Genomic DNA, 88,304 nt, shown 5'->3' on the forward strand with positions numbered 1-88,304 from the left:
ACCACATCGCTGCGCGATGTGCAAGCGAACGCCCGGGCTGCGCCCGGGCGTTGCGCCCCGCTCCGCGTGAGCGCCTGTGAATGGCTGCGCCATCCACTCAACCCGCCTGCTTCGCAGGCGGGTTGATGGTCTGTCCGCTGCGCTGCCAGACCTGCTGAGGCTGCATCCCTACAGTCAGGTTTCCGCTTCGCTCCTACCTGATTGGGTGGGTCCGCTGCGCTCCCCCGCCCAACGGCCCTTCCAGCTACGCCTCCAGGACCTCAGAGCCCGCTGAAGCGGGTCTGGCTGACTACAAAGACGGGGCGCGCGTCCCGGTTTCGGTGTGACGCATCATCGGTTGATGCAGCATGTAGAGTTAGTAGAAGTAAGAGATACCCTCTGGCTGCAGCCTGCTCAGCATCCACCCCCAAGACCGCCGAATGCTGGGCCACGCTCGTCGGCCAGAACTGGTCCGAATACCTGTCATCGCTGACGTGAGAACCCGGCTTGGAACTCCGATGCAAGGTTCCGCGCCGGGCTCCAACCCATCTTGCACAGGAGAGGGTGTACTCCCTCGACGAGTTGCGCAGGGCCGGGCCCCGTCCCGTTTCCGGGAGCAGCGTCTGGGTGCCCCCGGGAGGGGCGCGCTGTCAGTGGGGAATGCGGGACAGAACCGCCTCCAAGCCGAAGACGAAGCGCTCGTCGAAGTTCTGCCGGAGATGGGGCATGACGCGCTCCAGAGCAGGGTGTGCGCCGTGTTCGATGGCTTGGGCGAGCTTCGCATCGTCCTCCTCGCCCTCGGCCTGCTCCTCCTGGGTGAGGCCGAGGGTGAAGTAGTTGACCGTCCAAGCCGTCCACGCCGCCTGCCGCTCATCGGCACCGGCTTCCAGGAACGCGTCGATAAGGCGGTCAGCGAAGCGCAGCGTGTTGGGTTCGGCCGGATAGGTGCCGGTGACCAGGGCGGCGCCGTCGCGATGGGCGAGCAGCGCGTGTCGGTAACGGCCGGCCAGTTCACGGGCGCGTGCCCGAGGGGCGTCGGGCAGGTCGTCGTAGCGGATACCTGCGAGGACGGCGTCGGCCATCAGTTCCAGCATCCGGGCCTTGGTCTTCACGTGCCACAGCACGGTGTTCATCCGCACGCCGAGTCGGTCGGCGACCGCCCGGGTGGAAAGTGCGTTCAGGCCGCGGTCGTCGAGTACCCGGAGGGCGGCATCGATCACGGCGCTGCGGGTGAGCTGGCCTGCGGCGTCTTCTCCGGTTTGCTTCTTGGTCACTGACCTAGTTTACTCCATCTCAAGCGTTGGTCACCGACCAAGACTCTGCGTCGAGATGGAGAAAGATCATGAACTATCAGGTTGTCGTCGCAGGTGCCGGACCCGTGGGCCTTTGGCTCGCCGGCGAACTACGCCGCGCGGGCATCACCGTCGCCGTGATCGAGCCCCGCTCCGCACGCGACTCCCGCTCCCGCGCCCTGACCGTGCACCCCCGCACCATCGAGACCTTTGCCTCCCGCGGCGCGCACCAGCCCTTCGTGAGCGAGGGCATACCGCTGCCCGGAGGCCACTTCGGCGGCCTCGACTCCCGCCTGGACTTCCGCCGCCTGCCCAGCCCCTTCCCCCACACCCTCGCCCTGCCCCAAGAGCGCACCGAGGCACTGCTGGAGGGCCAAGCCCTCGACCTGGGCGCGCACATCCTGCGCGGACACGAGGTCACCGGCTTCACCGAGCACCCCGACCACATCGCCGTGCACACCACCGGACCGCACGGGCCCTCCACCCTCCAGGCGGCCTACCTGGTCGGCTGCGACGGCGCCCGCAGCACCGTGCGCACCGCGGCCGGCATCGACTACCCCGGCACCCCCACCACCGTGCTCGGCTGGCTCGGTGACGTGGTCCTGGACAACCCGCCCGCCCCCGGCTACAGCTACTTCGGCTCTGCGGGCGCCCTCATGGCCGTCCCCATGCCCGGCGGCCTCCACCGCCTGGTCGGTATCACCCCCCGCGACCTCACCGCCACCTGGCCCGGCGACCTCACCCTGGACGAACTGCGCGAAAACGTGGTCGCCATGGCCGGCACCGACTTCGGCCTGCGCGACCCGGCCTGGCTCTCCCGTTACGGCAACGCCACCCGCCTCGCCGACCAGTACCGCGAGGGCCGCGTCTTCCTCGCCGGAGACGCCGCCCACCAGCACTTCCCCGCCGGCGGCGTCGGCATGAACGTCGGCATCCAGGACGCCACCAACCTGGCCTGGAAGCTCGCCGCCACCCTCAACGGCTGGGCGCCCGCAGACCTGTTGGACACCTACCACGCCGAACGCCACCCCGTCGGCGCCGACCTCATCGCCACCAGCCGCGCCCAGGTCGCCCTGATGACCGCCTTCACCCCCGAAGGACTCGACCTGCGCGGCCTCCTCGCCCGGCTGATCACCGCCCTGCCCGACCTCAACAACCACCTGGCCGCCCAGGTCAGCTCCCTCGGCGTCACCTACCCGCCCACCACCCCCGGCGGCCACCCGCTGACCGGCACCCGCGCCCCCGACCTCGCCCTCGGCGACACCGGCCTGTTCGCGCTGCTGCGCGCCGACCGCCACCTCCTGCTGGACCTCACCGGCAGCGGCCGCCTCGCCGGGTACGAGCGCCGAGGACTGCACGTCCACACCGCCACCCCGTACCAGCCACCGGCCGAGTTCACCGACCTCCGCGCCGTCCTCGTCCGCCCCGACGGCCATATCGCCTGGGCAAGCACCATGCGCGACGGCACCGCCCTCACCCACAGCCTGACCACGACCCTCGCCATCACGCACCGGGAGTGAGCCAGCCCTGCGCATGGCCCGTCCGGCCTGCACGCCGCACTCGGCCCCATCAGCCAACTCGTCGTCACCACCGGCCGCCGGCCCGTCCACTCCTCGGCCAGGTCGCCCGGGAAGGCCAGGGCAGCCCCACCCGCAGTGACCATGCCGCCCGGGCCGCCGTCTTCGCCCGCAACATCGACACCGCGCCCGCTGCCTGACGACGCCACCCACGACGACACCATCAAGGCGGTGATCCAACCGTTGGTCGTCTTCGAGCGAACAGCGCTTGTTGCGGTGAGCACTGCACTCCTTGACACCTCTGACGTGCTCGGGCCGAGTGCGGGGCCGCGCGCCCTGCGTAGGTATCCCTGGTGGGAGGGCGTGAACGCGATCATGTGCCAGCAGATCTTCTGTGACGCCGACCAGGCCATCACGAACTGAAAGAGCCCGGGAAGCGCTCAGGTGGCTTCGTTGATCTCCAGGAACAGCGTTTGTCGACTGGTTCCGGAGTCAGTTGGGGACCATCCGGTTCAAGAGTGCCGAGCAGAAATGACGGCGTTGTCGTGAGGCGGCGATAAAAGAGGAGGCGGGAGCCGCTCGGGTGCTGGCAAGATGTCCGCGCTCAGTACCCCGAGGAGGAAGGCCCCACGACTGTGGCTCGTGCCATTACTTTGATCCGCTCCGCCTCTCTGTCCGACGTCGCCGAGTACGCCTACGCGGCCACGGCGCCTGCTGAGTCCCGCCTGATCTTCCTCGCCGGGTCATGTCCGCTGAACGATGACGGCTCCACAGCGGCGATCGGGGATTACGCGGGCCAGGCAGCGAAAGCGATCGAGAACATGCAGGCTGCTCTGACTTCCTCAGGAGCGTCGCTCCAGGACGTCATCAGCACGAGGGTTCTCGTCGCATCGACCCGGCGGGAGGACCTGGTGGCCGCCTGGCAGGTAGTCCGGGACTCGTTCGCCGACCACGACGTCCCCAGCACCTTGATGGGGGTCACCGTGCTCGGTTACAACGACCAACTCGTCGAAATCGAGGCCGTCGCCGCCGTTCTCGATGCTTGAGGTGGTCTGCTATTCAATGCCTGACGTCTTGGTGAACTGAGTCACCAGGGAGACGAACTGGCCGGAGTCCTGGACGAGCATCGCGTGGCCAGCGTCAGGGAACATGACCAGCTTGGCGTGCTTGGCCCGCTGAGTGATGATGCTCGCGTTTCCGGGCGGGGTGATCTCGTCGAGGGAGCCGTTGGTGATCAGCATGGGGATGGTGCTGTCGGGCAGCTTGTCCCAGGTGCCTTCGAAGGACTCGTACGCCTGCCCGGCCTGGTATTGACGCAGCAGCGTCTCGTTGCCGACCTTCTCCGGCGGGATCAGACCGAGCTGCTTGATGTACGCGCTTCGCGCGGCGGTGGCGCCGGCAGGGAAGAGCAGGTCCAGCATCTGCGGCCCCGTTGTCTTGGGGCTGTTGAGCTCCTTGGCCACGGTGGGCGGCGTGTTGATGGCCCGGCTGCCGCCGAGGTCGCCGCCGGTGCTCACGAGCGCGCTGATCGCACCTGGGTGGAGTGCGGCGACAGTCAGGCCGATCTCGCCGCCCATCGACCAGCCGAGCAGCGTGGGGTGCTGCAGACCCAGCGCCTTGATCAGGCCGACGGTGTCGTCCGCCATGAGTGGGATGGTGTCGGGGACCGAGGTGTCGTCGGTCGTGTAGCCGACGCCGCGGTTGTCGAAGATCGTGACGTGGTAGTGCCGGCCGAGCTGGCTCAGCAGGTTGAGCGTCCAGTCGCTCATGGTGCCGGTGTCGCCCATGACCATGATGAGGTCGGGGCCGGAGCCGAACTGGCGGTAGCCGATCGTGATGTGGTTGACCGGGGTCTGGCGCACCGGCCCGAGGAACGCGCCCGGCCCGCTCAGGGCGGAGTTCGGGAGGACGGTCGACGCCGCCGTGATAGGGGTCGTTGCCGTGGCCCGAGGACTCGGCTTGCTGCTCGAAGCGCTGGTCGCGTGCCCTCCGCCGGGCGAACAGGCGACCGCTCCGAGGACCACCATGGCGACGGCCATGGCCAGCCGAGGCAGGGTGGGGGCACGCGGCGTGCGGTGCGATGCGGACATGAGGGACCTCCGTGCTGATCACGTGTGGGTGGGTGTTGAGCAAGGTGAGCTGTGGGTTCGAGGCACGGGTCGAGTGCCGCGCCGCGGGCTGTTCGCGGCTCAGACGTAGGCGCCCAGGCGGTGGGCCGGCTTGTTCGCATTGCGGCCGGCCCGCGCCTGCAGCAGCCGGCCGCGGATGACGATCGTGCCCAGGCGGACGACGACCTCGCCGACCGCCATCAGGAGCAGAGCGACGACCCAGGCCTGGCCGCTGGTGATGTTGTGCGCGGCGGAGAAGCCGGTCAGGTGGGCGGCGCCGGAGGAATGTGTGGACCACACCGCGAAGCCCAGGCGGAAGCCCATGCTGATGATCCAGAGTGCGGCCGCGCCACGGGAGGCCTTGATCAGCACGTGCCCGCCAGCGTGCCGGACGCGGGTGAGCAGACCGCCGGCGAGGCCGAGGACGACCCCGGTGGCCGCGAAGATCACGGCCAGCAGTACGTCGTTGCCGGCGGTCGGGATGTTGGTCAGATAGTTGCTGGCGGCCCAGGCGATCATGCCGAGCGGGAGGAGGATGGTGCGGGTGGTCAGCCGCTCCTCGCGCATCTGGCGAAGGACGATGAGCAGCAGCGCGATGTCGATGAACCAGTCGGTCGTTGTCATGTCTCAGAGCATCCGCCGATGCGCCCCGAACTCCTTCAACCCAGGGTTGTAACCCGGGTTGAAGTCCGCGCCCCTACTGTTCGGTGTTGTCGACCAGGCCGATGGGCCAGGCCCAGGCAATCAGCGCGCCGCGATCGTCCGCGGCGGTAGTTGAGCACTTCTCGGCTCCGCGCTGATGCAGTCGCCCAACTGCCGCAGGGCCACTGGCATCCACTCCGGCTGCCCGGCCTTTTGCGTCGGAGAATGGTGCGGATCGTGTTGCGTGCGTGTCCGGATAAATGGGAGATCTCCACCTCGCTCAGCCCGAGCTCCTTGGCGGTGGTGCCGCTCACTGAACTTGACTGCCTACCAACTAGAAGGTAGAAATTGTCGGGTGACTACGACAGCGGATCGGATCCTGGACAGCGCTCAGACGCTGGTGCAGGTTCGGGGGTACAACGGCTTCTCCTACGCCGACATCAGTGCCGAGCTGTCCATCACGAAGCCGAGCATCCACCACCACTTCCCCACCAAAGCCGCACTGGCCGAGGCGCTGATCGCGCGCTATCGGGAACGGTTCGCCGTAGCGCGAAAGGAAGTCGACGACGACGCGGTGGGCGCGCGGCAGCGCCTGGTGGGATATGCCGGGCTGTACGCCGAGACCTTTGCCCAAGGCGGCCGCATCTGCCTCTGCGGCGTCTTCGCCGTGGATGCGGAGAGCCTGCCCGTTCAGGTACGGCAGGCGACGGACGCGTTCTTCGCCGATCAACGGCAATGGGTGGCCGGCGTGTTGGCAGAGGCGGGCATGCCCGCCACCCGGACCGGTGCGGCGGCCGAGGCTTATCTGGCGTCCCTGGAGGGGGCGCTGCTCCTGGCCCGCGCTCACGGGCAGCCGGACGGCGCCGCCGGACAGGATCGGGATGTGGTCCGGTCGGTGGCGGCGACCTTGGTCGACGCCCTGCTCTGAAAACGCACCACCCAAGGCCGCCGCGCGTGGCACCGCGGCGCTCTTGCGCATGACCAGTCAACCTTCCAACTAGTAGGTAGCCGAATGAGGAGAACCATCATGGGACAGGACTTCACCGGTCGCAAGCTCGTCGTAGTCGGCGGTAGCAGCGGCATGGGCCGTCAGATCGCCGAGGACGTCGTCAGCCGCGGCGGCAGCGCGGTCGTCATCGGCTCCCGCCTCGAACGGGTCGAGAAGACCGTGGCCGACCTGGCCACCCGCGGACAGGCGTGGGGCATCACCGCCGACCTGCGCGATCCCGCTGAGGTGGCGCGGGTGCGCGAGGAACTGGCCGGCCAGCACGCTGACACGACGTTGCTGGTCAACGCGGCAGGCGTGTTCAGGCCGCTGCCGTTCCTCGAACACACCCCGGCCGACTACGACGCCTACCTGGACCTGAACAAGGCCACCTTCCTGATCACCCAGACCGTGGCACAGAACATGGTGAACGGCGGCCGCAGTGGCGCCATCGTCAACATCGGCAGCATGTGGGCGAAGCAGGCCATCGCCGCGACCCCGTCATCGGCGTACTCGATGGCCAAGGCCGGCCTGCACGCCCTGACCCAGCACCTCGCCCTGGAGCTGGCCGCCCACAAGATCCGGGTCAACGCCATCTCCCCGGCCGTGGTAGCCACCCCCATCTACGAGGGCTTCATCCCACCGGCTGAGGTCGACACCGTCCTGGCGGGATTCAACGACTTCCACCCGATCGGCCGGATCGGCACCACCGAGGACGTCTCCGCCGTGGCCACCTTCCTTCTCTCCGACCAGGCCGGCTGGGTCACCGGCGCGATCTGGGACGTCGACGGCGGCGTCATGGCAGGCCGAAACCAATAACCTCCGAGGCGCTGCCAGGCCTGTACGGGTTTCACGGTTCGGAGCCCGTACAGGCCCTCGCCCTCTTGGCCTTCGTCTGTCACTCCCCCACCGCGCCGCGGTGGGCTGTCGCGGTATTACGCCGTAATAGTCGTGTGAGCATCCGCGCGCCGGGTCACGCAGGAGGCTTACTGAGGTCGCTTGATGCCGGGGCCATCGTGAGCGAGCGATTATTACGGCGTAATACGGTGCGGCCTGACTTTGCTGAGTGACCGTCTCCCAACTGCCCTCTGGGAGCCGGTCTGGGGTGAGGCGGCCTCTCGCGTGGAGACCAGGGCGGGTAGCGCCGGCGGGAGTTCCACCCTTGAGGGCGGCGCCGTAGCGTAACCGTCGGGTGTCGCTATCGGAGCCGGGTCGCTCGCCATGCAGCGGCAGTGGACGGTCTCCGCGAACTGGGGTCGGTGGCAGACGCGGCACTCAGCGCGGCAAGGTCCCGCGGGCTGCAGGCGGCGTGCGGTCTTCCACCGTCCGCAGGTCTCGCTGGATCGCCGTATCGCAGCGGTCACGCTATTACGCCGTAATATCTCGCAGCCCCGAGTGCCCTCTGCCCTTGCCCCGCGCACATTGGACTTGCTTGTCGAAGTCGAAGCTGTGTCGTGCCGCCTGGGTGGACAGCGGTGTTGTCTCAGCAGGTGTCCCCAGCTCGGTCCTCCTGGGGTTGTGCGTGTACGTCTCCTCCTCGCCGCTGAACAGTCGCTGGCTGGTTGAAGCTCGGCGTAATCCGGGGGGGGAGGCCCTACCGGCGACGGATAGGGAACACTTCGCCAGGTGATCGTGAAGCAGCCCGTCCTGGAGATGGACTCCCCCGGTGGCTTCGATCTCTGGCCTGTCGCCGAGACCGAGCCGCGCTGAGCACGACCTGACTGCCTTCCTCGGGACGGCAACGGTCTGGGTTCCCGAGTACCTGCCTGGCCACTCCGTCCTCTGACCGCCGCCCTCCCTCGCGTTGTCGATCTTCCCCCTCCGGGTATATCGCCAGCGTCGCTCGGCGCGGAACGGAACGGAACGGAACGGACGAGGGGCATGCGTATGACCTGGACGCTCGACGGACATGGCTGGGCCAACTGCACCGTTGAAGATCAACAGGCCAAAGTCGAGCTCACCGTCTCCTACATCACCAGTGCTCCAGAGGAGTTCCTGACTACCGTGGCCCGGCTCGTCTCAGGCGAGACGGAGACGCGCGCACAGTTCGAGGCCGAGCCCACCGCCTTCCGGTGGATCTTCTACCGCCACAGTGACAACGTCTGGATCCGCCTCTTGCAATTGCCCTGCGGCAGCGACCATGACAACAAGGGAACCGAGATTTGGTCGAGCCAACTCCACGTTGACGCCCTGGCTCGAGCGGTGATCCGCTGCTTCGACGATGTGGCTCGGGCCTATGACGAGAGCGGCTACCGAGGCAAATGGGGTGAGCACTTCCCCCGAACCGAACTCGAAGGGCTCAGACGCGTCTGGAAGGTCTCAACGGGTGCACCATCGCACGGGCGCTCATCGTGGCCGCGAAGCTGATCAGCGGAGCCACCCTCTGGCTGCGGATGAGACTTCGAGGTCTGGTACCGCGCTCTCCACGGGCGAGCACCGCGGGTACAGGACGATTATTACGGCGTAATACGGCGATCACGTGAGCCGCGCAGCTGCTGGTGACACGGGTGGCCGGGAGTGGGTCGTCATGGCTCGCGTGGACGCGCCGGGGGAGAGAGCTCCGACTCGCCATCCGGCTGCATATGTAATGACGACTCCCCCATGCCTGGAGCGCCTGCTTGGCACCGCTAGCGTCGCCCTGGGCTGCGCGCATGCCGAGGCGCAACATCAACGTGGTCCTTGACTGACCCGCGCGATGCGTTCCTTGTCGAACTATCGAGGCAGCCGTCTTCATGCCGATTCCTCTGAGTATCCGGACGCGCGGCGGATCTGCCGGCTGATGAGATGTATGGCTCGGCCGGCGAAGAGGAGTTCTGGCAGACAGTGCACTGGCGAGGTTGTGTGGCCGGGGCCGGCCGGGGGAGTGGCGCAGTCGAAGTGAGCGCTCCACTCCAGCTCTAGATCGCGTAGCCCGGAGGTCCTGGGGCTCCAGGGCCGGGATTCGAAGCCGGTCACCTCCCATGAGGGGGAGGCGCTTGATACGGCGCTCTCTGATCTCGGCGCCCTGCTTCGTGTGATCGAGCAGGTGCTGTACCTCGTCCGGGGCCGCCTCCCTCAGACGGTGAGCCGCTGTCTCCGGCAGCAAGATCGCGCGGTGGGGCTGGGTCATGGAAGGGAGTGGATCTGTAGCTCGTCGATTATTACGTCGTAATAGAGGAGCAGCTCAGTAGGTGGGGTTGCTGATCGGCTGCGGGGTGCTTGAGTGCTTGGCCGTTGTGGGCGGTGCAGATCCGTACGGGTAGGTGGCGGCCCCGGTGGCACCTGACTCACGGTCGGGGGTCTCTTGCCGGTAGCCGGTCGGAGGCGGGTCGAATGTGCGGGTGGGGTGCGACGGTCGGTGAACCGGTGGGTGGGGGAGGGGAGGCGATGGTTCGTCACCATGAAGGACGATTGTCCTGTCCCAGCTATCTGTGGGCAGAGGAAGGCCCTGACCTGCGACGCCTACGATTGAGTGGGACGTGTTGGCGTTCTGTGTCCCGCTCAACCGTAGGCATGGGGGTGTTCAGCCGCGGAGCCGAGCCAGCAGGTTCCTTGGCGTCGGTCGCGGTGAGCTGACCGGCATGGCCCTGGGAGCCGACCCGGCTCTCCTGGCTTGTCGGGCGAGCTGGTATTCGTCAGCTTCACGGATGAGTTCCCGAGAGCGGATCTGGTGCAACTCGAAGTGCATGCCACTCGCTCCTACTGCTGGAGCTCCATGACGTCGGCGACCACGCAGCTGACGTTGTCCGGGCCGCCGGAGCCGTTGGCGAGGGTGATGAGTTCGCGGACGGCCGGTTCGGGATCACTGATCTCGGAGAGCACCCGGCGGACCTCTTCGGTCGACACGACGGTGGACAGACCGTCGGAGCAGAGCAGGTAGCGATCTCCCTGCTGAGCGTCGTGGAGACGCATGTCGTGCGTGGCGTCGGCTCCTTGGCCCAATGCGCGTATCAGCAGGGACCGCTGGGGGTGGGAGGCGGCTTCTTCCAGACTGAGGCGTCCTTCGTCGACCATCGACTGCACCATGGTGTGGTCGTGGGTGATCTGGAACAGCTCTCCGTCGCGCAGGAGGTAGATGCGGGAGTCGCCGACGTGGACGAGGGCGAGTTGAGATCCGGTCCAGAGCATCGCGGTGAGTGTGGTTCCGGCTTCTTCGGGAGAAGAGCTGGTCGCGGCGATGCCATGCACGGCCTGTTTGGCTTGTTCGATCGCGTCTTCCAGGACGTTGAGGAGATTGCCGGCCGGGATGCCCTCGGTTTCAAGGTGCTTGAGCGCGTCGACGGCGGCCGCGCTCGCGGGGGCTCCCTGATCTCCGAAACCGTCGGCGACGGCGAACAGGCGGGACCCGGCGTATGCCGTGTCCTGGTTGCTCTCACGGACGACACCGGTATCGGACAGAGCGGCGTAACGGATTCCCAGGGGCTTGGCGGTCGGGGACATGGCAGGGTCCTTCCAGGACAGGTGGTCGATGAGGAAGGTGGCCAGGTCCCGCCGTGCGGCGGTGTCCGTTTCGACCTGGACCCAGAACGCGCGGATCTCCTGGGCTGCCGACGCCGCATCCAGCTTGCAGACGTGCTGGATGCGGATCAGGGGCATCCCCAGGCGCCGAAGCCAGGCAACCAGCCGGGCCTGTTCCAGTTGTTCTGGCGCGTAGAGGCGGTAGCCGGTCACCGGGTCGACGCGAGCGGGGGCCAGGAGGCCAAGTTCGTCGTAAAGGCGCAGTGCCTTCTGCGACAGCCGGGACGCCTTCGCGAACGCCCCGATGGTCAGCAACTCCATGCTCGTTCCTCCTCATGCCGGGCGCGTCGCCCGGCTCAACCGATGCTGTGGCCTCCCCCAAGGTGAAGGTCAACCTCAGAACTTGCCTACAGATGACCGGGACGGTGGCCCACTTGCCCACAGAAGAGCGGGATTGCCTACACATCGCAGAGACAGGACAACGATGGCCAACATCTAACGCGGTGATGCTTGAATCGATCTTTGGTGTTAGTAAGGTGTCTTCCATGACTTCGCCCTCCCTGAACGACCGCGAGAAGGTCGTCTCGAAACTCCCGGGCGGGCTGCAGCAGGATCTCAAGATCCGCACTGCGCAGCACCGCGTCGACATCCAGCACGCTGTAGAGGCCGGCATCGCAGCCTGGCAGGGTCTGGGTTCGAACCTGGCTCCTGTTGATACGGCGGGAGCCCGGTCGTTCTCCACCTGGCTCCCCGAGGGGCAGTGGGAGGAGTTCCGCGCTCACTGCGCGGCCCGCGGAGTGTCCCTCATTCAGGGACTGTCCCAGTCCGTGGCGCTGTGGCTGGAGAGGAATCCCGCCCCGACGGTTCAGCGGCCGGTGATCCCGCGCCGCATCATCGTCTGCAACCAGAAGGGCGGAGTGGGGAAGACCGCCATCACGGCGGGTACGGGGGAGGCCCTCGCGGAGGACCCCAACCAGCTGTACCCGGTACGCATCTCGAAGCACTTTGCGGCTGTCCTCGCAGTTGCCGGTGGTGCTGACCCTGAGAGCACGGAGGCCGACTCGGCTCTGAACTACGAGGATCTGCCGGGACTTGGGCTGCGGGTTCTCCTGGTCGACTTCGATCCGCAGGGCCACCTCACCAAGCAACTCGGTCAGCAGCCGCTGCCGATCGAGGACGACAGCCTGACCAAGTACATGGCGGGGGAGGGCAAGGGCGACATCCGGGACCTCATCGTCACCATCGAGGAGGAACGCTTCGGCGACCGCCTTCGTCTCCTGCCCGCCTGCACGGACGCGTTTCTCCTGGACGTGAAGCTCTCCGGGGTCCGTGCCCGCGAAGCCGCCCTTGAGCGTGCGCTGGCCGTGGTCGAGGCCGACTACGACGTACTGATCGTGGACTGTCCTCCCAGCCTGGGACTCAGCATGGATGCCGCCGTCTACTACGGACGGCGCCGGCCCGAGGAAGCGACGGGCAACTCCGGTGCCCTGGTCGTCGTCCAGGCCGAGGACAGCTCCGCCGACGCCTACGATCTGCTGACGAGCCAGATCGAGGATCTGCGTGACGACATGCAACTCGAACTCGACTACCTCGGCATTGTGGTCAACCACTACGACGCCCGCCGCGGCTACATCGCTACGTCCTCCCTCGAGAACTGGATGGACATAAAGGATCCGCGAGTGGTCGGTGTCATCGCCGACCTCAAGGAACAGAAGGAGGCGGTCCGTGTGAAGCGACCGCTGTTGGCCTACGCCCCCCGCTGCGACCAGTCCGTCGGAATGCGCGCCCTCGCCCGGGAGATCTCATGAGCAAGGCAGCATCGTTGGGATCCGGTTCCTCCTTCCAGCGGACGCGTCCCATCAGCTCGCGTCGGGCTGCTGTCAACGCGGCGACCAATGCGCCGACCGAGGGCACGCCGCCCCCAGTCGAGCTTGAAGTGGAGCTGATCAGCCTCAACCCGCTGAACCCCCGCACTTCACTGGGCGACCTGACTGACCTCGCCGGCAGCATCCGCGATCACGGTCAGAAGACCGCGATCAGCATCATGGGCAGGTTTGCCTACCTCAAGGCCAACCCCGACCAGGCCGAGGACACCCTCGAAGAGGGCACGAAGTACGTCGTCATCGACGGCAACTCCCGTCTCGCAGCCGCACGCGAGGCGGGAAACCGGACCGTCAAGGTCATGCTGGACGACGACCTGGGCAGCAACCCCGACGAGATCCTCGAATCGGCGCTGGTCGCCAACATCCACCGCAACGACCTGGACCACCTGGACGAGGCCAACGCCCTCCAGCAACTCCTCACAGTCCACGGCACCCAGGAAGCGCTCGCCGCCCGGCTCCACCGGTCACAGGGCTGGGTCTCCCAGAGGCTCGCCCTGCTCGGACTGAACGACGACCTCAAGGCCAAACTGCAGAGCGGCGAGGAGCCGGCCGAGCTGCTGCGCCGCGTGGGCAACAAGAAGGCCGAAGAACAGGAAGAGCACCTACAGCGGCTGAAGGAGAAGAAGGCCCAGGAAAACAGCGAGAAGGAGGCACGCCAAGCGGCCCGGCGGAAGCAGACGCAGGACGCACCGGTCGGAACCGAAACCGACGAGCGGGGGAGTGCACCAGTCGGCGCCGAAAAGCAGCCCGCTGCCGAGGAAGCGGGATCGCGGACAACTGAGACGATCCCTGACCCGCGCACGACGACGCCGACGCCGACGCCCTCGGTCAGTGTCGCACCCCCGGCCAAGCCTCAGATCAAAATGCCCTGGGGTGACGAAGAGGCAGTCGGGGAGATCATGCTGGCAAAACTGAGTGCAGGTCAGTTCAGTGCCCAGATCCGCTGGGGAGCCGCCAGACTGTCCGACCACGAGCGCGAGCTCCTGATCCAGGAGCTGATCCAGCAGCGCGACAACAGCACTGCATCGGTGGCAACGTCAAAGGTGTGATTCCGCTGGTGACGCATACGCCCTGCATCCAACCGCACTCGGGATGCAGGGCACCGTCGATGACCGAGGTCGGCTTCAAGTGGGTTTTGGCCGCAAGCTCCATCGCCGTAATGGAATATGACGGAGCGTAGTCAGAATGGGACCCCAGAATGGGGCCTCAGGTGGACGATCTCTGAGCCTCTGGTGTGATCGGTCCATCGCGCTCCGGATAGGCTGCCAGATCGACGTATGCGGTTTTAGCTGTCGAAGGCCAGCTCCAAAGCGTGCTGTTGGGGGGCGACTGATAGAACCGGCGCATGACATACAGGTTCACGGCCCGTGCGGTGGCTGCCGAGGTCGACGTTGACGGCGAGATGCAGGCTGGCGTGGCGGAGGAGGAGGAGGAGGGCTTTTTCCTGCTGTTCACGAGCGCTGTCGGCGAGCCGTCCGCACAGGACATCTCGCTCGGGCTCGACACGTACTGCGTGATGACCCCGGACCAGTGCACTGCCTATGGCTGTGTCCGCGAGGTGGCTCTGACAGGCAACCTGCTCACGGTGTCGCTGGACCCCGGTTGTCTGGACGACCTGGAACTGGAGGACGCGGAGATCGAGGCGGTGCTCGACGTGCCGGCCGAGGGCATTGACGAGGTGCGCGAGGTACTTGCCAAGGTGCTGGCCTTCGGACGCGAGGGGGCCCGGCCTCGGCTCACTGGTTTCTCGGTTTGATCGGCCTATCGAGGCAGCAGTATCCGGTCAGGAGTGCTGCCATGCCGACGAAGGCGAGGAAGTGTTCGGCCTTGCGTTCGTAGCGGCGGCGGAGGCGTCGGCAGCCGGCCAGCCAGGACACGGTTCTCTCGACCACACCCGGCGGTGACGTCCCAGGCGCTGTGAGGACTCGATTCCTCTGCGGGCGATGCGGTGCCGGATGCCGCGCCTGCGGAGCCAGTGGGGCAGGTGGTCGTAGTCGTAGCCCTTGTCTGCGTGGAGCTTGTCGGGCGCCGTCGACGAGTTACTCGCCGGGTCCGGATCGGCGGGATGCCGCGGGCGAGCGGTTCAAAGTCCGAGGCTGTCGTGCATGTTCGCGCCGGAAGTGCCGAGCAAGAGCGGCAGTCCGTTCCGGTCGGTGATCAAGTGGACCAGATCCGTCATGCAGGCTTCAACGAACGATCACGCCAAAGAATCGACGTCCAAGCGATTCGACTCCCGATTCAGCCTGAGGTCGGTGCAGTTCTTGAGCCGGTGGACAAGGACAGCGCCGCTAGCAAAACAACAGCAAGGGAGCCCTTCACCGTGGCAGACGTCAGAGTCACCTACGACAAGACAGTGGACGCAGCGTACGTGTACCTCACCGAACCGCAGGCCCGCGTGAACTCCGCGCGCATGTATCCCTGCGATCCGGTGGACGTTGACGCCATGATCAACCTCGACTTCGACGAGCATGGCCGCCTCATCGGCGTCGAGGTGCTGGCCGCCAGCTCAAAATTGCCCGAGTACCTGCTCCAGTCCGCGGAGCGGCTGGACACCGAAGGCTCGTGAACAGCCGAGCATCGCCCTGACGGCGACTGGAGCCAGTGTCGCCCGTGCCCGCTGCACCACCACCGCCGACAGCGCCCGGACCGTGGGCTTCCCCCCACGAGAACGTCGCGACCTGCCACTCCGCGTCTGCACCGAACAGCAGACACCCGACTGGCAGGCCAGCTGCGCAGTCCACGATCAGCTCAGTCCCTCGTCGAGTCGTCCTCGCCCCTGAGGTGACGGAAGTGGAAGTCCTTGAACAGAGGCGTCTCCTCACTCCCCGCACCGCGCATGCGGAGGGCATAGCTGACGAGGGCATGGTTCAGCATGTACAGGCGGTGTTCGTCGCGGCCTCCCTCGGAGAGCTGGTCGATGATCCAGGCGATGGGCGTCGCGCCTCCGTAGGCATCCCTGGGCTCGAACAAGAGGTGCGAGGAGCCGATCTCGGCCAGCGCGTTCAACGTGTAGGCGAAGGGATAGGGGCGGTTGATCCGGTCGTCGTCCGTGCGGTTCAGATCGGGAAGGCCGTCCACGAGACGCTCCAGCGTCTTACCGCTGATCAGATCCATCCGGCCGGTGAGCATGGCCGTCTGAATGACGTAGGGGTAGGCGATTCCGTTGAGGAAGTAGTTCGCTCCGGGATCGATGTGCACCCACTGGCCAACGGTGTCCTCAACAAGCGCGCCCAGGTCCGGGACTTGGTCGTCGAGCCGGCCGAGATTATGCAGGGCGATGATGTAGTACAGGCCCATATGGGTGCGTTCGACCGGGGTGATGCGCCCCAGCAGTTCCTTTGCCTCTGCCAGCCGGTCCCGGCCGTAGGCCAGGTACTCCTCCGGCCGGCCGCTCATGGCGATGGCATTCAGCATCGTCAGGAGCGGGTAGATCTTCGGGAAGCTCTCCGACATGGGCTGCGGGAACGCCGGGGGACTGTTCAGTTCGTCCGCACGGTCCAGATGGTCGAAGACCTCCTTTATGTAGTCCCGGCCCTCGCCGAAGATGAACCGTCCGTATCCGAGCAGGGAGATGACCGACAGGAGAACAGCGCCGCCGCGCCCGCGGAAGAACGGTGACGGGATCTCCTCCAACAGGTCCAGTGCTTCGCGTATGTAGTTGCGCGCCCCGGTCACCAGCCTTTCCTTCAGGCCGAGTTGCCCGATGGCGAGGAAGACTGCGGAGTAGGCGGACAGCTTCTCGTACTGGCCGTGCCGTCCGGCGTTCTCGTCCTTGATCCGGTCCGCTTCGATCGTGTCGGCGACGGCCAGGATCTCCGCCGGGAAGTCGGTCTCGGCGTTGACGAGCAGGTCCTTGTCCAGGCCCAGCTTGGCGAAGGCGTCCATCAGGATGCAGCCGGCCATGAGCCGGAAGTACGGGTTTTCCTCGGCGCGTACGGAATCCAGGATCGGGCCGAGGTCCTGTTCCATGTCGGACCGGCGCGGAGAGCGGGCGGGGTCTTCGATGTTCAGGACGAAGTCGGCCAGGAGCCGGGAGAACCGGCTGTACGTGTTGTCGTCGACGCCTTTCTCCCCGAGCAGGGCGAACGACTGCCGGATCCGCGCGGCGGCATCGGGGTCGTAGGCGATGGGGTATTGCCCCAGACCTGTGCCGCGCACCATGCGGCTCCACGGGGTGGCAATCATGCGGGTTTCGTTCGACAGGTGGTGCAGGCCGTCCACAGGAACGGAGAACGAGGCGGAGGTCATACGAGAGTCCTTCTTGAGGAGGGGGAGGCCGGGGCCGGCCTCGGGAAGGCATGGTTGTGCCTTCCCGAGGCCACTGGAGGAAGAAGGTGCGCGCGAGGCGGCGAACGTGAGTCCCTAGTTGCGCAGGAGGTGTCGGAGAGGCGTCTCAAGGCCGAGGAACTCGGTCCTGGTGCCCTCCAGCATCTGAAGGGCCCAGTTCAGCCACTTGATGCCTTCGCAGTAGATCGCCACCGGGCGGCGCTGGGTCTGGTAGGTGTCCATGAGCGTGCCGTCCAGCTCCTTCTGGAAGTGGAACGGCGGCATGGCCGTGAAGTGCTGTCCCATCATGAACACGAACCGGACCAGCCAGTACGGGTCGTCCCTCAGATAGGCCGACTCAGGGTCGTCGAGACCGAGCGCTGCCGTCATCACGGGAGCGAAGTAGTCCTCCAGGCCTTCGGGAGTCTCGGTGTTGACCGTGCCCCCGTTGGGGATCACGTCACGCACCCGGTACGCCTTCTGGTACGGGTTGCCGTCCAGGAACGTGATGTCGACACGGGGAGTCTTGCCCTGCCCGACGTCGACGCTCATCTTGAACTGCTCGAAGTGGATCTCGTCGTAGTGACCGAGGGAGTTGTGCCAGGGCTTGTTGTCGTACATCGCGTCGTCGCAGGTGTCCTTGCCGTCGGTCTTGTATCCGATCGCCCGCGGGTCGAGGAACTTGATCCCCAGCGAGGCGGGAGTGATGGCATCCACTGCCTCGTCGATGTCCTCCTGCGGCGCCCCGGCTTCGATCAGTCTCTGGGCGTGCAGCAGCTGCTCGCAGCTGGTGATCTTGATGTTCTCGGTGTTCGTGTCGCCCATGACGAGCGAGTGGAAGGCCGGCTCAAGGATCTCCAGGAAGTCGGGGGCCGCCCGGAACCGCTTGAGCAGTGCCGCGGAGTTGAGGTAGGAGACACCGTTGATGACGATCTGCTCGGTGCCGAGAAGGTGCTCACCGAAGGTCTGCGGTGCTGTGCGGCGGCACAGGTCCAGACGGTCCTCGATCTTTTTGAAGTACGAGGTGTCCAGCGTCTCGCCCGGCGCCATGAGGCGGCCCGCGCTGTGCACGTTCTCGTTCAGCACGCGGATGATCTGCTCGTAGAGGCGGGCGACCACCGCCGGCGGCGGTATCTGCTTCTCCACGAAGCGGCTGACCTCGTCACCCGCCACGTAGCTCATCTCGTAGATGACCTCCCGGTGGGTCGTTCGACCGTCACGTTGCAGATGGGCCGGGACGGGGACCTCCCGTTCCAGAGTGGTGAAGACCTCGGGGAAGTGGTCGCGCACCGGCGCGGGCAGGTGCTGGAGGTACTCGGCCTGTTTCTTGGCCTTCGCGAACGGTGGCAGCATCACGCCGTCTCCGTCCGGGTTCCACCGCGCGGTCGTCAGGGCCTCGCTCAGGATCTTCCGCACCGTGACGTGGTCCTCACCCTGCTTCCTGATGAAGATCGTCATGGACTCGCTGCCGCCCTTGCCGAAGTTGACGATCGTTTCGTCGGCGTTGACGTAGGCGTAGACCGTACTGGAGAGGACCTTGCGGCTCTGGGCGTTGTCCAGTACGCGTTCGTTCTCGCCGGTCATGGCGAGGACGCAGGCGTACTCGAACGCGTCCAGGGCAGGGCTGAGGCGCTTCTTCCAGGCCTCGGCCGGCTCCACGACGCGTATGGCGTGTCCGTGGTAGGGGCCTACGTCCACAGCGAGGCCGTCCAGGCCCGAACCGAGGGCGATGATCTGGCAGTTGCCATTGAGATGGATCCGCCGTACCTCGGTGTTCAGAGCGTCGCCCCGGAGCACGGCACGGGTGGCGTCCTCCAGGTCCTTCTTGGACTGGACCGGCACGCCCCCGGGTGACACGACGGGAATCACGGCGCTGGTGAGGCTGTTCAGCACCAGCTCCACGGCATCGTCGCGCAGGCGCACCGAGGACAGTGCGACCGCGTCAGCCAGGGAGATCGCGCCGGAGACGGCCAGGGTGACCAGCCAGCCCAGCGCGTCGCTGCCCTCAAGGTAGTAGTCGCTCTGCGTGAACAGCGCGGGCCGGTGCCGGACGAGGGTGTGGAACAGCAGGTACGGGTAGACGATGCGGTGGTCCACCTGGGGGACGTGCCGGCTGCTGCCGCGCAGGCCATTGAGCATCTGGTGGTAGGCCTGGAACGCAGTCGGCTGGGTGTCGAGGAGCAGCTGGGTCCTGCGCGCCAGGTCCTCGTCGTCGAGCTCGGCCAGTCCGTCGAAGTGGAAGACGACCACCTCCGGGCGGTCGGTGTCCACCGTCTTCGTCGCACCATCGCCTGCGTGGTCCATGACGTGGAGTTCGACGTAGGCCTTGCCGAGGAGTGTGGGGTCCTCGCTGGTGACCCGCTTCTTCAGACGCGCCCGGGTGGCCAGCTCGCCGTGGTGGACACTGATGTGTTCCCGGTAGTTCCGTGTGTGCTGGAAGACTTCGAGCAACTGGTAGAACGCGGGCGCCCCTTCCCGGTCGGGGCACAGCATTTCCGCCGTGATGACGCGCCCGAGCGTACGGGCGAAGTAGTCGTCCCAGCCGTCGTCGCCGGTGGTGAGGCGGAACAGCTCCCGGAGGGTGTCGTAGTGCCTGTTCTCCAACTGGTCCCCTGCGGCGTACAGCTTCTCCAGCTCGGTCATCAGACCGTCCGCCACACCGAGGGCATGCAGGAACCGGTCGGTGTCCTCAGTGCCTCCCGTGTAGGCCATGACGGGAGCCTCGATGTTGTTGTCCTTCAGCAGCTGGGCGGACTTGTTACCGAGGCCCAGCTCCAGAACGATGTCCGCGTCGAAGCTGTCGAGGATCTCGCAGGTGTCCCGGGACGCCATGACCTGGTCGGTCATGGCCAGGATCCCCCGGCGGATGTCGGCCGCCGTGGTGTGCAGCGACATGTCGTGGTTCGACACCACCGGGATGCGGGGCTCCGCAAAGCGGATCTGCTGGATGTCGAGGTACTTCTCCAGAGCCTGGCGGGCGGGCCGCATCCGCGCGGAGTGGGCGATGAAGACGGTCGGGTCCTTCAGCTCCTGGGTGGCCACATCCGGGAAGCCGGCGATGAACCGGTCGAACTCGGCCTTGATGCCGGTGCGGACGTAGACGTTCGCCTGGGTCGGCGAGTACGTCTTGTGCAACTCGACATCCGTGACCGGGTACGCGTCGTGCACTGCGGCCAGGATCGCCGCGAGGGCGTCCGGACTCTGCGCTTTCACCGCGATCACGTGGGACGGTTCCGGCACCAGGGGCGCCTGCTGGACGGATTCGGGCAGGTAGCAGGCGATGTTCCGGGCGAATGCCTCGTCGGTGCTCCGGCCACCGGCCGCCAGCAGCATCAGCGGCGTGAACACCTGGGCGATCTTCACGCCGTCGAAGACGGACAGGGAGCCGCTCGCCACTGCGGCCGTCAGGATGCCGAAGCTCTCGCCGGTGTAGGCGATGAAACTGAGGGGCGTGCCGTTCCTCCCGGCCCGGTCCCGCAGATCAGCGTCAAGTGACAGGCTGTGCACCAGCAGGGCCGCCCCGATGAAGCCCTGCCGCTCCAACTTCCCCGCGGGGAGGTTCTCGGATGCCGCGAGCAGCAGATCGGGCCGGGTGGGGAAGCCGAGGGCTCGGGCGGCCTCCTGGTAGATCTCGGTGATCTCGGGGATGCCGGAGTCGAGGAGGGACCTGCCGAGGCCCTGGTAGAAGGCCCGGCTTCCCAGACCGGGGAAGAACCCGGCCACGCGTACGCGGTCCTTCGTACTGAGGATGTCCTCAACAGGTGCGGGCCGGTAGCCGGTAGCCGGAACCGGCCGGACAGGGGAGGTGGAGCTGGACACGTGCATCACCTTCTCGCGTTGGGCTGTGCGGCGACGGTGATTCCGTCGCGGTGCTTCACGCGCTCGTCTTTGGGCGCGGAGGATTACGTTCCCGCGGAAATGTTCTGGAAATGCGTCCGACGCTTTCCATCGGATCGCCAGAAGAAGTCTGTCCAATAGTCCGGCCCAATTCAATGGGTTCCAGTACAGGCTTGTTTACGTCTTTACACGGTGGGCGAGTTAGCTTTCGAGGAACATTAAGATATGTCAGGCAATTGTTAATTGGGCAGGTCAGGGCGGTACAGGATCTCGCCGGAGCCCCTTCCAGTACTGTTCGGGCGTGCCGATTCCGCAAGACAGGCGCACCGGTTCCACGGAACAAAAAAATCAGGACCGAGGGAGCCCGAAGGCCCCTCGATCCTGATTTACCTAATGGCCGGTTCTCTGCCCGGCCACACTCCTACTGAATGCCGGACTCAACCTTTACCGCCTGCGGTGCGGCGGCGACCGAATGAGGCGCGGCGTCAACCGGAGCACCCACGGACGCCACAGACCGGCGGCTCAGGGAGCCACCTCCTGCCGCGACGACGAGGGCGGCGAGGGCGAGGCCGGCACCGACCCACAGCGGGGAGACGAACCCGAACCCGGCTGCGATGGTGAGCCCGCCGATCCAGGCTCCGAGCGCGTTGCCGACGTTGAACGCGGCCACGTTGGCGCCGGAGGCCATGGTGGGCGCGTCGTCGGCGTACTTCATGATCCGGACCATCAGGCCGGGCGCCGCCGCGAGGCCGATGGTCCCCATCAGCAGCAGCGAGATGATCGTGGCGACCTTGTTCTCCGCCGTGAGGGCGAAGACCGACAGGAGGACGGTGAGGAGCGCCATGATGCCGGCGAGCGTGGCGTTGAGGGACTTGTCGGCGGCCTTGCCGCCGATGAAGTTTCCGATGAACGTGCCCACACCGAACACGACAAGCAGCCACGGCACGGTGCTGGTGGCGAACCCGCTGACATCGGTGAGCGTGAAGGCGATGTAGGTGTAGGCGCCGATCACGGCACCGAAGGCGAGGACGCTGAGTGCCAGGGACACCCAGACCTGACCGCGCCGGAAGACGGCGAGCTCGCCGCGCAGGCTGGTCTGCCCGGCCGACGTGGTCTGCGGCACCAGGACCTGGATGCCGATCAGCGTGATGACGCCGATGACGGTGATGGCCCAGAACGTGGAGCGCCAGCCGAACTGCTGGCCGACGAAGGTACCCAGAGGCACGCCGAGCACGTTGGCGGCGGTCAGGCCGCCGAACATGAGCGCGATGGCGCTGCCCTTCTTGTTCTCGGCGACCATGTCGGAGGCGACAACCGCACCGATACCGAAGAACGCTCCGTGGCACAGGGCCGCGACGATCCGGCCGACCATGAGCAGCTCGTAGGTCGGGGCGACAGCGGAGATCAGGTTGCCCACGATGAACAGCACCATGAGGCCGACCAGGGACTTCTTGCGGTCGAAGCGGGCGATCGCCGCGGTCAGCGCGAGGGCACCGATCGCGACGCTCAGCGCGTAACCGGATACCAGGTACCCGGCCGCCGCTCCGGAGACATGGAAATCGTCTGCCACTTCAGGCAGCAGACCTACGATCCCGAACTCGGTGAGGCCGATACCGAAGCCCCCGAGTGCCAGGGCAATGAGCCCGATAGGCATGTGAAAACCCTTCGTTGTAGTGGCATGCGGTACGGGAGCGTGCCGTGCCGTGCCTGACAAGAACAGAACAAATCGAAGTATCGCAGTATGTCGATGCGATGTGTCAAGTCGCTTGCGCACCCGCGGTGGACGGCCGACGATGGCGTAACGTATCGCCTATCCTCGATGCATAGGAATCGGTCCCGCGCCCGTCCGAGAAGGCCCCATGACGACATACGAAACGCCCATGGCAGAGGGCCTCACGGCTCTCGTCGAACCCCTCAAAGCGCTCGCCCACCCCGTGCGGCTGCAGGTGCTGCAGTGGCTGCGCGTCCCCGAGGAACACTTCCCCGTCAACGAAGTAGGCGTCTGCGTCAGCCACATCCAGGCCAAGACCGGACTGGCACAGTCCACCGTCTCCGCCTACATGGCCGTACTCGAACGCGCGGGCCTCGTCCGCTCCGCGCGTGTCGGGAAGTGGACCCACTACCGACGCGACGAGGAGCGCATCGCCCAGCTCATCGAGCAGATCGGGCGAGATATCGGGGACATCGAGCCGGCGAAACCCGCTCGGCCCTGAACCACGGGCCACGGTGCGCCACCAGCCTGCGCCGCGAAGTCGCGGGCGGAGCGCGCGGCGATGCGCTCCGCCGGAGGACCCCGCAGCCGGACACAGGGGCCGGCCTCAGCACGTAGGGGCTCATCCGCGCCCCATTCGGTAGCCGACGCCACGGATGGTGATGACCCATGTACTGGCACCGAGCTTCGCACGCAGGCTGCTCACATGCGTGTCTATGGTGCGGCTGGAGTCCGCCGCCCAACTGGTGTCCCATACCCTGTCCATCAACTCCTTGCGGGTGATGACGTTTTCGGGTCCCGAGGCCAGGATGTACAGCAGCTCGAACTCCTTGGCCGTGAGATTCACCGGTCCGCCACGCAGACGGACTTCACGGGTCTTGCCATCGATGTGGAGCGGCCCGACGGAGATGCTCCGGGTCGGCTCCGGCCGGGCCCGGCGCAGTACGGCCTCGATACGGGCCATCACCTCGTGTGCTCCGCACGAGGCGACCACGCAGTCGTCCGCTCCGGCCTGCAGGGCGAGGACCCTGTCCAGCTCGGTGTCGCGGGCGGTGACAGAAATGACGGGCTTGTCACCCGCCTCCCGTATCGATCTGCAGACCTCCAGGCCGTCGATGTCGGGAAGGTCGAGGTCGAGCACGACCAGGTCCGAGTGCTGGTGCGTACGCAGCGCTTCCTCCCCGGTGTCGACACTGGTCGCGGAGTACCCGTGCCGACGCAGGTAGCGCACCCTTTCCTCGGCCGTACTGTCGTCGCCCTCGACCACCAGTACACGGATCTTGAGTGCCTCGGTGACCTTGCCGGGATACGGCCCCTCGGCTTCCGCCGTGTCCCGCCGGCCGAGCCACGCGAGATGTCCCCCCAGCGCCATTCCGCCCCCTCCGTATGAAGACAATTGATGGTGAGCTGTCCGCCGGCGAGCGCTCGGGCCCGGGGAGCGGCTCACCCCGGCCGCAGATCTCGGCGCGCCCGTCGCAGCGCCCCGGTGATCTCGCTGGTGCGGGCCGGTGCGAGGGTCGCGTACAGGTGTCCGTCCGGGCGGACGACGGCGGCCACCGGTCGGGAGCCGAGGGCGTCCACCAGGGGACCGTGCGACTGGCTCGGGGCCTCGACGACCTCGGCTTGGTCCCCGACGGCCTCCCGTACGGCGGCACATGTGTCGTGCCAGGTGTCCGGACGGCTGCGGCCCACATGCAGCAGAACGGTCCAGTCGTCGCGCGGGACAGCCGTCCAGACCCCGGTGGTGCGGCCCTGGCCGAGCAGGACCGGGACACGGTCACCGGGCACGATGCGCCCGCCGCGCGGCATACGTGCCGACTCGGGGCGGTAGGTGGCGTCGATCTGACCGATCTTGGGAGCCAGTTGCCGCTGCAGTACACCGGTGCGGTCGGCGCCGCGCACGACGGTGTCGCGCAGGGCGATCTGCGCGGGACGGCGCAGGAAGCCCCACCGGGTCTGCAACGAGGTGGAGCGGGTCACCGCGTGGGCGGCGGCCCGGCGTTCGGCGCCATAGCTTTCGAGTGCGGCCTCCTCCAGCCGGCCCCGGGCCACGGCGGCCAGCTTCCATCCGAGGTTGACGGCGTCCTGCAGTCCGGTGTTCATGCCCTGCGCGCCGGCCGGGCTCATGATGTGCGCGGCATCGCCCGCCAGGAAGCAGCGGCCTGAGCGGAAGGAGGCGGCGGTGCGGATGTTGACGTGGAAGGTGGTGCTGAACCGCAGCTCGCCCAGCTCGACGCCGACAGGACCGCGTTCGGTCAGGATGCGCTGGAAGAAGTCCCGCCCGGGTGCCGCGCCCGCAGTCGCGGGCGGCACGCTGACCGCGACCCGCTGCACACCCTCGCCCACCGGACCGAGCGCGAGGCTGCCCTGCGGGGTGTAGCAGTAGCTCACCAGATCCGGTGCGATGTTTCCGGAGAGTTCGGCGTCGGTGATGGCGAAGCACACCGGGAGCCGCTTGCCGTCGAAGTCGATGCCGAGCAGTTTGCGCACCGTACTGTGCGCTCCGTCCGCACCCACCAGATAGGAGGCCGTGATGTCCTGGGTGCTTCCGTCCTGCTGCGTGAAACGGGCGACGGGGAGGGGGCCCGTGGTGTCCAGTGCGGTCAGGGTACAGCCGCGCTCCACCTTTCCGCCGAGCTCCAGCAGCCGCTGCTCAAGAATTTCCTCAGTGCGGTTCTGCGGAATTCCGACGGCGAATGGATAAGGGGTCGACTTCAGCCGGTTCAGCCAGGCGGTGCCCAGGGGAGCGTGGTCGGAGAAGTAGGAGACACCCTGAATCCGCTGCCCCTCGTGAGCCAGTCGGTCGGTCACGTCCGTGCGCCGCAGCAGCTCCAGGAGCCGGGGCCAGATCACCGTGGCCCGGGAATGCTCGGAGTGGCCTCGCTCCGCGTCGAGGATCCGTACGGGGACGTCCTGTTGGAGCAGTTCGCATGCGAGGACCAGCCCGACGGGGCCGGCGCCGACGACGACTACGGGTTCATTCATGGAAAGGGCTCCTCTTCGCTGCTGCCGCAGGGACGCATCCGCCTACCGCTTCACCGGTACACTAATTCCCCGCAATCGCTCTCTCTGCAGTTGTACGGCTCAAGAGCCGCTCCGGTGTTCCAAAAGAACACACCGTGCTTCTTTCGGCGCACCGGAGCATGTCGCATAGGTCGAATTTAAAGCCCCTGGCCCGTCGCATACCGTTTCCGACAGGTATTCGCGACGGACAAGGATGGAAATGAACGAGACGCCAGCAAGGAAACGGAATCCCGTCGTAGGTCTCATCATCGTGGTGGTTGCATCGTTCCTGCTGCCGATTACGCTGACCGGGTCGTCGATCGCCATGCCGGGTGTGGCCGGCGACTTCCACAACTCCCTCCCGGCCGGCCAGTGGATCGTCAACGCCTACGATCTGACGTTCGCGAGCTTCATGCTGGCCAGCGGCTCGTTCTCGGACCGATTCGGCCGTCGGCGGATCTTCCTCATCGGAAGCATCGGCTTCGCGCTCGCCTCGTACGTCTCCGCGCTGGCCTCCGGCATCGTCATGCTCGATGTGACCCGGGCGGTCGCGGGCCTGGCCGCGGCGATGGTGCTCACCTCCGGCAGTGCGCTGCTCGCCCAGCTCTTCGACGGCCCGGCGCGCACGAAGGCGTTCGGCCTCTTCGGGACCGCCGTCGGAGTCGGCCTGGCCTTCGGCCCGTTCGTGGCGGGTGCGCTGTCCACCGCCTTCGGCTGGCGTGCGATCTTCCTGGTCCCGGCCATCGTCTCCACGTTCGTGGTGTTCCTGACCGGCTTCCTGCCGGAATCGTCCGACCCCGAGGCGACCAAGGTCGACTGGGGCGGCGTCGTCACCTTCAGCGGCGCCCTCGCCACCCTCATCTACGCACTCCTGGAGGGCCCGGAGCTCGGCTGGTCCTCGCCCCTGATCATTGCGTCCTACGTCGCCTGTGTGGTGCTGCTCGCCGCTTTCGTGGTCGTCGAACAGCGCCAGGAACGCCCCATGTTCGACCTCAGCCTCTTCCGCCAGCCGCAGTTCGTCTCGCTCTGCGTCGCGGTGGTGGCGATCGTCCTGGGTACGACCCCGCTGCTGGTGTACCTGCCCAGCTACCTGACCGCGGTCAACGGCCAGTCCACCATGCACGTGGGCATGGACCTGATGATGCTCACCGTGCCCACCGTGATCTTCCCGCTGATCACCGGCTATCTGCTCCGCTGGATTCCGGTGCGCCACATGGTGACCGCGTCGACCGGGTTCATCGCGGTCGGCGTGGCCGGGCTGACCGTGCTGCACCCGGGTATCAGCAACTGGGCTGCGCTCGGGCCGTACTCCCTGGTCGGCATCGGCGTGGGGGTGTCGTTCGGCGTCATGGACGGCGCGGCGGTCTCCAGCGTGACGCCGGAGCGTGCAGGTATGGCTGCCGGCATGTTCAACACCATGCGCCTGGCCGGTGAGGCCATTTCGATCGCCGTCGTGGGAAGCCTGCTCGTCACCTTCACCCGCAGCCGCCTGGACGGCAAGCTCGACAGCTTCCCCGGACCGTACGGGCACCAGCCGCAGGCGCTCGCCGACGCCCTGAACCAGGGTCAGCTCTCCGGTCCCGCCGGCACTGTCCCCGAGGCCTCGCGCGCGGCCTTCAAGGAGGTGGCCGCGAACGGCTACACCAGCGGACTGCATGCCGCGCTGTGGGCCATGGCCGCCTTCGTGGCCGCCGCCACCGTACTGGTCGCCGTGGTCGGCGCCCGCCGCACGGCACGCGCCGAGACGACCGAGACGGTCCTTCCCGACGACGTGGCCGAGGACGTCACCCCGGCTGACGAGCAGATCCCTGCCGGCGCGCTGCGCTAGCGAGCCTGAGGAGAGCCGACGCGGGGGCCCCGGCGCGCGGGCCGGGGCCCGCAGCGGCCGGAGGCAGCCACGTGAACACCGTGGCCGGCACTCCACGCTGCCCGGCTTGTCCGCGACCCGGCCTGCATCGCCCGCCAGGTGTTCCTTTCGAAACACGGTGCAGATACCTAAGGGTCATTCATCTTGCACACATCCGTGCGGAACTCATAGCGTCGTATTCACCGAAGCCGGTTCAGCGAATCAAAGCAACACACGGACCGGTGTTCCCCGTTACTCGAACCAGGAGTATGAGATGCCCGTTGTGACCGTTCTGCAGGGTCCCCGTGATGTCGAGCAGAAGCGTGAGCTGGTCACGCGTATCACAGACGCTTTCGTCGACGCCTACAAGATTCCGGCCGAGGCCGTGCAGGTCTGGGTCACCGAGGTGCCGACCGACAGCTGGGGCACCGCGGGCAAACTCACCGCCGACTCCGCCAAGTAGTTCACGAACAGATTCTGTCAGCCGGTGGTGCGCTCAGTGGCGCGGCCACCGGCTTGTTCATGAGGTGTGCGACCGAGTTCACGAGATGAAAGGACTGAATTCGTGATACCCGCGAACGAGGTGGAAGCACGGAAGAACCGGCTTCCCACTCTCACAGGAATGCGGTTCCTGGCCGCGTTTCTTGTGTTTCTCTGCCATGCAGCGTTTCAGGGATTCCTCTCCGACAGCGCGCTGCAGGGGAATCTGCAGGACTGGCTCCTCAAGGCCGGCTGGGCGGGCGTTCAGTTCTTCTTCATTCTCAGCGGATTCGTCCTGACGTGGGCCGCACGTCCTGGTGACACGGTGACTGCTTTCTGGCGACGGCGCGCTGCCAAGCTGTATCCGGTGAACCTGGTCGCCTGCCTCATGGCGGTCGTTCTGCTGCTGGCCACGGGCGGCGCCCTGACCGCCGAGCGGGCGATCCCGAATCTCCTGCTGGTGCAGAGCTGGCTGCCTGACTATCCCGCGTTCGACGGGCTCAACCCGCCGAGCTGGTCGCTGTGTTGCGAAGTCCTCTTCTACGCGCTCTTCCCTTTTCTGCTGAAGCTCGTCAACAGGATCCAGGCTCGGCGGCTCTGGTGGTCCGCAGGCGGCGTCTTCGCCTTCATGCTGGTCATGCCCTCGGTCGCGACACTGCTGCCCCTGCACCCCATGCTGGCCGACATCACGTCGTTCCCGCAGTTCTGGCTGGTCTATGCCTTTCCGGTGACCCGGGTCGCCGACTTCCTTCTCGGGATTCTTCTGGCACGCATCGTGCTCAGCGGGCAGTGGATCCGGATCGGACTGCTGCCTGCCACCGCCGTCGCCGCCGTCAGTTACGTCATCACGGTCGTCGCCCCGGTGCTCTACTCCATGGTGGCCACCATGACGATCGGTCTCGTCCTGGTCATCGGGGCCGGCGCGACAGCCGATCTCTCGAAGGGGGCTTCCGCGCTTCGTGGTCCTCGCATGCTCTGGCTGGGCGAGGTGTCCTTCTCGTTCTACATGGTGCACGTCCTGGTTCTGACGTACGGACACCGTCTTCTGGGCGGCGGGGCCTGGAGTCCGCCGGTCGCCTTGGCAGTGAGTGCCGCTCTCTTCGCGGTGGCTCTGGTCGTGGCTGCCCTGCTCCACCGGTTCGTGGAGCGGCCGGCCATGAAGTACCTGAGCCGGAAGCGGGTCCGTCCCCTCCCGGTGCTGGAGGTCGAGTTCGAGCGGTTGGAGCCTCTGGTCGACTCCAACAGCCGCGCCTGAAGTCCCCGTTCCCTCGGTTCTCACCGTTCTGCCCTTGGCATCGCCTTCGAGGCCCTGCTGCTTCCGCCTCTCCTCCGGGAGAGGCGGAAGTGCCGCTTCACCGAAGCCCCCAGGGGGCTCCAGGCGCCACGGGAGGGCCGTCGGGTGGTGCGGGGCCAAGCCGTCGGGCTACGTCGCTCCTGGGCCGCAGGGACGGCTGTCGGCGCCGTCTGACGCCGTCGCCAGCAGGCCTGGTTGGCCGGGAGGCCTCGGGCCCCGGAGGCGGGCTCGGTGCGGGTTGAGTCCCTGTCTTTCAGTCCCTGTTCCAGTCCCTCAGCAAAACCTGCAGGTCAACGCGGTTTGCTCTTCCCAGGCAGGGGACCGAAGGGACTGAAGGGACCGAATCTTCCTGTTCCAGTCATTATGCGTGCGTGTGTATGCGTACCCGCGTAACTAGAGGGCCTTGTTCATTGAGCCGTTCATAACTGAGCTTTTGAGTCCCTTCAGTCCCTCGATTTCGCACGAGATGCCCTCTGACCTGGGCTTTTAGGGGAGGGACCGAAGAGGGACCAAAATGCCGTGGGGCTCTCGGTCCCTCTTCGGTCCCTCCCCGCTGCATCAAGGTCCGCAACGTTCGACACGCCCGGCCCCCTGCCCAGGCGAGCACCACTGCCCGGGCCTTGAGGCCCTAACTCCCAAGGCGGCAGCAGGGACTGAAGGGACCCAAGTTAGGAAAAGGCTTCGACCACGCCCAAACGGCTGTTGTAGGCTCCTGGCTGTTGAAAAACTCAGTCCCTTCGGTCCCTCATGCGGTACGTGCAACGCTGTGACCTGGACCTTCACCTCGGGAACTGAACAAGAGCTATCCCTTCGACAAGGACCAATCAGAGTGGGGCGTCAACGTGAGGCCAGTGGTTCCCCCAGCGCGGGAACCACGAGTGCCTACGCCGTTGCCTGCTGGTGCGCCGGTAACGGCTGGCCCGTCCACCCCCTGGCGGCAGGTCGCAAAACCCCGGCAGGCAACTGCCGGACCTGCCGCGACGAGCCCCATGGTTCAGCTGAATGCCCCTGCCTCCCTGCGGGAAGGTGGTGTCACGGCTTTCACGCGGCCACCACGGACCCGGCTCTCCTGGAAGCCTGGTGGGGAAAGAACCCCACTCTCGGGGTCGGAGTTTCCTGCGGTCCGGCCGGCCTGGTCGTTCTCGACGTCGATGCGCACAGCGCGGAAGTCCCGCACCGGGACCAGCTGCTGCCCGGCATCCCCATCCACGAAGGCGTCAACCTGGCAGGTCTCGCCTCCGGTTTCGACACCCTGGCGTTGCTCGCTGCTCTCCGTGGCCGGAGAAGCCCCGCAGACGACGACACCACCTTGCGTGTACGGACCCCGTCAGGCGGTCTGCACGTCTGGTACCGCACACGGCCTGACGGGCCTCGGTACCGGTCCTCGGTCGGATCCAGTCCCAAAGTCGCTCTCGCCTGGCAGGTCGATGTCCGCTCCACCGGCGGCTACATCGTCACACCCGCTACGCGTACACCCGCCGGGGTATACACGCCGGTCGGCACGGCACGACTGCCCGCAGTGCTCCCGGACTGGCTCGCAGCAGAGCTCCGGCGCACCGGTCATACCGTGCGCGACGAGCCCGTCCACGTCCCGCCCCCGCGTCCCGCATCGAAGCGGCCGACGGGGCGCGGGGCCAACCGGCTCCTGGAACCCCTGCTGGCCCAGGTGGAAGCGTGCGCGGCAGCTCCGGAAGGAACGGCGTTCACCGAGAAACTGAACCGCGCCGCCTACACCGCCGGTGGCCTGATCGCCTCCGGCCACCTGACCGAGGACCAGGCCCGCGGCCTGCTCACCACAGCGGCCGACGCGGCACGTCCGAACCGCAGTCGGCACAGCCTCACCGTCATCGCCTCTGCCCTGTCCGCCGGCGCCGCCCGGCCGCTCCATCCAAAGGGACGCCCATGAGTAGCGCCGAGATCCCGCGCTTCGATCCCACTGCCGCGGCGCAACAGATGCTCGCTCTCGAAATCCAGGCGGATCAGCCCAGCCTGCCGGCTCAGCAGATCACCTCCGCTGTGCCCGGGAAGCCGCCGCCGACGGGCCAGCTGCCCGCGCTGCTCAGCGACCGCGGCAACGCGAAGCTGTTCGCGGTGATGTTCGGTAACCAGTTCCGTCATGTCGAGGGTCTCGGCTGGTACCACTGGGATCAGTACCGGTGGAAACGGACCGGTGGTGAGAAGGCGGCTGTCTGGGCGGCTGGTGACCTGGCCGAGCAGATGCCGCCCACCGACCCGGCACGCCAGTTCAGCGACCGTGACGTGGCCTCTCACCGGCGGCGGTCCATGTCGACCCCGGGCATCAAGGCCATGCTCACTCAGGCCAAGGCGTCCCCGGCACTGGCCCTGGATCCCGATGTGCTGGACGGGGACCCTTACGCCCTGTGCACCCCCGCAGGCGTCGTCGACCTCCACACCGGCGACCTCCACAAGCCGGATCCCGAAGCCGACATGCATTCGCGGGCCACCAGCGTCGCGCCCGAGGTGATGCCCACCCCCCGTTGGAACCGCTTCCTGCACGACACCTTCGGCGAGGACGCCAAGGGCGAGGAGACCATCCACTTCCTCCACCTGCTCCTTGGCTACTCCGTCACGGGGGACGTCGGAGCGCAGGTCCTGCCCTTCCTCTACGGAACCGGGGCGAACGGCAAGTCCGTCCTGCTGGACGTCATGACCCAGATCCTCGGTGACTACGCCCAGGCGGCCCCGCCCGGCTTCCTCATGGAAAAGGGCAAATTCTCCGAGCACTCGACCGAACTGACCGAACTGCACGGCCGGCGCATCGTCGTCTGCTCCGAGCTCAAGCCGAACGACAAGTTCGACGAATCCCGCGTCAAGCTCCTCACCGGCGGGGACCGCATCATGGCCCGCCGCATGCGCCAGGACTTCTTCAGCTTCAACCCCACCCACAAACTCTGGCTGCTCGGCAACCACCGCCCCGAAGTCGGCACCGGCGGCCACGCCTTCTGGCGTCGGATCCGGCTGATCCCCTTCGACCGCGTGGTCCCCGCCTCCCGCAAGATCGACAACCTCGCCAAGGAACTCGTCCAGAGCGAAGGCCCCGGCATTCTGCAGTGGCTCATCGAAGGGGCCAAGCGCTACCTCGACACCCGTGACCCGCTGGCCGGACCCGCGGTCGTGCGCACCGCGACCGCCGCCTACGCCACCACCGAGGACCACATCGGCCGCTTCCTCACCGAGTGCTGCACCACCGACCACCCCGACCGCACACCGGGCGACCTCCGCGTCGAACAAGGCCTGCTGTACACGACCTACAGCAGCTGGTGCAGCGCCGGAGAGGGGATCCGTCCCGCGACGGCCCGCGCCTTCGCCACCCGGGTCCGTCAGGAGCTCGCGCTGGCCTCACCTGCCGACATGATGAAATCCAGCGGCAGAAAGTACTACCCGGGCCTCGGGCTCCTCACCGATGACGAACCCCACAGCGACCGTGCCTGACTTCCGCGCCCTGGGCGCCTACGGACCCGCCGCATACCATGACACTGGTGCCGCCGCCCGGGATGGTGCCCACTACACCCATCCCGGCCCCGAACAGGCTGGCCACAACGAAAAGGGGCTGCAGCCATGAGCTCGCTGCTGAACGAGAGCGACCTCCGCCACGAGAACGCCGTGGTATGGCTCGAGGACCCCGACGACCTCGACTACGTACGCCAGGCCCTCGACAAGACTCCTCGCCGCCGGGGCAAGCCCCGCTACGAACGCGACGGCCGCATGATCGGCTACACCGAACTCGACACCCACGCCGAATCCGATCCCGACAGCGGCCTCCACCTCCGCCGGGTCTTCTTCCTCCTGCCACACGACCGCGACACCAACCCCGACGGCCCCTACCACGAAGGTGCCCCCGGCGAAGCCGTCGACCCCGCCACTATCCGGCCCCGCCGCGTCGGCGACAAAACCCCCCGGTCCCAGCGCGGCTCCGCGGCAATAGCCGCCACCAGCTGACCGGTTCAGGTGGCGGCTGCCGGCCGGTGGCGCACGCACAGAGCGGGGCACCCGGCCCGCGACGGCAGCGACTGTGGGAGGTTCGGTCGCTGCCTGCCGTGCTGTCGCAAGAACCGCAGGTCACAGAAGGCAGCCCGGAGGGAAAAGCGACCGAAGCGACTCACCGTCCCCATCTATGAGCCGCATACGGAGAAGGACTGGGCGGCTCATAGTGCGAAGTACGGGTCGCTTGGGTCGCTACGGTCGCCGGGGCCGCCCCGCTGAGCTGGGTCTTCTCTGCCGGAAACAGCGGCAGCGCCCCAGTCGCTGGGGCGCTGCCGCTGTTGAGTCGCTCCGCTGTTGAGTCGCTCCGCGGTTCAGTCGCTCCGCGGTTCAGTCCACGGGGAGGGTGAGGCCGAGTTCACGCATGGCGTCGGACTCGGGCCCGCCCTCGGAGCGTTGTGTCTTGTAGCCCTTGACGCGGGGGGAGACCGTGCGCGGATCCACCGCTTCCGACGGGGCCCCCGACGCGTACAGGCCGTCCGGGGCCCCGTCGCGGTCGTGCGGCAGCAGCCAGAAGACGCGGCGCAGGAAGGTGCCCGAAGCACGCGAGGGACGGGAGCCGGGCCCCAGAGCCGCGTAGCCGATCATGCGGCCGTCCCTGTAGTAGGCCGGTTTGCCGCTCCGGGTGGACAGCCGGTCCAGGCTCTGGCGTACGTAGTCGAGACCTTCCGGGTCCTCCAGCCACACCAGCTTGCTCTCGTGTGTCAGTTGTCCGGGCTCGATGAGGGCGCTCATGAGGTCTCTTCCACTTCAGCGTTGAGTCCGATCCCCGGGTAGAACTTCCGCTGGTTCGACAGGATCATTTCCTTGGGGGTGGCGATACCGACGGTCTCGCGGACCCGGGCGGCGAAGGCCCGGGAGGAAACCGGGTTGGCGCCCTCCAGCTGGCACCAGCCTTTGTAACTGCTGTAGAGCTGTGCCTGTTCGGCCCTCATCGCCGGCTGCAGGGTGCAGCGCTCGCCCAGGAAGCGGCCGGTGTGGTCCTCCGTCTCGGCATAGGAGGAGGTGGCGATGCGCACCCGCTGCGTTCCGGTGAGGTCGCGGGGCCCGGTGAGATAGCGGCGGGCCCCGGTGATGAGCCAGTTGAGGATGCCGGGGCCTTCCTGGGTGACCAGGAGGTCGGCGAGGTTGTCGACCTTCCGGTCGTCGGCGACGATGCGCTCGAACGGGATGAGTTTCATCCGACGCCAGAACGCGTACCCGCCGGTGCCGACCTCGGGGCGGTGATTGCCGAGCAGCCACAGCTTGTGCGTGGGGTCGAAGCCGAAGAAGTCCTGGCGCATGCGGCGCGCCTTGATGCGGTCGCCGCCGGTGAGGAGTTTGACCCTGGCCTCGTCGAACCTGTCGCCGGGCTTGAGTTCGGAGCACACGATGATGCGCCGGCCGTGCAGTTCGGCCAGGTCGGTGGGGTGCCCTTCGAAGGGGCGGGCCATCAGGAAGCCGGGCGGCGCCACATCCGCGTAGTCGCCGAGCAGCTTCACCATGACATCGAGCAGCACGCTCTTGCCGTTCTTGCCCTGTCCGTAGAGGAAGGGCATGATCTGCGCGCCGACGTCGCCGGTGATGGAGTAGCCGAGCAGTTCGTGCAGGAATTCGATCATCTGGTGTCCGTCGGCGTCGTCGCCGAAGGTGTCGGTGAGGAACCGTTCCCAGCGGGGTGTGGGCATCTCCCGGGCGGCCACGCTGGTGGCCCGGGAGTGGTAGTGCTTGTCCGGGTCGGGCGGGGTGAGAAGCCCGGTGGTGAGGTCGACCACCCCTTTGGGGGTGCACAGTGCGTACGGATCGGCGTCGAGCAGGGCGGCGTTGAGCACCATGCCCGGTGCGGCTTTCGCCTGCGCCAGCATCGCTTTCATACCGGACGTCGACAGCGCCCTGCGGCGGTGGCGGCGCAGGGCGCTGTCGTTCTGCCGGCCGGTGGGGTCGGTTTCGGTGAGCGACTCGGCCATCTCACCGGCCGCCCACAGCACGGCGTCGTCCTCGTCGGTCTCCCAGCGGTAACCCGACCACCGGTACCAGCCGAGGCCCGGCACATGGCGGAAGTCCCGCCCGTACAGGGAGACGAACAGCTTCGCGTTGCCCCGGTCGCTGAGGCTGTCGGGCACCAGACCGCGGCCGGTCACGGGGACGGCATCCGCGGGCGCGGGTGCTGCCGGCAGGGGGCCGGGGGAGTGGTGCAGGATCTGCCGGGCCACCTCGGCCGGGTCGAAGAGCCCGCCTTGGGGGCTGGTTGTGTGGTTCACGAACGTTCCCCCGGGTTGAGCGGCCTCCGGCTGCCCGATGCCATCCCGCTCCGGATGATCTGCGCGATGCGGCGTTCCTGGCCCGGGCGGGCGTGCCCGGCCACGGTGAACAGCGCGGACTCCGCGTCGGCGGCGCCCATCCAGCCGGCGGCGACCAGGCCGCCCGCGGTGTAGGCGGCGCGGTTGAGCTTGTCGGTGAAGGCGGCTCCCGTCGTCACCTCGGCGCACGTGGTGACCGGCGCGAGCACCGCGTCCAGCGCGTAGTGGGCCCAGCCGCGGGCGCCGGTCGCGGCGAGCACCGCGTAGCGGCCCCGGGCCGGTACGGACGGGGCCGGGGCGGAGGGCGCGTTGCGGTGGCCGGTGCGGTCCAGTTCGGCCGCGAGCCAGCCCGGCAGCGGCGCGGGGCGCCGGGCCGGGCCCTCCACGGTGTACCGGCCGGCGGCCGTGACCGTACCGGGCGCCACGATGCAACCCCCGTGGGCCCGTACGTCGACCTGCCAGGCCAGTGCGCGGCCCGCACCGGAACCCGCCGAACACCGCCAGCCCTCGCCGGCTCCCGCCGCGTACCAGATGTGCAGACCCCCCGAAGGGGTGCGCACCCGCAGGGTGGCGGTGTCCTTCGCCGGGTCGGCTGCGTCGCGCAGTGCGGCCAGCAGGGCGAGGCTGTGGAAGCCGTCGCGCAGCCCGCGCAGTGAGACCGGGGCGGGGGTGGTGATGCCCGGCAGCAGCCGGCCGGGTCCGGGCAGCGGTGTCTCGTGGGTGTCCACGTCGATCACGACGAGTCCGGCCGGGCCGCAGGCCACACCCACCCCGAGGTCCGGCCGGCGCCCCCACCAGCCGGTGATCCGTGACCGGTCGGTGGTGGCGGCGTGGAACCCGTGGCACCAGAGTCCGGCCGGGATGCACGGGCAGTCCTGCGCGCTGTGCGAACCCCCTTGGCATCGGGGGCAGTTGGCGGCCGGAGTCTTACGCCCCGGTGCCAGCGGGTGCACCGGCCACCCCTGGCCTGCGCACCACAGGGCTGTGTCCAGGGCGGTCTCCCGCTGTTCCGGGTCCGCTTCGGTCACTGAATCGCTGGCGGGAATCGCCAGGTCAGAAGGCATGCGGGTCCTCTCAGCGACCGAAGCGACGCAAGGCCGAGATGATATGCACCAGCTGCTGCGGTCGGATGACGGGGCGCCGGCGTACGGCCGGCTCGTGCTCGGTGGGGCGGGCCCGACGGCGCTGTCGGGGCGGCTCGGCCACGGAGGCTTGCACTACGGAGCTCCCCGGGCACGAAGGCGCGGGTGCGGGGCGTCAGTTGCCCGGGACCGGGGCCAGCGTGGCGACGGTGGAGAAGACGCAGGCATTCTCCTGGAGCCCGGAGATGAGGATCCGTCTGCGGCCGCCGATGTCGTCGGGCAGCGGGTCGGCCTGGATCCAGCAGGGCGTGTCGAGTTCGGTGTAGCGCGTGAAGACGGCGTCCATGCCGACAGGAAGCATCTTCTGGCGGCGGGCCACCGAGTGGGCCGACTGGCGTGCGGCCTCCAGCAGCAGCATGCCCGGGACGTGGTCGACATCGTGGTCGAAGAGCGCCGGGTGGCTGAGATCGACGCGCAACTGTGCGTGGCGCGGGGAGTCGGTGTGGGAGAGGACCACGTCGGAGAACCGGGTGCGCGCCACCCGTTCCGGCGACATCGGCGGGGCCAGCGGAACCGTCCGGGCCATGGCCTTCGCGGCGTCCGCGTAGGGCCCCCGCAGCCGCTGGTAGACAGCGGGCGAGTGGCTGGAGAAGCCGACCTGTGCTGTTCCGACCCGGACGCCGTTGAAGAGGACGTCGGTCTGTGCGACCAGCGAGGCCAGCTGTCCGCCGCGCCGGACGATATTGGAGCAGACGATGCGCAGCTCGACCTCGGCCGGAACACCGGAGGACGGAACGGCGACGGGGCTGAGCGCGTAGCGGAAGTGGCTCCAGGCCTGACGGTGCCCGAAGGGGACGTCATACGCGCTGTGGCAGAGCAGAATGACCGACTGGCGTATCGACTCGGCGGCGAGCAAGGGGTCGTAGAAGCCGTGGACGGCGCCGTAGAAGCCGTGATCGGCCGGCCACAGGGCCGTGACGCTGTAGGCGTCGGGCCCGTCGGGGCGCCATCCGGTGAGCAGGACTTCGGACGGTGCGTTCTTGTGCACGTACTCGCAAGGAACGAAATCGCCCGAGAGTTGTCTCTCGTCTGTGTGCTGGGCTTCGCTGGACATACCACTCCCCCTAGAACGGTGTGTGGATCCAGGCCATGGCGTGTGGGCTGTGGCTTGATCCACGCCCTAAACATAAAGAGTGCTCGCTTTTTGAACGTCATGGACAGGTAAAGAATTGACCATGGGTCAATCTATTTCGCGCCCTTGGGGAGTACAAACTGGCTGATAACAGTCCAAGGTCCGCGCATCGTTTGCAGGGTTACTCGGGGCCGAGGCTTCCTGTTAACATAGAGAACGTTCTATTTTTTAAGGAGATGTGATGGCGCGTCCGAAGCAGGAACGGGCTGTACAGACCCGGGAGACGATCCTTCGTGCGGCAGCCGAGGTCTTCGACGAGCACGGCTTCTTCGGGGCGAGCGTCAGCCGCATTCTCGAACGTGCGGGAGTCACCGCCGGGGCGATGTACTTCCACTTCGAGTCGAAGGAGGGACTGGCCCGCGCGGTGATGAATGCCCAGCCGTCGACGATCGTCCCGCTGGCGGAGACCGACGGGCTGCAACGGGTGGTCGACATCACCATGATCTGGTCGCAGCAGCTGCAGCAGAACACGATGCTGCGCGCAGGCGTCCGTCTCTCCACGGACCAGTCCGACTTCTCCGCCGTGGACGCGTCCACGTCCTACCGGGACTGGACACAGATCCTGGAGGAGTCCCTTCGCGTCGCATCCGAGAAGGGGGAGCTGCAGGTCGGGGTGGACGCGCACGAGTTGGCGGAGTTCATCGTGGAGCACTGCTCCGGGATGCAGATTTTCGCGTCCGCAGTGAGCGGACGCTACCGGGAGGACCTGACCGAGCGCACCGTGCGCATGTGGCAGGTCCTGCTGCCCGGGATCGCTGTCCCCGCCGTCGTGGCCCGTACAGAGGTCAGTCCGCAACGTGCGCAGGACGCCGCCCACGTATGACGGTAATGATCACATGGGTCGGTGGCTCCACCGGTCGCCATGTGGTCCGCATCGCGGGCGACCGGCTCTCTCCTCCCACGTCGCACCGCAGGCCTGCGATCAGATGGCGGTGAGTCCGCCGTCGACAGGCATGACCACTCCGGTCACGAAGGATGCCCGGTCGCTGAGAAGATGAGCGACCACCTCGGCGATTTCCTCGGGCTCCGCGGTGCGCGGCTGCGGGGTCGCGGCGTGGAGCGCCTCCTCCATACCGGGATATTGCTCGAACCACGCGCTGACGACCTCGGTCCGTGTGGTGCCGGGCGCGACAGCGTTGACGCGGATGCCTTGGGCGGCGTATTCGGCTGCGGCCGCTTTGGTCAGCCCGACGACGGCGTGCTTGGCCGCGACGTAGGGGGCGGCCACGGGGGTGGCCCGCAGTCCTCCCACACTGCTGGTGTTGACGATGGCACCGCCGCCACTTGCGAGCATGGCTGTGATCTCCGACTGCAGGCAGTTCCACACACCACGCACGTTGACGTCCATGATCTCGTCGTAGAGCGCACTGTCCATGGTGTGCAGCGGCGTCCGACCGGTCCCGTAACCGGCGTTGTTGAAGGCGACGTCGAGGCGACCGAACACGGAGACGCATCGCGAAACGGCCAGGTCGACGTCTTGCGCCCTGGTCACGTCGCATACGACGAACTCAGCTTCGCAGCCGAGCCCCTTGAGGTCTTCGGCCAGGGCGGCGAGCCGGTCCTCGCGCCTGGCTGCGAGCATCACCTTCGCCCCCTCCCGTGCGAAGACCCGTGCGGCGGCGGCCCCGATCCCGCTGCTGGCCCCCGTCACGAAGGCGACCTTGTCCGTGAGCAGTCCCTGATCATTCATGCGTACTCCCTAGAGGCAGCGCTCACAGCAAGCGGGGTTCAGCAGGTGCCGGCGGTGGCTTCGGCATCCACCGCGCGCAACAGGCTCTCGTCGATCTCGCTCAAGGAGCCGACGATGTGCCGGGCGCCGGCCTGGGTCATCAGCGCTCGCTGATGACCGAAGGCGAAGTGGGAGGGGTGCCCGATGAAGGCGACGCCCAGGCGCTTGGCTTCCTCGGCAACCCGGGCAACGTCGTCGATGAACAGCGCGTTCCGGTAGTCCAGGCGGAAGTACTCGGTGGTGATTTCCTTGATCCCGGGCCGGAAACTGTTGGTACAGATGTAGCCGGGTGCGTCGAAGAGGTCCGCGTACTCGCCCAGGTACCGGTCGAAGTGGTCTCGGCCGAGCCCGCCGTAGCACACCGTGCGCAGGCCCAGGCCTCTCAGGGTTCGCAGCAGGGCGACGGCACCGTCGAGCAGGCGGATCGGGTTCTCTGCCAGATATTCGGCGCGTTCGTCGAAGTAGGACTTCAGGACGTCCTGGGGAGAGGCATCCAGTCCCGCTGCCCGGCCCAGCACCGCGGCGGCGTCGAGCTGGCCTTGCGAGAAGATGGCGCGCTCCACCTGCTCACTGTAGTGACCGCCCCGCCGGGTGATGAATCGGTGGATAACCGGGCTGAATGTGTCATTCAGGAGGACGCCGTCGATGTTCACGGCCGCCAGCTCTATCTGCGTGAGTTGGCTGGTCAATGGATCTCCACGAGTGGTGAAGGCTGAGGACTCGACTGTCGTCAAGGCACCGGGATGTCTGGATGTTATACATCAAGATCATACTCAGAAGGTTGCCTATAGCTACCAACTAGCCCTCGAAGCACTTGGATCGAGAGGAAAATCGCCGCTTTTGACACCCTCAGGGGCGACTCGTCCTCAAGGGCGACCCGTCGCCCCCCGGGGCCGGGTGTCTCGGCGGAGCGCAGTTCGGGCAGTGCCGCTATCGCCGTCCTCACAGGCCAGGTGGCTGTAGGCGTATGCGGCGGAGACCAGGGTCATGTGATGGTGCCAGCCGGGGAAGGACCGGCCCTCGAGGTCGAGCAGCCCGAAATCCTCCAGCCGGTGCACGGCCGTGGCGCTTGAGGCCACGCACTCGGTCAGGGGGAGCAACTCGTCGACGCGGCGGTGCAGAAGGTCGGTCAGCCACACCCGTGGCACCCGCCCGCCTGCAGGCCGGGCCTCGGTGAACAGCCGGTAGGTGCGCGAGGGGCCGTGGACGCCGGGCAGCCGGACCAGGCTGGTCGTGATGTGGGCGGGGCGCGGCCGGCCGGAGTGGGCGGCGGTGCGCAGGGTGCGCCCGCCCGAGTGCAGCAGTTCCAGAGCGCCTGCCGTGCGGGAGGCGCCCGCGTCGGCGGGGGTGACCGCCAGTGAGCCCGGCACCGCGAGGAGGAAGTGGCGCCCGCGTCTGCTCAGACCGGCTGCGAGCGGGGTCGCGTCCTCCACGAACGCGCTCAGGTCCGTGACGACCGGGGTGGCGGCCAGGCCGGTGCCGACGGTGAGCCGGTCGGTCATGTCGAGCACCTGGGCCCAGGCGGGGCGGGGGACGACGTCATCGGGGACCCGGACGCGGCGGCGCAGCCCGGCGTCCTCTGCCCATGGCCCCGGCAGCATCAGCTGCCAGTCGACCGGCACGTCCAGCTTTCCGGTGGACAGGAACAGCGCGAGTCCCAGCTGGCAGCTGACGGGCCGTCCGCCGGCCGGGCCGGTGCGCCGGTGCACCCCCACCGAGTGGCTGCCCCGCTTGGGCAGCATCACCGGGGCGGCCGTCCAGGCCGTGGGCGCGGCCCGCCGGACGCTCCAGCGGGTCAGTGCGCTGCGGGCCGGAGCCCATGCCCATGGGCTGACGTTGACGAACTGCTGCAACGACTGTGCGGCGGTGGGGGAGTCGGAGACGGCCGATGCCAGCCGGCGGACCGACTTGCGGCCCTCGGTGGCCAGCAGGCCCCGGAGGTAGGTGAGGGCCCAGTGACGCTGGTCGGTCCTCGGCAGGTGCCCGAACAGTTCCTCGGCGAACGAGGCGATCTGCTGCGGGGACCCAGCCGTTCCGGGTATGGGCATGACGGCGTCCTCCCTCTTACCGCCGATGGCGGCGTCTCTCACCCGCCTAACAATACAGAACGATCGCTTTCTTTTTGACAGGGTGTGATGCCGCGCTACTCGCAGCGGAGGGGTGCGGGTGGTGTGCCACGCCCGGCATGTCCCTTTCGATCTCCCGCGCATCTTCGGCAAGTCGGCGTTGCCGCCGAGGCGTTCGCCCCCACACGCTGACTGCCTCCGGCCGGACGGCCGGTGCCGTACATGAACGAGGAGAGCACGATGGTGATTCAGGAGAGGGCGGCGCGCACACGCGGGGCCCTCGTCCGGGCAGCCGCCGAGGAGATCGACCGCAACGGCTACGACGGTGCCACGCTGGTTCGGATCTGCAAGAGGGCGGAGGTATCCATGGGTGCTCTGACCTTCCACTTCGCCTCCAAGGACAAGCTGGCGGACGCCGTCGGCGACCGGGGTCGCCAGCTGACCCGTGACCTGGTGGACCGGCGGCTCTCCGGCCGCGCGTCCGCTCTGTGCTCCGTGGTCGACCTGACCGCCGAGATCGCCCGGCTCCTGGAGCAGGACGTCACCGTGCGGTCCGCGGCCCGGCTTGCCCGGGAGTGCCCGGATGCCGTCGGCTGCTGGACGCAGGCCTGGCTCCCCGGGGTGCGCAAGCTGCTCGAACGGGCCGACGAAGAGGGCGAGTTGAGCGAGGCGGGTGGTCCTGAGGCCGTCGCTGAGCTGGCCGTACATCTGATGGCGGGCGCCGAGGCGCACATCCGTACCACTACTGCGGTGCGGGGTGCTCCGTCCGGGAGTGCCGCCGCCCGGCTGGTGCGGATCTGGCAGCTGACCCTGCGCGGGGTCTCCGCAGCGAAGTAACTGACCCTTTTTCCTTGCCCTTTACCGGTGTGGACCCTTCCGGCGTAGAAAACATAGCGAACGTTCTGTATGGTTCCCGTTGTAGGTCGCCGGACATGAACGGGCGGGCCGGACGCGAGTCCAACTCCCGCTGCCTGCCGACGGCTTCGTGACTCGACCAACGAAGGAAGGCAGGACCGCTGTGCCGCACATCGACGCCGGACCCGAGGCAGCTGCACGCAGCCTGCTGGCCCGCGAGGTTCACGACCGGATCGGCACCGGACTGGCCCTGGCGCTGCGGCGCCTGGACCTGCTGGAGATGACAGCTGAGGGGCTGGGACCGGCAGAGCGGGGCCGGGTCGCCGACGTCAGGACGGCCCTGCTGGACACCCTCGGAGTGGCCAGGGAGGTCGCCTCCGGCCTGCGCCGGCCACCGGCCGCCCGGCCCGGCCTCGAAAGGTCGCTGACGGACTTCCTGGAGTCCATGGCGCCCTGCGCCCCGTACGTGCAGGTACGCGTCGACGGTGACGACAGCTGGATTCCGGCGCAGATCGCCGATGAGGTGTTCGTCATCGTCCGCGAGTCCCTGCGCAATGTCCTCGCCCACGCCAGGGCCCGCCACGCCAGGGCCCGTATCGTGATCGCCCCGCACGAGGTCCATGCCCAGGTCGTCGACGACGGCTTCGGGTTCGACCCGGCCACGGTCCGCCGACTGGGCCGGACGAACGGTCTGCTCGGTATGGAGGAGCGGGCCGCCGCCCTCGCAGGCACCGCGAGCATCTCTTCCGCCCCGGGCCGGGGCACCAGGGTCGCCGTCTGGATTCCGATCAAGGAGAGCAGCATCCATGGCTGAGGAAAAGATCCGCATCCTTGTCGCCGACGACCACACGCTGCTGCGCCAGGCTCTGTGCGAAATGCTCGAAATCGAGCCCGACTTCGAAGTCGTCGCACAGGTCGGCGATGCCCAGGAGGCGATCGGCCAGGCGGCTCAGCTGCGTCCCGACGTCGCACTGCTCGATGTCCAGATGCCCCACAACGAGGACCCGGTGGCCACCGTCCGCCGGCTGCTGCAGCGCCAGCCCGGGCTGCGCATCATCATCGTGAGCATGGACGACCACCCCGTTCTGGTGCGGCAGCTGCTGGCTCTGGGCGTCCGCGGATATCTGCACAAGAGCACCAGTTGCCAGACCCTGGCGGCCGCCATACGCGAACGCGCCGACACAGGCAGGCGCGTCGTCACCGTCTCGATGCCTCCGGGCGGACTGCACCCGGTGCACCCCGGCCCCGGGGGGCCGCAGCGGCTCTCGGAGCGGGAGATCGAAGTGCTCGCCCTGGTCGCTGTCGCGCTGAGCAACCGCCAGATCGGCGCCCGCCTGGGCATCACCGAAGGTACCGTCAAGCGCCATCTGCGGAAGATCTTCGACAAGCTGGACGCGGTCTCCCGGCTGGACGCGGTCAACAAGGGAATCGCCCTTTCGCTGATCCGGCCGCAGAACAACCGCACCGCACCGCTGGCGAGCTGAGCGGTGCCCGCCGCCCCGGCACGACGCCGTGCCGGGCTGCCGCCCGCGTCTCAGACCGTCAGGTAACCGCCGTCCACCGGAATGGCGGCTCCGGTGACGTACGAGCTCGCAGCCGAGGCCAGGAAGAGCAGCGCGCCGTCCAGTTCGGACAGCTCGCCCGCCCGGCGCATCGGAGTGCGGCGCTCGACCCAGGACCGCCCCTTGTCGTTGCCGAGCATGTCCTCGGTCATCTCCGACCAGAACCAGCCCGGGCACAGGGCGTTCACCCGCACCCCGCGCGCCGCCCACTCGGCGGCCAGCTCCCGGGTCAGGTTGACCACCCCGCCCTTGCTCGCCGCGTAGGCCGCCTGGGGGAGGCTGCCGCTGGCCACCAGGCCGTACACCGAGGCGATGTTGATGATGCTGCCCCGTCCGCGCTCCAGCATGGCGGCGCCGGCGGTGGCGCTGAGAGCGAAGACCGCGGTGAGGTTCACGGCGACGATGTTGTTGAAGCTCTCCACGGTCTGCTGCTCCGCGGGGACGATCTCCGACAGGCCCGCGTTGTTGATCAGCACATCGATCGGGCCGAGTCTCTCCGTCACCGTGCGTACCAGGCGCTCGCGGTCCTCCTGAAGTGTCACGTCGCAGGGGACGGCGATGCTGCCGGGGAGCTCGTCGGAGAGCTCCTTGAGCGGGCCTTCGCGTCGGGCCGCCAGGGCCACCCGGGCGCCGCCCGCCGTGAGCAGCCGGGCGAAGTGAGCACCGATTCCGCTGGACGCTCCGGTGATCACGGCGACCTGGCCGTCGAGCCGGAAGATATGGGACGGATCCTCGATCGGCGGGACCGGTCCGGAGGACTGCTCGGCTGTGTTCGTCATCGGGACGCTACCTCCACAATCGCGGCCGACCAGGTGAAACCTGCGCCGGCACTGAGTAGTACAACAAGGTCGGCGGGGCGCAAGGAGCCCCCGTCCAGCAGATCCGCGAGGTTCGCGATGGCGTCGCCCGCCCCCAGGTGGCCGGTGCCCGAACCGAGTTCGATGACCGGAGCGGCACAGACCTGGCGGAACGCCGGCTCGTACGCGCGGGCTGTCACATGCCGGGCCAGCCGCGGCAGCGCGGCCGCGCGCAGCCTGGGGTCGTCGGGGGCGACACGGGCGCTGCGCAGTGCCCGTGACACCGCGGCCGTCACCGCGTCGAGGGCGATGGGGCCGAAGTCGAGCTCCGGGTTGGCGACGAGGAACTCCCTCTCCGCCACCCGGGGAAGCAGGGCCTTGACGCCGCTCAGCGGAGCGGTACTGAAGGGTGCGTCGCCCCGGTGCATACCCTCCAGGGCGGGCGCCGCGACGGTGGCGGTGCTCAGGAGCCGGGCGGAGGGGCCGCGCGGGGTACGGGTGACCAGCACCGAGGTCGCGGCGTCGCCGTAGCAGGCCCAGTGGTCGCCGCCCCAGCGGTCGAAGCCCGGGGCGGGGAAGCAGTCGGCCGTGGTCACCAGGAGCTCGCTCGCCTGCGGGTCGGCGAGCAGTTCGCGGGCGGCCTGGCCGATCGCGGCCATCCCGCCGTTTCCCATCTGCGTGATACCCACCGGCTCCGCTGCCAGCGCGCCGATCCGGTGGGCGAGATAGTGCGCCGGGGACCAGAACTCGTGCCCCTGGTGGTAGGTGAAGGCGTGCAGCAGCCGGCTGATCCCGATCGCCGGGACACCGGCGGCTGCCAGCGTCCGGGCCGCGGAGCGCTCCGCGAGCTGCACCGGTGCGAGCTCACTGGTGCGCAGCCCGGTGTAACCGCAGCGGGCCGCGTCCCCCTCGCTGATGAGGAGCTGGGCGACGGCTTCGGCGGCGGTCTGTTCGTGTTCGCCGAGCGCGGTCGCGGGGGAACTGAGGTAGACGGGGCTGTCACACCGCATCGGATGCCCCGGCGGAAGGAGCGGGGGCGCCGACCGCGCTGCCCAGACGGACCCGCATGCGGGCGACCTCGCCACCCGCCTGCCCGAACGCCACCTCGGTCCACTGGCCGCCGTCCAGACTGTCCGGGATGCGGTGGGTGGTGACCGTGATGTCGGAGTCCAGCTCGGCGAAGCGCAGGTACTCGGCGCTCACGTACTGCAGATAGAAACCGGCCGGGGACAGCCCCTGGTGCTCCTGGGCCAGGACCAGCGAGGCCTGCCGGGCGGCCTCCATCATGACCGGGCCGGGCACGTGGTCCTGCGCGTGATCGAACATGCTCGGGTGGGCGACGGGAACCCGGAGCCGGGCCACCAGGGCACCGTCCTCGGTCCGTACGTTCTCCAGGACCACGTTCTCGGCCCGGTCGCGGCCCACCGACCAGGCCGGCACCGGCACGCCGTCCGTGTACTCGGGCAGCGTGTCGGAGTAGGGCGCCGGGGTGGAGCGGTGGCTCATCCGCAGCGACTCGTACACGTCGTTGGGGCGCTGCGCGGTGTCCACGGTGATGGTGCCCACGTGGCGCTCGCCGACCAGGACGCGCACCCGGTGGACGACCCGGGAGATCGCGCCCCGGTACTCCTTGGCCAGCTCGACACTGCCGTTCAGTACGAGGTCGAGGGGACCGCGCACCCGCAGCGGCTCCGGGTCCGAGATCTCCAGCGAGGCCGTCGCGGTGATCGACTTGGTGTCGGCGCCGGCGTCGTGCTGCAGGTGCATCGCACACAGCAGCATCTGGCGGACGCTCTCGAAGACCGCGAGCGGGTCGTGCATCGACGGCCGGCCGGTGTGGTCGCTGTAGTAGAAGTGCGCGGGCGGCAGTTGGGCCGCCGCCCGGAAGGTCCCCTCGTCGACCGACTGGAAGTCGGTGAGGAACACCTCGGCGAGCGCCGAGCGGTGTACCAGACGGCGGGCGAGCGTGCGCTGCGTGGTCAGTGGCGCGACGGTGGCGGAGGTGGGCAGGGTCAGGACGGTCATGTCGGACTCCCGGAGTGAGGGCGAAGAGGCGGGCGGCGGGTGGTGTACGTGCGTGAGGGGGGGGGCGGATCACACGACTGTGGCGAGGGCCACCGGAGCAGCCGCGTCCATCAGGTTGGTGATCTGCCGGGCGGCCTGGTCGGCGTCGCTGAAGTGGACGGCCTGCCAGCCGGCCGCGATGGCGCCCGCGACGTTCTTCTCCAGGTCGTCGACGAGTACGCACTCGTGCGGGGCCCGGCCGGCCCGCGCGGCGGCCAGCCGGAAGATCTCCGGTTCCGGCTTGCGGCTGCCCACGGCGTACGAGCAGACGATGTCGTCGAAGTGCGAGTCGTCGATCATGAACCTGCGGTGACGCTCCCACGACGGCGGCAGGTTGGAGAGCAGCCCCACGAACGCGCCCCGGGCCCGGAAGGCCTCCAGGTGATCGGCCCAGGCGGCGTTGGCCGGGCGTCCCGCGAACCAGCGGTCGCCGAAGTTCTCCAGGTCGGCCACCACACCGAAGGTGCCGGCGAGCACCGTCTCGAGCTCGTCGGACCAGGAGGCCTCGTCGAGCAGCGGGATGTCTATGACACCCATCGAGTCGGTGCCGTGGGCTTCGCCGACCAGGCGCATCGCCTCCCTCAGGGAGTACAGCGGCACACCGACCCGGTCGCTGAATTCCCTGAACGTGACGTCGACCGGCGGAGTGAGCACACCGCCGAAGTCGGTCCAGATGGCGAGCGGAGAGGCGGAAGAGGCGGACGCGGCAGGGGAGTACTCGGAGGTCATGACTGCTCCTTGTGAGAGGGAGGGCGGAACGGACGGGACGGGCGGGGGCGCGGGATCACAGGCGGTAGAGAAGTCCGCCGTAGTACCAGCCGGAGCCGACCGCGGTGGAGAGAACCAGGTCGCCGCTCTTGAGGACCCCGCTCTCGGAGAACTCCGACAGGGCGATCGGGATGGACGCGCAGCCGGTGTTGCCGCGGTCCGCGAAGTTGGTGAGGAACTTGGCCGGGGCCAGGTCGAGGCCGTCGCGCACCCCGGCGTGGATGGCGTTGTTGCCGGGGTGCGGCACCAGCCAGTCGATGTCGGAGGTCTTCAGCTCGTTGCGGGTCAGCACGTTGTCCGCGACCTTGAGGCTGGAGCGGATCGCCAGGTCGATCAGCTCGGGCTTCGGCCGCAGCCAGCCCTCCGGTGCGCGGGCCGCCACCGTGTCGGCCTCCGACGCGTCGCAGTCGAGCACCGAGTCGAGCAGGCCGCTCGGGTCGTCCGGGTCGCCCTTCTCCAGGACGACGGCGCCGGCCGCATCGCCGAAGACCAGCTGTCCGCGGGTGCCGGGCCGGGCGCGCCGGGTGAACCGGTCGGCGGCCACCACGACGGCACGCTTCCAGCCGGGGTGCGCGCTGAGCATCGAGGCGGCGGTCTGCACCCCGTGCACGAAGCCGGTGCAGGCACCGCAGATGTCGAAGGCGAGCGCGCCGTGCGCGCCGAGCGCCGCCGCCACACCGGGGGCGATCTCCGGGATCCACTGCCGGTCGGTCCAGTTGGCCAGGACCACCAGGTCGATGTCGGAGGCCCCGTAACCAGCGTTCTCCAGAGCCGACTTGGCCGCCTCGACGGCCATGAACTCCAGCGTTTCGTCCTCGTCGGCGACATGCAGGCTGCGCACACCCAGCTCGGCGGCGGCCTCGGGAGGATAGGTGCGTCCGCCGATGGTCACTTCTCCCTCGTGGCTGCGCCGGTGGCGGGGGTAGTAGTGGCCAAGTCCGGCGAAGCGCAGGCCGGAGCCGGTCCAGGTGCGGCCTTCGGTACGAGTGTGCATCTCGGGTTCCTTGCAAGTAGAGGGGTGGTTCGGTGTGTGCGGGGGCGCGCAGGAGGGAGAGCCGGGGCGCGGTGCAGAAGTCGGGGAGAGGGAGGGGATCAGCGGTAGCGGCCGTCCGGGTCGAGGGAGCGAAGGAGCGTCAGCTCCTCTTCGGCGACGGGCTTTTCAGCGATGACCCCGGTGACGTCGGATGCCCAGGAAGTACGGGAGTCGACGGCGGCGCGCGCCTGTGCCTCGATGGCCTGCGGGCCGTCGCCCGCGGCCTGCTCTTCGTCGGCGGCGAGCCAGGTGGCCAGCCGGAATCCGTCGGCGGGGGCGTCGCGGCGGAACCGGCCGAAGTCACTGACCACTTCGCGCACCCGGTGGCCGGGGCTGGTGCGGTAGCCGACCTCGGTGACGTAACGGCGCCGGGAGGAGGGAGCGATCACCACGCAGTCGGTGCTGGAGGCGATGTCGTTGGCCCCGCCGGAGCCGGTCAGCCACCGCCCGTCGGCGCCGCGGCTGGTGTTGATGGTGCCGCTCCGGTCGATCTCGGCGGCGGCCAGCACGCCGAGTGCCCGGGGATTGGCGGCCACCATGCCGCCGAGAATCTCCGGAATGCCGGCGAGCATCTCGCTGCGGGCGGCGTGCAGCAGGCTGAAGAGATAGACGTCGCCGGCTTCCGGGGTGAACCCGTACATGCCCAGCTCCGCCACGACCTTGACGTCGTGCCCGCCGCCGCGCAGCAGCTCCGCGGCGAGCCACGCCGCCATGTGCGAGGTGCCGATACCGGCGAGGAGGGTGTCGTAGCCGTGCTCGCGGACCTGGTCGGCCACCGCCCGGGCGCCGAGCACGATGAGCCGTTCCTGCCGGCTGGCCGGGGTACCTGGGACCGGCGCGGGAGCGGACCGTGCGGCCTGCGTGCGAGCGGCCCGCGGTGCGGCGGCCTCCCGGGCGCGGACCGCGGATTCGGACTCGCAGCGGGTGACCTCCTGCCACAGTTCGGACTCCGCGCTGTAGTCGTCGGCCGTGCTGCCGGATCCGGTGAGCACCGCCCGCCTAGCGGCGCCGAGACGCTGTACGTAGCCGGCGTGCGAACCGGGTCCGGTGACCCAGTCGCGGTACCAGTCGGCGCCGCGCTGCGGGCCGTGGCAGGACGTGACGATCTCCTCCAGGAAGGAGTAGTCGTCCAGGTAGCCGTCAACACCCGCAAGATGGTTGGTGCGCAGCGACTGCGGGTGTGCCCCGAGCGGCGCCTCGGTCAGGCCGAGGACGCGCTGGCCGGGGATGACCACCCGGTCGGCGATCTGCCGCATCTCCTCGCGGCTGACGATCTTCTCGACCGACGCGATCACACCTCGCTCGGCGGCGTACGCGGCCCACGCCCCCTCACCGAGCGGCGGTACGAGGGCGATGTTGCCGTCCTCATCGGCGGCCACCCCGTGGATCAGGGTCACGTCCGGGCGCAGCGGTGCGAGCAGGGTGACCTCATCGCCGGGGCTGGCCGGGTCCGGGATCCGGTGCAGCACGCCCGGCTTGCCCTCCGCGAGGTCGGTGCCGGCCAGTGAGCCGGTGACGGCGTACGGAGCGCCCTGCGCGCCGGCGATGAGCCGCTGGACGTAGCTCAGCAGCGACCAGGCCTCGAAGGTGAAGGGCCGGCCCTTCTCCAGGTCGGCGTAGAGCGGGTTGGGGCGCGGGGAGGGGTAGGTGTCGCCGGCGAACCCGGCGATGACCTTGTCGGCGACGCCGGACAGGGCGAGGGCATGGGCCGAGGAGTGCACGGCCGTGGTGCTGACCGTCAGATGGCCCTGGTCCCCGAAGACACGGCACAGCGCGTACGTCAGTGCGTTGGGGCGTGACGGCGTACCTGCCAGGTGGACGTGATCGCCGGGCCTGACCAGGCGGCGTACGAGTTCGTCCACGTCGCTCGCGATGACCGGGCGGCTCATGACGGCGATCCCACCGCGACCACCGAGGTCTGGCTGCCGAAGGCGAACGACATGGAGACCGCGAGATCCAGCTTGGCCGGGCGGGCTCCCTCGAAGACGTGGTCGTGGTCGCACTCGGGGTCGGTCTTGGTGAAGTTGATGGTCGGCGCGATGGTCTGGTGGTGGACCATCAGACTGGTGGCTGCGACGTTGATGACGCCCGCCAGGCCGAAGGTGTGGCCGTAGATCGGCTTGTTGGAGCTGAGCGGCGGCAGCTTGCCGGCGGTCCGCTCCGGGTACAGCGCGCGCAGGGCGCGGGACTCGGCGATGTCGTTGTAGCGGGTGGCGGTGCCGTGGGCGCAGAAGTAGTCGACGTCGTTCACGTCGCGGCCCGCGTCCGCGAGGAGGTCCTCGATGAGGGAGCCGGTGACCTTGCCGGTGAGGTCCATCGTGGTGGGGTGGGCGGCCTCGTTGAGGGAAGCGGCGGAGAGGATCTCGGAGTACACCCTGGCCCCGCGGGCCCTGGCGACGGACTCGCGCTCCAGGCACAGCACCACGGAGCCCTCGCCGAGTGCGAAGCCCTCCCGGTCGTCGCTGTAGGGGCGGACCGCGCGGGCCGGGTCGTCGCGCTCGGACGAGATCACGCCGTGGCCCATCGCCCGGTAGCAGGCGGCTACTTCGGGCACGATCGGGAACTCGTGACCGCCGACCAGCATGGCGTCCGCGGCGCCCGAGCGCAGCTCGCGCAGGGCCAGGCCGATCGCCTGGTGGCCGCCGACGCAGGCGTTGGAGACGGTGGTGACCAGGCCCTGGGCGCCGTTGTAGATCGCCGAGAGGGTGGCCGGGCAGCCGGGCAGGCCGCGGAACATCGCGCCCTTGTCACCGAAGGCCGCCGGGTCCTGGCCGGTGAGCACGTCGCGCCACCAGGAGAAGGGGCCGCGCGAGGACGACATCACGATGCCGAGACGCCGTGGGTCGATGTCGCCGGCGGCGAGCCCTGCGTCGCGGCGGGCCTCGGCCACCGCGGACATGGCGATCAGGATCTCGCGGGAGTACTTGGCCGCGTGGCCGTCGGTCAGTTCGGGAAGAAAGGGATGGTGATCGAAGCCGGTGATCTCGGCGGCCGCGTACACCGGGAGCCCGGCCTCGGCGCCGTCGAACCGGGTGAGCCGGCCGACCTGGGAATTTCCACCGGATATGTTGGACCAGAACTGATCCACGGTCAGTGTGTTGGGAAGAACAACACCGATTCCTGTGACCACGATGCGCTCTTCGCTCACCGCCAGGAATGACGACGGGGAGCTCGTGTCTTTCTTTCTCTCGAATTCATTGTTCGTCATATGGAAAACACTAGAGGGGTCGCCCATGGATTCCATGGGCCGTCGGGTACTGATTAATCAGGTACCCGGTACTCCCGGTACCGGACCCGATTCCGGTTCTGGCCCCCGGTCGGACCCCGGCACGCGAAGAGCCGGCCGTTACCGGTCCCGCGGGGGGACCGGTAACGGCCGGCTCTTCGCGTGCCGGGGCCGCAGGTACTACACGGCGGCGTAGCGCCGCAGTTCACGGCGGGCCAGTGAGTTGCGGTGCACCTCGTCGGGGCCGTCGGCCAGCCGCAGGGTGCGGGCGTGCGCCCACAGCTCGGCCAGCGGGAAGTCCTGGGAGACCCCGCCGCCGCCGTGCGCCTGGATCGCCTTGTCGAGAATCCACTCGGCCATCGCGGGAACCGCGATCTTGATGGACTGGATCTCGGTGTGCGCGCCCTTGTTGCCCACCGTGTCCATCAGCCAGGCGGTCTTCAGGACCAGCAGCCTGGCCTGTTCGATACGGACCCGGGACTCGGCGATCCACTCGCGCACGACGCCCTGCTGGGCGAGCGGCTTGCCGAACGCGGCCCGTGTGCTGACCCGCTCGCACATGAGGTCGAAGGCCCGTTCGGCCATGCCGATCAGCCGCATGCAGTGGTGGATGCGGCCGGGGCCGAGCCGTGCCTGGGCGATGGCGAACCCGTCGCCCTCGCCCGAGATGATGTTCCCGGCCGGCACCCGCACGTTGTCGAAGACGACCTCGCCGTGGCCCCCGTGCGGGCCGTCGGTGTAGCCGAAGACGTGCAGCCCGCGCTCGACCCGGACGCCCGGGGTGTCCCGGGGCACGATGACCATGGACTGCTGACGGTGCCGGGGCCCTTCCGGGTCGGTCTTGCCCATCACGATGAGGAGTTCGCATTCGGGTGCCATCGCCCCCGACGACCACCATTTGCGGCCGTTGATGACATAGCTGTCGCCGTCCCGCTCGATCCGGGTGGCGATGTTGGCGGCGTCGGACGAGGCCACCTCCGGCTCGGTCATGCAGAACGCCGACCGTATCGACCCGTCGAGCAGTGGCTTGAGCCAGCGCTCCTGCTGCTCCGGGGTGCCGAATCCGGTCAGCACCTCCATGTTGCCGGTGTCGGGGGCCGCGCAGTTGACGGCCTCCGGGGCGATGAAGGGGGAGCGGCCGGTTATCTCGGCGAGCGGCGCGTACTGCAGGTTCGTCAGCCCCGCGCCGAACTCCTCGCCCGGCAGGAACAGATTCCACAGGCCCTGCCTGCGGGCCTCGTCCTTCAGTTTCTGCAGCACCGGCGGCCGCCCCCACGCGTGCCCGGCGTCGTGCTCGGCGGCGAACACCGGCTCGGCGGGCAGCACATGGTCGTTCAGGAAGGCGAGCATCCGGGTGCGCAGCTCTTCGGTCCGGGCGTCGTACGCGAATTCCATCGGTGTCTCCGTCGAAAGCGATCAAGGACGATCGGGCAAGGACGATCGGGCAAGGACGATCGGGCAAGGGCGGGGCAGGGACGAGCGGAGGGAGGCGAGCGGGATCAGCGGATCTCGTCGAGTGCGGCGTGGCCGCGCTCGACCAGCAGCGGCACGGCCTCGGAGAGGGCTGCGGACTCCTCGCCGACCGTGAGGCCCTGCACGGTCCGGCAGTGGATGCCCTCAAGGATCGCGGCGAGCTTGTAGAAGGAGAACGCGGTGTACCAGGCCAGGCGCTCCAGCGGTACCCGGCTGCGCCCGGCGTAGCGCTCCACCAACTGCTCGCGGCCGGGCCAGCCGGCCAGCGAGCCCGGGGTGGCGACAGGGGAGCGGTCGATGCCGGCGAAGCCGTCCCAGTACATGCAGAGCATGCCGAGATCGGCCAGCGGATCGCCGAGTGTGGACATCTCCCAGTCCAGGACGGCGGTGATCCGGCCGGGGTCGCAGGGATCGAGCAGCACGTTGTCGAGTTTGTAGTCGCCGTGCACCAGGGAGACCGCGCCCGAGACCGGGCAGCTCGCGGCGAGCCGGTCGTTGAGCGCATCGGCGCCGGCCACCTCACGGGTCCGCGATGCCTCCCACTGGCGGCGCCAGCGTCCCACCTGACGGGCCATGAAGCCCTCGGGCCTGCCGAAGTCCGCAAGGCCGACCCGCGCCGGATCCACGGCGTGCAGGTCGGCCAGGGTGTCGACGAGCGCGTGGGTGGTGCGCACCGCCGCGTCGGGACCGAGGGGGGCGAGCTCGCTGTCGCTGCGGAACGTCTCCCCCCGGACCAGCTCCATGACATAGAACGGCGCGCCGATGACCGAGGTGTCCTCGCACAATCCGTACGTACGCGGCACGGGCACGGCGGTCGGGCCGAGCGCGGTCAGCACCCGGTACTCGCGCGCCATGTCGTGGGCGGTGGCCAGTACATGACCCAGAGGCGGCCTGCGCAGCACCAGGGTGCGGGTGCCGCAGTCGAGCCGGTAGGTCAGGTTGGACCGCCCGCCCGTCATCGGCCGCACGTCGCCGAGCGGATCCTGGAAAGGCAGTTGGCGGGCCAGCCAGCGGACCAGCCGTCCGGTGTCGGCGGCGTCGGGCGCGATCGGCAGCGCTGCTGTGTTCATGGTTCCCCTCGGGGTGTCGTCGCTGAGTGCACGAGGCGGTGCGGGAGCCGCGCGGCGGAGGCCGCGGGACGGTCAGTCGTCCCAGAGGTCCCGGATGGGGAGGGCCATGGTGTCCTGACGGGGCAGGGAGCCCGCGAGGTGCGCGACACCGAACGCGGGCCCGCCGGTGGTCCCCGCGTCGGCGGTGTCCTGCTGCTCGTGGGCGGGGACGGTGTCCAGCACGCGGTTCTCCTCGATTGGTTTCGGTTTCGGGTGGGGTTTCGAGTGCGTGGGGCAGGCCCGCGGCGCTCCCCCGTACACGGCGGTCCCGGCCACCGTCAGAGGTGGCCGGGACCGTGGCGGGGAAGGCTCAGCTGTCGGCGGTGAGCTTGCCCGCCGTACCCCAGCTGTCGGTCGGCACCTCGGTGACCCATACCTGGACCGCCTCCGCAGGGATCTTGTACGAGTCGACGAACGCGTCGGTGATGCGGGCGACCAGATCGCGCTTGAGCTCAACGTCGCGGGGACCCTGCAGTACGGTGACGACCGGCATTTTTTCCTCCTGGCTGGATGGTGATTCCGGGGCCCCGCATTTCCGCGGTGCCCTCGGCATGCACATCACGTTAAGGAACGGCCGTCCCCGTCTTCAAGAGGAATGAGCCCTACGTGCGCGCCGCGTGTGTCCAAAGAGACACCGCAGCCGTCCGGTCCCGGCCCGTGGATATGCGAATACCGGCCGGGGCGGTCTGCATTGCCGCCTTGGGGGGATTCGGGCGTCTCATTGGAAACAGTGCGGGATTTTTCCGCGCCCCTGCTGGCTAGATTCAATTTCCGTCGGAATTCGCGGAATTCACAGGGGCGTGACCGTGACGCGGACCGAAGGTGCCGCCCCGGCGCGCCACCGTTCGGCAGACGCCCCCGTACCCCTTCAAACCCACCACACAAGGCAGGCATCTGATGACCACCACCGGGCGACGCGTCGCCATCGTGACCGGAGCGGCCCGCGGCATCGGCGCCGCGACCGCCGAACGGCTGGCCGCCGAAGGCCACGCGGTTGCCGTACTCGACCTCGATGCCGCAGCCTGCGCGGACACCGTCGAACGCATCACCGGGAACGGCGGTCGCGCCCTGGCCGTCGGTGCCGACGTCTCGGACGAGGCACAGGTGGCGGCCGCCGTCGAGCGGGTCGCGGCGGAGCTCGGCGCGCCGACGGTCCTCGTCAACAACGCGGGCGTGCTCCGGGACAACCTGCTCTTCAAGATGAGCGCCGCGGACTGGGACACCGTCCTCCAGGTGCACCTGCGCGGCGCGTTCCTGATGACGCGCGCGGTGCAGAAGCACATGGTGGACGCCGGTTTCGGACGCGTGGTCAACCTGTCCAGCTCCTCCGCGCTGGGCAATCGCGGCCAGGCCAACTACGCGGCGGCCAAGGCCGGCCTGCAGGGCTTCACCAAGACCCTCGCCTTCGAGCTCGGCAAGTTCGGGGTGACCGCCAACGCCGTCGCCCCCGGGTTCATCGCCACCGAGATGACCGCGGCGACCGCCGAACGCATGGGCATCACCTTCGCGGAGTTCAAGACCCTCGGCGCCGCGGCGATCCCCGTCCAGCGTGTCGGAACCCCCGAGGACGTCGCCGGGGCCATCGCCTTCTTCGCGAGCGAGCAGGCCGGTTTCGTCTCCGGTCAGGTCCTGTACGTGGCCGGCGGGCCCCTCGACTGACCGCATGCCCGCGTTGCATCCCAAGGAGGCACCCCATGACACAGCCCAGGATCTTCACCTCGGCCGGCGAACTGCGCGCAGCGGTCGGCGAGGAGCTGGGGCCCAGCGACTGGCTGGACATCGACCAGGCCCGGATCGACCGGTTCGCCGAGGCGACCGGTGACCACCAGTGGATCCACGTCGACCCGGTGCGGGCGGCGGCAGGCCCGTTCGGCACCACGGTCGCGCACGGCTATCTGACCCTGTCCCTGCTGCCCGTCCTGGTGCCGCAGGTGATGGAGGTCGCGCACACGACGATGGGCGTCAACTACGGAGTCAACAAGGTCCGTTTCCCTGCCGTGGTCCCGGCCGGCTCGCGGCTGCGGGCCGTTGTGCGGATCACTCGGGTCGAGGAGGTGAACACCGCCGTGCAGGTCACCACCGCGGTGACCGTCGAGCGCGAGGGCGCCGCGAAGCCGGTCTGCGCCGCCGAGTCGGTCAGCCGCTATTTCTTCTGATCCGCCGTCTGCTGCGACGCGTTCTCGACCCGGCGGGAACGCGGAGCAGACCGATGGGGAGGCCGCCCCGCGGGGCGGCCTCCCCATCGAAGGCATGGATCGAAGGCATGGATCGAAGGCATGGATCGAAGGCATGGATCGAAGGCATGGTCAGGAGGGACTGGGCAGCATGATCAGCTGCCACAGGGCCCGGCGGATCCTGCGACCGGTGCTGCGAAGGGGCATGGCGCTCAGATCCCCCCGCCGGCCGCGCCGAGCCCGCCGTCCACGGCGAGCGTCTGACCGGTGACCCAGGAGGCGTCGTCGGACGCCAGATAGGCGACCGCGCCCGCGATGTCCTGGGGAGTGCCCAGCCGCTTGAGTGCGTATCCGGCGGAGATCTCCTCCTCGCGGTCCTCGTACAGCTTGGAGGCGAAGCGGGTCTTCACGACGGCGGGCGCCACCGAGTTGACGCGGATGAGCGGACCGAGCTCCTGGCCGAGCTGCTCGGTCAGGTGGATGAGCGCGGCCTTGCTGGCGCCGTACGCGCCGATGCCCTCGGCGGGGCGCAGTCCGGCGACGGCGGTCATGTTGACCGCGCAGCCGCCGTGCTCGCCCATCCACGCCCTCCGGGCCTGGCGCAGCCAGCCGAGCGCCGCGAGCACGTTGACCTCGAACACCTTGCGGACTGCGGACTCCTCCAGGTCCAGGACCGGGCCGAACACGGGGTTGATACCGGTGTTGTTGACGAGGACGTCGAGGCGGCCGAAGGCCTCCACCGCACGGTCCACCGCGTCTGCCTGGTGGCGCGGGTCGTCGGCCTTGCCGGCCACCGCGATGGCGTGCTCCGGGCCGCCGAGCGCCTTGACGGCGTCGGCGAGCGGCTCGGGGGAGCGGGCGGTGATGCACACCCGGGCGCCTTCCGCGACGAGCCGTTCGGCGACCGCGAGGCCGATGCCGCGGCTGGCCCCGGTGACGAGGGCGACCCGGCCCTGGAAGCGGGCGGTGGTGGCAGGTGTGGTCACGGTGGCTGTCCTTCGTAGAGGCTGGATCCGCAGGCCGGCGGACCAGGGCGAACCCGGAGGGGAAAACGGCACTCGGGTCGGGGGCCACGGGAGGGACGGACCGGCGTACGAGGCCGCCCTTGCGGGGGAATGGTCGGACGGTCCCGGTGCGGGCCTGGGCCCGTTCCGGCGGTGCCCCTCCCGCGGTGTTTCCATGGTAGGGACGGAAAACCGGCGTGGACATTCCCCCTTTGGACGGCCGCCGGATGCTTCGGAAGTGATAACGGGCGCGCCGGGTCAGGACGTCGACCGGAGCGGTTCGGGAACCGATCCTCCGAGCAGGAGCAATTCACGCCTGTTGGCCGCACCTAGCTTGTGAAGGACATTGCTGACATGGTTTTTGACGGTCTGCCGTGCCAGCTGTAGTTCGGCAGCTATCTCGTCGTTGGAGAAACGACCGAGCAGCAGCCCGAGGATTTGCTGTTCGCGGGCCGTCATTCCGCGTAGCCGGGCCTCCTGCAGCGGTTCGGCGGCGGCAGTCGCGCTGTGCTCGCGCAGGTACCAGACGGGCCGTCCTGCGGCGAGTGTCTCCACGGCGCGCACCAGCCGCTGGGGGGTGGCGGACCGGTGCACGAACCCGTCGGCGCCGCCGGCCAGGCAGGCAGCAACCACGGCGGGGTCGCCGGTACCGGTGAACATCAGCACCTGGGGCGGACGGGCGAGCTGTTTGGCCTGGCGGCACAGTTGCAGACCGTCCCCCCGTCCGGCGAGGTCGACCTCGGTGATCAGCAGGTTCGCGCGCAGCCGCCGCACCGCCTCCAGCGCGCTCTCGCGCGAATCCGCCTCGGCCGTGGTGTCGGCCGCCCCGGAGTGGCGCAGCAGTGAGGCCACCGCCGCCCGGGGTACCGGGAACGGATCGGCCACCACGACCGCTCGGTGCTGCGAAAGCGAGGACATCGTATATATGTCAGCCATCGCCGGTTTCTTTCTCTTTTCTCACGGCTTCCTCCAGCGAGAGGGAAAGGATGGATGACTCCTTCCTGCGGGGGTGGATCGGAACCTAGCGCCGAATGGGTGCGGCCGGGGCTCCGGTGTTCCGGGAGCGGGATCTCCGGCGCCGTAAGCGGCATCCGGATACCGCTTACGGGCGTCCGGTGTTCCCGAAGAGGGGAGGACCGGAAGAGGTGTGACGCTGCCACCAAAGGGTGCGGGAATTCTCCTTGCGGGCCGGAGCCTGTTGTCCGGGACAGCCGTCTGCTTAGCGTGGCGCCGAGCCACTTCGGTGTGCAGACAGGAGGAGTTCCCATGATCTCGGCCCCGCACCTCAGCCCGCCGACGCGACCCGGCGCCCCCGGGCCCGCGGACACCGGCTTGCCGGACACTGCCGCTCTGGAGCTGGAATCGCTCGTCAGCCGGACGGCTCCGTCCATGCACGAACGGATCGACGAACTCGACGCGATCCACCGGACGTTGCACGAGGGTTCCGACCCCGCTGCCACCGAGCGCCAGCACGCCAAGGGCAAGCTCACCGTCCGCGAACGGCTGGAGGCCCTCCTGGACGAGGGCTCGTTCACCGAGGTCGAGGGGTTGCGCCGGCACCGGGCGACCGGCTTCGGCCTGGAGGCGAAGAAGCCGTACAGCGACGGTGTCGTCACCGGCTGGGGCACCGTGGACGGCCGTCAGGTCTTCGTGTACGGACATGACTTCCGCATCTTCGGCGGCGCACTCGGCGAGGCCCACGCCCAGAAGATCCACAAGATCATGGACTTGGCCGAGTCGGCCGGCGCCCCGCTGGTCGCACTCAGCGACGGAGCCGGCGCCCGGATCCAGGAGGGCGTCACCGCCCTCGCGGGCTACGGCGGCATCTTCACCCGCAATGTCCGCATGTCCGGCGTGATCCCGCAGATCAGCGTCATCCTCGGGCCGTGTGCCGGCGGCGCCGCGTACTCCCCGGCACTGACCGACTTCGTGTTCATGGTGCGGGGCACCTCGCAGATGTACATCACCGGACCCGACGTCGTGCACGCCGTCACCGGCGAGCGGGTCAGCCACGAGGAACTCGGCGGCGCCGACGTCCACTCCTCGGTCTCCGGCGTCTCCCACTTCCTCCACGACGACGAGGAATCCTGCCTCGCCGACGTGCGTCACCTGCTGTCGATGCTGCCTGCCAACAACCGTGAACTCCCGCCGGACGAGGACGGGTTCGACGACAGCACCGACCGGCCGGGCGACACCCTCGTCAACCTGGTCCCCGCCGACCCGCACCAGGCGTACGACATCCGCAGGGTGATCGAGGAGATCACCGACGACGGGGACTTCCTGGAGATCCACGAACGCTGGGCGCCCAACATCGTCTGCGCGCTGACCCGGATCGGCGGCCAGGTCGCCGGCATCGTCGCCAACCAGCCGATGGCCGGCGCGGGCGCCCTGGACATCGCGGCCTCCGAGAAGGGCGCCCGCTTCGTCCAGCTCTGCGACTCCTTCAACATCCCCCTGGTCACCCTGGTCGACGTACCCGGCTTCCTGCCCGGCACCGACCAGGAGCACGACGGCATCATCCGGCGCGGCGCCAAGCTCCTGTACGCCTACTGCAACGCCACTGTTCCCCGCATCCAGGTGATCCTGCGCAAGGCCTACGGCGGCGCGTACATCGTCATGGACTCCCGCTCCATCGGCTGTGACCTGTCGTTCGCCTGGCCCACCAACGAGATCGCCGTGATGGGGGCCGAGGGGGCCGCCAACGTGGTCTTCCGCCGGGAGATCGCCGCCGCTCCCGATCCGGAACTCGCCCGGGCCCGCCGCGTCGCCGAATACAAGGAGGAGCTGATGCACCCCTACTACGCTGCCGAGCGCGGCCTGGTCGACGATGTCATCGACCCCCGCCGCACGCGCAAGGTGCTCGTCGACTCGCTGCGCATGCTGCGCGCGAAGCACGCCGAGCTGCCACGGCGCAAGCACGGGAACCAGCCGGTATGAGCGCCGCAGGCGAGCAGCCCGCGCCGGCCGTACGGCTGGTGCGCGGCAACGCGGACGACGACGAACTCGCGGCCGTGGTGGCCGTACTGCACGCCCTCGCGGCCGGCCGGCAGGCCCCGCGGGAGCGTCCTCCACGGCGCCTGCGGGCGGCCTGGACCCACACCGGGCACCTCGCCGCGGGCACCTGGCGGGCCGGGGCGCCGGACCCAAGGCCCTGAGAGGACTCCGATGAACACCTCGCGCACACGACGAGTCGGAGAACAGCGAAGACCGGTTCGCGGCGAGCCGCACGGACCCAGCTCCGACGTGCTGCGCCGACACGCCGACCAGCTCGCCGAGCTGGCAGCGGTGCTGCGCGGCCTGAGTCTGGCCGAGAACACACCGGAGGGATCAGCCAGCCCCGAGGTGTTCGCCGCCCGGCTCATCCACCGGGCCAACCACCACCCTGTCCGGGTGCAGGCCAGCTCGGCCGCGGCAGCCGGCGGCGGTGAGCCCCTGCTGCTGTCCCGGCTCCACTCCCAACTGCTCCTGCGGGACAGCAAGGTGCACCTGCTCTTCCCGTCCCGGCTGCTCGGCGACGAGGAGTCCATGTTCCGGCTGCAGCAGCTGGCCGAGAGCGGCGCCCAGATCCGGCTGTCCTCGTCGGACCTGCCCACCATCGCGATCTACGACGGCACGGCCGCTCTGATGGCCGGCGACCGCCAGAGCGGCGGCCGGCTCGTGGCGATCCACGACCCCGGGCAGGCGAAGGTGCTGCAGGACCTGCACACGGCGGTCTGGAACCAGGCCGTCGCCCTGTCCGCGCTGTCCCCCGACCGGCTGGACTGGGACGAGGACGACACGATCGCCCGCACGCTGCACACGCTCGGGCAGGGCTACACCGACGCGCGGGCCGCCCGTGAACTGGGGCTGTCGGTCCGCACATACCGGCGTTACGTCGCCGACCTCATGGGGAGGCTGCGGGCCACCTCACGCTTCCAGGCCGGGATGCGTGCCGCCCAGTCGGGTCTGATCGAGCCACCGTGAACCCGGCCGTGCCCGCTCATCGCCGCGCGCCCCGGCGCAGCGCCCGGTCGGTGAGCGGGCCCGCGGCGCCGGTGTACGCGGTGGGATCGAGCAGCTCGGCCAGCTGCCCGGCGTCGAAGTGCGCGGCGACGTCCGGGTGGCGGAGGAGCAGCCCGGCGAGCGGCTCGCCGCCGGCCGCCGCCTGCTGCGCCGTCCGGGTCAGCAGCACCTTGGCCGCGGCCTTGCCCAGATGCGGGGCGAGGTGGGCGGCCACCCGCTCCGTGACGATCCGGCCGGCCGTCAGATCCAGGTTCGCCCGCATCCGTCCCGGCCGTACCGTCAGCCCCTCGGCCAGTTCCACACAGGTGTGCGCGGCCCCGCCCGTCAGCCGGAGTGCCTCCCGCAGGAGCTGCCATTCAGCGTGCCAGGCACCGGACGAGCGTTCGTCCTCGGCGAGCATCGCCTGGGTCAGGCCGGCCGCGAGATGCGGGACCTGCAGGGCGGCGCTGCGGATCAGGGTGGCCAGGACGGGATTGTGTTTGTGCGGCATCGCCGAGGAGGCCCCGCGCCCGGCGGGCGCGGGCTCGGCGACCTCGGCGGTCTCGGTCCTGCTGAGGGTCTGTACGTCGACGGCGATCTTGCCGAGGGCCGCCGACGCGAAGGCCAGCGCGGCGGCCAGGTCGGCGACCGGGGTGCGCAGCGCGTGCCACGGCAGCACAGGCCTGGCAAGACCGGTCTCCTGGGCGAACGCGTCGGTGAGCCGGTCGAGGTAGCCGCCGGTGTCGGTGACACCCGCGTCGACGGCGGCGTATTCGAGATAGCCCGCCAGGGTCCCGGCGGCCCCTCCGAGCGACACCGGCAGCCCGCCGTCGCGCACCCCGGCCAGCCGGTCGCGAGCGTCGAGCAGCAACTGCCGCCAGCCCGCGGCTTTCAGACCGAAGGTGACGGGCACCGCCTGCAGGGCGAGGGTCCGCCCGGCCATCGGGGTGTCACGGTGCCTGCGGGCGAGCAGCGACAGCGCGCGAGCGCTCCGGTCGAGATCGGCGACGGCCAGGTCGAGGGCCCGCCGGGCGACCAGCATCGCCCCGGTGTCGAAGATGTCCTGGCTGGTCGAACCGCGGTGCACGTACTCGGCGGCGGCCGGGTCGGTCCGTGCGACGAGCGCGGTGAAAGCGGCGACCAGCCCGACCACCGGATTGGCGGTCTCGCGCGCGGCCAGCGCGATCTCCCGCAGGTCGAGGAGGTCCGCACGGGCCAGCGAGCCGATCGTCCCGGCCGCCTTCGCGGGCACCGTCCCCAGCCGGGCCTGCGCCCTGACGAGCGCCGCCTCCGCGTCCAGCATCGCCTGCAGCCACGCCGGGTCACCGACCGCGGCGGCCACCGGAGTGCCCACCCGTACCGGCGAGAGGAGCCCCAGGTCGGCTTCGGGGTGCGGGAGCCGGGCCGGGGTGCCGGGCTCCCGCACCCCGGCGTCCGGTACGCCGCTCACGCCCCCACCTCCGCGAGCCGGGCGGTTTGCGGCGCCTGTGCTGGGGACGTGCTGGGCAGGGCGAGCACCGCCCGCGCGATGGCGTCGGAGTCGCCCAGGGTCACCGAGTTGACGCCGGGCCTGATACCGGCGGCGGTCGCCCAGTGGACGGCCTCCGTCGGCACCCCGTAGGCGAACCGGCGCGGGTGGGCTCGGCCCCGGGCGTCGACCACGTGGTAGGGGCGGCCGGTGACCGCGAGGCCCCCGGTCTCGTGGCCGCCCGCGCCGGCTGTCGCGATCCGGTACGGCCGGCACTGCCCGGTGGCGAGCAGCCGGTGCAGCAGCGGATCGGCGGTGCGGCGCACATCGGGCTCGGGCAGCCGGGCCTCGATGAGCACCCGGGCGCGTACCGGCTCGCCGGGAACCATGTCCGAGGCGGCGGTGAACGCGGGCCGCCGGGCGTCGGTGTCGACCTCCACCCGCATACCGGGGCCCAGCACGTCCAGGACACCGGCCTCGATGAGCGCGATCATCTCCTCGATACGGGAGGCGGGCGGCCCGATCGAGAGGAACGCGTTGAGGGGTGTGTACCAGCCGTCCAGGTCGTCGCGGTGCGAGTCGCCGTGCAGGCCGCCGTGGTCGACCGCCAGACGGATCTCGTTGCGCAGATCGCGCAGCACGTCCAGGGCGGCCTTGACCGGCCCGCTGACATTGCCCTGCCTGGCCTGCTCCAGGTCGCGGGCCAGGTACCCGAGCAGCCAGGTGCGGAACTCCGCCCGGTCGGCGAAGTCCTCGCCGAGGTAGGGCCGGGAGATCCGGTCCCAGTCCCAGCGGTCCTGGTGCGCGATGCCGTACGTGTCCAGGAGCTCGGCCTCGGCCTCGGGCGAGGGCGCGGCGAGATAGCGGTCGGTGAACCCGGCCCGCTCGGCCGGCCGGCCGGCCCTGGCCAGCAGCGCGGCGTAATAGACGCTCTCGGTCTCCTTGGCTATCAGCGGCCACAGCTGGGCGCGGAAGTCCACCCCGCTCTCACCGGCCTCCTTCCGTATCAGCGCCACGGCCTGCGGAGTGAGCAGCCGGGGGAAGTACCGGCCGTACGCGCCCTTCTCGTTCTCGCCGCGCGAGTGATACGGGATCCCGCGCCGGGAGCCGGCGTACAGCCGCGGCTCGCGCCCCGACGCCCGGTACACCAGGCGGCCCTGGCCGTCCCGCTCGAAGCTCCCGCCCCGCCCCGCGGTGAACAGCGCCATGTGGTCGAAGAAGTTCAGCCCGAGCCCGCGCAGCACCACCGGCTCGCCCGGGGCGATCCCGGCCGGCTCCACCTCCGCGGGGTTGGCGGGACGCACATAGACCAGGCCGTGTTCCGCGGCTGTCCTGGCGGTACGGCTCTCGTACTCGGAGGGCCAGCTGGGGACATGGCCCTGGGCGACGACCACCGCGTCCAGGCCGGAGAGCGCGACGCCGGTTTCGAGCAGCACGCGCTGTGCGCCGTCCGGCCCGGCCGGGTCGTCGAGCGCGACGGCCCGGCACCTGTGCACCCGCACCGTGACATGCTCCGGCGCACCGGCCACCACCCGCGCGAACATGTCCTCCAGATAGCGCCCGTACAGCGCCCGCGTCGGGTAGGAGCCGGGGCCCAGCTCCCGGGCCTCGGCCGCCGTACGCTCCTGGTCGCGGCCGGCGCCCTGTTGCGCGGCGGCGCCCGAGCCGGCCCATTCGTGCAGGCTCGGCCCCGGCTCGACGGGCCCGTCGATCTCGGAGCTGTCGTCGGTGAATACCGTCACCTGGGAGGCGACGGTATTCATCAGCAGATGCCGGGACTGGTCCGTCCGCCAGACCCGCCCGGCCCCCGGCCGGAAGGGGTCGACGACATGCACGGTGACCGAGGTCTGCCGCGGCGACGTGCGCTCGTTGGCGCACAGCCGCTCCAGCACCGACAGGCCACGCGGCCCGGCACCGATGATGCAGACCTCATGCTGCCTGCCGGTCATGGAAACCTCCGAAGAATCCGAGAACATGTAACTGCTGGAACGAACAGGGAAGTTGGCGGGGCGTGTCCGGGCGCTGCCGGACCGCTCAGCGGCGGGCGGCGGCGGTCGGGCGGGTACTGCGGGTCAGCGAGGCCACCGCGTTGGTGACGACGAGCTGTCCGGCGCCGCCCTGCGCGGTCATGATCGATTCGGGGTGGAACTGGACCGCGGCCAGCGGCCGGGTGCGGTGTTCGACGGCCATCACCACTCCGTCCTCGGTCGCAGCGGTGACCCGGAGCTGCGCCGGCAGCGACGAGGGCCGGGCGTACAGCGAGTGGTAGCGGCCGACCTCGAAGGTCTCCGGCAGCCCGGCGAGCAGGCCCCCGCCGTCCCCGTTCACCCGCACCAGCGACGGCTTGCCGTGCACCGGCCGCTGGAGGGTGCCCAGCGTGCCGCCGTAGTGCTCGACCAGGCCCTGCAGACCCAGGCACACCCCGAACACCGGGATGCCGAGCCGCTCGGCCGTGGCCAGTGTCCGGCCCAGTCCGAAGTCGGCCGGCCGGCCGGGGCCGGGGGAGAGCACCAGGAGGTCCGGCCGCTCCCGCTCGACCACGGGCAGATGGCGCCCGCTGCGGTACGTGCTGACCTGGGCGCCGGTCTGGCGCAGATAGTCGGCCAGGCAGTGCGCGAAGGAGTCCCGGTGGTCCACGAGCAGGATCCGCAGCCCCGTCCCCACCCGCTCCTGGAGCAGCGCCGGGCCGGCCGGAGTGGGAGCACCGGGGCCGTCCAGGACCCGCAGCAGCGCCTTCGCCTTCAGCTCGGTCTCGGCCTCCTCGGCGGCCGGGTCGGAGTCGTGCAGCAGCGTCGCCCCGGCCCGTACTGTCGCCACCCCGTCACGCAGCTGGATGGTGCGCAGGGTCAGCACCGTCTCCAGCGTGCCGTCGAATCCGATGCGGCCGACCGCACCGCCGTACCAGCGCCGGGGCGAACGCTCCTCGCGCTCGACGAACTGCACGGCGGCGAGCTTCGGCGCGCCGGTGACGGTGACCGCCCACAGGTGGGCCAGGAAGGCGTCCAGCGCGTCGCGGTCGGGGCGCAGCTCGCCCTCGACCCGGTCCACGGTGTGGATGACCGCCGAGTACATCTCGATCTGCCGGCGGGCGGTGACCCTGACCGTGCCCGGCACGCAGACCTTCGCCTTGTCGTTGCGGTCCACGTCGGTGCACATGGTGAGCTCGGACTCCTCCTTGACCGAGCCGAGCAGTTCCCGGATGCGGGCCGCGTCCTCCAGCGCGTCCCGGCCGCGGGCCACCGTCCCGCTGATCGGCGAGGAACGGGTCGTCAGCCGCCCGGACGCGCCGTCCCGTGTCACGTCCACGAACATCTCGGGCGAGGCGCCGACGAGGTACTCGTGGTCCCCGAGGTTGGCGAACAGGCTGTGCGGCGCGGGGTTCTGCGCACGCAGCCGCCGGAACAGCACGGACGGCGGCTCGCCCCCGGGACGCCGGAACACCTGGCCCGGCACCACTTCGAACAGGTCGCCGGAGCCGAACAGCGGCATGGCCCGGCGGACCAGGTCCGCGTACTCGCCGCGCCGGTGGTCGCGCCGCTGTGCGGGAACCCCGGGCCGGTAGGGCACGGCCGGGGTGGCGCGCGGCAGGCCGTCGGTGGCGGCGAGGCCTGCGGTGAACTCGTAGGTGTGCCGGACCGCCTCGTCGCGGCGCAGGTCCAGGTCCAGGATCTCGTCCGGCAGGTGCAGCACCAGGTCCCGGTCGCCCTCCCCGCGGACCTGGTGCAGGTCGATGGGATCGACCTGGAAGAGCAGGTCGTAGCCGAACGCCCCGTACAGGCCGAGCAGCTCGCCGTGCGGGCCCGCCATCGCTGCGATCAGGGCCCGCAGCGCACGGAAGACCCCCGCGTTGCGGGTGCGCTCCTCCTCGGCGAAGTCCTGCGGAACCGGCGGCGCCTGTCCGTGCACCGACCCGTCCGGGCCGGGCAGCAGGGTCAGGACGCCCTCCAGAGTGCGCCGCAGCGCGGGCAGCAGCACCAGGCCGCGGTCGTTGAGCGCGGTGACGGTCATGCGGTCGCCGCACACGGTGACCTCGACGGGCGGATCGACATAGCCCAGAGCCCGGTCGTGGCCGCGGAAGAGCAGCATGCCCCGGCGCTGGTCGAGGGCGCTCTCCAGGGCGGCCCGCACCGCGGCGGCCCCGCCCGCCCACTCGGTGCTGCGGCGTACCTCCACTCCGGCGGGGGTGTGCCAGCCGGCGCCGGCGGGCGCCGGGGGCAGAGGGGCCGCAACCTCCAGCAGGGACATGGGAACTCGCTTTCCTTCGGTCGAACGGTGGTGAACGGAGGGAGGGGGAAGGGGGCGGGGACGAGGGCGGGGGCCGCCACGGAGCCGGGGTACGCCCGGCGGCGGGCCCCCGCCCGGCGCGTCAGCCGCGCACCGCGTGCGGGAACCGGAAGAAGCCGTGCGGGTCGTAGCGCCGCTTGACCGCCTTCAGCCGGGCCAGGTTGGAGCCGTAGTACGCCGTCTCCCAGTCCGCGAGACCCTGGTCGGGGTAGTTCACGTACGTTCGGCCGTTGGAGTACCGGTCCATCGAGCCGAACGCGCTGTCGGACCAGGCCAGGGCCGGGGCGAGCTCATCGGCGGCCGGGGCGGGGGTGTTCAGGCCGGCGGTGAACACCGCGAACAGCTCGGCGTCCCGGTGGACGTAGGCGGTCGCGTCGGCGGCCACGTCGTTGGCGTTCTTGCCCAGCGACAGGAAGCCCAGCCAGCGGTACTGGCCCGCCCGCCGGTTCGCGTCGAAGGCCTGCAGCATCCCGGCGATCCCGCTGCCCGGGATCTCCTCGGCGAACATCCGGCTGCGGTGCTTGACCCAGGCGGTGCGCGGCAGCAGCGCCTCCGGGTTGGCGCCGCTGACATGGCACTGGTCGAGCGAGTCGCCCTCGCAACCGAACAGCCGCATCATGGCCTTGTCGTACGGGCGGTCCTGCACCACGCTCGTGGCCGGACTGCTGCCGGCCAGTGACGTCAACTCGGCCAGCAGGGTCTCCAGTTCGCTCTGCTCGCCGAAGTGCGCACCGCTCACCATGACCACCGGCACCGCGCCGGGCGCCGCGTCCTTGAGCAGGACGCCCGCCCGGGGTGCCAGGTTCGCCGGGGTGTGGGCGGCCCACTGCTGCCACCCGGACAGCACCCGCTCGGCCTGTTCCCAGGGCCACGTCAGATCGAACGTCACCACGTGCGGCTCATGGGTGGGCGCGAGTTCGAAGTCGGTCACGACCCCGAAGTTGCCGCCGCCGCCACCGCGCAGCGCCCACAGCAGATCCTGGTGCTGGTGCTCGGAAGCCGTCACGGTCCGCCCGTCGGCGAGGACGACCTGCGCCGACACCAGCCGGTCGGAGGTCGGCCCGTACTTGCGGAACTGCCAGCCCATGCCGCCGCCCGTGACGAAGCCGCCCGGACACACCGTCGGGCAGAACCCGGCGGGGACACCCATGCCGTGCGGGGTGAGCGCGCCGAGCACGTCCACCGCCTGCGCCCCGGGGCCCAACCGCACCGTATTCGCCGAGGCCCGGACCCCGTTCAGCCGGGACAGGTCGATGACCACGCCCTCGGATCCCGACCAGCCGACGAAGCTGTGGCCACCGCTGCGCACCGCGCTGGCGATGTCGTGGTCCTGTGCGAAGGCCATCGCGGTGCGCACGTCCCGCGGGCTCTGGCAGTACACGACCGCCTGGGGCCTGAGGTGGTCGAACTGGGCGGCCGCCAGCTGCTTGGCCCGGACGTAGTCGGCGTCGCCCGGGAGCACCACATCGCCGCCGATGCCGCGGCGCAGAGCCTCCCACTTGCCGTCCGTACGGGGCCGGGCGCGCGCCACGCCCGAGGCGGTGAGCGAGAGCCCGGAGACGGCCGCCACTCCCGCGCCGGCGCCCAGGAAGCTTCTCCTGTTGATCATTCGCAGTCCTCTTCGTGTCTCGTGGTGAGTGGGCCGGCGGACGGAGCCGTCCGCCGGAGCGGGCACTGTTCAGGCGGGTGCGGGCGGTTCGCCGTCGCCGCTGCTGTGCGCCGGGGTGCCGGCGCGGCGCAGCACGGCACGCTGCAGCTTCCCGGTGCTGCTGAACGGGAGCTCGGTGACGAACTCGACGAGCCGCGGGTACTTGTACGGAGCGATCTCACGCTTCACGAAGTCCTGGAGCTCGCGGGCCAGGGCGGGGCCGGGCTCCGCGCCAGGGCCCGGACGTACGAACGCCTTCACGACCGTGCCGCGCTCCGTGTCGGCGGCTCCCACGACCGCGCACTCGGCGACGGCGTGGTGGCGGAGCAGCGCCTGCTCGACCTCGGGGGCGGCGATGTTGTATCCGGCCGAGACGATCATGTCGTCGGAGCGTGCCTGGTACCAGAAGTAGCCGTCGGAGTCCCGGATGTAGGTGTCGCCGGTCAGATTCCAGCCCCGCTGCACCTGCTGGTGCTGGCGGGGGTCGGAGAGGTAGCGGCAGCCCGTCGGCCCCTGGACGGCGAGGCGTCCTGGCACTCCGTCGGGCACCGGCTCGCCCGCCGCGTCGACGATCCGCGCCCGGTAGCCGGGCACCACCTTGCCGGTGGCGCCCGGCCGGATGTCGTCACCCGCCGCCGAGATGAACACGTGCAGCATCTCGGTGGAGCCGATGCCGTCCACGATCCGCAGGCCTGTCACCTCCCGGAAGGCCCGCCAGGTCGCCTCCGGGAGCGCCTCGCCCGCCGACACGCACAGCCGCAGCGTCCGCAGGTCGTAGCCGTCGATGTCACGAAGGGCCGCCCGGTAGGCCGTCGGCGCCGTGAACAGCACGGTGATGCCGAGCCCCGCCACCGCCCCGAACAGCGCGCGCGGCGAGCCGTCCTCCAGGAGCACCGCCCGCGCCCCCGCCCGCAGCGGGAACACCAGGAGTCCGCCGAGGCCGAAGGTGAAGGCGAGCGGCGGACTGCCCGCGAACACGTCGTCGGCGCGCGGCTGCAGCACCCGCGCCGAGAAGGTGTCCGCGATAGCCAGGACGTCCCGGTGGAAGTGCACGGTGGCCTTCGGCTCCCCGCTGGTGCCCGAGGTGAACGCGATCAGCGCCACGTCGTCGGCCGCGGTGTCCGCGGGGGTGAACGACGCGGGCTTGCCGGCCGCGAGCCGCCCCAGCGCACCCCCGTCACCCCGCGCGCTGTACGCCACCACAGGGACGCCGGCGACCGCCGGCTCCAACTCCCCGGTGAACCGCTCGTCGCACAGGGCGAGCTGGACCCCCGCCCGGTCGGCCATGGTGCGCAGCTCGCCGCCGCGCAGCAGCGGGGCAGTGCTGACAGCCACCCCGCCTGCCCGGATGACGGCCAGCCAACAGGCTGCCATCCAGGGTGAGTTGGGGCCACGCAACAGCACCCGGTTGCCCGGCACGAGGCCGAAGTCGTCGACGAGTACCCGCGCGATCCGGGCCACCCGGTCGAGTACCTCCTGGTACGACCAGGTCTGCCCGGCCCCGTCGGTCAGACAGGGCCGGCCCCCGCCCAGCCGGGCGATCGTCGCGTCGAGCAGCTCCCGGGCACAGTTCAGCCGCTGGGGGTAGCGCAGCTCAGGCAGGTCCCAGTGGAACTCGGGCCATGCGCCGGCCGGCGGCAGGCCGTCCCGGCCGAAGGAGTCGAGGTGACCGGAGGGTGACAGGGGGACCGGCAGCGGGGCGGGCGGTGACGGAGCGGGGGGCGATGACGGAGGGGCCGACAGCGACAGAGGGATGGGCGATGGCAGAGGGATGGGCGATGGCAGAGGGGTGGAAGATGACAGAGGTGCGTAGGGGGACAGCGGGACGCGTGGGGGCGGGGACAGTGAAACCATGGCTCCTCCGGTGTGCCGCTCTCAGCGGCCCGGACGCTCGGGGGGCGCGGCCACGCACGTCATCCGTGCGCTGCAGACCCGCCTGCCCTGCTCGTCGGTGATGGTGATCTCGTACGTGGCATGGGTGCGCCCGAGCCGTACGGCCGTCGCGACCCCGGTGACCCTGCCGCCCGTCACGGGCCGCAGGTGGGTTGCGCTGATCTCGGTGCCGACCCCTGAGCCGGGCGCGAAGTGCAGACAGGCACCGACGGAGGCGAGCGTCTCGGCGAGCACGCAGGACGCGCCGCCGTGCAGCACACCGAACGGCTGCCGGTTGCCGAGGACCGGCATGCTGCCCTCGACCTGTTCCGGGGAGGCCCGCACCAGCTCGATGCCGAGCCGTTCCTCCAGCTCGGACACGGGGACGGCGGGGCCCGGCTCCGGCGCCCTGAGCACGCCCTGTTCAGCCATGGACGCCTGCCTCCAGCAGACGGATCAGCTCGCTGCGGCGCACCTTGGACGTCGCGGTCAGCGGCAGCGCGTCGAACGGCAGCTGCCGCACCTTCCCCAGAGCCGGCAGCCCGGCGGTCGCCGCGAGCCAGCGGGCCTCGTCGAGCGGCTTCTCGTCGCGAGTGCACACCACCGGCACCGCACCGCCGTCGGCCCCGGCGACGATGACCACCTCGCGCAGCTCGGGCAACTGCTCCATCAGGTGGTCCTCGACCTCCAGGCTGGAGCCGATGGACTCGATGTGGTCGACCTCCCGGTCCAGCAGGTACAGCCGGCCGAGCAGGTCGCGGTGGCCGAGGTCGCCCATCCGCCACCAGCCGTCGTTGAGCTGCTCACGGAACCGGGCGTCCTCACCGAGGTAGGTGACGGCCCGGGTACGGCTCCTGACCTCGACCCGGCCGGTCCGCCCGCGCCTGACCCGGCGGCCCTGCTCGTCCACGACCCGCATCCGGATGATGCCGGGCAGCGGCCAGCCGACGCTGCGGGCGCCGCCGCGCAGCGCCGTGCGCAGGGTGCACGAGCCGGCCGCGACCGGGCCGGTCTCGGTCTGTCCGTACAGCTGGAAGAAACGGGGGGACCTGCGCACCGACGCACCGAGCAGCACCTGCACGGTGCGAGGGTGCATCGCGTCGAAGGTCGCGCTGAAGTACCGCACGCTGGACAGCGGCCGCCCCACGGCCCCGGCCAGTACCTCCCAGTCCACGAACGTGTTGGGCTGGGTCTCCACCACGCCCGGCCGGTACCGGGCGAACAGCGGGCCCACCTTGGCCGGATCGGGGTCGACGGCGACCAGCAGCGGATTGCCGTACGCGATGGCGAGCTGGACCGCGGTGTAGAAGCGGGCGTGCACGAAGCTCATGCACAGGGCGACGCTCTCCTGCCGCCAGGTCCGCGCGGCCACCACTTTCTGCAGCCGCAGTCGCTGGTACAGCGCGTCGGGTGTCTGCACGACCAGCTTGGGCAGCCCGGTGGTCCCCGACGTGTGCGTGATCAGCGCCGGGTCGTGCGGTCCCGGCACATCGGGCGCCGGGACCGGGGCCCCCGCGTAGGCGTCGAGGCGCTCGGTGCCGGGCAGTTCGGACCCCGCGGTGATCAGCACTCCGCGGGCCGCGGCCAGCTCGATGCCGGAGCCGTCGAGCCTGTCGCCGTCGGTGAGCAGCCAGGGCCGTTCGAGCCGGTGCAGCAGCTGGGAGACGGTGTCGCCGTCGAGCAGCGGCGAGAGCAGCGCGGGCACCGCGCCGATCCGCTGCACGGCCGCCGCCAGCAGCGCGATGTCGAAGTTGTTGGACTTGTGGATGGCGACCCGGTCGGCCCGGCGCACCCCCGCCGCGACCAGCCGGGCAGCCAGCTCCCGTACATGTCCGGCGAGCTGTCTGAGCGTCAGCTCCGTGCCGTCCTGGGGAGCCAGCTGCAGGGGCGCGTCCAGCACCACAGGTGCCGACGGATGCTGCGCGGCGGCCCGTTCGAACATCAAGCCTATGTAGAAGGCGTTCTTGCTGGGCACGTGTCCCTCTCCTCTCGCCTGTCCTGACGGCGGCCAACTCTGGGCGCCCGCCGCCCGGTCCTGCGCGCCGTGACACCTTGCTGACACGGCCCCCGCAAGGGACGTCAGCTTGCTGACCGGGACCGCCGGAGACCGCAGGGGAGCGCCCTACGGTGCTGCCACCCCGTACAAAGGAGATCCACGGTGGGACAGGTGGCAGACAACGACTTCCCGGCGCCCGAGCCGCCCGGGCACGACGTCCTGCTCGAAGAGATCGAGGCGGCCGAGCGGCACACCCCCGCACGGCCGGAACCGGCCGGCACCGCATCCGCGCACAGCGCGGCCGACGGCCCGCAGACCCGGTTCGACGCGGTGATCGCCGCGGACCAGAAGATCGAACCGCGCGACTGGATGCCCGACGGCTACCGGCAGTCGCTGATCAGACAGCTCGCCCAGCATGCCAACTCCGAGGTCGTCGGCATGCAGCCCGAGGCCAACTGGATCACCCGGGCGCCCTCGTTGAAGCGCAAGGCGATCCTGCTCGCCAAGGTCCAGGACGAGGCAGGCCACGGCCTCTACCTGTACGGGGCCGCCGAGACCCTCGGCGTGGACCGCTCCGAACTCCTCGACGCCCTCCACGAAGGACGCCAGAAGTACCTGTCGTTCATCAACTACCCGACCCTGACCTGGGCGGACACCGGAGCGCTCGCCTGGCTCACCGACGGCGCGGCCATCGTCAACCAGGTACCCCTGTGCCGCTCCTCGTACGGCCCCTACGCCCGCGCCATGGTCCGCGTCTGCAAGGAGGAGTCCTTCCACCACCGCCAGGGCTTCGACTCCCTGTGGGCGCTCACGCACGGCACCGACGCGCAGCGCGCGATGGCCCAGGACGCCGTCGACCGCTGGTGGTACCCGGCGCTCGCCATGTTCGGCCCGCCCCACAAGGCGTCCACGCACTCCGGGCAGTCGATGGCCTGGCGGATCAAGCGGTTCACCAACGACGAGCTGCGCCAGCGCTTCGTGGACATCTGCGTCCCGCAGGCCCAGTCGCTCGGTGTGCGCCTGCCCGACCCGGAGCTGCGCTGGAACGAGGAGCGCGGCCACTACGACTTCACCGAACCCGACTACACGGAACTCGCCCGGGTCATCAAGGGGAACGGCCCCGCCAACCGGCAGCGCCTCACCCACCGGCGGCGCGCCCACGAGGAAGGCGCCTGGGCCCGCGAGGCCGCCGCCGCGTACGCCGCCAAACGGCTCGCCCGCGGCACGACACAGGAGCAGGAGACGGCAGCATGAGCAGGGCAGCAGAACCGAACTGGCCGCTGTGGGAGGTCTTCGTCCGCGCCCGGCGCGGCCTCGCCCACATCCACGCGGGCAGTCTGCACGCCCCCGACGAGGTGATGGCGCTGCGCAACGCCCGCGACCTGTACACCCGGCGCGGCGAGGGAATCTCGCTGTGGGTGGTACCGGCCGCCGCGATCAGCGCCTCCAGCCCCGACGAGCGCGACGCGTTCTTCGACCCGGCCGCGGACAAGGTGTACCGCCACCCCACGTTCTTCGAACTCCCCGAGGGAGTGGAACACCTGTGAGCACCTTCCGGTATGTGCTGCGCCTCGGCGACGATGCCCTGATCGCGGCCCAGCGGCTCGCCGGGTGGTCGGCACGCGCCCCGCAGCTGGAGGAGGACGTGGCGCTGTCCAACATCACCCTCGACCTGCTCGGCCAGGCCCGCGCACTGCTCGGCCACGCCGGACGGACCGAGGGCCTCGGCCGCGACGAGGACGACCTGGCCTATCTGCGCGGCGAGCGCGAACTGGGCAACGTACAGCTCGTGGAACTCGCCGACGAGGACTTCGCGACGGCCATCGCCAAACTGCTGTTCTTCGGCGTCTACCAGCACCTGCTGTACGGGGAGCTCTGCGCATCCGCCGACCCGGTGCTCGCCGGTATCGCCGCCAAGGCCGTCAAGGAGACCGCCTACCACGTGGACCACGCCGTGGAGTGGACGCTGCGGCTCGGTGACGGCACCGAGGAGTCGCACCACCGGATGCAGCGCGCCGTCGACGAACTGTGGCCCTACACCCACGACCTGTTCACCGCCGACGACGTGTCCGCCGCGGCAGCCGCCGACGGCACCGGATGCGACCCGGCAGCCCTGCGAGGCCCGTGGCAGGACCGGGTGCGCCGCACCCTCGGCGAGGCCGCACTCACCGTCCCCGGCGGTGACTGGGCGCCCACCGGCGGCCGGGACGGCCTGCACACCGAGGCGTTCGGCCTGCTCGTCACGGAGATGCAGGGTCTGCACCGCGCCCACCCGGGTGCACGATGGTGAGCGCCGCCCGGGTACGGGCCGCCGTCGCCGGCGTGCCGGACCCGGAGATACGCGTCGTGACCATCGAGGACCTCGGCATCCTGCGCGAGGTCACGGTGGACACCGAAGGCCGCGCCGTCGTCACCATCACCCCCACCTACGTGGGGTGCCCCGCCATGGACGCCATCCGCACCGGCATCCGCTCGGCCGCCAGGGACGCGGGAGCCGTGGACGTACGCGTCGACACGGTCTGGGCTCCCGCCTGGACGACCGCCTGGATCAGTGAGGACGCCCGCGCGAAGCTGTACGCCGCCGGGATCGCCCCGCCCGGCGCCGGCGCCGCTCCACCGGGCGCCGCACCGGCCGGCGCCCGGCTCCTGCCGCTGGCCGCCGCACCGTCCCCCGCCCCGCACTGCCCTCGCTGCGGCTCAGCAGAGACCGCGAGGCTCGCCCGTTTCGGCTCCACGGCGTGCAAGGCCCTGTGGCGCTGCGAGGGCTGCGGCGAACCGTTCGACCACTTCAAGGAGCACTGATGCCGGTCCTCGCCGCAGGCCGCCCCGCCGCGCCCCGTACCCGCTTCCACACCCTGACAGTGACGGCCGTCGAGCCCGCGGCGGCCGACGGCAGCGCGGTCGCCGTCACCCTGGACGTCCCCGGGCCGCTGCGCGCCGACTTCGCCTTCCTGCCCGGCCAGCACCTCACCGTACGGGCCGATCCGGACGGCACGGGCGAGATCCGCCGGTCCTACTCGCTGTGCTCGACCCCGGCCGGACTGGCCCGACACGGCACACTGCGGATCGGCGTGCGCGCGGTGGAAGGAGGCGCCTTCTCCACCTACGCGACCGGTCGTCTCACCGCGGGCGACACCCTCGGAGTGCTCACCCCGCAGGGCCGCTTCACCACCCGCCCGGACGCGGCCCGCAGCAGGCGGTACGCGGCCGTCGCGGCCGGCTCGGGGATCACCCCGGTGCTGTCCCTGGCCGCGACGGTCCTCGCCACCGAGCCGGGCAGCACCTTCACCCTGCTGTACGGCAACCGGTCCGTGGCCTCCGCGATGTTCACCGAGGAGCTCGCCGACCTGAAGGACCGTCACGGCCACCGTCTGCAACTGCTGCACGTCTTCTCCCGGGAGATCCAGCAGGTCGGTCTCAGCTCCGGCCGCCTGACCCCCGGAACCCTGCGCGAACTCCTCCCCGCACTGCTGCCCGGCGGCCCGGTCCAGGAGTGGTTCGTGTGCGGGCCGCAGGGGCTGGTGACGGGAGTGCGCGACGTGCTCGTGGAGCTGGGAACCGATCCGTCGGCCATCGGCTCCGAGCTGTTCCACACGGACACGGAGCCCCCGTCGCCCCCGCCACGGTCACAGCCGCGGGCCGGACAGGACCGGGCGGCGGGCCCGGCGCACGAACTGACGATCCGTCTGGACGGCCGTGTCTCCACCATCCGTACGCAGCCGGGCACGACCGTCCTCGACGCGGCCCTGACCGCCCGCCCCGAACTGCCCTTCTCCTGCCGCACCGGCGTCTGCGCGACGTGCCGCGCCCGCGTGGTCAGCGGCCGGGCCGACATGGGCCGCAATCTGAGCCTCTCCGCCGAGGAGGTGGCCGACGACTACATCCTCACCTGCCAGTCGACGCCGGCCAGCGAGTCCCTGACCGTGGACTTCGACGTGGTGTGAGGCCCGGCCCGGACTGCTCCGGGCCGAGGTCCGCGGTGACTTCACCCGGGCCCGGCCCGGTCGCGGCCCCCTCACGCCGCCCGCCCCAGCACCCCCCGCACCGTCCGCACCAGTGCCTCCACCGCACCCGCGTAGGCATGGGGGGCAGGCGTCGCGTACCCCACGATCAGCGACGCGGCTCCCGCCTCCCGTTCCCCGCGTGTGTAGTCCCCCAAGGTCTGCACCCGGATGGAGGCCGCCTGGAGCGCAGCGGTGATGTGCGCCTCCGACGGGCCGGGCGGCAGCTCGACCATCGCGTGGAGCCCCGCCGCGATCCCCGTCACCCGGGCCCGGGGCAGCGCCGCCCCTACCGCAGCCACCAGGTCGTCCCGCCGCCGCCGGTAGATGTGGCGCATCGTGCGCAGATGGCTGTCGTACGCTCCCGACCCGATCAGGTGGGCGAGGGCGAGCTGGTCCATCGGCCCGGTCTGCCGGTCCGCCAGCCGCTTGGCCTCGACGAGCGGCTCCAGCAGGGCCGGCGGGCACGCGATCCAGCCCAGCCGGACGGCTGGGCCCAGCGACTTGCTCGTCGTCCCCACATAGGCGACCTGGTGCGGCAGCCGCGGCTGCAGGGCGCCCACCGGACGGCGGTCGTAGCGGAACTCGCCGTCGTAGTCGTCCTCCACGACCCAGGCCCCGCGCCCGCCGGCCCAGGCCAGCAGCTCGGCCCGCCGGCCCGGCGACATCCCCACTCCCAGGGGGAACTGGTGCGCCGGGGTGCACACCGCCGCCCCCGCGCCGGACCGTTCGAGATCCCGAACGCAGAGCCCCTGCGCGTCGACCGCCACGTCCGCCACCGCCAGCCGGGGCCCGACGATCGCGACGTGATCGCCCACCGCCGGATTCTCCATCCCCGCCGTACGGACGCCGAGCTCGGCCAGCACACCGGCGAGCAGCCCAAGCCCCTGGGTGTAACCGGAGCACACCACCAGGTGCGCGGGGTCCACGCGCACCCCGCGGACCCGCCCGAGATACCCGGCAAGCGCGCTGCGCAACTCCGGCCGGCCGCGCGGATCGCCGTACCCGAAGGCTTCCGCAGGCGCCTCGTGCACAGCGTGACGCACCGCCCTGGCCCACTCCACGCGCGGAAAGGAGGACACGTCCGGCCGCCCCGGGCTCAGATCGTGGCGGGGGACAGGCACGGCGACCGGATCCGGCGCGGCCACCGGCACCGCGCTGGCCGCGGCCCCGTCCGCCACCCTGGTGCCTGCCTTCGTGCGCGCCACCAGCCAGCCCTCGGCAGTCAGTTGCTCGTAGGCCTGGCTGACCGTGCCACGGGACAGGCCCAGCTCCGCCGCCAGGTCCCGGGTGGACGGCAGCCGGACGCCGGCGACCAGCCTGCCGTCCCTGATCGCGGCCCGCAGCGCGTCCTCGACAGCCCGGCGCCTGCCCCCGCGCGGCGCCACATCGATCAACAGGTCCAGCCTGGACCCCATGGACTGCCCGGGCACCACGCCATCCATATTTGGTCCAATCAAAGGCGGCTTTTTTGGTTCAGAGTTCTGGACTGATTATTGCCTAGCCTTCCTGCATGAGCATCCGTCAGTCCCCCGGGGACACCAAGCAGCCCGATCCGGGAACGGCAGCCGCGCCGGGCTCCGGCATCCCCCGTTCGCTCGTGCTGCTCCTCGCGGTGGCGTGCGGACTGATCGTGGCCAACAACTACTACGCGCAGCCGCTCCTGCCGGACTTCACCCGGAGCCTGCACATCTCCTCCTCCACGGCGGGCCTGGCCGTCACCCTCAACCAGCTCGGCTACGCCGCCGGCCTGGTGCTCCTGGTCCCGCTCGGCGATCTGCTCGCCCGGCGCAGCGTCGTCACCGTGATGCTCACCGTCGACGCGCTGGCACTCGCGGGCGCGGCGGTCGCGCCGAACGCGTTCACGCTGATCGCCGTCCTCACCGTCGTCGGTATCACCGGGTCCGCCATCAACATCCTCATACCGGCGGCGGCCACGCTCGCCGCGGACGACCAGCGGGGCCGGGTGGTCGGCACCCTCATGACCGGCCTGCTGCTCGGCATCCTGCTTGCGCGCACCGTCGCCGGCGCCGTGGACCAGGCCGTCGGATGGCGCTGGGTGTACGGGCTGGCCGCCGTGGTCATCGCCGGACTCGCGGTGGCCCTGCGGCTGCGGATGCCCGATGTGCCCGCCACCCGCGGCGCCCGCTACGGCCGGCTCCTCGCCTCGGTCGGCTCCCTGGTGCGCACCGAGCCCTTCCTGCGGCGCCGGATGGCGATCGGCGCGATCGGCTTCTGCTGCTTCCAGCTCCTGTGGACCGCGCTGCCCTTCATGCTCAGTGGCGCTCCGCATCACTACTCCGCCGCCGCGATCGGCCTGTTCGGGCTCCTCGGCGCGGCCGGCGCGGCCTGCGCACAGCCCGCCGGCCGGCTGCAGGACAAGGGCGTCGCCCACGCCGCGACCGGCATCCTGCTGCTCGTCGTCGGGGTCGCCTGGGCCCTGACGACCGGTGGCAGCAACCTCGTCCTGCTCATCGCGGGCATCCTGGTCCTCGACATCGGCGTCCAGGGCGTCCACGTACTCAACCAGGCGCGGATCTACGGCTACCCGGCCCGGATCAGGTCCCGGGTGACCACTGCCTACATGACCTCCTACTTCCTCGGGGGCTCGGTGGGCGGGGCGCTCGGAGTGAGCCTGTACACGGCGGCGGGCTGGGGCGGTGTGTGCGCCGCGGGCGGTGTCCTGACCGCCGCCGCGCTGTTGCTCTGGCTGACCGAGAGCCACCGGACGCCCGCGGGGGCGGCCACCGCGCCCCTGTGAAACCCCGCATCCCCTGCATCCAGTACCTGGCGTACCTTCCGGTCCCCGGCCCCGTCGCGGAGCCTTCGACCATGCGCGATCCCGCGCGACCACCCACCCCACGACCCCCGGGAAGTGAACTGATGCGCATCTTCGTCGCCGGTGCCACCGGCGCTATCGGCCGCCACCTCGTCCCCCTGCTCGTCCAGGACGGCCACGACGTCGTCGGAGCCACCCGGACCCCGGAGGGAGTGGAGAGCCTGCACGCCATGGGCGCCCAGGGGGTGCTCCTCGATGTCCTCGACGCCGAGGACGTCGTCCGCGCCGTCACCGAGCACACGCCGGACATCGTGATGCACCAGCTGACCTCACTCGCGGCCGGAAACCCCGCCGACAACGCCCGGATCCGTATCGAAGGCACGCGCAACCTGGTGGACGCCGCCAAACGGGCCGACGTGTCGAGGATCGTCGCGCAGTCCATCTCCTGGGCCTACGGGCCGGACACCGGACCGGCCGGGGAGCACGACCCGCTCGACGTGAACGCCGTCCAGCCGCGCGCCACCACCATCGGCGGCATCCAGGCCCTGGAGAGCGCCGTGGCGGAACTGCCCCGACATGTCGTGCTGCGCTACGGCACCCTCTACGGCCCAGGCACCTGGTTCGCACCCGGCGGCCTGATGGCCGCGAAGCTGGCCGCAGGACAGTTGCCGGCCAACGACGGAGTCTCCTCGTTCGTGCACGTCCAGGACGCGGCACAGGCCGCCGTCCGGGCCCTGGACTGGCCGGACGGACCGGTGAACATCGTCGACGACGAGCCCGCCCCGGCCCGCGCATGGGTCCCGGTGCTGGCCCAGGCGCTGGGCGCTCCGGCCCCCGAGGCGTCGTCCGGCGGTGCCGGCTGGGAACGGGGAGCGGACAACTCCCTTGCCCGGTCACGTGGCTGGCAGCCCGAACACCCCAGCTGGCGCACCGGATTCGGCGCGCAGGGCTGACCCACCGAACGCGCCCCTGGGGGAGCCGTTTCCGGCTCCCCCAGGGGCGTATCCACGCACCGGCCCGGTCCAGGCGGCCCCCTCACCCCGCACGCATCAACTCGCCCACAAGAAAGGCGAGTTCGAGTGCCTGGGTGTCATTGAGCCGTGGATCGCAGGCGGTCTCGTACCGCCGGTGCAGATCACCGGCCGTCACCCCGCCGCCCACGCACTCCGTCACCCGCTCACCGGTGAGTTCGAGGTGCACACCGCCCGGGTGCGTACCGAGTCCGCGGTGCACCTCGAAAAAGCCGGTGATCTCCTCCAGTACGGTGTCCAGCCGACGTGTCTTGTGGCCGCTGGGCGCCTCGAAGGTGTTGCCGTGCATCGGATCGCACACCCACACCGGGCAGGCGCCCTCGGCGGCGGTCTTCTCGACCAGAGCCGGCAGCACATCACGGATCCGGTCGGCTCCCATCCGGGTGATGAACGTCAGCCGGCCCGGCTCCCGCTCCGGGTCCAGCCGGTCGACCAGCGCCAGCGCCTCGTCCGTCGTGGTCGTCGGCCCCAGCTTCACCCCGACCGGATTACGGATGCGGGAAGCGAACTCGACGTGTGCCCCGTCCAGTTGGCGGGTCCGCTCGCCGATCCACACCATGTGCCCGGACAGTCCGTACAGCCCCTCGCCCGCGTTCCCGCCGGACTCGCCGCGAGTCAGCGCACCCTCGTAGTCCAGGACGAGCGCCTCGTGGCTGGCGAAGAGCTCCGCCCACTGCGCCCCGCTCTCGCCCACGGACTCCGGCGCCTCACCGACATCCCGGGCCAGTGCCTCGAAGCGCCGCAGGGACGCCGCCGACCGTACGAACTTCTTGTTCCACTCCCGCACCTGCCGCTGACCGGCGTAGCCGCGGGCGGCCAGCGCGCGCAGCAGATCGAGCGTCGCCGCGGAGGCGTGGTACATCCGTTTGAGCCGCTCCGGATCCGGCGTGCGGTCCTGAACGGTGAACGCGCCGCCGTTCACCGAGTCGCCCCGGTAGGAAGGCAGCGTGACCCCGTCGCGGGTCTCGGTCGGCCGCGAACGGGGTTTGGAGTACTGCCCGGCGATCCGGCCCACCGTCACCACCGGCACCGCGGCGGCGAACGCCAGCACGTCCGCCATCTGCCGCAGCGTCCGCACCTTGGCACGTATCTGCCCGGCCGACACCGCGTCGAACGACTCCGCGCAGTCCCCGCCCTGCAGGAGGAAGGCCTCCCCGCGCGCCACGGCGGCCAGCCCGGTACGCAGCCGGTCACACTCATCGGCACGGACCAGCGGCGGATACGCGGCCAGCTCTGCCACCGCCGCGCGCAGCGCCGCCGGTTCGGGCCAGTCGGGCTGCTGAGCGGCGGGCAGATCCCGCCATGAGGCGGCGGAGCCGCCCGGAGCCGCACCGGGAGTCCCCCCGGGAGCGGCGGAAGGGACGAGACCTGACGGTTCGGCGGAGACAGCGGGCCGGAGGGGCTCGGGCCCCGGCTCGGGGGAATCGGCGCAGAGGCCGGCCCTCTTCGCAAGCGCAGTGACGGTCATCATGCACGGGTGCGCGGTGGCCGACCTGCCACCGCGTTCCTCTCTGTGTGGGCGGGTCGCTCGACATCGACGGCCGCCGCGCACCGGTTCGTCCCGCGGCACCCGCGGCCGTCGGGCGCGACGGGCCGTACAGCGCCTCACTATTGAGGTCCCGGGCCCCCATGGCGGAGCGCTGTCACCTTCATGCCGGGACCGGGCCCACCGCTGGCAGCTTGCTGCTCACCGGCCGGGACATGCCCCTGGGAGACACGGACCGGGCAGGTGAGGAGCAGGAGCACTCCCCTTGCAGAGTCCCGGACCGCGTTCCTCACCCCGGGACCACCGCCCGCGGCCGGGCTCCGAGACCCGGCCCCGCCCGGCGTGGTCCCTTGGTAACACCCGCCGATCACTTGAGGAGCACTCTCGTTGAATTCGGCAAGGCGCGGCCAATACCGTCGAAACGGCTTCTGCGGACGGAGAAATCCGAAGGCCGGAAAGCCACACCGCCTTCGAGAGAAGCAGACCTGCAGCACTGCGGGAAACCGTCCCGGTGTCCCGGTCCCCTCGCGGGCCCCGTTCCCGCGCCCCGACCCTCACGATTTGGACAGCCATGGCAACCGCCGTCATCGACGCGCCGCCCGTTGCACCGTCCCCGCGCATGACCTCGCGGCAGCGCCTCGTACTCACCCTTCTGCTCGGCTCGCAGTTCATGCTCGCCGTCGACTTCTCCATCCTGAACGTCGCCCTGCCGGACATCGGCAAGGGACTCGGCTTCTCCATCGGAAACCTCCAGTGGATCTCGACAGCGATGATGCTGCCGGCCGCCGGCTTCACCCTGCTCTTCGGCCGCCTGGCCGACCTCGCGGGCCGCCGTCGCATGCTGCTGACAGGCATGGCCCTGCTCGCCGCAGGATCCCTCGCAGGCGGCCTGGCCACCAGCCCGGGCATGCTGATCGCGGCCCGCATCGCCCAGGGCCTCGCCTCCGCCCTCGCCACGCCCGCCGCGCTCTCCCTGCTGACGACCTCGCTTCCCGAAGGACCCCTGCGTGCCAAGGCACTTGGCCTGAACGGCACCCTCATCTCCGCAGGCTTCACCGTCGGTGCCATCTTCGGCGGCCTCCTCACCGACCTCCTCAGCTGGCGCTGGGCCTTCTTCATCAACGTCCCGGTCGCGCTCGCGGTCATCATCGCCGCCCCGTCCGTCATCAGCGAAAGCCGTGGCGCGCGCACCAAGCTCGACATCCCGGGCGCCATCACCGTCTCCGGCGGCCTGCTGGCCCTGGTGTACGGCGTCACCGAAGCCGGCCAGAACGGCTGGACCGACCCGGCTGCCCTGATCACCATCACCGTCGCGGCCCTCCTGCTCGTCGCCTTCTGGCGCATCGAGATGCACGCCAAGGCCCCGCTCGCCCCGGTGCGGGTCATGACCCGCACCAACGTCAAGTGGGGAAACTTCGGCGGCCTGATCACGTTCACGATGGAAAGCTCCGTCGTCTTCCTGCTGACCCTCTACCTGCAGGAAGTGTTCGGCTACACCCCTCTCCAGACCGGCCTGACCTTCTGCGGCATCGGCGTCGCCTCCTTCCTCGGCGGCATGGCGGCACCCCGCCTGATCGCCCGCTTCGGCAACCGCAACGTCCTGGCCGCGGGCCTGCTCCTGCAGGCCGTCGCCACCGGCACGCTCTTCCTGGTCGGCAACGGCGGCGCCGGCTCCCTGGCCCTCATGCTCGCCGCCTCGTCCGCCGGCGCCTTCGGCCACCTCTCCTCCATCGTCGGCTACATGGTCACCGCGACGTCCGGCCTGCCCGACGACGAGCAGGGCCTGGCCACCGGCCTCGCGTCCATGACGCAGCAGGTCGGCGTCACGATGGGCATCCCCGTCCTGAGCTCGATCGCCACCGCCCGGATGAACGCCACCGGCTCCGTCCTGAGCGGCATCCACATGGCGCTCCTCGTCGACGCGGTCATCGTGCTGGCCGGCTCCGCCCTGGCCTATACGGGGCTGCGCCGTCGCTGAAGCCGGCCCCTGCCCGGCGAACGGCGAGAAGGGCCCCCCGGGGATGCGCCGACCGGTTCATCGGCCGGAACCCTGCCGTCGCGGCCGAGCTCGGTGAAGACCCCTCAGGGGCCTCGAAGCAGCTGTGGCCGCGGAGGCAGCCCATGGCGCCGTTCGACCCTGTCCACCCACCTGCCATGTCAGTGCGGAGCGTGCGGAGACAGAGGATCCAGACACGTGTGTACGCGAAAAGAACGCCGTATATCCGCTGTTTGTGCGGTACTGTCTGGGTCGGAGGTAGTCCATGTCTGAGTTGTTCGACGCGGTGGATGCGCTGGTCGCGTCTGCGTCGCCGCTCCCGCCGCCCGAGGAGCGCAAGCGGTTGCGTGTCGCCCACGGGCTGACGCTTGAGCAGGTGGCGGGTGCGCTGAAGGTGCGCCGTGCGACGGTCGGTGTCTGGGAGTCGAGCAAGAACAAGACGGAGCCGCGGGGACCGGAGCGTGAGGCGTACGCACGGCTGCTGAAACAGCTCGCGGAGCTCTACCCCGCCCCGCCCGGCGTTGCCGACGCACGCCAGCAGGAGAAGGCGGTGCCCGAAGCCTTCGCCGACGCCGCCGCCCCCGCACCCCGTGAGGCGGAGACCGCCGTGCCGGTCTCCGCGTCGGCAGGTTCAGCCTCTGTCGCTTCGGCTATGACCACCGATCAGAACAGCCCTCCGCAGCCCGCCCCCGACACCGTGCCGGGTTCGTCGTCCGCCGCCAGGCCGTCGATGTCGCGGCGTCCGGCCGCGAAGAAGGCCACGGCCAAGTCCGCTGCCGGCCCGGCCGCGGTCGACCAGCGGTTCGAGCACGGGCCGCTGGCAGTCGTCGACGTCGCAGACGGACACGCGTTGGCGTACTGCGTCGGCGGTCTGGTCCTGGACGTGCCGGCCAAGTCCCTTCCGGGCCTGGTCGACTGGGTACTGCGCGAGGCGAAGCTGGGCGCGCCGAAGCTGGCCGGCCCGGGCAAGGACGCGGACCCGCTGATCGTGCTCACCGAGGCCGCGCTGGAGCACTACGGCCTGCCGACCACACTCAGCGAAGAGGAGCGGATCGCCGGTCGGCTCCCCGAGGCCCACAAGGTCACCAAGCAGCTGACCCGCGCGGAGTGGAAGCTGACGAAGCGCGGGTTCGGGCCGTGGGCACGGATCTACCGCCCTGCCACCGGCTCCGAGCGGGCCTGTGTCCAGTTGTGCATCCCGTCGTGGAACGCGCTGGACACCCGGCACTGGGGCGACGCCGCCCAGCTCCCGCCCGCCGAACTGGCCCGGCTGCTCGGTACGTACGCGTCCCGGGTCATGACGCCGCGCGGCTCCACCGCTGTCACAGGTCTGGAACTGATGACGGCCCTGCACCCGCCGACCCGCGCCTCCGAGCCCGACGCCCACGGCAAGCGGCACTCGGAGCACAACCCCGGCTCACTGGGGAAGGAGCCCGTCGACTGCGCGCCGTGCGAGGCCCCGGACGGGCACCCGCTCCTGGCGGACCTGCCCCGCTTCCACGTCCGGGGACCAGCGGAGAAGCTGTTCGAGGAGGCGTACGACTGGGCGCGCCCGCTCACCGACGGCGAATGCATGCGCCGCAACCTCGTGGGCCTGGACGTGAACATGGCCTTCGCTGCCGGCGCGAACGGCCTGCCCGTCGGACTCGGCGAGCCGACACACGTCAGGAACCCGCCGTTCGACCCCAAACTGCCCGGCTCGTGGCTGGTCGACCTCAGCCACATCGATCTGTCCCGCGTGAAGGCCGGCAAGGAGTGGGTGGAGCTGGACGGTTCGCTGCTGCCCAGCCCCTTCACACCGAAGGGCGAACGCCCCGAGGGCCCGGCCTGGTACGCGACGCCGACCGTCGCGTACGCGGTGGAGCTCGGCTACGACGTCGCGCCCGTCGAGGCGTACGTCCGGCGCGGCAACGGCCGCTACCTGGACGGCTGGTACAACCGTCTGCGCGACGCCTACCTCGCCACCATGGCCGACCTGGGTGTCGATGCGGACCTGGCGCCGGAGGACTTCCTCACGGCGATGGACGGCTACCGCCGCCGCGACCCAGAACTGGCGATCGTGGTGTCCGCCGTCAAGGCGACGGTCAAGGGAGGGCTGGGGAAACTGCGCGAACGCCCCCGCGGCGAGGGCTGGCGGCCCGGCGAGCCCTGGCGTGCCCTGTCCCGTCCCACCTGGCGGCCGGACATCCGTGCGGCGGTCATCTCCCGTACCCGGATCAACCTCCACCGGAAGCTGGTCAAGCACGCGGCGTTCACCGGCCAGTATCCGGTCGCGATCCTCTCCGACTGCGTCGTCTACGCGGCCGACGGCGAGAGCCCGCTGGACTTCCTGCCCTACCGGGATGGCAAACCCCTGCCCGGGGGCTTCAGGCTCGGCGTCAACCCGGGCCTGGTCAAGCACGAGGGCACACAGACGACCCTGTGGGGCGAGGGCGTCCGGGAGCGGTTCGAAGCTCCGGAACTCAACCTCGCCCGGTACATCAAGGACGGCGCCGTCACCGACGCCGACAACGGGGAGTAGGCGATGGTCAAGGAGTTCGGGGACGGCCTGGACCAGGCCGTGCAGAAAGCGTTCACCCGCCCCGCGCCGAAGTCGGCCGGCGCGCAGATGCGGTACCTGGTCAAGCAGCTCAAGGGCACCAAGGCCGTCGCCCAGATGCTGCGGATCTCCCAGCGCACCGTCGAGCGGTACGTGAAGGACCAGATCAAGAAGCCCCGCCCGGACCTCGCCGCCCGGCTGGAGCACGAGGTGAAGGCCCGGTGGCAGCCGCAGGTCCGGGCCAAGGCGAGGGAGAAGGCGTCGACGACCGACGGCATCGTCATTGATGTCCATGCCCGCCTCGGCTACTCCGCGCCGATTGGGACAACGGACCAGGACCGTCTCCGGCACCTCACCGTCGCCCTCCCGCCCCAGCACGCGGCTCGTCTCTTCGACGCCCAGCAGCGGGGCGAAGGCGATGACCGGCTGCGCGAGATCACCGCAGAAGCGCTCAGGGAGGTGTACTTCCAGGACGGCGGACGCCGCGCAGGCTCCCTGGAGGAAGTACAGATCAACGACGTGGTGGACCTGGAGTTCGAACTGTAGAGACTGGCCACGAACAATCCGCGGGCCCACGGCTGTGAGTGAGCGCTTCACTTGACGAGTGAGCAGATCGTCGACCGCGGTCCCCCCGCCAGATGTTGTAGAGCCGTTCCCTGGCTGGGCTGAGGGTGTCCCATATTTTAGCCGACTCTACATGCTGCATCAGTCTGATGCAGCAGTAGCCGGAAGCGCTGGAGTGGCTCTCGGCCCGCGTGAGTGAGGGCGCTTTCACCGCATCACGTCGGGTTCATTCCAGAGCAATGAGGGAAGCAGGAACGGCGTACAAGTGCCGTTCCATGCGAGGAGTCGCCATGACCACGTTCGTCATCACCGTCCCTGGCACCTTCCTCACGGACATCACCGATTCAGCCCAGTCGATTCTCGAACGAGGGCTGGCTTCACAGCACACGGACGTCAGCGAGAGTGAGGGCCTTGACCTGCTCACACTGAACGAGGACAGGACCTTCTCCATCCGCCTCGAAGTCGATGCCGCAGACCGGTACGAGGCCGAACTGCTTGCCACAAGGCTCGTCACAGCCGCCCTGAAGGAGGCGGGCATCAAGGAAGCGGATGCTCCACTCGGCCCACCGGCCGTCACTGGCATCGACAGCAGCCTGTGACCCTGTCACCTCGCCGGCACGAGCGGGCCCTGGTGCGCATTTTTTCCTGGGGGTTGTACCGGAGGAGAGGCGCCGCCCCCCCGTTTTTTGTAGCGGGCCTCAAGGTTCCGGAGGCGGAGCCGGTAGGACCTTTGCGGGCGGGGGGAGCGCAGCGGACTCACCCGTCAGGCTGGAGCGGAGCGGAAGCCTGCTACAGGGCGCAGCCCGGCTAGGTCCGGGAGCGCAGCGCACGGACCGTCAACCCGACTGCGAAGCAGCCGGGTTGTGTGGGTGGCGCAGCCACCCACAGGCGATCACGCGGAGCGGGAGCGCAACCCCCGGGCGCAGCCCGGGGGTTCGCTTGCATATCGCGCAGCGATATGGTA

The 88,304-nt window shown here is 69.8% G+C and carries 75 protein-coding genes and 1 pseudogene; 37 read left to right on the forward strand and 39 right to left on the reverse strand.

Features of this window, described 5'->3' with window-relative positions; translation table 11 throughout:
- Positions 1-629 precede the first annotated feature (629 nt).
- Positions 630-1,253, reverse strand: coding sequence for a TetR/AcrR family transcriptional regulator C-terminal domain-containing protein (locus OG917_RS30170; RefSeq protein WP_328322360.1), 624 nt, complete (start codon positions 1,251-1,253; stop codon positions 630-632).
- 68 nt (positions 1,254-1,321) lie between these two features.
- Here OG917_RS30170 and OG917_RS30175 point away from each other — a divergent pair, with 68 nt between their 5' ends.
- From OG917_RS30175 to OG917_RS30185, 3 genes are all read left to right on the forward strand, one after another.
- Positions 1,322-2,791 (forward strand): FAD-dependent monooxygenase, encoded by a 1,470-nt coding sequence (locus tag OG917_RS30175; protein ID WP_328322362.1) that lies wholly within the window; start codon positions 1,322-1,324, stop codon positions 2,789-2,791.
- Between the two features lie 135 nt (positions 2,792-2,926).
- Complete coding sequence (locus OG917_RS30180) at positions 2,927-3,211, forward strand: hypothetical protein (protein WP_328322365.1); 285 nt, start codon at positions 2,927-2,929, stop codon at positions 3,209-3,211.
- 212 nt (positions 3,212-3,423) lie between these two features.
- The gene (locus OG917_RS30185) at positions 3,424-3,834 is read left to right on the forward strand and encodes a RidA family protein (RefSeq protein ID WP_328322367.1); all 411 of its coding nucleotides are present in this window, start codon (positions 3,424-3,426) and stop codon (positions 3,832-3,834) included.
- Between the two features lie 9 nt (positions 3,835-3,843).
- Here the strand turns inward: OG917_RS30185 and OG917_RS30190 are convergent, their stop codons facing one another.
- Together OG917_RS30190 and OG917_RS30195 are read right to left on the reverse strand one after the other, a co-directional pair.
- Positions 3,844-4,878 (reverse strand): alpha/beta fold hydrolase, encoded by a 1,035-nt coding sequence (locus OG917_RS30190; RefSeq protein WP_328322369.1) that lies wholly within the window; start codon positions 4,876-4,878, stop codon positions 3,844-3,846.
- A gap of 99 nt (positions 4,879-4,977) precedes the next feature.
- Positions 4,978-5,520 (reverse strand): hypothetical protein, encoded by a 543-nt coding sequence (locus OG917_RS30195; RefSeq protein ID WP_328322371.1) that lies wholly within the window; start codon positions 5,518-5,520, stop codon positions 4,978-4,980.
- 373 nt (positions 5,521-5,893) lie between these two features.
- On the opposite strand from OG917_RS30195, the gene OG917_RS30200 reads away from it, so the two are divergent.
- The 3 genes from OG917_RS30200 to OG917_RS30210 all read left to right on the forward strand — a co-directional run bounded on the left by OG917_RS30200 (position 5,894) and on the right by OG917_RS30210 (position 8,890).
- Positions 5,894-6,466 (forward strand): TetR/AcrR family transcriptional regulator, encoded by a 573-nt coding sequence (locus tag OG917_RS30200; RefSeq protein ID WP_116175653.1) that lies wholly within the window; start codon positions 5,894-5,896, stop codon positions 6,464-6,466.
- A 99-nt stretch (positions 6,467-6,565) separates the two neighbouring features.
- Positions 6,566-7,342 (forward strand): SDR family NAD(P)-dependent oxidoreductase, encoded by a 777-nt coding sequence (locus OG917_RS30205; protein ID WP_328322376.1) that lies wholly within the window; start codon positions 6,566-6,568, stop codon positions 7,340-7,342.
- Positions 7,343-8,410: 1,068 nt separating this feature from the next.
- Positions 8,411-8,890: a hypothetical protein gene (locus tag OG917_RS30210; protein ID WP_328322378.1), complete on the forward strand. Its 480-nt coding sequence runs from the start codon at positions 8,411-8,413 to the stop codon at positions 8,888-8,890.
- Positions 8,891-10,201: 1,311 nt separating this feature from the next.
- Here the strand turns inward: OG917_RS30210 and OG917_RS30215 are convergent.
- The gene (locus OG917_RS30215) at positions 10,202-11,281 is read right to left on the reverse strand and encodes a protein phosphatase 2C domain-containing protein (protein ID WP_328322380.1); all 1,080 of its coding nucleotides are present in this window, start codon (positions 11,279-11,281) and stop codon (positions 10,202-10,204) included.
- A gap of 224 nt (positions 11,282-11,505) precedes the next feature.
- Here OG917_RS30215 and OG917_RS30220 point away from each other — a divergent pair, with 224 nt between their 5' ends.
- The 3 genes from OG917_RS30220 (at position 11,506) to OG917_RS30230 (ending at position 14,599) form a co-directional block, all read left to right on the forward strand.
- Positions 11,506-12,768 carry a ParA family protein gene (locus tag OG917_RS30220; RefSeq protein WP_328322382.1) on the forward strand — a complete coding sequence of 421 codons (1,263 nt, stop codon included), beginning with the start codon at positions 11,506-11,508 and terminating at the stop codon, positions 12,766-12,768.
- Positions 12,765-13,892: a ParB/RepB/Spo0J family partition protein gene (locus tag OG917_RS30225; protein ID WP_328322384.1), complete on the forward strand. Its 1,128-nt coding sequence runs from the start codon at positions 12,765-12,767 to the stop codon at positions 13,890-13,892. Before OG917_RS30220 ends, OG917_RS30225 begins: the two co-directional genes overlap by 4 nt.
- A gap of 296 nt (positions 13,893-14,188) precedes the next feature.
- Positions 14,189-14,599: an Imm10 family immunity protein gene (locus tag OG917_RS30230; RefSeq protein ID WP_328322387.1), complete on the forward strand. Its 411-nt coding sequence runs from the start codon at positions 14,189-14,191 to the stop codon at positions 14,597-14,599.
- On the opposite strand, the pseudogene OG917_RS30235 reads toward OG917_RS30230, so the two are convergent.
- Positions 14,580-15,010 (reverse strand): annotated as a pseudogene (locus tag OG917_RS30235) (IS5 family transposase); the annotation flags it as partial. The gene OG917_RS30230 and the pseudogene OG917_RS30235 overlap by 20 nt on opposite strands.
- 3 nt (positions 15,011-15,013) lie before the next feature.
- Between OG917_RS30235 and OG917_RS30240 the strand changes: the two are divergent.
- Positions 15,014-15,409: a DUF2283 domain-containing protein gene (locus tag OG917_RS30240; RefSeq protein WP_328322506.1), complete on the forward strand. Its 396-nt coding sequence runs from the start codon at positions 15,014-15,016 to the stop codon at positions 15,407-15,409.
- Between the two features lie 182 nt (positions 15,410-15,591).
- On the opposite strand, the gene OG917_RS30245 is transcribed toward OG917_RS30240, so the two are convergent.
- The 3 genes from OG917_RS30245 to OG917_RS30255 form a co-directional block, all read right to left on the reverse strand.
- On the reverse strand, positions 15,592-17,091 hold the full coding sequence (locus OG917_RS30245; RefSeq protein ID WP_328322389.1) for a hypothetical protein: 1,500 nt from the start codon (positions 17,089-17,091) through the stop codon (positions 15,592-15,594).
- Positions 17,092-17,205: 114 nt separating this feature from the next.
- A complete protein-coding gene (locus OG917_RS30250; RefSeq protein ID WP_328322391.1) occupies positions 17,206-20,928 on the reverse strand; it encodes an ACP S-malonyltransferase in 3,723 nt (1,240 codons plus the stop codon).
- 439 nt (positions 20,929-21,367) lie between these two features.
- On the reverse strand, positions 21,368-22,600 hold the full coding sequence (locus OG917_RS30255; protein ID WP_328322393.1) for an MFS transporter: 1,233 nt from the start codon (positions 22,598-22,600) through the stop codon (positions 21,368-21,370).
- A gap of 205 nt (positions 22,601-22,805) precedes the next feature.
- Here OG917_RS30255 and OG917_RS30260 point away from each other — a divergent pair, with 205 nt between their 5' ends.
- On the forward strand, positions 22,806-23,159 hold the full coding sequence (locus tag OG917_RS30260) for an ArsR/SmtB family transcription factor (RefSeq protein WP_328322395.1): 354 nt from the start codon (positions 22,806-22,808) through the stop codon (positions 23,157-23,159).
- A gap of 120 nt (positions 23,160-23,279) precedes the next feature.
- Here OG917_RS30260 and OG917_RS30265 read toward each other — a convergent pair whose 3' ends face one another.
- Together OG917_RS30265 and OG917_RS30270 are read right to left on the reverse strand one after the other, a co-directional pair.
- Positions 23,280-24,029, reverse strand: coding sequence for a response regulator transcription factor (locus OG917_RS30265; RefSeq protein WP_328322397.1), 750 nt, complete (start codon positions 24,027-24,029; stop codon positions 23,280-23,282).
- A 71-nt stretch (positions 24,030-24,100) separates the two neighbouring features.
- Positions 24,101-25,642: an FAD-dependent monooxygenase gene (locus OG917_RS30270; RefSeq protein ID WP_328322399.1), complete on the reverse strand. Its 1,542-nt coding sequence runs from the start codon at positions 25,640-25,642 to the stop codon at positions 24,101-24,103.
- Positions 25,643-25,880: 238 nt separating this feature from the next.
- On the opposite strand from OG917_RS30270, the gene OG917_RS30275 reads away from it, so the two are divergent.
- The 6 genes from OG917_RS30275 to OG917_RS30300 all read left to right on the forward strand — a co-directional run bounded on the left by OG917_RS30275 (position 25,881) and on the right by OG917_RS30300 (position 33,240).
- Positions 25,881-27,488 carry an MFS transporter gene (locus OG917_RS30275; protein WP_328322401.1) on the forward strand — a complete coding sequence of 536 codons (1,608 nt, stop codon included), beginning with the start codon at positions 25,881-25,883 and terminating at the stop codon, positions 27,486-27,488.
- A gap of 292 nt (positions 27,489-27,780) precedes the next feature.
- Positions 27,781-27,969, forward strand: coding sequence for a 4-oxalocrotonate tautomerase DmpI (gene dmpI / locus OG917_RS30280; protein WP_328322403.1), 189 nt, complete (start codon positions 27,781-27,783; stop codon positions 27,967-27,969).
- Between the two features lie 102 nt (positions 27,970-28,071).
- On the forward strand, positions 28,072-29,241 hold the full coding sequence (locus tag OG917_RS30285) for an acyltransferase family protein (RefSeq protein ID WP_328322406.1): 1,170 nt from the start codon (positions 28,072-28,074) through the stop codon (positions 29,239-29,241).
- An 868-nt stretch (positions 29,242-30,109) separates the two neighbouring features.
- Positions 30,110-31,186 (forward strand): bifunctional DNA primase/polymerase, encoded by a 1,077-nt coding sequence (locus OG917_RS30290; RefSeq protein WP_328322408.1) that lies wholly within the window; start codon positions 30,110-30,112, stop codon positions 31,184-31,186.
- Positions 31,183-32,733: a DNA primase family protein gene (locus OG917_RS30295; RefSeq protein ID WP_328322410.1), complete on the forward strand. Its 1,551-nt coding sequence runs from the start codon at positions 31,183-31,185 to the stop codon at positions 32,731-32,733. Before OG917_RS30290 ends, OG917_RS30295 begins: the two co-directional genes overlap by 4 nt.
- Before the next feature lie 126 nt (positions 32,734-32,859).
- On the forward strand, positions 32,860-33,240 hold the full coding sequence (locus OG917_RS30300) for a DUF6009 family protein (protein WP_328322412.1): 381 nt from the start codon (positions 32,860-32,862) through the stop codon (positions 33,238-33,240).
- Between the two features lie 372 nt (positions 33,241-33,612).
- Here the strand turns inward: OG917_RS30300 and OG917_RS30305 are convergent, their stop codons facing one another.
- The 4 genes from OG917_RS30305 to OG917_RS30320 form a co-directional block, all read right to left on the reverse strand.
- On the reverse strand, positions 33,613-34,017 hold the full coding sequence (locus OG917_RS30305; protein ID WP_328322414.1) for a DUF6009 family protein: 405 nt from the start codon (positions 34,015-34,017) through the stop codon (positions 33,613-33,615).
- On the reverse strand, positions 34,014-35,522 hold the full coding sequence (locus tag OG917_RS30310; RefSeq protein WP_328322416.1) for a DNA primase family protein: 1,509 nt from the start codon (positions 35,520-35,522) through the stop codon (positions 34,014-34,016). Before OG917_RS30310 ends, OG917_RS30305 begins: the two co-directional genes overlap by 4 nt.
- Complete coding sequence (locus OG917_RS30315; protein ID WP_328322418.1) at positions 35,519-36,625, reverse strand: bifunctional DNA primase/polymerase; 1,107 nt, start codon at positions 36,623-36,625, stop codon at positions 35,519-35,521. Before OG917_RS30315 ends, OG917_RS30310 begins: the two co-directional genes overlap by 4 nt.
- Positions 36,626-36,818: 193 nt before the next feature.
- Positions 36,819-37,757, reverse strand: coding sequence for a ScbA/BarX family gamma-butyrolactone biosynthesis protein (locus tag OG917_RS30320; RefSeq protein ID WP_328322420.1), 939 nt, complete (start codon positions 37,755-37,757; stop codon positions 36,819-36,821).
- Between the two features lie 259 nt (positions 37,758-38,016).
- Between OG917_RS30320 and OG917_RS30325 the strand changes: the two genes are divergently transcribed.
- Positions 38,017-38,658 (forward strand): ScbR family autoregulator-binding transcription factor, encoded by a 642-nt coding sequence (locus tag OG917_RS30325; RefSeq protein WP_328322422.1) that lies wholly within the window; start codon positions 38,017-38,019, stop codon positions 38,656-38,658.
- A 99-nt stretch (positions 38,659-38,757) separates the two neighbouring features.
- Here OG917_RS30325 and OG917_RS30330 read toward each other — a convergent pair whose 3' ends face one another.
- The 3 genes from OG917_RS30330 to OG917_RS30340 form a co-directional block, all read right to left on the reverse strand.
- Complete coding sequence (locus OG917_RS30330; protein WP_328322424.1) at positions 38,758-39,525, reverse strand: SDR family NAD(P)-dependent oxidoreductase; 768 nt, start codon at positions 39,523-39,525, stop codon at positions 38,758-38,760.
- Between the two features lie 38 nt (positions 39,526-39,563).
- A complete protein-coding gene (locus tag OG917_RS30335; protein WP_328322426.1) occupies positions 39,564-40,253 on the reverse strand; it encodes an HAD family phosphatase in 690 nt (229 codons plus the stop codon).
- Positions 40,254-40,430: 177 nt separating this feature from the next.
- Positions 40,431-41,612 carry an IS701 family transposase gene (locus OG917_RS30340; RefSeq protein ID WP_328322428.1) on the reverse strand — a complete coding sequence of 394 codons (1,182 nt, stop codon included), beginning with the start codon at positions 41,610-41,612 and terminating at the stop codon, positions 40,431-40,433.
- Between the two features lie 258 nt (positions 41,613-41,870).
- Between OG917_RS30340 and OG917_RS30345 the strand changes: the two genes are divergently transcribed.
- From OG917_RS30345 to OG917_RS30355, 3 genes are all read left to right on the forward strand, one after another.
- Positions 41,871-42,467, forward strand: coding sequence for a TetR/AcrR family transcriptional regulator (locus OG917_RS30345; protein ID WP_328322430.1), 597 nt, complete (start codon positions 41,871-41,873; stop codon positions 42,465-42,467).
- Positions 42,468-42,648: 181 nt separating this feature from the next.
- Positions 42,649-43,299 (forward strand): sensor histidine kinase, encoded by a 651-nt coding sequence (locus tag OG917_RS30350; RefSeq protein ID WP_328322432.1) that lies wholly within the window; start codon positions 42,649-42,651, stop codon positions 43,297-43,299.
- Positions 43,292-43,969, forward strand: coding sequence for a response regulator transcription factor (locus tag OG917_RS30355; RefSeq protein WP_328322434.1), 678 nt, complete (start codon positions 43,292-43,294; stop codon positions 43,967-43,969). Before OG917_RS30350 ends, OG917_RS30355 begins: the two co-directional genes overlap by 8 nt.
- 50 nt (positions 43,970-44,019) lie before the next feature.
- Here the strand turns inward: OG917_RS30355 and OG917_RS30360 are convergent, their stop codons facing one another.
- From OG917_RS30360 to dmpI (OG917_RS30410), 11 genes are all read right to left on the reverse strand, one after another.
- On the reverse strand, positions 44,020-44,826 hold the full coding sequence (locus OG917_RS30360; protein WP_328322436.1) for an SDR family NAD(P)-dependent oxidoreductase: 807 nt from the start codon (positions 44,824-44,826) through the stop codon (positions 44,020-44,022).
- Complete coding sequence (locus tag OG917_RS30365; RefSeq protein WP_328322438.1) at positions 44,823-45,854, reverse strand: 3-oxoacyl-[acyl-carrier-protein] synthase III C-terminal domain-containing protein; 1,032 nt, start codon at positions 45,852-45,854, stop codon at positions 44,823-44,825. Before OG917_RS30365 ends, OG917_RS30360 begins: the two co-directional genes overlap by 4 nt.
- Positions 45,844-46,869: an AfsA-related hotdog domain-containing protein gene (locus OG917_RS30370; RefSeq protein ID WP_328322440.1), complete on the reverse strand. Its 1,026-nt coding sequence runs from the start codon at positions 46,867-46,869 to the stop codon at positions 45,844-45,846. The genes OG917_RS30365 and OG917_RS30370 overlap by 11 nt, the downstream gene beginning before the upstream one ends.
- A 69-nt stretch (positions 46,870-46,938) precedes the next feature.
- Complete coding sequence (locus OG917_RS30375) at positions 46,939-47,637, reverse strand: HAD-IA family hydrolase (RefSeq protein WP_328322442.1); 699 nt, start codon at positions 47,635-47,637, stop codon at positions 46,939-46,941.
- Positions 47,638-47,692: 55 nt separating this feature from the next.
- A complete protein-coding gene (locus OG917_RS30380; protein WP_328322444.1) occupies positions 47,693-48,670 on the reverse strand; it encodes a ketoacyl-ACP synthase III in 978 nt (325 codons plus the stop codon).
- 98 nt (positions 48,671-48,768) lie between these two features.
- Entirely contained in the window at positions 48,769-50,598 is a 1,830-nt protein-coding gene (locus tag OG917_RS30385) for a CoA-transferase (protein WP_328322446.1), read from the reverse strand.
- The gene (locus OG917_RS30390; protein ID WP_328322448.1) at positions 50,595-51,857 is read right to left on the reverse strand and encodes a beta-ketoacyl-[acyl-carrier-protein] synthase family protein; all 1,263 of its coding nucleotides are present in this window, start codon (positions 51,855-51,857) and stop codon (positions 50,595-50,597) included. The genes OG917_RS30385 and OG917_RS30390 overlap by 4 nt, the downstream gene beginning before the upstream one ends.
- A 258-nt stretch (positions 51,858-52,115) precedes the next feature.
- Positions 52,116-53,330, reverse strand: coding sequence for an acyl-CoA dehydrogenase family protein (locus tag OG917_RS30395; protein ID WP_328322450.1), 1,215 nt, complete (start codon positions 53,328-53,330; stop codon positions 52,116-52,118).
- Between the two features lie 104 nt (positions 53,331-53,434).
- A complete protein-coding gene (locus tag OG917_RS30400; protein WP_328322452.1) occupies positions 53,435-54,478 on the reverse strand; it encodes a phosphotransferase family protein in 1,044 nt (347 codons plus the stop codon).
- A gap of 72 nt (positions 54,479-54,550) precedes the next feature.
- Complete coding sequence (locus tag OG917_RS30405; protein ID WP_328322454.1) at positions 54,551-54,700, reverse strand: hypothetical protein; 150 nt, start codon at positions 54,698-54,700, stop codon at positions 54,551-54,553.
- Between the two features lie 127 nt (positions 54,701-54,827).
- Positions 54,828-55,010, reverse strand: coding sequence for a 4-oxalocrotonate tautomerase DmpI (gene dmpI, locus OG917_RS30410; RefSeq protein WP_328322456.1), 183 nt, complete (start codon positions 55,008-55,010; stop codon positions 54,828-54,830).
- A 404-nt stretch (positions 55,011-55,414) separates the two neighbouring features.
- Between dmpI (OG917_RS30410) and fabG the strand changes: the two genes are divergently transcribed.
- The gene (gene fabG, locus OG917_RS30415) at positions 55,415-56,176 is read left to right on the forward strand and encodes a 3-oxoacyl-ACP reductase FabG (protein WP_328322458.1); all 762 of its coding nucleotides are present in this window, start codon (positions 55,415-55,417) and stop codon (positions 56,174-56,176) included.
- 35 nt (positions 56,177-56,211) lie between these two features.
- Positions 56,212-56,673 (forward strand): MaoC family dehydratase, encoded by a 462-nt coding sequence (locus tag OG917_RS30420; protein ID WP_328322460.1) that lies wholly within the window; start codon positions 56,212-56,214, stop codon positions 56,671-56,673.
- A gap of 230 nt (positions 56,674-56,903) precedes the next feature.
- On the opposite strand, the gene OG917_RS30425 is transcribed toward OG917_RS30420, so the two are convergent.
- The gene (locus OG917_RS30425; RefSeq protein WP_328322463.1) at positions 56,904-57,677 is read right to left on the reverse strand and encodes an SDR family oxidoreductase; all 774 of its coding nucleotides are present in this window, start codon (positions 57,675-57,677) and stop codon (positions 56,904-56,906) included.
- A 276-nt stretch (positions 57,678-57,953) separates the two neighbouring features.
- Positions 57,954-58,631, reverse strand: coding sequence for a response regulator transcription factor (locus OG917_RS30430; RefSeq protein WP_328322465.1), 678 nt, complete (start codon positions 58,629-58,631; stop codon positions 57,954-57,956).
- A 453-nt stretch (positions 58,632-59,084) separates the two neighbouring features.
- Between OG917_RS30430 and OG917_RS30435 the strand changes: the two genes are divergently transcribed.
- The 3 genes from OG917_RS30435 to OG917_RS30445 all read left to right on the forward strand — a co-directional run bounded on the left by OG917_RS30435 (position 59,085) and on the right by OG917_RS30445 (position 61,658).
- Positions 59,085-60,632, forward strand: a complete 1,548-nt coding sequence (locus OG917_RS30435) for an acyl-CoA carboxylase subunit beta (protein ID WP_328322508.1) — start codon at positions 59,085-59,087, stop codon at positions 60,630-60,632.
- Complete coding sequence (locus OG917_RS30440; RefSeq protein WP_328322467.1) at positions 60,629-60,850, forward strand: acyl-CoA carboxylase epsilon subunit; 222 nt, start codon at positions 60,629-60,631, stop codon at positions 60,848-60,850. The genes OG917_RS30435 and OG917_RS30440 overlap by 4 nt, the downstream gene beginning before the upstream one ends.
- Positions 60,851-60,938: 88 nt before the next feature.
- Entirely contained in the window at positions 60,939-61,658 is a 720-nt protein-coding gene (locus OG917_RS30445; protein ID WP_328322469.1) for a helix-turn-helix transcriptional regulator, read from the forward strand.
- A gap of 16 nt (positions 61,659-61,674) precedes the next feature.
- On the opposite strand, the gene pcaB is transcribed toward OG917_RS30445, so the two are convergent.
- From pcaB to OG917_RS30480, 7 genes are all read right to left on the reverse strand, one after another.
- Entirely contained in the window at positions 61,675-63,102 is a 1,428-nt protein-coding gene (gene pcaB, locus OG917_RS30450; RefSeq protein WP_328322510.1) for a 3-carboxy-cis,cis-muconate cycloisomerase, read from the reverse strand.
- A gap of 20 nt (positions 63,103-63,122) precedes the next feature.
- Positions 63,123-65,093 carry an FAD/NAD(P)-binding protein gene (locus OG917_RS30455; RefSeq protein WP_328322471.1) on the reverse strand — a complete coding sequence of 657 codons (1,971 nt, stop codon included), beginning with the start codon at positions 65,091-65,093 and terminating at the stop codon, positions 63,123-63,125.
- An 85-nt stretch (positions 65,094-65,178) separates the two neighbouring features.
- Positions 65,179-67,389, reverse strand: coding sequence for an anthranilate synthase component I (locus OG917_RS30460; protein ID WP_328322473.1), 2,211 nt, complete (start codon positions 67,387-67,389; stop codon positions 65,179-65,181).
- 121 nt (positions 67,390-67,510) lie between these two features.
- Positions 67,511-69,037: an FAD-binding oxidoreductase gene (locus OG917_RS30465; RefSeq protein ID WP_328322475.1), complete on the reverse strand. Its 1,527-nt coding sequence runs from the start codon at positions 69,035-69,037 to the stop codon at positions 67,511-67,513.
- Between the two features lie 69 nt (positions 69,038-69,106).
- Positions 69,107-70,930, reverse strand: a complete 1,824-nt coding sequence (locus OG917_RS30470) for an AMP-binding protein (RefSeq protein ID WP_328322477.1) — start codon at positions 70,928-70,930, stop codon at positions 69,107-69,109.
- A 21-nt stretch (positions 70,931-70,951) separates the two neighbouring features.
- Positions 70,952-71,380, reverse strand: a complete 429-nt coding sequence (locus OG917_RS30475; protein ID WP_328322479.1) for a PaaI family thioesterase — start codon at positions 71,378-71,380, stop codon at positions 70,952-70,954.
- The gene (locus tag OG917_RS30480) at positions 71,373-72,923 is read right to left on the reverse strand and encodes a class I adenylate-forming enzyme family protein (protein WP_328322481.1); all 1,551 of its coding nucleotides are present in this window, start codon (positions 72,921-72,923) and stop codon (positions 71,373-71,375) included. Before OG917_RS30480 ends, OG917_RS30475 begins: the two co-directional genes overlap by 8 nt.
- A 351-nt stretch (positions 72,924-73,274) precedes the next feature.
- Between OG917_RS30480 and paaA the strand changes: the two genes are divergently transcribed.
- From paaA to OG917_RS30505, 5 genes are read left to right on the forward strand one after another with little or no spacing between them, the layout of a single operon-like run.
- Entirely contained in the window at positions 73,275-74,198 is a 924-nt protein-coding gene (paaA, locus tag OG917_RS30485; RefSeq protein ID WP_328322512.1) for a 1,2-phenylacetyl-CoA epoxidase subunit PaaA, read from the forward strand.
- Entirely contained in the window at positions 74,195-74,491 is a 297-nt protein-coding gene (gene paaB, locus OG917_RS30490) for a 1,2-phenylacetyl-CoA epoxidase subunit PaaB (RefSeq protein WP_328322483.1), read from the forward strand. Before paaA ends, paaB begins: the two co-directional genes overlap by 4 nt.
- Entirely contained in the window at positions 74,488-75,234 is a 747-nt protein-coding gene (gene paaC / locus OG917_RS30495) for a 1,2-phenylacetyl-CoA epoxidase subunit PaaC (RefSeq protein WP_328322485.1), read from the forward strand. Before paaB ends, paaC begins: the two co-directional genes overlap by 4 nt.
- Entirely contained in the window at positions 75,228-75,746 is a 519-nt protein-coding gene (paaD, locus tag OG917_RS30500) for a 1,2-phenylacetyl-CoA epoxidase subunit PaaD (RefSeq protein ID WP_443059112.1), read from the forward strand. Before paaC ends, paaD begins: the two co-directional genes overlap by 7 nt.
- Positions 75,746-76,888 carry a 2Fe-2S iron-sulfur cluster-binding protein gene (locus tag OG917_RS30505; RefSeq protein ID WP_328322489.1) on the forward strand — a complete coding sequence of 381 codons (1,143 nt, stop codon included), beginning with the start codon at positions 75,746-75,748 and terminating at the stop codon, positions 76,886-76,888. Before paaD ends, OG917_RS30505 begins: the two co-directional genes overlap by 1 nt.
- Positions 76,889-76,959: 71 nt before the next feature.
- Here OG917_RS30505 and pdxR read toward each other — a convergent pair whose 3' ends face one another.
- Positions 76,960-78,363 carry a MocR-like pyridoxine biosynthesis transcription factor PdxR gene (gene pdxR / locus OG917_RS30510; protein WP_328322491.1) on the reverse strand — a complete coding sequence of 468 codons (1,404 nt, stop codon included), beginning with the start codon at positions 78,361-78,363 and terminating at the stop codon, positions 76,960-76,962.
- Between the two features lie 95 nt (positions 78,364-78,458).
- Here pdxR and OG917_RS30515 point away from each other — a divergent pair, with 95 nt between their 5' ends.
- Both OG917_RS30515 and OG917_RS30520 read left to right on the forward strand, forming a co-directional pair.
- Complete coding sequence (locus OG917_RS30515; protein WP_328322493.1) at positions 78,459-79,706, forward strand: MFS transporter; 1,248 nt, start codon at positions 78,459-78,461, stop codon at positions 79,704-79,706.
- 122 nt (positions 79,707-79,828) lie between these two features.
- Entirely contained in the window at positions 79,829-80,677 is an 849-nt protein-coding gene (locus OG917_RS30520; protein WP_328322495.1) for an NAD-dependent epimerase/dehydratase family protein, read from the forward strand.
- 82 nt (positions 80,678-80,759) lie between these two features.
- On the opposite strand, the gene OG917_RS30525 is transcribed toward OG917_RS30520, so the two are convergent.
- On the reverse strand, positions 80,760-82,223 hold the full coding sequence (locus OG917_RS30525; protein ID WP_328322497.1) for a class II 3-deoxy-7-phosphoheptulonate synthase: 1,464 nt from the start codon (positions 82,221-82,223) through the stop codon (positions 80,760-80,762).
- A 589-nt stretch (positions 82,224-82,812) separates the two neighbouring features.
- On the opposite strand from OG917_RS30525, the gene OG917_RS30530 reads away from it, so the two are divergent.
- From OG917_RS30530 to OG917_RS30545, 4 genes are all read left to right on the forward strand, one after another.
- Entirely contained in the window at positions 82,813-84,219 is a 1,407-nt protein-coding gene (locus OG917_RS30530) for an MFS transporter (RefSeq protein WP_443059113.1), read from the forward strand.
- A 283-nt stretch (positions 84,220-84,502) separates the two neighbouring features.
- Complete coding sequence (tap, locus tag OG917_RS30535) at positions 84,503-86,758, forward strand: telomere-associated protein Tap (RefSeq protein WP_328322501.1); 2,256 nt, start codon at positions 84,503-84,505, stop codon at positions 86,756-86,758.
- 3 nt (positions 86,759-86,761) lie between these two features.
- Positions 86,762-87,322, forward strand: a complete 561-nt coding sequence (gene tpg, locus OG917_RS30540) for a telomere-protecting terminal protein Tpg (RefSeq protein WP_328322503.1) — start codon at positions 86,762-86,764, stop codon at positions 87,320-87,322.
- Positions 87,323-87,630: 308 nt separating this feature from the next.
- Positions 87,631-87,939, forward strand: coding sequence for a hypothetical protein (locus tag OG917_RS30545; protein ID WP_328322505.1), 309 nt, complete (start codon positions 87,631-87,633; stop codon positions 87,937-87,939).
- Positions 87,940-88,304: the final 365 nt, after the last annotated feature.

The organism is Streptomyces sp. NBC_00388, from assembly GCF_036061255.1.
GTDB lineage: Bacteria > Actinomycetota > Actinomycetes > Streptomycetales > Streptomycetaceae > Streptomyces.

Excerpts from the sequence above, each read along its gene's own strand:
- OG917_RS30295 (WP_328322410.1), top strand. The coding sequence starts at position 31,183 with ATGAGTAGCGCCGAGATCCCGCGCTTCGATCCCACTGCCGCGGCGCAA.
- OG917_RS30385 (WP_328322446.1), bottom strand. The coding sequence starts at position 50,598 with ATGAGCCGCCCGGTCATCGCGAGCGACGTGGACGAACTCGTACGCCGC.
- OG917_RS30525 (WP_328322497.1), bottom strand. The coding sequence starts at position 82,223 with ATGACCGTCACTGCGCTTGCGAAGAGGGCCGGCCTCTGCGCCGATTCC.
- OG917_RS30245 (WP_328322389.1), bottom strand. The coding sequence starts at position 17,091 with ATGACCTCCGCCTCGTTCTCCGTTCCTGTGGACGGCCTGCACCACCTG.
- OG917_RS30360 (WP_328322436.1), bottom strand. The coding sequence starts at position 44,826 with ATGACGAACACAGCCGAGCAGTCCTCCGGACCGGTCCCGCCGATCGAG.
- OG917_RS30225 (WP_328322384.1), top strand. The coding sequence starts at position 12,765 with ATGAGCAAGGCAGCATCGTTGGGATCCGGTTCCTCCTTCCAGCGGACG.
- fabG (WP_328322458.1), top strand. The coding sequence starts at position 55,415 with ATGACCACCACCGGGCGACGCGTCGCCATCGTGACCGGAGCGGCCCGC.
- OG917_RS30475 (WP_328322479.1), bottom strand. The coding sequence starts at position 71,380 with ATGGCTGAACAGGGCGTGCTCAGGGCGCCGGAGCCGGGCCCCGCCGTC.
- OG917_RS30305 (WP_328322414.1), bottom strand. The coding sequence starts at position 34,017 with ATGAGCGCCCTCATCGAGCCCGGACAACTGACACACGAGAGCAAGCTG.
- OG917_RS30205 (WP_328322376.1), top strand. The coding sequence starts at position 6,566 with ATGGGACAGGACTTCACCGGTCGCAAGCTCGTCGTAGTCGGCGGTAGC.
- OG917_RS30420 (WP_328322460.1), top strand. The coding sequence starts at position 56,212 with ATGACACAGCCCAGGATCTTCACCTCGGCCGGCGAACTGCGCGCAGCG.
- paaB (WP_328322483.1), top strand. The coding sequence starts at position 74,195 with ATGAGCAGGGCAGCAGAACCGAACTGGCCGCTGTGGGAGGTCTTCGTC.
- OG917_RS30325 (WP_328322422.1), top strand. The coding sequence starts at position 38,017 with ATGGCGCGTCCGAAGCAGGAACGGGCTGTACAGACCCGGGAGACGATC.
- OG917_RS30455 (WP_328322471.1), bottom strand. The coding sequence starts at position 65,093 with ATGACCGGCAGGCAGCATGAGGTCTGCATCATCGGTGCCGGGCCGCGT.
- OG917_RS30270 (WP_328322399.1), bottom strand. The coding sequence starts at position 25,642 with ATGAATGAACCCGTAGTCGTCGTCGGCGCCGGCCCCGTCGGGCTGGTC.
- OG917_RS30375 (WP_328322442.1), bottom strand. The coding sequence starts at position 47,637 with ATGACCTCCGAGTACTCCCCTGCCGCGTCCGCCTCTTCCGCCTCTCCG.
- OG917_RS30530 (WP_443059113.1), top strand. The coding sequence starts at position 82,813 with ATGGCAACCGCCGTCATCGACGCGCCGCCCGTTGCACCGTCCCCGCGC.
- OG917_RS30320 (WP_328322420.1), bottom strand. The coding sequence starts at position 37,757 with ATGTCCAGCGAAGCCCAGCACACAGACGAGAGACAACTCTCGGGCGAT.
- OG917_RS30330 (WP_328322424.1), bottom strand. The coding sequence starts at position 39,525 with ATGAATGATCAGGGACTGCTCACGGACAAGGTCGCCTTCGTGACGGGG.
- OG917_RS30435 (WP_328322508.1), top strand. The coding sequence starts at position 59,085 with ATGCACGAACGGATCGACGAACTCGACGCGATCCACCGGACGTTGCAC.
- OG917_RS30400 (WP_328322452.1), bottom strand. The coding sequence starts at position 54,478 with ATGAACACAGCAGCGCTGCCGATCGCGCCCGACGCCGCCGACACCGGA.
- OG917_RS30175 (WP_328322362.1), top strand. The coding sequence starts at position 1,322 with ATGAACTATCAGGTTGTCGTCGCAGGTGCCGGACCCGTGGGCCTTTGG.
- dmpI (WP_328322403.1), top strand. The coding sequence starts at position 27,781 with ATGCCCGTTGTGACCGTTCTGCAGGGTCCCCGTGATGTCGAGCAGAAG.
- OG917_RS30345 (WP_328322430.1), top strand. The coding sequence starts at position 41,871 with ATGGTGATTCAGGAGAGGGCGGCGCGCACACGCGGGGCCCTCGTCCGG.
- OG917_RS30395 (WP_328322450.1), bottom strand. The coding sequence starts at position 53,330 with ATGGAATTCGCGTACGACGCCCGGACCGAAGAGCTGCGCACCCGGATG.
- OG917_RS30340 (WP_328322428.1), bottom strand. The coding sequence starts at position 41,612 with ATGCCCATACCCGGAACGGCTGGGTCCCCGCAGCAGATCGCCTCGTTC.
- OG917_RS30545 (WP_328322505.1), top strand. The coding sequence starts at position 87,631 with ATGACCACGTTCGTCATCACCGTCCCTGGCACCTTCCTCACGGACATC.
- OG917_RS30255 (WP_328322393.1), bottom strand. The coding sequence starts at position 22,600 with ATGCCTATCGGGCTCATTGCCCTGGCACTCGGGGGCTTCGGTATCGGC.
- tap (WP_328322501.1), top strand. The coding sequence starts at position 84,503 with ATGTCTGAGTTGTTCGACGCGGTGGATGCGCTGGTCGCGTCTGCGTCG.
- OG917_RS30195 (WP_328322371.1), bottom strand. The coding sequence starts at position 5,520 with ATGACAACGACCGACTGGTTCATCGACATCGCGCTGCTGCTCATCGTC.
- OG917_RS30275 (WP_328322401.1), top strand. The coding sequence starts at position 25,881 with ATGAACGAGACGCCAGCAAGGAAACGGAATCCCGTCGTAGGTCTCATC.
- OG917_RS30520 (WP_328322495.1), top strand. The coding sequence starts at position 79,829 with ATGCGCATCTTCGTCGCCGGTGCCACCGGCGCTATCGGCCGCCACCTC.
- OG917_RS30220 (WP_328322382.1), top strand. The coding sequence starts at position 11,506 with ATGACTTCGCCCTCCCTGAACGACCGCGAGAAGGTCGTCTCGAAACTC.
- dmpI (WP_328322456.1), bottom strand. The coding sequence starts at position 55,010 with ATGCCGGTCGTCACCGTACTGCAGGGTCCCCGCGACGTTGAGCTCAAG.
- OG917_RS30470 (WP_328322477.1), bottom strand. The coding sequence starts at position 70,930 with ATGGTTTCACTGTCCCCGCCCCCACGCGTCCCGCTGTCCCCCTACGCA.
- tpg (WP_328322503.1), top strand. The coding sequence starts at position 86,762 with ATGGTCAAGGAGTTCGGGGACGGCCTGGACCAGGCCGTGCAGAAAGCG.
- OG917_RS30465 (WP_328322475.1), bottom strand. The coding sequence starts at position 69,037 with ATGATCAACAGGAGAAGCTTCCTGGGCGCCGGCGCGGGAGTGGCGGCC.
- OG917_RS30210 (WP_328322378.1), top strand. The coding sequence starts at position 8,411 with ATGACCTGGACGCTCGACGGACATGGCTGGGCCAACTGCACCGTTGAA.
- pdxR (WP_328322491.1), bottom strand. The coding sequence starts at position 78,363 with ATGGGGTCCAGGCTGGACCTGTTGATCGATGTGGCGCCGCGCGGGGGC.
- OG917_RS30440 (WP_328322467.1), top strand. The coding sequence starts at position 60,629 with ATGAGCGCCGCAGGCGAGCAGCCCGCGCCGGCCGTACGGCTGGTGCGC.
- OG917_RS30460 (WP_328322473.1), bottom strand. The coding sequence starts at position 67,389 with ATGTCCCTGCTGGAGGTTGCGGCCCCTCTGCCCCCGGCGCCCGCCGGC.
- OG917_RS30215 (WP_328322380.1), bottom strand. The coding sequence starts at position 11,281 with ATGGAGTTGCTGACCATCGGGGCGTTCGCGAAGGCGTCCCGGCTGTCG.
- OG917_RS30300 (WP_328322412.1), top strand. The coding sequence starts at position 32,860 with ATGAGCTCGCTGCTGAACGAGAGCGACCTCCGCCACGAGAACGCCGTG.
- OG917_RS30315 (WP_328322418.1), bottom strand. The coding sequence starts at position 36,625 with ATGCCTTCTGACCTGGCGATTCCCGCCAGCGATTCAGTGACCGAAGCG.
- paaD (WP_443059112.1), top strand. The coding sequence starts at position 75,228 with ATGGTGAGCGCCGCCCGGGTACGGGCCGCCGTCGCCGGCGTGCCGGAC.
- OG917_RS30365 (WP_328322438.1), bottom strand. The coding sequence starts at position 45,854 with ATGCGGTGTGACAGCCCCGTCTACCTCAGTTCCCCCGCGACCGCGCTC.
- OG917_RS30515 (WP_328322493.1), top strand. The coding sequence starts at position 78,459 with ATGAGCATCCGTCAGTCCCCCGGGGACACCAAGCAGCCCGATCCGGGA.
- OG917_RS30380 (WP_328322444.1), bottom strand. The coding sequence starts at position 48,670 with ATGCACACTCGTACCGAAGGCCGCACCTGGACCGGCTCCGGCCTGCGC.
- OG917_RS30230 (WP_328322387.1), top strand. The coding sequence starts at position 14,189 with ATGACATACAGGTTCACGGCCCGTGCGGTGGCTGCCGAGGTCGACGTT.
- OG917_RS30355 (WP_328322434.1), top strand. The coding sequence starts at position 43,292 with ATGGCTGAGGAAAAGATCCGCATCCTTGTCGCCGACGACCACACGCTG.
- OG917_RS30505 (WP_328322489.1), top strand. The coding sequence starts at position 75,746 with ATGCCGGTCCTCGCCGCAGGCCGCCCCGCCGCGCCCCGTACCCGCTTC.
- OG917_RS30370 (WP_328322440.1), bottom strand. The coding sequence starts at position 46,869 with ATGACCGTCCTGACCCTGCCCACCTCCGCCACCGTCGCGCCACTGACC.
- OG917_RS30260 (WP_328322395.1), top strand. The coding sequence starts at position 22,806 with ATGACGACATACGAAACGCCCATGGCAGAGGGCCTCACGGCTCTCGTC.
- OG917_RS30430 (WP_328322465.1), bottom strand. The coding sequence starts at position 58,631 with ATGGCTGACATATATACGATGTCCTCGCTTTCGCAGCACCGAGCGGTC.
- OG917_RS30190 (WP_328322369.1), bottom strand. The coding sequence starts at position 4,878 with ATGTCCGCATCGCACCGCACGCCGCGTGCCCCCACCCTGCCTCGGCTG.
- OG917_RS30265 (WP_328322397.1), bottom strand. The coding sequence starts at position 24,029 with ATGGCGCTGGGGGGACATCTCGCGTGGCTCGGCCGGCGGGACACGGCG.